Here is a 115,343-nt window from a genome sequence, read left to right as displayed (position 1 = left end):
ATGACCGCATGCTCCAAAGGAATGTCTTCCTTATAAGCCTGGTGCTGAAAAGTAGAAAATCCATCGAGATACAAGACCGGATAGTCCTGATTGGCCTTCCAGCTGCTTTTATCAATTTTTACAGTCGGGATTTTTGCCGTTCCCATCGGTTCATAATAGTCCCGCAGGAATTTCATCATGGTAATTGCTTTTAATTCATTTTCTGCCATCTGATTGATCTTCGCCTTAAAAAGAACGGTGTAAATAGCAGGATAGTTGAAAAGTGCCGGTATATTGAAGACATCCTCAATTTTTTCCTCTGTTGAGAATACTTTCATGGTCGGCCGCAGGGAACGGTTTCTTCCGACTTCCTCCAGTACTTCACTGGCCTTGCTTTGTATGAGACGGTTCGTTAACAGCAGCGTATTCACATGGCCGAAGTATAAGGGCGGTTCGGATTTCCCGTAGAGCTTGCTTACGGCCATATTCAGGGTTTCTCCTCTTGCCTTGGCGATAAAGATCGGTATTGGATCAACCGATTTTGCGCCTTCCTGCTTGGCAACATTGGCAAAATTTAGCCCCTGAAGGTAAACGACATACTCTTCCTCTGCCTCATCAAAGTCCATCCCGATTGCCACAATATAGGTTAAATCCTGGATATTCTTTATCCCTGAACACCCTGTAAGAAATAGGACACAGCTTAGTATGAGTATTTTAACCTTGCCCATTATGACTGGTCTCCCCTTGTGGAATCGTTTGGGCTAGTGGAGGAGGTTCGTGATTTATAAAATTGGATGGGAGCCCTAAGGAATGACTTGATGCCCTCTTTTAAACTGATAGGAGCCAGCGAACCGAAGTATGGCGTGCCAAAGGATGTCAGGGTAGAAAAATAAAAGACCGTTAGAATAAACCCTAACACTACACCGAACAATCCCAGGAAGGTACTAAGAAAGATGGCGCCGAATCTGATGATGGTGATGGCAGAACTAAGCGATTGATTCACCAGTGTAAAAGAGGAAATATAGGTGATGGCCGCAACGACAAGCATAGTCGGCGAGGTCAGGCCTGCCCTGATTGCAGCATCCCCCACAATCAAGCCCCCAAGAACAGCAACCGTCTGTCCGATTGCGCGCGGCAGACGCACTCCTGCTTCATTGAACAGTTCAAACAGAAAAAGAATGACAAACATTTCAATGGGTGCCGATAAAGGCAGGCCGAACCGTGAGACAGAGATGGTTGCCACAAGAAGATAGGGGATCTGCTCAATGTTAAAGGCAGAGAATGCAATCCAGATGCTCGGCAAAAAGCCGGATACCGTAATGCCAATCACTCTGATGATTCTCTCCAATGACACATAAGCATAGTTGATATACGTGTCTTCAGGAGATTTCGTCTGCAGCAGCAAATTAATCGGCGCATAGGAGACTGTAGGATTCCCATCGACTAAAAGGGCAAATCTGCCCTGGTTCATGGACTGTACAATAAAGTCCGGCCTCCCCGTATAGTCCATAGTAGGAAAGACGGAATAAGGAGTATCCCGTATGGCGGATTCTAATTCATAAATACTTGTTAAAAGATCAAGTTCAACCCCATTCAATCGTTTACGAACTTCTTCGAGAACGTTTGGATCAATGACATCACCCAGGTACATGAGGGCCACTTTTGTATTGCTTCTTTTTCCGATTGTAAACTTCTCAAGGCAAAGGGAAGTTGTATTAAGCCGTCTTCTGATCAGGGAGATGTTTGTTCTGATATCTTCTACAAATCCATCCTTTGGCCCTCTGATGGATGTTTCCAACGACGATTCCTCAGGCAGCCGTTTCGGGAAATCCCCTGCTTGAATGCTTAAAAACCTCTCTTTACTAAGAAACAGCACGTTGCCTTCAAAAAGCAGCTGAGACAGCTCTTCTGCCGACTGACAGGTAACATCCTCCGCCTGAAATCGTGCCTTGATTGTCTTCTCTACCGTTCCTTCATGAACTCCTCCAAGCTTCGGCAGAATCGATTGATTCATAAAATGGCTGTCAATTAAGGTATCCAGATAAATGAGATCAAAGCTGCCGATATCCGTTTCGTGCTGCTTCCAGACAAGATCCTGACTTTTCGAGAATTTTCCCTTAAGCCCCGCTGCTTTCTGTGCCACGCTTTCCTCACCCTGAGGAGTCGATCCTAGTATCATTGCCATGCTTTTCATCCCTTTTTTTGATTACGAATATGAGTAGAGCTGATAGTAGTATTTGGATAAAAAAGAATGCCATGCATGCCGGCAAAAAGTAATGAAAAATGACTTGAGAAAAGGTATAGGTGTCCACATCAATCATGATTGCGGCAAATAAGAGCAGATACATGATGATAACAAGCTTGGCATTCAGCCTGTAATGGTGTTTTTTCTTTGCAAAAAAAGCACCAAGCAAATACATGAACAAGCCTATCCGGATCACAGCTCCGCTCAGCCACTGATACAAAGCAAAAAAATCAAGATGGGAAATGTATTCCCCAATTTTCAGAATACGCCACTGTTCATAGGCCGGATAGCGGAAGTTGACCGCTTCTGTTGGCCCGAATTCCATAATGGAGGCGGTAAGAGGACCGAGAATCAAGCCAATCAATATGACAAGCAGCAAAAACAGCTGGCCAAACTTGATCCGTGCCTGGGAGTATGGCTGCAGGAGGATGACAAGATAGATTTCAAGCAAACCTGAAAGTGTGTAAATTCCTCCTTTTATCACAGGCTCATAGCCATCTGCAAGTAAAGGAAACAAAAGCTGCGGGTCCTTTACGCTCGTGTTTGTAATGGCTATGAAAATCCCAAAAAGCATCACAAGCGGCAGTAGGAAGCCGCTTGATATCGCCATCGTCCTTATTCCAGCCCAAGTAACCGCACAACAGACTATAATGAGCATGATATTGATCGTAACTATAGATGCATCCGCGAGAAAATAGGCGTTCAGCCATATGACAAGATCTTTAAACGTTAAATACGAACTGCAAAACAAAAAAAGAACGACCGGAAGCGATAAAATGGCGGAGAATACCTTGCCAAACCGGTTTTGAACCATGCTGAAAAAACCTTCATCCGGACAATTTTTAACAATGTAGTAAATAAGCCACAAAAAAAACAAGGCTACCGGACAGCACAAAAGAACACTCAACCAGCTGTCCCTTCCTGAAGCCGTAAGCAAATTCGGGATGAGGATCACGTGATTAAGAAGGCCAGTGGATAAAATCAGGAGCGTAAACAGCTGTCTCGGTATAAGGATTTTCGTTAGACTTTGCATAGGCATCTCCATATGTACATATTTACCTTTTTATGGTTGCCGGAGGGGTGGTTTATTATGTAAAAAAGAAGGACCAAGAACGTTGGGATGTTCTTGGTTCTTCTTTTATCATCGCTAAAATCATACATAAATGTCTTGTTTTAATTGGTTATAAAACCATAAGATGTCCTTACACCATACTGATTAGAAAACATATGCTAAACCTAAAAATGACAATAGGAGGGAAATGCTCACCGTGTATGTAACAAACAGCCTTCCATTTTTTCATGGATATTATGCTCCCATCGGGACAGGTCATGCAAATCTTTATAGACAAATCGAAAATTACGGTGCTAAAGGAGCACTAAATGCAGCAACGCTGTCTTTTCCTCAAATGCTGACTTACGCACTTCAGGATGAATATCTGGCTCAAGCAAGATACAACAATATTCTAGGAACATTTGGATATATCCCTACATTTGCCCGAATCAAAGAAGCAGAACTGAGACACATAAGCGCATTACTTCCACTCTTTGAACGCTATCAAGTACCTTTACCTGAAGACACATCACAGTCATTCGTGACAACTTCCCCAAACATTAAAGCAGCCTATGCAGCTGGCGTTCAAGGGGAAATCGACAATATCGGCATGTACAACAGATTCTTGACGTTCAATATCCCAAATGATGCAAGACTGGTTTTTACTCAATTGCGGGATGCTTCAATTAATCATTTGGCTGCTTTTGAGAGAGGGGTTGGGAGGGGTTAAGGAGGCCAAGCAATTACCTTGGGTGCTTTTCCAAAATAACGGGAAGGCATCTTTTTTGCGTTGAAAAAACTTTTTTATGGTGGCCGAAGGGGTTAATATTATGTAAGAAACTCGTTGCTAAGGGGAGATAATGAATGTAATGTGGGTAAGGACTCTTTGCAAGTCTTTTGACTTTCCTGAGTTGGGTTGTGAGAAGTGCTAAGGTAGACACAATATAAAAGACGTACCAAGAACAGCGGGGTGTTCTTTAGTACGTTTTTTTAATAAAGATAAATTTATTTATCATACAGTTTACCGTACCAACGGTATATCAGCGAAAGAAAATAGGTTAATATTTTCTATGAATTAAAAATTAAATCTAAATCTATATATATGTAGAATGAAACACCATTTCTTAACATAAAGGTGTGAATATCATTTATTTTATTAATGTTATCCTTAGTGCTATCATTGTTCTTATTAAACATTATAGGTAACGGAACAATAATTACTCGACCATCACGTCCTTTTAACTTGCATTCAGAATTGTAAATGTCTATTGGGAGTCTTTTCCCTTTTTCACAAAGTAAAATTTTATAGACCATTTTTTGCAAATTCTCACTGTATTTCCTCCTTCCTCCATTTGTAAAAAGATAATTTAAATCTGATATTTCCCAATAATTATGTGTAAAATGTGCCCAATTACTTTTTACATAATTAAATGCCTCATCACTCCAAAAACAGGAAGATCCACGACGATTAAATCCATGGGTATATGTACCCTGAATACCTTCATAGAAAAACATTTCCCATATTGCCACTTCATTTGTCCAATTATTCTGTCTAATAATTTGGTCTGTAAAGTGAGAAAATAATTTAAATACTGTACTCGGTTTCCCTTTATCCCTTAAATCATCCCATTTGTAGCTTGGGTTCACAATTACTCTAGGCCATTTAGATTCAAACATTCCAATCTTGGCTACATTATTTGATTTAAAGATTAATACTGCATCAGCCCCAAACTTTTGTTCAAAGTTTGGGGGCAACGTTTGGGCAACTGTATAAGCTAATTTTGGAAACCAAGGGCCAAACGGATATGTAATATGGGTGGTAAGTCGAGAAACATAGTCTCTTTCTGACACTAATAATTTCTCAGTCAAATCGTTTCTACAGTTTTGGTCAATATTTGAAATAAGCTCCGAAATTAAATAAGCTAATTTTGCTCCTAACAATTAAAATCATCCTTTAACACATTCATTACCTTTATCTTTAACCTCATAAATAAAAGGTTAAAGATAAAGGTAAGAATATAGAAGATAAATCCAACTTAAATTTGCCATACTTCCGTGCTAATTTTTAATAATGTTAATCTCCATTGTACATTCTGGCTTATAAGGCTCTCCGTGATATTTGTAAGTGCGGTTTTTTAATATATTTTTAAAGCGCATTCTTTTCTAACAAAACTTATTTGCCTTTCTTCTATATAAGATAAAAATAGTAAGTCTATTGTAATACCTAAATCTAAGCTATAAAAATAGGTTTTTAATTCTTTTTTGATTTTAGAAATTTCTTCTAAAGAGATTACTTCATTGTTATATGTTAGTAGTAAATCTAAATCATTTGGAGATTTATTATTTTTAGCTGAACCAAAAAGAAAAATTCTCATTTGTTCATTTTCTATTAAAAAAAGTAGTTTATTATTTTTTTTAATCTCTTTCTGGAGGCATGTAATCCAAAAATGCTCTACCATGGTAATATACAGCTCCCATTAATTCAGAGTATGTAAATACAGCTACTCCATGTTCTTTAGCTAAATTCTTTGCATCACATGTATATTGATTCCAAAGACTAAGTACTAGAATAGTATCAATAGTTGGATTATCCCTAATTATTTCAAATGTATCTCCTTCTCCTAAAACATATGCGTCTACAACATAAATCATCAAATTTTCATGTGGCGCTTTCCTAATAACTTTTAAAATTTGATGATTAATATAATCTACATCTTCTACAGTTGGTTTTATTAATAGTCTCTCAACTAATTGTCTTACACCTTGAGGTAGTGGATTTATAACTCTTTCTCCATACTCCATTTTTTTACCCTCCTAGAATGTTATTTATAGAAATCGGAAACTTAGGGTATTCTGCAATCCTATTGCTCCTATTTTGATTATCTTTAAAACCTTCAGCATGTAATTTGAATTCCATAAATATCATTTTTTCTTCAAAGTTCATTAAGTCTATATTTTCATTCAATAGGGTGATTATCCTATCATTATTAGGCACAATAAACTTTAATGCCATACTCCTCCATGCTTCATGTTTTCTAGTGGTTAAATCAGCAGTATTTTCTGGTGTAGGACCATACATTTTAAATACTGCTGCGTTTTCAGATAAAAGTAAATCTAATTCACCTTTTACTTGTAGCCTAGTTTTTTTTTCAGTATTTGAGTGAGAACCATAATAATTATTAGTAGTTGAACTGTTAATTGTAGATCCACCAATCGCATTATTAATGGTACTTCCTTCTATAAATGAATCCTTAATTTCAACACTATTATTACTTTTAGATTGAATTTCTCTTAATACTCCTTGTAAATCTTCATCTTCTTGGATAGCTAAACCTAAAAACTTTTCATTCTTTTTATATGCATCAGGAAGTTCATTAATCTTAGAAACTATCGTCTCTAATTGTTTATCATCTATAATCCACTCTTCCAATTTTCCTTTAAGGTATTGCGACGTAAGATTGCCTGCATATTTAATACCATCCCAGGCTAACCCAGCCAATATTGTTGAAGTTAAAAAATCCATATAAACACCCCTCCATAGAAAATTATACCAATTAAAATTAAAACAGCCTACCAATTTAATTTCGGTAGACTGTTCTTTATCTAAATTTAATTGTGAAATTTAAAAACCGCACTTACTTATGATACGGCTCCCCCCGATTAATCCTAAAAGCTCGATACACCTGCTCCACCAAAATCAATCTCATCAACTGATGCGGAAACGTCATTTTCGAAAAGGACAGGGTATCATTCGCTCTCTTCATCACCTCATCACTCAATCCAAGAGATCCGCCAATGACAAACGCCACTTTACTCTTTCCATAGGTAGCAAGACGGTCGAGATCCGCTGCAAGCTCCTGGGATGATTTCATTTTCCCTTTGATCGCCAGCGCTATGACATGGGTGTCATCGGAAATTTTTGAAAGGATGCGTTCTCCTTCTTTTTGTTTCACCATTTCCATTTCGGAATCGCTGAGGTTTTCGGGTGCTTTTTCGTCAGGGAGTTCGATGATGTCGACTTTGGCGTATGGTGTGAGTCGCTTCAGGAATTCGTCGATTCCTTGTTTCAGGTATTTTTCTTTTAGCTTGCCGATTGTGCAAATTGTGATGTTCACAGGCTATCCCCACTTTGTTTCAGATTACCAACAGATGTTATCCACATTTGTGTACAACTTATCCACATTTAGTGTGCGAATATTAGTTCCCCACTATATATACAGCAGGGTTTGTGCACAATTCACAGGATGTGGATAACTTGTTAATTTCTCTGATTTTTTCGATTTCTGGAGCGGTTTCGTGCTCGTCTACGTACATATCTATCGCTAATTCAATGTGTTCTTCGCAGCATTTCATGTTTACTACTCCTTTATCCACAATAAGAAAAGCGTAAGCGCCTGTTTAGCTCCGACAGACAGATAAGAAATCACACGAAAAGTCCGGTTTTGACTTTTTGGGGGATTTTGTTCTGGCCGAGGAGTTAGGCGCTGAAGCTGGACATCAATGTGGTAAATTCTTTTTTTGGTTTCCTCTTCAAAGAAAAAACAGGAGAAGTTTACCCCTCCTGTTCTTCTCCAAGCTTTAGCTTCACTGATTTCTGTTTGCCTTCGCGGTAGTAAGTAATGTCGATTTCTTCGCCGACTGACCGTTTGTAGAGCTGCTTGCGGAGGTCAATGATGTCTTTGATTTCCTGTCCGTCAAATTCGGTGATGACGTCCATTTCCTTTAGCCCGGCCTGGCCTGCAGGGGAGACCGGGTTCACGCTCATGACGACGACGCCGGATAATACTTTGTCAGGCAGCTTGAGCGTCTGCTCCCAGTGGTAGCTTGAGACTTCATTCAAGGATCTCATGCCGATTCCAAGGAACGGGCGTCTGACTTCGCCGTATTTCTCCAGGTCTTGGATGATTGGAACAGCAAGGTTGATCGGAATGGCGAGGCCAATTCCTTCTACCGCTGATTCGGCGATTTTCATGGAGTTGATGCCGATGAGCTTGCCGTCGATGTTGACGAGCGCCCCGCCGCTGTTGCCGGGGTTGATGGCTGCGTCTGTCTGGAGGACCTCCGCGTTCCAGTCGACTTCTCCGTCCTGGTTCGAGTCGACCGGAATAGCGCGCTCTGTGCCGGAGATGATGCCCTGTGTGACAGAGCCCGAGAACTGGAGGCCGAGCGGATTTCCGATGGCTATGACCGGCTCGCCGGGCTTCACATTATCTGAGTTGGCAAATTCAGCTACCTGCTCAACGGCTTTGCTTTCAGATCTTAAAACAGCAAGGTCCATAAGCTCGTCGCTGCCGAGTACTTCAGCAGGAATCCGGGTGCCGTCGCTCAGGCTGAGCTCGATTTGCGTGGCTCCTTCAATAACATGGTAGTTGGTGACGATGAAGGCACTTCCGCCTTCTTTCTTGTAGATGACACCAGATCCGGTTCCGGCTTCGCCTTTTTCATTCCAGAATCCCGCTTCCTGGATGTTGACGACCCCAACAACCGCTTTTGATACGCTGTCTACGGCTTTTGTGACCGCCGTGCTCACATCTACTGAGATGTTCCGGGACGGAACGGTCGAGTTCGGTGTCTCGTCCTCTGTTTCTTCCTCGTCCCCGCCGAGTGCGAGGTCGTACGGAAGGATGTTCATGTTGGCAAGGATCGGAACGGAAAAAAGGACGAGCAGGCCGCCAAGGATGGCGCCGAGCAGCCCGGGCAGAAATTTGCCGCCGCGGTTGCCTTTTTGCTTCCGGTTGTAGTGTTCATAGTCCTGATCATAGTACCCCATTGGTTATCCCACCCATCTTTTATGTAGCGCGAAAGCTCCTTTTTAGCAGGAGCTTTTGCAGGACGTTATATAGATTCAGTATACCCAAGGATCTTCAAAAAAACTCCAAGTTCTGTGCTAAACAAGCACAAGGGGGGTGGGGGTTTTCGGGTCTGTGTCGTAAAGGTCGAACTGCTCTCCCGGCATGTAGCCTTTGCCTTCAAGCGTCTGCTGGACGGACATGCGTGCGAGCTCTTTCATGTTGTTGTCTTTGCTGAGATGGGCAAGGTAGATGCGTTTTGTGTTGTCGCCGATGACATCGGTCATGGCAAGCGCAGCGTCTTCATTGGAAACGTGGCCGACATCGCTCAGGATCCGGCGCTTGACGCTCCAAGGATAGTGGCCCATGCGCAGCATGTCCACGTCATGGTTGCTTTCGAACACGAAGGCATCCGCATTGTGGATGATGCCTTTCATTCTGTCGCTGACATAGCCGGTGTCTGTGATCAGGGCGAGCTTTTTCCCCTCGTGGTGAAAGGTATAGAACATCGGCTCGGCCGCATCATGGGACACGCCGAACGATTCGACGTCAATTCCGCCGAACGATTGAACAGTCCCGGTCCCAAAGATGAATTTCTGGTCGGGATGGATCGCACCGATCAGTCCTTCCATCGCCTGCCACGTTTTTTCGTTGGCGTAGACAGGCAGATTGTACTTCCGTGCCAGGATGCCGAGGCCTTTGATGTGGTCGCTGTGCTCATGGGTAACGAGTATCCCGGACAGCTTATTGATTTTTCTTCCGATCTGCTGAAACAGGGCTTCCATCTGCTTGCCGCTGAATCCGGCATCAACGAGCAGCGAATGCTGATCTGTTTCGACATATGTTGCATTTCCCGTGCTTCCGCTTGCGAGAACACTGAATTGCAGACTCATTGCGTTCACTCCAATTTTTCATTAGAACGGATGACCTGTCCTTCTAATGCATTTACGTAATAATCCTCCGAATCATTGACGACGATGTGCCAGGTCGGGGCGAGGATCTGTTCGCCCGAGAGCGGGAACGGCGTATAGTAGCCGAACTGAACCTCTGTCACCGTACTGTTCGGTTTTAAGTCGTTCTTGTTGTAAAGGGCCTCAAGCGCCTTAATGGCAGGAAGCGTGTCCTGCTTGCCCTCAAGGTCCTGGATGTTTTCAAGCAGCGTCTGCTCGTAACTCACGAGATGGTTTTTATCATTTAAAAACAGTGTCAGCATTCCGATTTTCTGGTCGGCTGACAGGTCCTGAAACACAAGCCGGTCATTGTATGTCTGGATGTAGATGATCGTGTTTTTCACGTTGTCCGTTTTCCAGAAGGCATATTGGTCGCCTGAGAGAATGTTTTCTCTGACGATTTGATTAAGCTTGCTTTGTGTGTTCGTTTCAGGCAAGGTGAAGGGCTTTTCAAATTCCGCCCGCAGGGACGTAATTTTATCCTCGAGATTCAGAACGTCCTGGGCAGGGAGGGACTCCAGTTCTTCCTCTGTAAACACTTTGCTCTCAGCCGTAATGTAGGCGCCTGTTTCATTGCCTTGCGGAAGCTTCTTGTACGTAATGCCCTCTGCCGCAAGCTGCTCCTCGATCAATGGCTCTTTTATGACATCATACCGGCTGTTGGTAATGACGATATTAAAATATTGAATGGCCAAGAAGGTGTTTAGGACAAGGAAAGCCAGAATGAAAATGGTTTTCGTTTTACTCCAGTCCATCGCTGTTCCCTCCAAGCGTTTCAGTTTGCAGCTTTACGTATTGGCCGCCCGTTGTTTCGGCGTACCAGTACGGTTTGATGGCGACGATTCTCGGCTCTGCTGTTGCCGACATTTCATAAGCAGGGAAGACCCGCTTCACTTTGTCCGGTTCGATGCTTTTTTTCTGCTTCAGCTGGCTGACAACTTCTTTGCTTGAAGGCATATCTACAGAACTTGGGTTATATCCTGAATTCAGACGGTAGAGCGGTCTTGAGTAGGTGGCGATTTCATTTTCTCCCCAGCGTATCGAAATCTCCGTCGGTCCGAACGTTTTTGAATTGTTTTCAAAAACGGGAATGGAATCAATCATCAACCGGAATGAAACGAGCTGGCTATCGGGGTTCATGTTGTAGAAGTGGTACTCATCCGTCCATCCTCCGTGATCATTCAAAAACTCAATGCTCTGCTTCATCGCTTTTCCCCGTTCAATAAACATGCTCGGGTCAATGGTCGGGTTCACAAACCGCAGACGCTCCTGACTCGGATAGATCGTCAAAAGACTCGTTCCGTCCGTATAGATGTTTTGTGTCGGTTTCATTTCCCGGCGGACGTAGTCGGGATTTGTAAAGAGCGCCCGCTTGAACGCTTCGCCATTGACGGAATTAATGATATATTCATTTTCATTAAGAGCAATCCGGCTCTCAGGAAGGAGCAGCCGGTTGCCTTCAGCAATCACCTCAGGCACGAAGCGGTCAAGGTTTTCCCGCTTTTCAATTACAGACGCAATGATGCCTTTGGCGTTCTCATTGCTGATGGAAGCTTCATAGACAAGCCTTTGCTCCATTGAAATAAAGAGGATCTTTTGAAACGACCCGTTTTTTCCGCTTGGAAGGACAATCCGGTCAAATGAAGAGTAGATGGTCTTTTGAGACTTGTATTGAAAAATAGACTGAAAGAGTTCAAACGGAACTTTGTCGCTGAAGAGAAACTCGATCTTTCTTGATTCGCTTTTCCCCGTCAGCCACTCATCCAGCTCATCAGCCGTGTATTTGCCGGACACGTTTTTCACTTCGCCCATGTTCCAGTTTTTCAGCTGATTCCAGACAAAGTCAATTCGTTCCGGCCGGTAGGTGCCGTAATGCTCGGCTTTGTCATGAACCATCATCTGAAAAGGACGGATGACGTCCTCCGGTTCATGCTTCACGTTGCTGATCGGCTCGTTTTCAAGATACTGGCTGCTGTCGATAAAATCGTAGTTCGGCTTAAACGTCCAAAGGTTGTAGGTGAAAAACACGCTTCCGCAGACGAGCAGCATCAATATAACGGTTTTTATATTTTCACGATTCATCCCACTCATCCTCTTGATCCCTTGTAAATGGAAGGGTAAACAGGATCGTTGTTCCTTTCCCTTCCACGCTTTCAGCCCAGATTTCACCGTCATGGGCCCCGATCATTTCTTTTGCGATGGCAAGCCCCAGTCCTGTGCCGCCAAGCTTTCTCGTTCTTGCTTTATCCACGCGGTAAAACCGCTCAAAGATCTTATGCTCTGTTCCTTTTGGAATGCCCATGCCTTGGTCGGTGACGCTGATCTGCAGCATGTCATCAATGATTTCTGTCTTAAAAGTAATCAGTCCGCCCTCTGGAGAATATTTCAGGGCGTTGGAAATAATGTTGTCTAACACCTGTGTTATTTTATCAGGGTCAATATCGACATAGAGCTTTTCTTCCGGCAGATCGCGGAGGAAGGAGACATGCTGCTCTTTCGTCATTTCAAACCTGTCGATAATCTGGTTGAAGAAGGCTGTGAAGTTGACCCACTCTTTGTTGATGCGGTAATCCTTGCTGTCGAGCTTTGACAGCTGCAGTAGATCATTGACAAGGCGAATCATCCGCTCGGTTTCATTCTGAGTTACATTTAAAAACTGCGGGGCAATGTCCTTGTCTTCCCACGCGCCGTCAGCAAGTGCTTCAAGGTAGCTGCGCATCGTCGTAAGCGGCGTCCTCAGCTCATGTGATACGTTCGCAACGAATTCGCGGCGTTCCTCGTCAATTTTCTCCTGCTCCGTAATATCGTAGATCACGGCGATTAAACCTGTGATGCGTTTTTGCTCCTGCTGAATCGTCGAAAAGTTGACCTTCAGGATGTACGGTTTGTCCTCTGTGCTTGCATCAAGGATGAGAGAGTCCTGCTGGTCAATTAAACTATCAAACGTATATTCACCGTCAATGCCGAGAACCTTTGTAATCGGAACATCAATAACCGTTTCACGTGAAACGTTCAGCATTTCTATCGCTGGACTGTTCACGAGAATCACGTCGCCTGCGCGGTTTGTCGCGATAACACCATCAGTCATATGAGCAATCACGGATGCAAGCTTTTTCCGCTCGCCTTCTGTGGATGCCTGCGCTTCTTCAAGCTTGTCTGTCAGGTTATTGAACGTCACCGCCAGCTGGCCGATTTCATCCTCGCCGTAAACGCGCACTTTTCGCGAGAAATTCCCCTTTGCAAGCTCCAATGCCTGCTTTCGCATATCAGACATCGGCCTTGTAATTGTCCTGGCCAGAAAGACGCCCAGAAGCGCCGTAATTGCCAAGGAAATACCGGTTCCGGTCGCAAGAATTCCGTTGATAACCCGCATTTGAGAAAAAACTTCTTCCATTGATGCGACTAGGTATAGGGCACCAATCGTTTCCTGATTGATGTTTTTGATCGGTGTGGAAGAAATTTTTACGCGCCTGCTTGTTGGTTTATCTATATAGACTTTCTCGTCCGGCTTTTCAAAGACAAGCGTCCGTTTGACAAGCACCTCTGTCGTGCGTTTGCCGATAATGTCGCTGTTGTTCGGATCTGATGTCGCAATGACGCGGCTGTTTTTATCTATGACACGGATTTCCTGGATTTCATCCTTTGCGAAATCCTTTAGTATGGCGGTAATGTCTTCTTCAAGAGTGGGGAGGGTTCCGGTAGGATCCTCCGTCCTCTCCTTGGACATTTCCTGTTCGATGCTGTAGTTGATGAAATTGATTCGCTGCGTAATGGATGTATTGAAATTTTCGGTGAGGGACCGTTCAAGCTGCTGAACGAAATAGACACCGATAATCTGCATGGCAATCATGATCAGGAGTACATAGACCATGACGAATTTGAAATGGATGGATCTGAAAAAACCGACTTTGTTCATGAATCCTACTCCTGTTCAGGGTTACGCAGGTAGTACCCGACACCTCGTCTTGTCACAATCCATGTTGGATGACTTGGGTTATCTTCGATTTTTTCACGAAGTCTGCGGACCGTTACGTCGACTGTGCGCACATCTCCGAAATAGTCATAGCCCCATACAGTCTGGAGAAGATGCTCTCGGGTCATGACCTGTCCGATATGCTTGGCCAAATAATGAAGCAGTTCGAACTCGCGGTGTGTCAGTTCGATCGTTTCCCCGCGTTTTGATACCACATAGGCATCAGGATGGATCGTCAGAGAGCCAATTTCAATTTCGTTTTTATCTGACTGCTGCTCAGGAGGCAGCGCCTGAAGTCTTCTTAAATTCGCTTTGACGCGTGCAAGCAGTTCTCTTGTGCTGAAAGGCTTCGTCACATAGTCATCTGCTCCAAGCTCAAGTCCAAGCACTTTATCAATTTCCGAGTCTTTCGCCGTCAGCATAATAATCGGAATTTCATATTTTTTGCGGACCTCGCGGCATACTTCCATTCCGTCTTTGTTTGGAAGCATAATATCTAAAAGGATTAAGTCAGGCTGCACTTCTTCAACCATTTCAAGCGCTTCGTTTCCGTCATAGGCGCAAAAAACGTCGTAGCCTTCTTTTTTTAAGTTAAACTGCAGAATATCTGCAATCGGCTTTTCATCATCGACAACTAAGATTTTCTTTTCCACGGCCAATCGCCCCTTTTATATAAGGTGTTACGTGCTCTCTTCTTAATTTACCACTTATGACAGGCAGATTCATCTTTTCAGGCAGTTTCTTTTTAGGATGTCCCAAACCCGGTGCTGCAAATCAGCGGTGAAAAGACAAAAACCCGGCCATAAGCCGAGCTGTCTGAGCACTTGAAGTCAGAAAGGTTAAAATGAGGAAAACCTCGGGCATGGCCCAAGGTTATCTCTTTAAATACTTCAATGGATCTTTCAGTTTTCCGTTCTCATAGACTTCAAAGTGAAGGTGAACGCCTGTTGAGCGTCCGGTAGAACCCATGACACCGATTTTCTGTCCCTGGGAGACCGTATCGCCGACCGATACAGAGATTGAATCAAGGTGGGCATAAACCGTCTTCATGCCGTTTCCATGATCAATTTCAACTTTATTTCCGTATGCACCGGAATTCCCCGCAGAGATGATCTTGCCGTTGTCTGCCGCTTTGATCGTGCGGTCGCTCGGACGGGCAATGTCAATTCCTTTGTGCATCTTGCCCCAGCGCGTTCCAAGCTTGCTTGATACATATCCGCCGACAGCCGGCCATTGAAGAGAGCCGTTTCCGCGTGAAGGAACCACTTTAGTGCCTTTTACGATGATTTCTTTTACCGGTTCAGTGAGCGTTTCTTCTTTTGTTGTTTCACGTTTCACTTCTTTGCCGTTTTCCTTGTGAACAACATAGTTCATAAGCTTCTGTCCGTCTTTGCCTTCTTGCTTCGTTTTCTTGTCGCCTTTAAACATAGAAGAATCTTCGACCACTTCTGTTTCATAGGCAATGGCTTCTTTTTTAGAAACCTCTTCTTTTACAAGGACATTTGTAAAAGGCTTGTAGTCTTTTACGTTCAGTTCTTCACCAGGCTTGATCACATTCTCATCTGACAGACCCGGATTAAGAGCAAGCAGTTCTTCAACTGAGAGTTTGTATTCAGAAGCAACTCTTGAAAGGACATCTGTCTCTTTTACTTTGTGTTTTTTCTCTTCAAGCGTGCCTTTTGCAAGAAGCTTTACACCTTCCTGTGCTGTCAGCACCTCTTCAGGAGAAATTTTCCCCTCGGAAATTGAAACTTTTCCCGAGAAGGAAACGTCTACTATACGAGATTCATTTTCTTTTAATGGCTGAAGCGGCTGTGAGGACTGCTTCATTTTCTCAGCCTGCTCTACCTGCTCAGCCGGAACGTACTTGGCTTTGTAGGCTTTTAGAACTCTCTCTGCTTCTTCTTTGTTCTTGAAGTAGCCGACAGTCTGATTATCTATTTTAAGTAAAGCTGCGTCTGCTGCTACATTAAGCTCTTCTTTAAGCTTGGCAAGAGTTTCCTCGTTGCTTGCAGCAGGACGGAACATTTGCTCAGGGATAACTTCCATCTCTTCAACCGTTAATTGATAATCTTTATATTCTTTTTTGGCCTCTTCAATCTTTTGCTTTGAAAGGTCATCAATTAACTGCTGACTGTCTACCGTTCCGATTCTTTCGCCGTCCAGATAAATATGGTAAACGGTCTCAAGATTTTCCTCTGCAGAAGCATTCATGCCGAATGTCATGGCGCCTGCGAAAGTCAGACCGAATAATGCTTTCTTTATAGTGCTGTTTGTATGCTTCACGTTGTTTCCAACGAATCCAGTTATGCGCTTAAACACGATACAATTTCCTCCCAAATGACCACTGATCAGTACTTTATCTATCATCTATATAAGCCTATAGTGCTATGTTTGCGGATTTCTTTTTTAGCCACTCTACTAACCTACCATATTATCAGACTATTACCTAGCCATTTTCAAAAATGTAACATTTCTGTATTATTGATGTCATATTTTAGTTTTTGATGTAAAAATTTGCACTTTTATGTAACGGTTATGCGACTATAGGCATAACAAAAAAGACATGCATCCCGTTTAGGATCATGTCTTTTTTCTGTGTCCAGCTTCAGCACCCAGTGCTGAAGCTTTTCGTAGTGGCTTGGGACGGAATCGAACCGCCGACACAAGGATTTTCAGTCCTTTGCTCTACCGACTGAGCTACCAAGCCGAAGTATGTATGGATCAGCGATTATCTGCCGACTTAAATTATTATAGTTCAATAACGGCTTAAACACAAGACTATTTTTAAAATAATTAAAAAATCGAAAGGGACGGATCCCTTTCGATTGGATGGCTTAGCTGTATACGCTTCTTACAACGTTTGTCTGCGTTCTGTCAGGTCCGACAGAGAAGACGGAAAGCGGAATGCCTGTTAGCTGAGATACGCGCTCAATGTAGTTGCGTGCGTTCTGTGGAAGTTCTCCTAGGTCGCGAACGCCTGTGATGTCTTCTGTCCAGCCTGGAAGCTCTTCGTATACCGGCTCACATTCAGCAAGAACTTTAAGGCTTGCAGGGAACGACTCCATGATTTCGCCTTTGTACTTGTATGCTGTACAGATTTTAAGTGTTTCAATGCCCGTCAGAACGTCAATTGAGTTAAGGGACAGGTCTGTAATTCCGCTGACGCGGCGTGCATGGCGGACAACAACGCTGTCAAACCAGCCGACGCGGCGCGCGCGGCCTGTTGTAGTTCCGTACTCACGGCCGACTTCGCGGATCTGGTGGCCGATTTCGTTATCAAGCTCTGTCGGGAACGGACCGTCTCCAACACGCGTTGTGTAAGCTTTGGATACGCCGACAACGTGGTTGATTTTCGTCGGGCCGACGCCTGAACCGATCGTTACGCCGCCTGCAACAGGATTTGATGATGTAACGAACGGATATGTGCCTTGGTCGATATCAAGCATAACTCCCTGTGCACCTTCAAACAGAACGCGTCTGCCGCCGTCAAGAGCGTCGTTCAGCACAACAGCTGTATCGCAGACGTACTGTTTGAACTGCTGGCCGTACTCATAGTACTCATCAAGAATTTCTTCCATTGTGAAGCCTTCTGTTTCATAGTACTTTTCAAGCATGCGGTTCTTTTCTTCAAGGTTGCGCGCAAGCTTTTCTTCAAACGCTTCGCGGTCAAGAAGGTCAGCAATACGGATGCCGACACGTGCTGCTTTGTCCATGTAAGCAGGTCCGATTCCTTTTTTCGTCGTGCCGATTTTGTTGGCGCCTTTGCGCTCTTCTTCTACTTCATCCAGCTTAAGGTGGTAAGGAAGAATAACGTGTGCGCGGTTGCTGATGCGCAGGTTGTCTGTGCTGACACCGCGGTCGTGAAGATATTTAAGCTCCGTCATAAGAGCTTTAGGATCAACGACCATTCCATTGCCGATTACACAGGTCTTATCACTGTAGAAGATACCTGATGGAATTAAGTGCAGCTTATATGTTTCACCGTTGAATTTAATTGTATGTCCGGCGTTGTTTCCGCCTTGATAACGGGCAATGACCTCCGCATTTTCGGAAAGGAAATCGGTGATTTTGCCTTTTCCTTCATCTCCCCATTGTGTACCAACTACTACTACTGAAGACATTAATGTGCACCTCCGGTTATTTAAAACACTTTCTAGTTTCGCTCAATCAAACAAGCTAATTCTACCAGTTGACCGGCCAAAAGTCAATGAAAAGACGAACATTAATGAGATTTCATTTTCTTTTCGTTCGTAATATATCGTGATTACGGGTAATTTGGTTCTTCTTTTCATAGGTTAACCCTTGATTTAGTGTTTCATTCTGAAAGGGGGGATGTGTGATTGATAATGGCAATGGTACCCGTTCGGGCCATCCAGGTCGTTTACTTGCCAACCCGCGCTGTTTACTTGCCAAAATACCTCTTTTACTTGAAAAAGCCGATCCGTTACTTGTCGTAAACACCCGGTCACTTGAAAAATTCCATATTTCGCCTAAATAACAGCGTGCATCCTTCGTACATGTGTCCCGCTTCAGATAAAACGCACTCAAAATTACCCCAAACAAAAAAAGCCGCCCGCAAGGACAGCTTCTAAGCACCTGGAGGGACGCCGGCATCATCGAAGCGCCGTTCCAGGTTGACGAATTTGTTGTATTCTTTGACGAACGCCAGGCTGACGGTGCCTACTGGTCCGTTACGCTGTTTGGCGATGATGATTTCGATGATGTTTTTGTTTTCGGATTCTTTGTCGTAGTAATCATCCCGGTAGAGGAAGGCTACGATATCGGCATCCTGCTCGATACTTCCGGATTCACGGATATCGGACATCATCGGACGCTTGTCCTGACGCTGCTCAACGCCGCGGGAAAGCTGGGAAAGAGCGATGACCGGCACTTTGAGTTCCCTTGCGAGAGACTTCAGTGTCCGGGAAATCTCGGATACTTCCTGCTGACGGTTGTCCTTGTTCCGTCCGCTTCCCTGGATGAGCTGCAGGTAATCAATCAGGATCATGCCGAGGCCGCTTTCCTGCTTAAGGCGGCGGCATTTGGCCCGGATGTCGCTGACACGGATACCCGGCGTATCATCGATGTAAATGCCTGAGTCAGAGAGGCTTCCCATGGCCATTGTGAGCTTGCCCCAGTCTTCAGGGGTCAGGTTTCCTGTACGCAGTGCCTGGGCGTTAATGTTGCCTTCTGCGCAGAGCATCCTCATGACGAGCTGGTCTGCACCCATCTCAAGACTGAAGATGGCGACGTTTTCGTCCGTTTTTGTTGCGACGTTCTGGGCGATGTTCAGGGCAAAGGCCGTTTTACCAACGGAAGGACGGGCCGCCACGATGATAAGGTCATTTCGCTGAAAGCCTGCCGTCATCCGGTCGAGCTCGGTAAATCCTGTCGCGATTCCCGTGATGTCGCCTTTTCGTGTGTGGAGCAATTCAATGTTATCGTACGTTTGGACGAGTACATCTTTAATGTTCTGGAAAGCTCCTGCATTTTTGCGCTGGGAGACTTCCATGATATTCTTTTCGGCTTCGTTTAAGAGAACTGCCACTTCGTCTTCGCGCGAATATCCGTCCTGGGCAATGGTTGTTGCCGTGCGGATCAGGCGGCGAAGAATGGATTTTTCCTCGACGATTCTGCCGTAATATTCAATATTGGCTGCTGTCGGGACAGAACCCGCCAGGTCGCTTAAATAAGATACGCCGCCGATTTCCTCTAGTAAATTGGCATCAGCAAGCTCTGAGGTGACTGTTACTAAGTCAACAGGCTCTCCTTTATCCGCAAGCCCGAGCATGACATTGTAAATCTTCTGATGAGATGCTCTGTAAAAGTCTTCTGGAATCAGAATTTCAGAAGCTGTAATCAATGATGCGGGTTCGAGAAAAATGGCTCCGAGCACGGCTTGCTCCGCCTCAATATTCTGTGGAGGAATCCGGTCATCAAACATTTCATTCATGATGATCACCGTCCTTAACTTGATTTAGGCAGGACTGTGCCTGCAAAAAAGATGTGATGCGCAGAAAAGAAGCAGCATCCATTCACACATCACATCTTGCTTATTATTGTTCAGTTACATGCACTTTCAGTGTTGCAGTTACGTCAGGGTGAAGCTTGACAGGCACGTTTGTATAGCCGAGAGCGCGGATGGCATCCGGCAGCTCGATTTTGCGCTTGTCGATTGTATGGCCATGTGTTTTAAGCAGTTCATCTGCGATTTGCTTGCTTGTAATTGAACCGAAAAGGCGGCCGCCTTCTCCTGATTTTGCTTTGAGCTCAACTGTCAGGCTCTCGAGCGTTTCTTTCAGTTCTTTTGAGCGCTCAAGCTCTGCTGCGGCTTCTTTTTCTTCTTTTTTCTTCTGGCCCTGCAGTTTGCTGATTTCTGTGTTGTTGGCTTCGATTGCAAGCCCCTGTTTGATCAGGAAGTTATGTGCGTAGCCGTCTGCTACATTTTTCACTTCCCCTTTTTTGCCTTTGCCTTTAACATCTTTCAGGAATATAACTTTCATGATTTGGTTCCTCCTTCTAAATACTCCAGGATTGCCTGTTCTAATCTCTCTTCTGCCTCATTCAGAGACAGGTTCTCAAGCTGAGTGGCCGCATTCGTAAGATGTCCGCCGCCGTCTAAGGCTTCCATGATCAGCTGGACGTTAATGTCCCCGAGTGAACGGGCGCTGATGCCGATGGTCTGGTCGTTCCTTCTGGCAAGGACAAAGGATGCCACAACGCCGCTCATCGACAGCAGGGTGTCCGCTGTCTGGGCGATGATGACCTGATCGAACATCTCGTCTGAATCAGGATCTGCCTTCGCGATTGCGATGCCTTCTCTCAGCATGTTTGTATTTTGAATCAGTTTTGAACGCTTCACATAGTGCGTAATATCTTCTCTCATAAACTTCTGCACAAGGATCGTGTCTGCCCCTTTGGATCTTAAATAAGAAGCCGCGTCAAATGTGCGCGATCCCGTTCTGAGCGTGAAGCTTTTCGTATCCACGATGATGCCGGCAAGCAGCGACGTCGCTTCAATCATGTTCATTTTCAAACGTTTTGTCTGATATTCCAGAAGCTCTGTTACAAGCTCGGCCGTTGAAGAAGCATAAGGCTCCATGTAGACGAGAAGCGGATCTTTAATAAATTCTTCGCCGCGTCTGTGATGATCGATGACGACAACATTATCCATTTTGTTGAGCAGCTTTTCATCGATGACAAGGGATGGCTTATGCGTATCTACGACGATCAGCACAGAATCATCGGTCGAGATCTCGAGCGCCTCATCTCTCGTAATAAAACGGGACCAGAGATCCGAATGCTGTCTGACTTCCTGGATCAGCCGCTGGACGCCTGTATCGATCTCGTTTTGATCAAGCACGATAAAGCCTTCTTTATCGTTCACCTGCGCCACTTTCAAGATGCCGATAGCGGAACCGATCGAGTCCATATCAGGGTATTTGTGACCCATGATGATGACCTTGTCGCTTTCAGAAATGATTTCTGTCAGAGCGTGTGAAATAACCCTTGCACGAACCCGAGTCCGTTTTTCCATCGGGTTCGTTTTCCCGCCGTAGAATTTCACTTTTCCGTTCGTCTGCTTGATGGCCACCTGGTCGCCACCGCGTCCGAGTGCAAGATCAAGACTCGACTGGGCAAGGTCTCCAAGCTCCGTCAGAGAAGGGACGCCTGAACCGATTCCGATACTTAGCGTCAGGGAAATGTTTTCTACGGTCGTCTGCTCTCTAACTTCGTCAAGAATTGAAAACTTTCCTTTTTCAAGCTTGATTAAAATATGTTCATTCAAAATCGCCATAAAGCGCTCTGAGGATGTTCGTTTCAGGTAAATGCCGTTTTCAGTCGCCCATTTGTTCAGGATGGATGTGACATGCGAGTTGATCGAGCTTTTCGTCTGATCATCTAGCCCCTGGGTCACTTCATCGTAATTATCAAGAAAAATAAGGGCAAGAACCGTGCGCTCATCTTCATACTGTTTCTCAATTTCAATCTGCTCTGTTACATCAAAGAAATAGAGCAGCCGTTCTTCCCGCTTAATGATCACCTTGAATTTCCGTTCATGAAGGGTGATCGTTTCGGTGTCCACTTCCTGTTTCACAAGCGGAACAAGAGCTTCTGCGACATCATACATGGACCGCCCGACAAGGGTATCCTCATGAAAACAGGAGGTAAGGAACGGATTGGTCCATTCAATATGGAACTGTTCATTAAACAGCATGATGCCAATCGGCATTTCCATCAAAGCTTCCTCTCCAACCCGCTTCAGACGGTAGGAGAGCGTGGAGATATAGGTCTCCATCTCTGCTTTTATTTTTTTATCAGCAGCCCGGAGAAGAAACAAAATCGCGCCTAAAAGAAGGACCCCGGCTAAACCGATCATCCACTGATAGTAAAAGAGGATGATGATGGAAATCGCGGTCAGGGCAATCAATGCTAAAAGGGGGTACCTGATTAATGGTTTTTCAAAAAAGCTGGGCATGTTGTTTCATCTCCTCAAACCTACAGTGAAACATACGCAAGATTGCTTTAGTCAATGTATGAATCTAGTTTATGCGCTTTTCTTTTATTTTTTCACGCGGCCCCGCAAATTAAATGCTAAATCAATTATACCTAAGATTCTTACGAGATACATCAGGATCGGGACAATCAATGAAACGATGACCGCAACAATCGGTATCGCTTTTGAATAGTTCTTCACATAGCTGTAGAACCAGATGAATGAAAAACCCTGGATGACAAGGAGCATCTGCAGCATAAACAGAAGGTTAACAGCTGCGATGAAAAGAAAGCTGCCTTCCTGAAGATCAAAAAACATCAGAAAGCTTACACCGAGGTAATACCAGACGATGCTTGAAGGAAGTTTCCACTCGCGGAAGTGCTTAATCTTCGCCATTTGCACATTCAGTCTCTTCATCACCGGAATGGCCGCGGCGTGCGAGAGCAGGGTGAAAATAAAAGCAGAAGAGAGAAGGACACTTGGAATCAAGTAGCCTATGAGCTTCATCTGCTCTTCCAATTGTTGAATTGCGTCTTCATTTGCTTCCTGTCCCACTGCTGCCATCATGGATCTCGCCATTTCAAAGGTTTCATCCATTGCAGCTGTCATTTCCTTCACAGGATCAACCTGAAAAAACGCAACGGATGCAGCATACAGCACGACAAAGCTCAGCAGAAAGGAAAGTGTTCCAGCTATTAAAGCTCCTGCTGTCTGCTTTTTTCTGTAGAAATGACCCATCACAATCCCGCTTATTGAAAAAATCAGGGTCAGCGGCAAAGCAAACAAAGAACCAATTAACAATGGCACAGCACAAGATGCAGCCGTCAAAATGCCTGCCGGCTTTAAACCATGCCTGACCGTGTACAAAATAAACGGCAGCGGCATAAAGAACATTAAAATCGCCCCGAACAGCGGCAGATAAAGCGTCATAAATGTTAAGACAGCAAACAGCGCCAAAAGAATCGCGCCTTCTGTCAGTACGTTAACCCGTTTCACAGATTCACCTCTTTTTTACCTTCCAAGCTTATTTTAAATGAAGCGCGGTCTGCAAATCAAATCATGCAGAGGTTTCTTTGAATAATAAAAAAAGCAGCAAGGAATCCTCACTGCCTTTTTCATCTTATTATTCGCCAGAAACGTATGGAAGTAAAGCCATTTGACGAGAGCGTTTGATAGCAATCGTTAATTTGCGCTGATATTTAGCGCTAGTTCCTGTTACACGACGTGGTAAAATTTTACCGCGCTCAGAAACGAATTTTTTAAGCAAATCTACATCTTTGTAGTCGATGTGAGTGATTCCGTGTGCAGTGAAGTAGCACACTTTACGACGTTTTGCACGTCCACCTTTGCGTCCGCCTGCCATAGTTGTTTCCTCCTTCCGTAACTTTATTTAGTTCGAGCTGTATGTTTTAGAACGGTAAGTCATCATCAGAGATATCAATCGGCTTTCCATCGTTAGCGAATGGATCGTCATCAAAGTTCGAACGCCCTTGATTACGCTGATTCTGATTTTGATTTTGGTTTTGGCTGAATGGATTCTGCTGTCCGCCTTGTCCACCCTGGCCTCCGCCGTAATAATTGTTGTTTCCGCCACCGCCGCTGTTTCCACCACCGCTGCTTTTAGGCTCAAGGAACTGGACGCTTTCTGCAACCACTTCGGTTACGTATACGCGCTTGCCAGTCTGGTCTTCATAGCTGCGTGACTGAAGACGTCCATCAACGCCCGCAAGACTGCCTTTTTTAAGGAAGTTTGCAACGTTTTCGGCTGGACGGCGCCATACGACACAGTTAATGAAGTCCGCTTCTCTTTCGCCCTGCTGGTTTGTGAAGGCACGGTTTACAGCTAATGTAAAAGTAGCAACTGCCGCTCCGGCTGGAGTGTAGCGCAGTTCTGGATCTTTTGTTAGTCTGCCGACTAAAACAACCCGGTTCATCATCAGAATCATCCTTTTCTGAGATATCTAATCTATATGAATTACGCTTCTTTTCTAGTTACCATGTGACGCATGATGTCTTCGCTGATTTTCGCTAAGCGGTCAAATTCTTGAACAGCTTCAGGCTGTGATGCAACTTGAAGAAGCATGTAGTAGCCATCGCGAAGATCGTTGATTTCGTAAGCAAGACGGCGCTTGCCCCACTCTTTTGTTTCTTCAACTTCCGCACCATTGTCAGCTAAAATTGTGTTGAAACGCTCAACAAGAGCTTTTTTAGCCTCATCTTCAATGTTTGGGCGGATGATATACATGATTTCGTATTTATTCATCTCTTACACCTCCTTTTGGTCTAAACGGCCCTAAACGGGCAAGGAGCAATTAACATTTCAATTACTCACAAGTTTAAATTATAGCAAACAAATGGACTTTAGGCAACCCGGGATTAGACATTAAAACGGAAATGAATAACGTCTCCGTCCTTCACGATGTATTCTTTTCCTTCAAGGCGCACTTTTCCGGCTTCACGGGCTGCTCCCATTGTTCCTGCATTCAGCAGATCTTCATAGGAAACCGTTTCTGCGCGGATAAATCCGCGTTCAAAGTCAGAGTGGATGACACCGGCACACTGAGGTGCTTTCATGCCTTTTTTGAACGTCCATGCACGCACTTCCTGAACGCCTGCCGTGAAGTAAGTAGCAAGGCCAAGAAGGTTGTATGATGCTTTGATCAGCTGATCAAGGCCTGATTCTTCAATTCCGAGCTCTTCAAGGAACATTTCTTTTTCCTCGCCGTCAAGTTCTGCAATTTCAGATTCAATTTTGGCGCAGACAACAATGACCTCTGCTTTTTCACCGGCAGCAAATTCGCGGACAGCTTTCACATATTCATTGTTTGACGCATCTGCCACTTCGTCTTCAGAAACGTTTGCTACATAAAGAACCGGCTTGCTTGTAAGCAGGTGCAGATGCTTTACGATCTTCATCTGTTCGTCTGTAAATTCGACAGAACGGGCAGGTTTGTCATTTTCAAGCGCCTCTTTAAGCATTAACAGAACCTCATGCTCATAAACGGCATCTTTGTCTTTTTGTTTTGCAAGCTTGCCGACGCGGTCTGCGCGCTTGTCTACTGATTCAAGGTCTGCAAGGATCAGTTCAAGGTTGATCGTTTCGATATCGTCAATCGGATCCACTTTTCCTGCTACGTGAGTGATGTTGTCATCAGCAAAGCAGCGGACAACGTGGCAGATTGCGTCTACCTGGCGGATATGGGAAAGGAACTTGTTTCCAAGGCCTTCTCCTTTGCTTGCGCCCTTTACGATTCCTGCAATATCGGTAAATTCGAATGCAGTCGGAACCGTCTTTTTAGGCTGAACAAGTGCTGTCAGCTTTTGAAGACGTTCATCCGGCACTTCAACGATCCCGACGTTCGGATCGATTGTGCAGAACGGATAGTTGGCTGATTCTGCTCCAGCCTGTGTGATGGCGTTAAAAAGAGTCGATTTCCCAACGTTCGGAAGACCGACGATTCCTGCTGTTAAAGCCATAATGAATTCCACTCCTCTATATTTATAAATGGCCCGTGTCAAAAAGGGCTTTGCGTTTTATCTTCTGGACAAAAAAAAGACAAGTCCTCGTTTCTAAACCAATCTTCAACAATTATAGATAGTAACGAGGGAAATGACAAGCTAAAGAGGGAGAGGCCCGGATTGCTGAAAAGGTATTTTCTCCACTAAAAAAAGGAAAACCGGCTTGTAAATCCGTGTTTTCCCTTTAGAAAAACTTATTCTTCATGTTTGACTAATCTTTTTTTCATCTTCCTGGCAAATTCCCTGCGCGGAATCATGACACTGTGTGAGCAGCCTTCGCATTTGATGCGGATGTCCATGCCCATTCGGATAATTTTCCAGCGGTTCTCTCCGCACGGATGAGGTTTTTTCATTTCGACAACGTCATTTAAGCCGAACTCTTTATCCACTATTCCGTCACCCTTTCTTTTGGCCTTGATTCCTCGTTTCTTGAGTACATCACCATGCGCGGATATGGAATTTCAATTCCGTGCTCATCAAGCCTCATCTTAATTTCCTTTCTGAGCACCCTTGAAATATGGAAATGCTTCATCGGGAGAACCTCGCTTACAACCCGGAGCACAACTTCAGAAGGTCCGAGATTCTGCACGCCGAGCAGTTCAGGCGGCGCGACCATTTCTTCATATTTATCAGGAAGCTCAAGCAGCAGATCCTCAATAACTTTTTCTGCCTTCGGAATGTCACCCTCATAGGCAATGCTGACATCAACAAACGCCACGCTGTTGTTGATCGAGAAGTTTGTCACTTCCGTTATGTTCCCGTTTGGAAGGATATTGATTTCACCGGTCCAGCTTTTGATTTTTGTCGTCCGCAGGCCGATTTCTTCAACCGTTCCTTCAAATTGCCCTACACGGATCATATCCCCTACAGAAAACTGATCCTCAAAAATAATGAAGAAACCAGTGATAATATCCCGTACAAGGTTTTGCGCGCCAAAGCCGACGGCAAGACCGACAATTCCCGCTCCTGCAAGAAGCGCCTTTACATCAAAGCTCAGCGTCTCAAGAATCATGAGGAGAGCAATGAAGTAAACAAGATAGGTCAGTACGTTGTCCAGCAATTTAACAAGGGTGTTTTCTCTCCGCTCTGAAATCCGGAGCGGTGATTTTGTGCGGAGCGTGAAGATCTTTCCGATCACCACATTGCCGATCTTGATCAAGATGGAGGCAAGAATGAGAATCCCGATGATCTTCAGCAGCCCTTGTCCGGCACTGAGCCACATATCTTCATTAAAAAAAGAATCTGTCATTTTATTCATCAGCTTGTTGGCAAAATCCACTATTTATCAACCTTTCTTAAGAAAGATAAAAGACTGCATATTTTAAGATAAAATTTATTTTAGCAATTTTTCATAGGAAATGACAGTCCTGAGCTAAAACTCCCGCAATCACGTAATCATGTATAGAATTCTGAATTCTTCCGTATACTGATACTACTAAAATGAGGGAGTGAAAGGATGAATTTTAAACCTGGCTTTTTAAAACCGTCGCGTGACCGTATCCATTATGAAGATGAACATGCGGCCGAGCAGCTGTCAGCTGAACTGAAACTCCTTCATTCTGTCCGGAAACCGGTTGTCGTGCTGTGCATCGGAACAGACCGTTCAACAGGCGATTCCCTGGGGCCTTTAGTCGGAACAAAACTGAAGGAAGCAGGGCTGCGCCATTTTCATATATACGGGACATTGGCAAACCCTGTCCATGCGGTTAATTTAGAAGAAACCATCGAGGCGATTGAACGTGTCTTCCACAAGCCGTTTATCTTGGCTGTGGATGCATGCCTCGGCAGGTTGAAAAGCGTCGGGACGTTTCAGGTTGGGGCTGGCCCGATCAAGCCGGGCGCAGGCGTCAACAAGGTTCTCCCTGAAGTTGGAGACATCCACATTAACGGCATTGTCAATGTGAGCGGATTTATGGAGTTTTTTGTCCTTCAAAACACAAGGCTGCATCTTGTAATGTCGATGGCCTCGATTATTGCAGACAGCATTGCATCCATTGACCGCGAAATGAACGCGGCGCCGCCAAAGAAAAAAACCTCCTGGCTGAACCAGGTCAAGGATGCCAGCAGGTCTATACAATAAGATTATACAAGTTTCATCACAGTGATGATCACAGCAACGACAGCAAGACTCGGAAGGAGATTTGCCACGCGGATCGCTTTAATCGAGAGCATGTTCAAGCCAATAGCAAATATCAGGATGCCGCCTACAGCTGTAATTTCTGAAATAAGATCATCAAGCAAACTCTTAGGAATATACTGATGAATCACATTGGCAAATACGGCAATGCCGCCTTCATACAAAAAGACCGGCACGGCCGAAAACAGCACGCCGATACCAAGCGTGCTTGAAAGGACCATGCTCGTAAAGCCGTCGATCATGGATTTCGTATACAGAATGTCATGGTCCTGTCTAAGACCGCTGTCAAGCGATCCGACAATCGCCATTGCGCCGATAACGAAAATAAGTGTGGCTGACACAAAGCCCTGCGCAAAATTTCCGGACTGATCCCTGCTGAATTTCCGTTCAAGCAGGCGTCCGACCCGGTGAAGCATTTGCTCAATATCAATCGCTTCCCCAATGACGGCTCCAAGCACGAGGCTGATGATCACAATGAAAAGCTGCTTGCTCTCAAGCGCCATATCAAGACCTAATACCATTACAAACAGACCGATCCCAGCCATGACGGTCTGTTTCATCGTCTCAGGTATTTTCCTCAGCAGAAGACCTAACAGGGCCCCTGCGACAATACCTGCTGCGTTAACCAAACTTCCTGTTAAAACCACTTTATATCACTCCGTTAGCTCTATGTATGTCAGCCAAAGCAAAAGAAGCCGCCTTATGGGCAAGATGGCTTCCTAAGATGATTGCTCCGCTTCAAGCAATTCCAGAATTCTCTCGAGATCTTCCTTTGAGAAAAATTCAATTTCAATTTTGCCTTTTTTCTTTTGCTGCCTGATGGTGACAGATGTGCCGAAATACTCCCGCAAGTAGGATTCTCTCTCTTTAATAAACACATCTTTGCTGACAGCCTTCTTTTTCGTTTCACGTGGAACGTTCTCGTTCAGCTGCTGCACCAGAAGTTCCACCTGACGGACATTCAGCTGTTCCTTCATGATTTTTTCAGCGAGAGGCTTCACTTTCTCTTTGTTTTTCAGTCCAAGCAGCGTTCTGCCGTGACCCATTGAGAGCTTACCGTCGGATATATGCTGCTGAATAGCTGACGGAAGGGAAAGGAGCCTCAAATGATTGGCAATGTGAGGTCTGCTTTTGCCGAGCCGCCTGGCGAGTTCCTCCTGCGTAATGTGCAGGTGGTCAAGCAGGGACTGATACGCAGCTGCCTCTTCAATCGGAGACAGATCTTCACGCTGAAGATTTTCAAGGAGAGCAAGCTCCATCATCTGCTGCTCGGTCAGCTCTCTCACAACAGCGGGCATAACCTCTAGTTCCGCTTCTTTCGCCGCACGGTACCTTCTTTCACCGACAACAATTTCATAGCCCTTTATACTTTTTCTCACAACAATCGGCTGGAGAATGCCATGCTGAAGGATGGACTCCTTCAGTTCTTCAATCGCACCGGGTGCAAATGTTTTTCGGGGCTGATAGGGATTGGGACGCAAATCCTTCAGTTTGATTTCCTGATAAGATTCATCTTTGCCGGCTTCTATATTCGTAAAAAAAGCGTTAAGTCCTTTTCCTAACCCTTTAGCCATTCACTACCACTTCCTTTGCCAATTCTAAATATACATCTGCGCCTCTTGATCGCGGGTCGTAAATGATAATCGGCTTTCCGTGACTTGGTGCTTCACTTAAACGCACGTTCCGCGGAATAATCGTTCTGTAAACTTTATCGCGGAAATACTTCTTCACCTCTTCAATGACCTGTATGCCTAAGTTGGTCCTGGCATCAAGCATTGTCAAAAGCACGCCTTCAATCATTAAATCGGTATTCAAATGTTTTTGGACAAGCCTTACTGTGTTTAAAAGCTGGCTCAGCCCTTCAAGAGCATAATATTCGCATTGCACAGGGATGAGGACGGCATCAGAGGCCGTCAGAGCGTTGATTGTCAGAAGCCCGAGAGAAGGCGGACAATCGATAATCATATAATCATAGTTATGTTTTACTTTTTCAAGCGCACGTTTCAGACGGACTTCCCTGGAAATGGTCGGGACAAGTTCAATTTCGGCACCCGCTAATTGGATCGTGGCCGGAATAACGTCCAGATTTTCGACAGCAGTCGGCTTTATGACATCTACTACATCTGCATCATCTACTAAAATATCATAAACACATAGTTCAACATCTGCTTTTTCAATTCCAATACCGCTTGTCGCATTTCCTTGTGGGTCAACATCAACGAGCAAAACCCGTTTTCCAATATAAGCCAGGCAAGCGCCAAGATTTACGGAAGTTGTTGTTTTGCCGACTCCGCCTTTCTGGTTCGCAATGGCAAGAATTTTCCCCACAGTGTCACCTCATTCACTAGACATGAACTCTATCATCTCTTTATTCTATCATGAAATATGGACAATAGTTTGAACTTTTTAGGAATTTGAAAAAATGCGCCAATAGGCCGTAAACCTTGTTTTATCAGGTCCTGTCCGCAAAAGAAAAGCCCGCCTGCAATGGACGCAGGAGAGCTTATTTCGGGATTTTTATAGTGAATTGAATGTATTCTTCAAACTCTTCTTCTTCGGCATTGATTTTGACGCCTGTGTCTGCAACCATTGAGAGCGACTGGCGGATTGTGTTCATGGCGATGCGCGTATCACGGCTGAACGCTTTTCGTTTCGCTTTTGCTTTCGGCGCCGTTTTTTCGAGCATTTTCACGACACGGTCCTCTGTCTGCTTCACATTAAGCTGCTTTTCCATAATTTCCGTGAGCAAAAGGATTTGAGGTTCAGGTTTCTTAAGAGGAATGAGCGCTCTGGCATGCCTTTCTGTGATCTTCTTCTGAAGCAGCGCCTGCTGCACTTCATCAGGAAGTTTCAGCAGCCTGAGCTTATTCGCTACAGTAGACTGTCCTTTTCCCAGTCTCTGTGCAAGGGCTTCCTGCGTCAGATTGTGAAGCTCGAGCAGCTTTGCATAGGCAACGGCCTCTTCAATGGCAGAAAGTTCCTCCCGCTGAAGATTTTCAATCAGCGCTACAGATGCCGTTTCCGTATCGTTGAAATCCTTGATGATGGCGGGAATGGTTTCCCAGCCAAGTTTTTGAACAGCTCTGAATCTTCTTTCCCCGGCAATAATTTCATAGTTGCCGTCTGCCTGGCGCACAACAATCGGCTGAATGATGCCGTGTGTGTGTATGGTAAGAGAGAGTTCCTCAATTTTTTCATCAGCAAATACAGTACGCGGCTGGAAACGGTTCGGGACGATGTCCGCTACCGGAATCTTCTTTACCTCATCATATACTGAATCATCAATTTCTTCTGTATCTATTCCTGCTGTTTTTTCTGCTGTATCTTCTTTTTCTCCCAAGCCGAAAAAACGAGAGAATGGATGCTTCATGAGCCTACACCACCTTTAGAAACTGCCATCATATTATTTCTCTTTCAAGTCTCTTTTTTCCTGCATGCAATTCAAACTTTCCTCCTGATTCGCTGCACTGAAGAACCCGCTGTCTTCAGGCGAGCCTGTCTACTCAAGAGGAAGTTTATTCGGTGTACCCGGTTTTCGCGGATATTTTGCAGGTGTCGGTTTTTGCTTATGGATGACGATGATTGAGCGCTCACTTTCTTCAAGAGGCAGCTCAAAAGCATATTTATTTTCTGTTTTTCCGCCGAGGGTGATGATGGCTTTTCTTGCAGTTAAAAGCTCATCCTCCGCACTTGCTGCCTTCATCGCAACAAAATGTCCGCCCGGCTTGACAAGCGGGAGGCAAAGCTCGCTTAATACGGAAAGGCGCGCTACCGCTCTCGCTGTCACAACGTCATATGACTCTCTGTGTTCTTTCTTTTTGCCGAATGTTTCGGCTCTGTCGTGATAAAGGGATACACCGGACAGATTCAGAGATTTTGAGAGATGATCGAGAAACGTGATGCGTTTATTCAGGCTGTCCACAATCGAGACGTTCAGGTGCGGAAAGCAAATTTTGATCGGCAGGCTCGGAAAACCGGCGCCTGCCCCTACATCACATATGGAAAGTGGCTTTGTAAAGTCAAAATAAAAAGCAGCGGAAATGGAGTCGTAAAAATGCTTTAAATAGACTTCCTTTTTTTCCGTAATCGAAGTCAGGTTCATTTTTTCATTCCACTCTACAAGCAGATCATAGTATGTCTCAAACTGCTGAAGCTGCGTGTCTGTCAGGGTGATTCCTTTTTCTTCGAGACTTGCCTTAAATAACGAAATGTCCATAGTCAAAACCTTTCTGATGCTTGAAATCGCATGCTATTCGTTCGCCACTCTGGCTATTTTGCCCTGCTCTAAATAAACAAGAAGAATGGAAATATCCGCAGGATTTACCCCTGAGATCCGCGAAGCCTGTGCCATTGAAAGCGGTCTGACCTCTTTCAGCTTCTGGCGCGCTTCTGATGCAATCCCTGAAATCGCGTCATAATCGATGTTTTCAGGAATTTTTTTGTTTTCCATTTTCTTGAGCTTTTCAACCTGCTGAAGGGATTTCTCGATATAGCCTTCATACTTGATTTGAATTTCAACCTGTTCGGCTATTTCTCCGGAAATAATTTCATCTGCCGGAACAAGCGCGTGAATATGATCGTAGTTCATTTCCGGTCTTTTGAGAAGATCGGCAGCACGGATGCCGTCTTTCAGCTCGCTTCCGCCAGCCTGTCTGATGACGTCCTGAGTTTGCTGATTCGGCTTGATGATAACGGTGCTTAAGCGTTTCTTCTCTTTTTCAATCTCGTCTTTTTTCAGAAGGAACGACTGATAGCGCTCTTCTTTGATCAGACCGATTTTATGGCCGGTTTCTGTAAGGCGCAGGTCCGCATTGTCATGTCTTAACAAGAGACGGTACTCAGCTCTTGAGGTCAATAAACGATACGGCTCATTCGTGCCTTTTGTGACAAGGTCATCAATCAGAACGCCGATATAAGCGTCCGAACGGCTCAGAATGACCTCTTCTTTGCCAAGGGCTTTGCTGGCAGCGTTGATTCCGGCCATCAGTCCTTGTCCGGCAGCTTCCTCGTAGCCGGATGTGCCGTTGATCTGTCCTGCAGTGAAAAGTCCCGGCACCTTTTTCGTTTCAAGCGTCGGCCACAGCTGCGTCGGAACGATTGAATCGTACTCAATTGCATAGCCGGCGCGCATCATTTCTACCTTTTCAAGACCAGGGATGGATGAAAGAATGCGTCTTTGCACATCTTCAGGAAGGCTTGTTGAAAGTCCCTGCACGTACACTTCCTGAGTGTTTCTGCCTTCAGGCTCAAGGAAAATCTGATGGCGCGGCTTATCGTTGAAGCGCACCACTTTATCCTCGATGGACGGGCAGTAGCGCGGACCCGTTCCTTTGATCATGCCTGAATACATCGGCGAACGGTGCAGATTGTCGTCGATAATCCGGTGCGTTTCTTCACTTGTATAAGTAAGCCAGCAAGGAAGCTGGTCTGTGATGTATTTTGTCGTTTCATAGGAAAAAGCTCGGGGTACGTCGTCTCCAGGCTGAATCTCTGTTTTGCTGTAATCGATGGAGTGGCTGTTGACCCGCGGTGGCGTGCCTGTTTTAAAACGGACCATATCAAGGCCGATTTCCTGAAGGTGCTCAGACAGCTGAATAGAAGGCTGCTGATTGTTCGGGCCGCTTGAGTATTTAAGCTCTCCGAGAATGATTTCGCCTCTAAGGAATGTGCCTGTTGTCAACACAACCGTTTTGGCGCGGTATTCTGCACCAGTCTGCGTGATGACCCCGCGGCATTCGCCGTCTTCCATGATCAGACGCTCGACCATACCTTGAAGCATCGTCAAATTCCGTTCGTTTTCCATCGTTTTTTTCATTTCATGCTGATACGTGAACTTGTCTGCCTGGGCACGAAGCGCTCTGACAGCCGGTCCTTTTCCTGTATTCAGCATTCTCATTTGAATATGTGTTTTATCGATGTTTTTTGCCATTTCTCCGCCCAAAGCATCGATTTCGCGGACAACAATTCCTTTGGCCGGCCCGCCAACAGACGGATTGCACGGCATAAACGCGACCATATCGAGATTGATCGTCAGACACAGCGTTTTGGCACCCATTCTTGCAGAAGCGAGAGCAGCCTCAACTCCTGCATGGCCGGCGCCTACGACAACAACATCATAATCACCTGCGTGATATCCCACGGCAGTTCCTCCTTTAAAAAATTCATTTATAAAAAGCGCAATCGCAAAACTTATAATCGCAGAGCTTATTTTCCGAGACAGAACTGGGCAAACAGCTGATCAATCAGGCTTTCGTGAACAGCATCCCCGATGATTTCCCCGAGAAGCTCCCATGTGCGCGTCAGATCAATTTGAACGATATCAATCGGAACGCCTGCATCAATGGCTTCAAGAGCATCTTCGATTGACCGTTTTGCCTGCGACAGCAGTGCAATATGTCTTGTGTTTGAAACATAGGTTAAATCTGTTGGACCGACTGCCCCTTCGAAAAAGAGGGAACTAATGGATTCTTCAAGCTGGTCAATGCCCTGTTCTTCGAGCAGTGACGTCGTGACGACCGGCGAGTTTCCGGCAAGCTCTTTTACCCGGTCCAAATCAATCTGCTGCGGCAGATCTGTTTTATTGACAATGACGATGACATCCATCCCGCTGACGGCTTCAAACAGCTGTTCATCTTCTTGTGAAAGAGCTTCGCTGAAGTTCATGACGAGCAGAATGAGGTCAGCCTTTTTAAGCACCTGTCTGGATTTTTCAACGCCGATCCGCTCTACGATGTCTTCCGTCTCGCGGATTCCCGCCGTATCGACCAGCCTGAGAGGCACGCCCCTTACATTCACGTACTCCTCAATCACGTCGCGCGTCGTTCCCGGAATATCTGTGACAATCGCTTTGTTTTCATGGATCAGGCTGTTAAGCAGCGAGGATTTTCCTACATTCGGACGGCCTACGATAACAGTCGAAAGGCCTTCCCGTAAAATTTTCCCCTGCTGGGAAGTCTGGAGCAGCTTTTCAATTTCCTGCTTCACATACGTCGCTTTTTCAACGAGCACATTGTGCGTCATTTCTTCAACGTCATCGTATTCAGGATAATCGATGTTCACTTCAACGTGTGCCAGTGTCTCAAGTATTTCCTGGCGCAGCTTTTGAATCAGCTTGGAAAGTCTTCCTTCCATCTGGCCAAGCGCTACGTTCATCGCTCTGTCCGTTTTAGCACGGATCAAGTCCATTACCGCTTCAGCCTGGGACAGGTCAATTCTTCCGTTCAAAAACGCACGTTTTGTAAACTCACCAGGATCTGCAAGTCTGGCTCCTCCGTTCAGGGCAAGCTGCAGCACACGGTTAACCGTAACAATACCGCCGTGGCAGTTGATTTCAACAATATCTTCTCTAGTGAATGTTTTTGGTCCTTTTAATACAGACACCATCACTTCTTCTACGATCTGGCCTGTATCAGGGTCCTTTATATGTCCATAATGTATGGTATGACTCTCAACGTCACGCAGTCTTTTTCCGGAAGGTCCTGAGTAAAGCCTGTCAGCAACCGCGATGGCTTCATCGCCGCTCAGTCTGACAATGGCGATCGCTCCCTCTCCCATCGGTGTGGATATCGCCGCAATCGTATCGAAATCCATGCGTTTCACCCCGCTTCTTTCAAAATTAATCTATAATGGCATGTTCTATTAAATACGCAGTCAAATTTATAAGATATCACAGTTATTTCTTATTTGAAAGGAAAAAAGTTCAATTTATCCACAGTCTGATTTTCCGCACATTCAGCTACCTATTATTTTAACTTATCCACATGTTAATAACAATATTTCCAATCCCGCTTCATCTAAGTCCTCCCGGGGACAGAAAAAACCCCGCTGACTGACTATCAGCGGGGTTTTTCTATTTAGGCGCAATCACTAAATGACGGTGCGGTTCTTCCCCTACAGAGTAGGTTTTGATCTTATGCTGCTGGCTGACCAGTGCAGCATGGATAATCTTTCGTTCATAGGAAGGCATCGGCTCGAGCGGAACCTCTTTCCTCGTCCGGATCGCCTGATGGGCAAGCTTATGAGCGAGCTGAATCAGGGTCTCTTTGCGGCGGGATCTGTAGTTTTCCGCATCAACGGTAATGTTCAGATAGTGATTGGCATGGCGGTTTGCCGCAAGCTGCGTTAAATACTGCAGGGAATTGAGGGTTTGTCCGCGTTTTCCGATTAAAAGAGCCACTTTCTCTCCTTCAATTTGAAACGTCACATTTTTCCCGTCCTGCTTCATTTCGACAGTGGCGTCCACGCCCATGTTTCTGACAACATCCATTAAAAAGCGATGCGCTTCTTCTGCGGGATTCGGCCGTTTAACGGCTTTCACCCTTGCAGGCTTTGAACCGAACAGGCCCAAAAAACCTTTTTTGCCTTCATCAATCACGGTGATTTCTACTTCATTTTCAGTTGCATGAAGCTCTTTTAAAGCGGATTGTACTGCTTCTTTGACGCTAAGTCCCTCAGCAGTTATTTCTCTCACTTTTTCTTTCCTCCCGATTTCAAAAGGGCATTCTTTTTAATATCAGGTCCGTAGATGATCATTGTCTGCACGATCATGAACAGGTTACCTACAACCCAGTACAAGGAAAGTGCAGCAGGGAAGCTGACAGCAAAGATGACGATCATAATTGGCATGATATAAAGAAGCATGGCCATTTGCGGATTTTGACTTGCTGTTCCTGCCATCGTTAATTTCTGCTGAATGAAAGTTGTGATACCTGCAATGACCGGCAGAAGGAATAATGGATCACGTGCACCAAGGTCAAACCACAGGAAGTTGTGATCGGCAATTGCTTCTGTTCTCATGATGGCATGATAGAATCCGATAAGAATCGGCATCTGCACAAGTAAAGGAAAACATCCTGCAAGAGGATTTACCTTATTCTTCTGGAAAAGAGCCATTGTTTCCTGCTGAAGCTTCTGCTGTGTTTTCTGATCTTTCGAGCTGTACTTTTCACGCAGCTTCTGCATTTCAGGCTGCAGTTCCTGCATCGCTTTGGAGTTTTTGATCTGCTTGATCATCAGCGGCAGAATGGCAAAGCGGATAATAAGCGTTACGATGACAATGGAGATTCCATAATTTTCACCCGTTAATTCTGCGAAATATATGATAAGCCATGACAACGGATAGACAATGTATTGGTTCCAGAACCCCTGGCTTTCTTCTGTGATTGGCTGATTGACTTCTGTACATCCTGCAAGAAGCATCACCATGCTCACTAAGCCAAGCACTAACAATATTCTCCTTTTCAACCGGTATTCCTCCTAACAATCTAACTGAACCGGGCATTTTTTGCCGGCGTATCCAACCTATATTCTAACATCTTTAGATAAGAAATCGAAATTTGTTCTAAACATTTCTATGTATTTTTTATGGCGCTTTCACGGCGAACGCCGGGCTTTAGGATTTTCGTTTTTCTGAAAAGGTGCAAAAGACTGCTTTTCACTTCATGATAGTCCATTTCAGACGCAGGTTTTCTGGCAATGACAATGTAGTCCATGCCTGTTTTCAAGCTGTCTTTTTCTTCAAGGAATACTTGGCGGACGAGACGCTTTACCCTGTTTCTGGTTACGGCATTTCCTATCTTTTTGCTGACTGACAGGCCTAAGCGGAATTCCTTTTCTTCAGGCTGATTCAGCATGTAGATCACAAATTGTCTGTTTGCCATCGACTTGCCCTGCTTGAATACTTTTTGGAAGTCTTCGTTTTTTTTAATGCGGTTTTTCTTTTTCATGCCCTCACTCCGGATCCTTCCCTGACGTTCCTTTAGCCTGCTGAAAGCTCTGCCATCATTATTTCTTTAAAAGAATCTATTTAAACAGCTGTTTTCCTAAAAACATGGCCCAATCTGTTTAAAGGATTGGGCCATGTAAAAAAGACCACTGATAGTTTTCAGTGGCCTATGCTGATAATACTTTTCTTCCTTTGCGACGACGTGCTGCTAGCACTTTACGTCCGTTCTTTGAGCTCATGCGAGCGCGGAAACCGTGAACTTTGCTGTGTTTGCGGTTGTTTGGCTGATACGTTCTTTTCATTATAGACACCTCCCTGAGGAATAGCTGTTAAAGACAGTCTTTCTAATTATAGAGAGTGACCCCTCGAATTGTCAACCATCTGTCAAAAAAGATTTCGATCTGCGGTTTTTCGTTCTCGTTTTTTCATTTGTTGTTTTTACCCGTTTCCTTCAGATGCAACTTCAACAACTTACATTCCATCCTATAAACCGTTACCTTCCGCTCCAGAAACTTGCTTTCCGCGGGGAGTGCCGGAAGCTTCCTCGCTGCGCTTGCGGGATCTTCCGTGCCCTCTTCATCCCGCAGGAGTCAAGTTTCTTCCGCTGCAGTACACTGGATTGCAGCTCTGTTCAAATTCAAAAACCATAAAGGCATAAGCAAATTCAGATTAGAACTGAAACACCTTCTGCAGCCTGTCCAATTTCTCCCTCATTTACCGACCTGTGCACAATTTTTTCGACATATTTTTTTATCCACACCCGTTATCGACAGGTTTCTCACAGAACAAACAGATGTGGACAATTTTTCTCAACAGGAAAGCGGGTATGTGGATAAGTTTTTCAAAACCATTGCGCCGCTTCGTTTAATTTGATATTATATTTGTGTTTTCACTCTGAATATCAAACGGTATAAAATCAATTATCCACACATTGTGGATAACATGTGGAAAGATTATAAACACCCTGTTAAAAAACTTGTCCACACGTGAAGGTTTATGTCGAAAAGATGTTTTTCTACTATATTATATATTTATGCACATTTTGTCCTTTTGTATATTTATTCGCACGCCTATGAATGGTTGTACAAAACATATACGCGTTACTTTTCTAAGAAGGAGGGAGATGCCTCATATGGAGAACATTGATGAGCTGTGGAGCAAGGCGCTGTCTGAAATTGAAAAAAAACTCAGCAAGCCAAGCTTTGAAACGTGGCTGAAATCGACGAAGGCCCATGCGCTTAAAGGAGACACGCTGACGATTACGGCGCCTAATGAATTTGCACGCGACTGGCTGGAATCACGGTATCTGCATTTGATTGCCAATACCATATATGAACTGACGGGCGAGGAACTGCTGATCAAGTTCATAATTCCCCAAAATCAGAACGAAGCAGATTTTATGCCGAAATCACCGATTAAGCAGGTGGCAAAAGACGAAGAGCAGATCGAGCTGCCTCAAAATATGCTGAATCCTAAATATACGTTTGATACATTCGTTATCGGTTCAGGCAACAGGTTTGCGCACGCAGCGTCGCTTGCCGTGGCAGAAGCGCCTGCTAAAGCCTATAATCCGCTGTTTATCTACGGGGGAGTAGGACTTGGAAAAACGCATCTTATGCATGCAATCGGCCATTATGTCATTGATCATAAACCAAATGCGAAGGTCGTTTACCTGTCCTCAGAGAAATTCACGAACGAATTCATTAACAGCATCCGTGACAACAAGGCGAAAGATTTCCGCAACAAATACCGCAGCGTTGACGTTTTGCTTATAGATGATATTCAGTTTCTTGCCGGAAAAGAACAGACGCAGGAGGAGTTTTTCCATACGTTTAACACCCTGCATGAAGAAAGCAAGCAGATTGTCATTTCCAGCGACCGTCCTCCAAAGGAAATACCGACACTAGAAGACCGCCTCAGATCGAGATTTGAATGGGGACTGATTACGGACATTACCCCTCCGGATCTTGAGACGCGTATCGCGATTCTCAGAAAAAAAGCAAAGGCTGAGGGCCTTGATATCCCTAATGAAGTCATGCTTTATATCGCCAATCAAATTGATTCCAATATTCGTGAACTTGAAGGCGCACTTATTCGGGTTGTTGCTTATTCATCCCTTATCAATAAAGACATAAATGCAGATCTTGCTGCAGAAGCTTTAAAAGATATCATCCCAAGCTCAAAGCCGAAAATGATCACCATTGCGGATATTCAGCGCATGGTAGGCCAGCATTTCAGCGTGAAGCTTGAGGATTTTAAAGCAAAGAAACGAACAAAATCCGTCGCTTTTCCAAGGCAAATCGCGATGTATCTATCACGGGAACTGACTGATTCCTCTCTTCCAAAGATCGGCGAGGAATTCGGAGGCCGCGACCATACGACCGTCATTCATGCCCATGAGAAAATCTCCAAGCTCCTTCAGGCTGATGACCAGCTTGTGAAACAGCTGAAAGAAATAGAGAGCATGCTGAAGAACTAGCTCTCTCTCTAGCAGCATAAACCAGGCAAAATCATCTCAAAATAAAATAGAGCATCCGGGATAATGTGAATAACCCAATACGATTCATACACAGTCTGTCCACATGTGGATAGGCTGTGTTTCCTTTCTTCAACAGAGTTATACACATATCAACAGGCCCTACTAGTACTTCTACTATTTTTTCTTTAAAAGATATATATATTAAGTCACCAGAAAAAATATTCCGCCGTACGAAAAAAAGGAGGATTTACCCTAATGAAATTCGTCATTCAAAAAGACCGTCTTGTTCAAAGCGTACAGGATGTCATGAAAGCTGTTTCGTCCAGAACGACTATTCCAATCCTGACGGGAATTAAAATTGTCGCGACAGAAGAAGGCGTCACTCTTACAGGAAGTGACTCTGATATCTCAATTGAGTCTTTCATTCCTACAGAAGAAAACGGAAAAGAGATTGCAGAAATCAAGCAGGCAGGAAGCATCGTCCTTCAAGCCCGTTTCTTCAGTGAAATCGTTAAAAAACTTCCTAAGGATTCTGTAGAGATGGAGGTTCATGGCCACCATATGACAGTCATCCGGTCAGGCAAAGCAGAGTTCAACTTAAACGGACTGGATGCAGAGGAATATCCGCATCTTCCACAAGTAGAAGAGCACAACAGTTTTAAAGTTCCTACAGATCTTTTAAAAACGATGATCCGCCAGACCGTCTTTTCTGTTTCAACATCTGAAACACGCCCGATTTTGACAGGTGTGAACTGGAAGCTTGAAAATAAAGAACTGATCTGTATTGCAACTGACAGCCACCGTCTTGCCCTCCGCAAGGCGAAAATCGAAATGGAAGCTGACACTTCCTACAATGTTGTCATTCCCGGAAAAAGTTTAAATGAATTGAGCAAAATTCTTGCTGATACGAGCGAAGAAATCGAAATCGTGATCACAGAAAGCCAGGTGCTTTTCAAAGCGGAAAACCTGCTTTTCTTCTCAAGACTTCTTGACGGAAACTACCCTGACACAACGAGGCTGATTCCTTCTGAAAGCAAAACAGAAATGGTTCTGAATACAAAAGATTTTCTTCAGGCCATTGACCGCGCGTCTCTTCTTGCAAAAGAAGGCAGAAACAACGTCGTAAAGTTTTCTACGCTTGAAGACGGAATTGTCGAAGTTTCTTCGAATACTCCTGAAATCGGAAAAGTCATCGAGGAAGTGCAGACACAGGAGCTCTCAGGAGAGGAATTAAAAATTTCTTTCAGTGCAAAATATATGATGGATGCATTAAAGGCACTTGAGGGAACAGAAATCAGCATCAGCTTTACAGGTGCGATGAGACCGTTTTTGATCCGCACTCCAAATGACGATTCCATCCTTCAGCTGATTCTCCCTGTCAGAACGTATTAATGACACAAGCTGCCGGCGGTCTGCCGGCAGCTTTCTTTTTTTAGCGAAAGAATCAACCTGACCCGGGAGGACTTTTGTCACGAAAGGTGTCCGCGCTGGAAAGACACAATTTTCTTTAAAAAGAACAGGCAGCTGCCTATTGTGGGATGGCTATCATATTTAGTAAAATAAAGTGTTAGAGATTTTAGAAAGAAGGCGATCCGGAATGTCCAGAAAACCTGTTAAAATAGATACAGAATATATAGCACTTGGCCAATTTTTAAAGTTGGCGGACGTAATCCAGACCGGCGGCATGGCAAAATGGTTTCTTCAGGAATACGCGATATTTGTAAACGGGGAGCCTGAGAACCGCCGAGGCAAAAAACTTTATGACGGAGATCTTGTTGATATTCCTGATTTCGGTACATTTATCGTTAAAAGCTGAATGTTTCAAGATGTGAAATACACAACTTAAAGTTGGTGAACGGATTTGTTTATCAAAGAACTGTCCCTGCGGAACTACCGCAACTATAAAGAACTGACTGCGGAGTTTGAAAACAAGGTCAATGTCATCCTCGGGGAAAATGCCCAGGGGAAAACGAATGTGATGGAAGCCATCTATGTCCTTGCCATGGCCAAATCCCACCGCACGTCAAATGACAAAGATCTTATCTACTGGGACGAGGAATATGCTAAAATAGAAGGCAGAGCAGAAAAACAAAACGGTTCTGTGCCAATGCAGCTCGTCATTTCGAAAAAGGGAAAAAAAGCGAAGCTGAACCACATTGAGCAGCAGAAATTAAGCCAGTATGTCGGAGCGATGAACGTGATCATGTTTGCTCCCGAAGACCTTAACCTTGTAAAAGGCAGCCCCCAGGTCAGAAGACGTTTTATCGATATGGAAATCGGACAGGTTTCGCCTGTCTATCTTCATGATTTAAATAAATTTCAAAAAGTCATGCTGCAGCGGAATCAATATTTAAAGCAGTTGCAGATGAAGAGGCAGACTGACCGGACGATGCTTGATGTGCTGACTTCGCAGCTTGCGGAATCCGCTGCAAAAGTAGTGAAAAAGCGAATGGAGTTTATCGGCAAGCTGGAGAAATGGGCTCAGCCGGTCCACGAGGGAATCAGCAGGGGGCTTGAAACACTGACGATTGAGTATAAAGCCTCCGCCGATGTATCAGAAGCCTCAAGTTTGTCGAAAATGATAGAAGGATATGAAGAGAAGTTTGATAAAATAAAAGAAAAAGAAATTGAGCGCGGAGCAACACTTGCCGGTCCGCACAGAGATGATCTTCTTTTCTTTGTGAACGGGCGGGACGTTCAGACGTTCGGCTCCCAGGGACAGCAGCGGACAACCGCTCTCTCGCTGAAGCTTGCGGAAATCGATCTGATCCACGAGGAAATCGGCGAGTATCCGATTCTTCTTCTTGATGATGTTTTATCTGAACTTGATGATTACAGGCAATCGCATTTATTAAATACAATTCAGGGGAAAGTGCAGACGTTTGTCACGACGACAAGCGTTGAGGGCATTGACCATAAGACGCTGAAGGAAGCAACAACGTACCGCGTTTCAAAAGGCACGCTTACTTAAGTGAGAGAGGTGGTTTTTCATGTATATCCACTTGGGAGACAATTTCGTGATTCCTTCAAAGGAAGTCGTCATGATTATTGATCATCAATCGTCAAAGACGTCCGGAATCGTCAGTGAATTTTTGGAAAAGCAGCAGAATCAGCCGGTAAAGCTTGCAAATGGCGAAACAAAGTCGATTGTTGTGACGACAGACAAGATTTATTTTTCTCCTCTTGCTTCAGGCACGCTGAAAAAACGTGCAAAATTCTCATTTGACATAGAGACGGCAGAATGAACGTTCTGAACCCAATCTATAAGCCCTTAAGAAAAGTGTAGGTGATCATAGTGGCGATGGAACAAAAACAAATGGAACAGCAATCATATGATGAAAACCAGATACAAGTACTAGAAGGCTTAGAGGCTGTCCGGAAACGTCCCGGAATGTATATTGGCTCAACTGCGGCGAAAGGTCTCCACCATCTGGTCTGGGAGATTGTCGACAACAGTATCGATGAAGCTCTTGCAGGATACTGCGATGAGATTAATATTATCGTTGAAGAAGACAACAGCATCACCGTAAAAGACAACGGCCGCGGAATTCCGGTTGGAATCCATGAGAAAATGGGACGTCCTGCAGTTGAGGTCATTATGACGGTGCTTCATGCCGGAGGAAAATTCGGCGGCGGCGGATACAAGGTGTCAGGCGGTCTTCACGGAGTAGGTGCATCTGTCGTAAATGCCCTGTCTACGTATCTTGAAGTCACTGTTTACCGCGACGGCAAAATTCATTATCAGAAGTTTGAGCGCGGTGTGCCTGCTGCTGACCTGGCAGTAATCGGCGAAACAGAAGTAACAGGAACAACCACTCACTTTGTCCCGGATCCGGAAATTTTCACGGAGACGACGGAATATGATTTTGACACACTTGCAAACCGTTTAAGAGAGCTTGCTTTCTTAAACCGCAATATCAAAATCACAATTGAAGACAAGCGTGAAACGAAACGCAAAAAAGAATATCTGTACGAAGGCGGCATTAAATCCTATGTTGAGCATTTAAACCGCACAAGAGAAGTCATCCATGAAGAGCCTGTCTACATGGAAGGCGAAAAGGACGGCATCACAGTCGAGGTTGCCCTTCAGTACAATGATTCCTATACAAGCAACATTTATTCGTTCGCCAACAACATTCACACTTATGAGGGCGGAACGCATGAAGCCGGATTTAAAACGGCTCTCACACGCGTCATCAATGACTATGCCCGCAAAAGCGGCGCATTTAAAGACAATGATGCCAACCTTACAGGTGACGATGTGCGCGAAGGTTTGACAGCCATTATTTCTGTTAAACATCCGGACCCGCAGTTTGAGGGCCAGACAAAAACGAAGCTCGGCAACTCAGAAACGCGGACTGTTACGGATAATGTCTTTGCAGATGCATTTGAGAAGTTTCTTCTTGAAAATCCTTCAACAGCAAAGAAAATTGTTGAAAAAGGGGTTATGGCATCAAGAGCGCGTCTTGCAGCAAAAAAAGCGCGCGAACTGACTCGCCGTAAAAGTGCGCTTGAGATCTCCAACCTTCCCGGGAAACTTGCCGACTGTTCGTCTAAAGACCCGTCCATCTCAGAACTTTACGTCGTTGAGGGTGACTCTGCGGGCGGTTCTGCAAAACAGGGGCGCGACCGTCATTTCCAGGCGATTCTGCCGCTTAGAGGAAAAATCATCAACGTTGAAAAAGCGCGTCTTGATAAAATCCTTTCCAACAACGAGATCCGGACGATTATCACGGCCCTTGGAACAGGAATTGCGGAAGACTTTGATCTTTCAAAAGCGCGCTACCATAAAATCATCATCATGACGGATGCAGACGTTGACGGAGCCCATATCCGCACACTGCTTCTGACATTCTTCTACCGCTACATGAGACAGATCATCGAAAGCGGATATGTCTACATTGCCCAGCCGCCGCTTTACAAAGTGCAGCAGGGCAAGCGGGTTGAATATGCGTACAATGACAGGGAGATGGAGAAGCTTATGGCAGAACTGCCTGCAACTCCTAAGCCTGGAATTCAGCGCTACAAAGGTCTTGGCGAGATGAATCCTGAGCAGCTTTGGGAGACAACGATGGATCCGAACACGCGGACATTCCTTCAGGTTACTTTGGAAGATGCGATGGAAGCGGATGAAACCTTTGATATTCTGATGGGAGACAAAGTCGAACCCCGCCGGAACTTTATCGAAGGCAACGCCCAGTATGTTAAAAACCTTGATATCTAAGTTTAAAAAGGCAAAGCCCATCCCGGCTTTGCCTTTTCTTTTTGCCTGAAATTCCGTCATAGCCCACTACATTTCACATGTCCCTGCATATCTTTGTAAAGAAAGTAGGCAATTTATCTAAGCAGGAGGCGTGAAAATGAACAATCAGCAATATGACATGAGGCGTCCATTTGGATTTGGAGGAGGCTTCGGGAGACCTGGATTTGGCTTTGGAAGACCAGGCTTCGGATTTGGAAGACCTGGATTTGGTTTCGGCAGACCGGGCTTTGGCTTTCCGTTAGGGTTTGTCGGCGGTCTTGCAACAGGAGCGCTGCTGTCGCCGGGCTATGGCTACGGATATCCTTATCCTTATTATCCGCCGTACCCGTACTATCCGTATTATTAATTTCTTTAAAAAACATCCGGGCAGGATGTTTTTTAATTTTTTAAAAAGAAAATGATCCAGTCTCGCATTCTCTCCGTTAGTCATGATGTAAACATCAAATAAACAGAAATAAAAGGAGAGAATAACATGAAGATGAAAAAAGCACTGATTGCTGTACCACTCAGTTTTTCCCTGCTGATTCCCGCTTTTGGAACAGTGAATGCAGAAGATCATGGAGGAAATCATGGCGGCAGCCACAGCGGCATGGCATCAGCAGAGGTTTCAAACCCTGCCATTGATCTTCGGGCATCCCTTGATGCGATCCTCTCAGAGCATGCATACTTAGCGGTTGTTGCGATGCAAAAAGGCATTGACGGCAAAGAAGACTTCGAAGCAGCTGCAGGACAGCTGAATAAGAATACAGAAGATTTATCGGCAGCTGTCGGATCTGTTTACGGTGAAGAAGCGGGAAATCAATTTAAAGAAATCTGGAGCAGCCACATCGGCTATTTCGTGGACTATGTAACGGCAACAGCTGAAAACAATGAAGAAGGCAGAAAACAGGCACTTGCAGAATTGGACAAGTACCGCGCCGAGCAAGCGGGTTTTCTGGATACGGCAACGGAAGGACGCTTGAAAGCGGCAGACCTTGAAGCAGGCCTAAAAGTTCACGTTGAACAGCTGATTGGTGCTTTTGAAAGCTACAGAGCGGGTGAATATGACAAAGCCTACGATGATGCAACAGAATCGATGCACCATATGTTCGGAGTCGGCAAAAGCCTTTCATGGGCCATCACTGACCAGTTCCCTGAGAAATTCGAAAGTACGTCCCCGGATACTGCCGCTGCTGACTTGCGTGCAGATCTGAATCACGTATTTTCAGAGCATGCAGCACTTGCGGCACTTACGATGCAAAAAGGAATTGACGGAGCAAAAGATTTTGATGCGGCTGCAGCTGCATTAAATGAGAACACAGATGACCTGACAGCAGCTGTTGAATCTGTATACGGCGCTGAAGGTGCTGCACAATTTAAAGAAATCTGGAGCAGCCACATCGGCTACTTTGTTGACTACGTGACAGCAACTGCCGAAAACAACGAAGCAGGCAAGGAAGAAGCGGTAGCAGAGCTTGATGCATACCGTGCAGAACAGGCGGCATTCCTTGATGCAGCAACAGAGGGCAGACTGAAAGCGGCCGACCTCGAGGCGGGTCTCAAAGAGCATGTAGACCAGCTTCTCGCGGCATTTAACAGCTACACAGGAAAAGACTATCCTGCAGCCTATGAAAATATCCATGTTGCTTATTCGCACATGTTCGGAGTAGGACAGGCCCTGTCAGGCGCCATTACAGATCAATTCCCTGAAAAGTTTGAGGGGCAAAAGCCTTCTGACATGCCGAAAACAGGCATGGGCGGCATGAGCCAGTCAAACAGCAGTGTCATCATGTGGGCTGTATTCGGATTTATCCTTGCAACTGCAGCGATCGCCATGATTGCACGCAAAAAATCAGTGAAAAACTAAGGGCTCGAGCAGAAGTTTTAAGCAAGGCCCGCCTTATTTAAAAAATATGAGTAAAAGAACTGTGATCCCTGCCGAAAAGGCAGGGATTATTCGGTTTTTCGGGATATTTCTATGAATTTGACGTGTAATGTCATAGGTTTATTGATATAATGGAGAGTAGGCTATTATTCAATTATCGGAAAGACTTACATATTTATGGTCTTATATATTTCAGCATGAACACCATTACAAAAACTTTTAACTCCCGTTTTTTATGGAGCTAGATAGATTAGGGAGGTTCAACTCATGGAAGAAAACAAAACACCAAACGTGAAAGAGATTAATATCAGTCACGAGATGCGTTCTTCTTTTCTAGATTATGCGATGAGCGTTATCGTTTCGCGCGCTCTTCCGGACGTTCGTGACGGCCTGAAGCCTGTTCACCGCCGGATTCTCTACGCGATGAATGACCTTGGCATGACATCGGACAAACCTTTCAAGAAGTCCGCGCGTATCGTCGGTGAAGTAATCGGAAAGTATCATCCGCACGGCGACAGCGCCGTTTATGACTCTATGGTCCGGATGGCACAGGATTTCAACTTCCGCTATATGCTTGTCGACGGTCACGGAAACTTTGGTTCAGTTGACGGAGACGGTGCGGCAGCGATGCGTTATACAGAAGCCCGCATGTCGAAGATCGCGATGGAGCTTCTCCGCGATATTAACAAAGACACCATCGATTATCAGGACAACTATGACGGGTCTGAACGTGAACCTGTCGTGCTTCCTTCAAGGTTCCCTAATCTTCTGGTAAACGGAGCAGCGGGGATTGCTGTCGGCATGGCAACAAACATTCCGCCTCATCAGCTTGGAGAAGTCATCGACGGGGTGCTTGCTGTCAGCAAAGATCCTGAAGTCAGCATACAGGAGCTGATGGAAATCATTCCGGGCCCGGACTTCCCTACTGCAGGACAGATTATCGGCAGAAGCGGCATCCGCAAAGCGTATGAAACCGGCCGGGGATCGATCACCATCAGAGCGAAAGTTGAAATTGAACAAAAAGCGTCAGGCAAGGAAGTTATTATCGTCAGAGAGCTTCCTTACCAGGTGAACAAGGCGAAGCTGATCGAAAAAATTGCAGAGCTTGTACGCGACAAAAAGATCGAAGGAATTACAGACTTAAGAGACGAATCCGACCGAAACGGCATGCGCATTGTCATTGAAGTCCGCAAAGATGCAAATTCAAATGTCCTTTTGAACAATCTTTTTAAACAGACAGCTCTTCAGACAAGCTTCGGCATCAACATGCTTGCCCTTGTAGGCGGACAGCCTCAGGTGCTGAACCTGAAGCAGTTCCTTGTCTATTATCTGGACCATCAAAAGGTGATTATCCGCCGCCGCACAGCCTTTGAGCTGCGCAAAGCGGAAGCACGTGCGCATATTCTGGAAGGACTCCGGATTGCTCTTGATCATCTGGATGAAGTGATTGCACTTATCCGTGCTTCACAGACAACAGATATCGCTAAACAAGGATTGATGGACAACTTCTCTCTTTCTGAAAAACAGGCTCAGGCTATTCTTGACATGCGTCTTCAGCGCTTAACAGGACTTGAGCGCGAAAAGATTGAAGAAGAATACCAGGGTCTTGTTCAACTGATCGCAGAACTGAAGGCGATTCTTGCAGATGATGAGAAAGTTCTTGAAATCATCCGCGAGGAGCTTGAAGAAATTAAGGAGCGCTTCAATGATGTGCGCCGTACGGAGATTGTAACCGGCGGCATCGAAATGATTGAAGACGAAGACTTAATTCCTGTTGAAAACATCGTGATCACGCTGACGCACAACGGCTATATCAAGAGACTTCCAATCTCGACATACCGAAGCCAGAGAAGGGGCGGACGCGGAATTCAGGGAATGGGCACGAATGAAGATGATTTCGTCGAACATTTGCTCACAACTTCAACCCACGACACGATCCTGTTCTTCACGAACAAAGGAAAGGTTTACCGTACAAAAGGCTACGAGATTCCTGAGTACGGAAGAACGGCAAAAGGTCTGCCGATCATTAACCTTCTTGAGATTGAAAAAGGGGAATGGGTCAATGCCATCATTCCTGTTTCGGAATTTGCAGATGACTGGTCTCTCTTCTTCACAACGAAAGAAGGAATCTCAAAACGGTCTCCGCTTTCTCAGTTTGCCAACATCAGAAAAGGCGGCCTGATTGCTGTCAATCTGCGCGAGGCAGATGAACTGATTTCTGTAAGGCTGACGGACGGAACGAAACACATCATGATCGGAACGAAAAAGGGAATGCTGATCCGCTTCCCGGAAACAGACGTCCGCTCAATGGGCCGTACGGCTACAGGGGTAAAAGGCATTACGCTTGATGCGGATGACGAAGTTGTCGGCATGGAGATCCTGGAAGAGGACGCAGACGTTCTGACTGTCACGCGAAATGGATTCGGCAAGCGGACGCCTGCAGCTGAATACCGCGTGCAAAGCCGTGGCGGAAAAGGGATTAAAACATGTAATGTAACCGAAAAGAACGGTACTGTCATATCTGTTAAGCCTTCAACAGGAGAAGAGGACCTGATGCTGATTACAGCAAGCGGCGTTCTGATCCGGATGGCAATTGACAGCATTTCGACAACGGGACGAAACACACAGGGCGTCAAGCTGATTAAGCTTGGCGGCGAAGAACACGTTGCAACAGTAGCGGTAGTGGAAAAAGAAGAACTGGAACCTGAAGAGGATTTGACAGAAGAACAGATTCAGGATTCTGAAACTGAAGCACCGCCGGAAGATCCATCAGGCACTGAAGAATAAGGGGGAAAAGTACAGCGGAAGCTGTACTTTTTTTCTGCCTTTTTTATTCAATAAATCCATATCCTTCTAAAATATTGGGTTATAATCAGGTTGGGAGGGATTCATGTGAGGGTCCATATCAATCAGATAAATGAGGGGAACATCTTGCTGAAGGATGTTCTTTCAGCATCGGGTAAACCGCTTATGCGGAAACATACTGTACTTAAACGGGAACTTATCGATGTTTTGCATGCGTTTTTAATAGAAACAGTAGATATAGAATCATTCAGTGAGACCGAGCAGGACAAAAACGTTCCGGCTGACAAGTCTGTTACACCGTTTGGGGCAGTCTATCATGCTGCTGTTCAGGGCTTTAAAAAACTGTATGCGGACTGGCATTCAGGTGCTTCAGTTGACATCTCAAAGGTTAGAAATCTTCTGATTCCTGCTGTGGAACATATCCTGCAGCACCCGTCAGAAGTGTTTAAAACAACCGGATATACAGGAGAAGAAGACTATCTCTACCATCAATCTGTATCAGCGGCGCTCCTAAGCGCAAGCCTCGCCAAATCTTCAGGCTTCCCGCACGGCGACGTGATTCAGATTGCAATGACAGGACTTCTTTGCGACTGCGGTCTGACAAAGCTTGATCAGGGGTTTATTCAGAAGAAAAGAGCTCTGACGGCAAAGGAATTTGACGAAATCAAACAGCATCCTGTGCACAGCTATAAAATGCTTAAAAACATTGTATCTTTAAAAGAAGCTGTCAAGATCGGCGTCCTGCAGCATCATGAACGAATGGACGGGAGCGGGTATCCCCTCGGCACTAAAGGAGATCAGCTTCATCCTTACGGTAAAATTGCAGCACTCGCCCACGCCTATCAGGCCATGGTCAGCACCAGGCCTTACAGGCACCGGCAGTCTCCATTTCTCGTTCTTGAGCAGCTGATGGAAGATGAGTTTGGTAGATTTGACCTTTCAGCTCTTAAAGCATTGAGAAAAGGGCTGCTGACATTCAGCAGCGGAACATTCATCAGGCTGTCTGACGGGCGAACAGCAGAAATTGTCTTTATAGAAGACCAGCAGCCTGCAAGACCTCTTGTGAAGCTTCAGGACAGCGGGGAAATGATTGCTCTGAAAGAATATAGACAGCTATATATAGAGGAAATATTATAAGAGCAACTTTTTGCTCTTTTTTTATTGCTTATTTAAAAGAATGCTGATATAATTCTAAAAGTCAGTAAGAAAGCCACTACATAAGCGAGTTTAGCAAAAAAACATTTTCAAAATGTTATTGACTTAATGGGCTTTAGAGTGATATACTTATTAGGTCGCTTCGAGATGAAACGACATCAAAAGTTCTTTGAAAACTAAACAAAACCAAAAGCGTACCAAACGTTTTAAATTTTTAAGTCAGCAACATTTATGAGTCACAAATTTTCTTCGGAGAGTTTGATCCTGGCTCAGGACGAACGCTGGCGGCGTGCCTAATACATGCAAGTCGAGCGGACCTCTTCGGAGGTCAGCGGCGGACGGGTGAGTAACACGTGGGCAACCTGCCTGTAAGACTGGGATAACTCCGGGAAACCGGAGCTAATACCGGATACTATGTCAAACCGCATGGTTTGACATTCAAAGACGGTTTCGGCTGTCACTTACAGATGGGCCCGCGGCGCATTAGCTAGTTGGTGAGGTAATGGCTCACCAAGGCGACGATGCGTAGCCGACCTGAGAGGGTGATCGGCCACACTGGGACTGAGACACGGCCCAGACTCCTACGGGAGGCAGCAGTAGGGAATCTTCCGCAATGGACGAAAGTCTGACGGAGCAACGCCGCGTGAGTGATGAAGGTTTTCGGATCGTAAAACTCTGTTGTCAGGGAAGAACAAGTGCCGGAGTAACTGCCGGCGCCTTGACGGTACCTGACCAGAAAGCCACGGCTAACTACGTGCCAGCAGCCGCGGTAATACGTAGGTGGCAAGCGTTGTCCGGAATTATTGGGCGTAAAGCGCGCGCAGGCGGTTTCTTAAGTCTGATGTGAAAGCCCCCGGCTCAACCGGGGAGGGTCATTGGAAACTGGGAAACTTGAGTGCAGAAGAGGAGAGTGGAATTCCACGTGTAGCGGTGAAATGCGTAGAGATGTGGAGGAACACCAGTGGCGAAGGCGACTCTCTGGTCTGTAACTGACGCTGAGGCGCGAAAGCGTGGGGAGCGAACAGGATTAGATACCCTGGTAGTCCACGCCGTAAACGATGAGTGCTAAGTGTTAGAGGGTTTCCGCCCTTTAGTGCTGCAGCTAACGCATTAAGCACTCCGCCTGGGGAGTACGGTCGCAAGACTGAAACTCAAAGGAATTGACGGGGGCCCGCACAAGCGGTGGAGCATGTGGTTTAATTCGAAGCAACGCGAAGAACCTTACCAGGTCTTGACATCCTTTGCCACTTCTAGAGATAGAAGGTTCCCCTTCGGGGGACAAAGTGACAGGTGGTGCATGGTTGTCGTCAGCTCGTGTCGTGAGATGTTGGGTTAAGTCCCGCAACGAGCGCAACCCTTGATCTTAGTTGCCAGCATTCAGTTGGGCACTCTAAGGTGACTGCCGGTGACAAACCGGAGGAAGGTGGGGATGACGTCAAATCATCATGCCCCTTATGACCTGGGCTACACACGTGCTACAATGGATGGTACAAAGGGCTGCGAGACCGCGAGGTTTAGCCAATCCCATAAAACCATTCTCAGTTCGGATTGCAGGCTGCAACTCGCCTGCATGAAGCTGGAATCGCTAGTAATCGCGGATCAGCATGCCGCGGTGAATACGTTCCCGGGCCTTGTACACACCGCCCGTCACACCACGAGAGTTTGCAACACCCGAAGTCGGTGGGGTAACCGCAAGGAGCCAGCCGCCTAAGGTGGGGTAGATGATTGGGGTGAAGTCGTAACAAGGTAGCCGTATCGGAAGGTGCGGCTGGATCACCTCCTTTCTAAGGATATGAGGTCGCTTTTGGTTTTTGTTTAGTTTTGAGAGATCATTCTCTCTATATGAAAGAAGGCGATCATTTTTGATCTGCCGGTTGTTCTTTGAAAACTGGATAACGTAATTGATAACAAGTAATTCACTGAGATTTACGCTTACCATAGTGATTTTCTTAGACTTTACAGTCTAAACAAACGATTGACCAATTTTGGTTAAGTTATGAAGGGCGCACGGTGGATGCCTTGGCACTAGGAGCCGATGAAGGACGGGACTAACACCGATATGCTTTGGGGAGCTGTAAGTAAGCTTTGATCCAGAGATTTCCGAATGGGGAAACCCACTGTTCGTAATGGAACAGTATCTTTACCTGAATACATAGGGTACTGAAGGCAGACCCGGGGAACTGAAACATCTAAGTACCCGGAGGAAGAGAAAGCAAATGCGATTTCCCAAGTAGCGGCGAGCGAAACGGAATCAGCCCAAACCAAGAGGCTTGCCTCTTGGGGTTGTAGGACACTCTATACGGAGTTACAAAGGAACGGGGTAGATGAAGCGGCCTGGAAAGGCCTGTCATAGAAGGTAAAAACCCTGTAGTCGAAACTTCGTTCCCTCCAGAGTGGATCCTGAGTACGGCGGGACACGTGAAATCCCGTCGGAATCCGGGAGGACCATCTCCCAAGGCTAAATACTACCTAGTGACCGATAGTGAACCAGTACCGTGAGGGAAAGGTGAAAAGCACCCCGGAAGGGGAGTGAAAAGATCCTGAAACCGTGTGCTTACAAGTAGTCAGAGCCCGTTAACGGGTGATGGCGTGCCTTTTGTAGAATGAACCGGCGAGTTACGATCCCGTGCAAGGTTAAGTTGATGAGACGGAGCCGCAGCGAAAGCGAGTCTGAATAGGGCGAATTAGTACGTGGTCGTAGACCCGAAACCAGGTGATCTACCCATGTCCAGGGTGAAGTTCAGGTAACACTGAATGGAGGCCCGAACCCACGCACGTTGAAAAGTGCGGGGATGAGGTGTGGGTAGCGGAGAAATTCCAATCGAACTTGGAGATAGCTGGTTCTCTCCGAAATAGCTTTAGGGCTAGCCTCGAGTATGAGAGTCTTGGAGGTAGAGCACTGATTGGACTAGGGGCCCTCATCGGGTTACCGAATTCAGTCAAACTCCGAATGCCAAAGACTTGCTCCTCGGGAGTCAGACTGCGAGTGATAAGATCCGTAGTCAAGAGGGAAACAGCCCAGACCGCCAGCTAAGGTCCCAAAGTATACGTTAAGTGGAAAAGGATGTGGAGTTGCTTAGACAACCAGGATGTTGGCTTAGAAGCAGCCACCATTTAAAGAGTGCGTAATAGCTCACTGGTCGAGTGACTCTGCGCCGAAAATGTACCGGGGCTAAACGTATCACCGAAGCTGCGGACTGTTCTTACGAACAGTGGTAGGAGAGCGTTCTAAGGGCGTCGAAGCCAGACCGGAAGGACTGGTGGAGCGCTTAGAAGTGAGAATGCCGGTATGAGTAGCGAAAGAGGGGTGAGAATCCCCTCCACCGAATGCCTAAGGTTTCCTGAGGAAGGCTCGTCCGCTCAGGGTTAGTCGGGACCTAAGCCGAGGCCGAAAGGCGTAGGCGATGGACAACAGGTTGATATTCCTGTACCACCTCCTCACCATTTGAGCAATGGGGGGACGCAGGAGGATAGGGCAAGCGCGCTGTTGGATATGCGCGTCCAAGCAGTTAGGCCGGGAAGTAGGCAAATCCGCTTCCCATATAAGGCTGAGCTGTGATGGCGAGGGAAATTTAGTACCGAAGTTCCTGATTCCACACTGCCAAGAAAAGCCTCTAGCGAGGTGAGAGGTGCCCGTACCGCAAACCGACACAGGTAGGCGAGGAGAGAATCCTAAGGTGAGCGAGAGAACTCTCGTTAAGGAACTCGGCAAAATGACCCCGTAACTTCGGGAGAAGGGGTGCTTTTTAGGGTGAATAGCCCTGAAAAGCCGCAGTGAATAGGCCCAGGCGACTGTTTAGCAAAAACACAGGTCTCTGCGAAGCCGCAAGGCGAAGTATAGGGGCTGACGCCTGCCCGGTGCTGGAAGGTTAAGGGGAGAGGTTAGCGCAAGCGAAGCTTTGAACCGAAGCCCCAGTAAACGGCGGCCGTAACTATAACGGTCCTAAGGTAGCGAAATTCCTTGTCGGGTAAGTTCCGACCCGCACGAAAGGCGTAACGATCTGGGCACTGTCTCAACGAGAGACTCGGTGAAATTATAGTACCTGTGAAGATGCAGGTTACCCGCGACAGGACGGAAAGACCCCGTGGAGCTTTACTGCAGCCTGATATTGAATTTTGGTACAGCTTGTACAGGATAGGTAGGAGCCTTGGAAGCCGGAGCGCAAGCTTCGGTGGAGGCATTGGTGGGATACTACCCTTGCTGTATTGAAATTCTAACCCGCAGCCCTTACCGGGCTGGGAGACAGTGTCAGGCGGGCAGTTTGACTGGGGCGGTCGCCTCCTAAAATGTAACGGAGGCGCCCAAAGGTTCCCTCAGAATGGTTGGAAATCATTCGCAGAGTGTAAAGGCACAAGGGAGCTTGACTGCGAGACCTACAAGTCGAGCAGGGACGAAAGTCGGGCTTAGTGATCCGGTGGTTCCGCATGGAAGGGCCATCGCTCAACGGATAAAAGCTACCCCGGGGATAACAGGCTTATCTCCCCCAAGAGTCCACATCGACGGGGAGGTTTGGCACCTCGATGTCGGCTCATCGCATCCTGGGGCTGTAGTCGGTCCCAAGGGTTGGGCTGTTCGCCCATTAAAGCGGTACGCGAGCTGGGTTCAGAACGTCGTGAGACAGTTCGGTCCCTATCCGTCGTGGGCGCAGGAAATTTGAGAGGAGCTGTCCTTAGTACGAGAGGACCGGGATGGACGCACCGCTGGTGTACCAGTTGTCTTGCCAAAGGCATCGCTGGGTAGCTATGTGCGGAAGGGATAAGTGCTGAAAGCATCTAAGCATGAAGCCCCCCTCAAGATGAGATTTCCCATCACATTTGTGAGTAAGAACCCTGAAAGATGATCAGGTTGATAGGTCTGAGGTGGAAGCGCGGTGACGTGTGGAGCTGACAGATACTAATCGTTCGAGGACTTAACCACAGTCTAACTAAGCGTAAGTTGCACGTGAATCTTGTTATCAAACGTTACTCAGTTTTGAAAGAATAACTTCTTTCAGCCAATTGCATATTGTCTGGTGATGATGGCAAAGAGGTCACACCCGTTCCCATGCCGAACACGGAAGTTAAGCTCTTTAGCGCCGATGGTAGTTGGGGGTTTCCCCCTGTGAGAGTAGGACGTTGCCAGGCACGCAGAAAAAAGGACAGCAGAGATGCTGTCTTTTTTTGTTGTTCAAAATGAGGATAATAGATAGCTGAATCGTACCCTCCAAAACTGTAAAACGATATCCGAGGGTAAGCAAAGTCCCAAATCCTACCCAGCAAAGCCGGAAAATCGATATCGGAGGGTAAACAAAAGCCTGAATCCTACCCACCAAAACCGATAAAATGACATCCGAGGGTAAGCAAAGTCCCAAATCCTACCCAGCAAAGCCGAAAAATCGTTATCAGAGGGTAAGCAAATGCACCAATCATACCCTTCCAAACCGCAAAACAATCTCACAAGCTAACGACTCGTCCCCATGCCGCATACACAATTATTCTTGCACAGAAAAGCTGCGTTTAATGGATCCAGGTCAGAAAAACAGCTCATCATTACCGATTCCTGACGTATACATAAAGTATTATCCTTCCTCCACCTTCCCTTAATTACTCTTCCCAATTAAAATAATGCGGCAAATTCTGTTTAAAAACGTTTCACTGCCGTTAATAATGGAAATAGATAGATGAGCAGTTATGAGTTGAAAAAAAGGTTCGTTCGTTTTATATTAGTGTTAAAGTCAAATATAGTCAAAGTCAAGTTAGGGGGAGGCGGAGTGCGTAACATCTCGGATGTCATTGAACAGTATTTGAAGCAGGTGCTTACGACTAGCGGCAAGGAGATCGTCGAAATCAAAAGAAGCGAAATTGCGGATAAGTTTCAGTGTGTGCCTTCACAGATCAATTATGTCATCAATACCCGTTTTACGATTGAAAGAGGATATATCGTAGAGAGCAAAAGGGGAGGCGGCGGCTACATTCGGATCATTAAGGTGAAATCGAATGATGCTGCGCATTTAATTGATCAGATCATGGGCATTATTGACAGGCGGATCTCGCAGTCATCTGCTGAAGATCTCATTTTAAGGCTTGTAAGTGAAGATGTCATTTCAGAACGGGAAGCAAAGATCATGCTGAGTGTGATTGACAGATCCGTTTTATATATTGAACTGCCGCACAGGGATGAATTGCGGGCAAGAATGATAAAGGCCATGCTGACTTCCTTGAAATATCGATGAGAGCAGGTGACAGACTTGATATGCCAGGAATGCAATGAGAGACCGGCAACATTTCATTTTACGAAGGTTGTAAACGGGGAAAAAACTGAGGTTCATATTTGTGATAAGTGTGCGCAGAACAACAGTTCCATGTTCATTGACACCAGCACGGGATTTTCTATTAATAACTTGCTGGCAGGCCTTTTGAACATGAATACATCCGTTTCCGAGTCAAAGCAGGATGTTTTTAAAAAAAATGAAGTTCTGCAGTGTCCCGGCTGCGAGATGACGTTCCAGCAGTTTACAAAAGTGGGGCGGTTCGGATGTTCCGAGTGCTACCGGACGTTTAAAGATCAAATTAACCCGATTTTAAGAAGAGTTCACAGCGGCAATACGGTGCATGCGGGAAAGATTCCAGAGCGAATTGGCGGTAGCATTCACATCCGCAAACGAATAGAGTTATTAAAACAGAATCTAAAAGAACAAATTCAGCAGGAAGAGTTTGAAAAGGCTGCTGAAATTCGGGATGAGATCCGTTCGCTTGAACTTTCGTTAAAAAGTTCCAGAGGGGGTGAATCCTGATATGTCACTTCAGCAGTTTATTAACCAGGCGATGAGTGCCTGGATGAGCAAGGATGGGCCAGATTCAGACATTGTTCTCAGCAGCCGTGTCAGACTGGCAAGAAACATTGAGAAGTACAGGTTTCCGACTTTTGCTTCGAATGAAGAGCTGCAGGGAATTCTCTCTCTTTTTGAAGAGACGTTTGCCGATAGAAGCGTAGATGAGATCGGCAAGCTTGAAATGCTCCGCATGGATGATTTGCAGCCTATTCAAAAAAGGGTGCTCGTCGAAAAGCATTTAATCAGTCCGAATTTAGCAGAGGATTCTTCGTTCGGCGCGTGTTTGCTGTCTGAGAATGAAGAGGTCAGCATCATGCTGAATGAAGAGGATCATATTCGCATTCAGTGTCTGTATCCAGGTCTGCAGCTGAAAGAAGCCTTAAAAGCAGCGAGCAGGCTTGATGACTGGATGGAAGGTTCGGTTGATTATGCGTTTGATGAACAAAGAGGATACTTAACAAGCTGCCCGACAAATGTGGGAACAGGGCTGAGGGCGTCGGTGATGATGCACTTGCCGGCTCTTGTGCTCACACAGCAGATGAACAGAATTATTCCGGCTATTAATCAATTAGGTCTGGTTGTTAGAGGAATTTACGGGGAAGGCAGCGAAGCATTAGGTAACATCTTTCAGATTTCCAATCAGATTACTCTCGGCAAGTCTGAGGATGATATTGCAGAAGATCTGCTGAGTGTGGTGCACCAGCTGATTGAAAAAGAGCGCTCTGCACGGGAGGCTTTATATAAAACGTCGCAGGTGCCGCTTGAGGACCGTGTGTTCAGATCCCTGGGCACGCTGACATACAGCAGGATCATTGAATCCAAAGAAGCAGCAAAATGTTTATCAGATGTGAGACTGGGAATTGATTTAAATATCATCAAAGATATTTCCAGAAATATTTTAAATGAGCTGATGATCCTGACTCAGCCGGGATTTCTCCAGCAGTACTCCGGAGGGGCATTGCGCCCGGATGAACGGGACATTAGAAGGGCTTCATTAATCAGAGAAAGACTAAACCTTGAAATGGTCAGAAGGATGGAGGATGATGAAGAATGATGTTTGGAAGATTTACTGAACGCGCTCAGAAGGTTCTTGCATTAGCACAAGAGGAAGCCGTCCGTCTTGGACATAACAATATCGGCACAGAGCATATTCTTCTCGGTCTTGTTAGAGAAGGTGAGGGCATCGCTGCAAAAGCGCTGACAGCTCTTGGCCTTGGATCAGATAAAATTCAAAAAGAAGTGGAGAGCCTCATCGGCAGAGGACAGGAAATTTCACAGACGATACACTATACTCCCCGAGCTAAAAAGGTGATTGAGCTTTCCATGGATGAAGCGAGAAAGCTTGGACATTCATACGTAGGCACAGAGCACATTCTTTTAGGTCTTATCCGCGAAGGTGAAGGTGTGGCTGCGCGGGTGCTTAATAACCTCGGTGTAAGCTTAAACAAAGCACGCCAGCAAGTGCTGCAGCTTCTTGGCAGCAATGAGTCGGGCTCAGGCCACCAGAGCGGATCGATGAACAATGCCAATACGCCGACTCTGGACAGTCTTGCACGCGATCTGACGGCCATTGCTCGCGAAGGCAGTCTTGACCCTGTCATTGGACGAAGCAAAGAAATCCAAAGGGTCATTGAAGTTCTAAGCCGCAGAACGAAAAACAATCCTGTTTTAATCGGGGAGCCTGGTGTCGGTAAAACGGCGATCGCAGAAGGCCTTGCCCAGCAGATCGTGAACAATGAGGTACCTGAGATTCTCCGCGACAAGCGTGTTATGACACTTGATATGGGTACTGTTGTTGCCGGTACGAAATACCGCGGTGAATTTGAAGACCGTCTGAAAAAAGTGATGGATGAAATTCGCCAGGCAGGAAACATCATCCTGTTTATCGACGAACTTCATACACTGATCGGTGCAGGAGGCGCTGAAGGTGCAATTGATGCTTCCAATATCCTTAAGCCGTCGCTTGCACGGGGAGAACTTCAGTGCATCGGGGCGACTACGCTTGATGAGTACCGCAAATATATTGAAAAGGATGCAGCGCTCGAACGCCGCTTCCAGCCGATTCAGGTTGATGAGCCGACAGCTGATGAAAGCATCCAGATTTTAAAAGGGCTTCGCGACCGTTATGAAGCTCATCACAGAGTATCCATCACGGATGAGGCAATTGATGCAGCGGTTAAGCTTTCAGACCGCTATATCTCAGACCGTTTCCTTCCGGATAAAGCAATCGATTTAATTGATGAAGCCGGTTCGAAGGTTCGCCTCCGTTCGTTTACAACTCCTCCGAACTTAAAAGAGCTTGAAATGAAGCTTGAGGAAGTGCGCAAGGAAAAAGATGCATCTGTTCAAAGCCAGGAATTTGAAAAAGCGGCTTCTCTCCGTGATACAGAGCAGCGTCTGCGCGAGCAGCTCGAGGAAACGAAGAAAACATGGAAAGAAAAACAGGGTCAGGAAAATTCGGAAGTGACAGTGGATGATATCGCAATGGTTGTTGCGAGCTGGACTGGAATTCCTGTATCGCGTCTTGCCCAGACAGAAACAGATAAGCTGCTGAACATGGAGCAGATTCTTCATAACCGCGTGATTGGCCAGGATGAAGCCGTTGTAGCTGTTGCAAAGGCTGTGCGCCGCGCAAGAGCAGGGCTTAAAGATCCGAAGCGCCCGATTGGGTCATTTGTTTTCCTCGGCCCTACAGGCGTAGGTAAAACAGAGCTTGCAAGAGCACTTGCAGAATCCATCTTCGGCGATGAGGATGCCATGATCCGGATTGATATGTCCGAATATATGGAGAAGCACTCCACATCAAGACTTGTTGGTTCCCCTCCGGGATATGTCGGTTATGAAGAAGGCGGACAGCTGACTGAAAAAGTACGCAGAAAGCCGTATTCTGTTGTTCTTCTCGATGAAATTGAAAAAGCTCACCCTGATGTTTTCAACATTCTTCTTCAGGTGCTTGAAGACGGACGATTAACAGATTCTAAAGGAAGAACGGTCGATTTCAGAAATACCATTTTAATCATGACGTCGAATGTCGGCGCAAGCGAACTGAAGCGCAACAAGTACGTTGGCTTTAACGTGCAGGATGAGGCGCAGGATTACAAGGATATGAAGGGCAAGGTTATGAATGAGCTGAAAAAAGCATTCAGACCTGAGTTCCTGAACCGTATAGATGAAATTATCGTGTTCCACTCTCTTGAGAAGAAACACATTAAAGAGATTGTTACTCTTATGGCTGATCAGCTGATGAAGCGTCTTGCCGAACAGGACCTTGTGCTTGAACTGACAGATGCTGCACAGGAGAAAATTGCCGATGAAGGATTTGATCCTGAGTACGGTGCCCGTCCGCTGAGAAGGGCGATCCAGAAGCATGTTGAAGACCGCCTGTCTGAAGAGCTGCTTAAAGGCACAATTGAAAAAGGCCAGAAAGTTGTTCTCGATGTGACAGAGGGAGAATTTACTGTAAAAAGTTCTTCAGAAGCTGAAACGGAGAAAATCAAATAATCATCAGAAGCGAAACAATCATGAGGCATACATTTTTCACGTATGCCTCGATTTCGTTTCTTAGAGCAAACACACTGAATCTACCGATTCTCTTTTTAAAAAGGTAATCTAGTAAGGAAGGACAGAATGTATGGCTAAAACAAAATCGAAATTCATGTGCCTTGAGTGCGGATATGAGTCCCCAAAATGGATGGGGAAATGCCCTGGCTGCGGAGCATGGAATACGATGACAGAAGAAGTTGTAAAAACAGGAACGGCAAACAGGAGAGTGGCTTTTGCACACTCTGCTCCGGGTCAGACCGCAAACAAACCTTCACCTATCACAAACATTGAAACGTCTCAGGAACCGCGCATTAAAACCAACCTCAAAGAATTTAACCGTGTTCTCGGCAGCGGGATTGTAAAAGGTTCCCTTGTCCTGATAGGGGGAGACCCCGGAATTGGAAAATCAACGCTTTTGCTTCAGGTTTCCTCACAGCTTGCCGATAATGGAAACGATGTTCTTTACATATCGGGAGAAGAGTCGGTCAAGCAGACGAAAATGAGGGCTGACCGCCTCGGTGTTAAATCTGAGAAACTGCTTGTACTTGCTGAAACCGATATGGAATATATCTCTAAGGCGATTGATGATACAAATCCGGCTTTTGTGATTGTCGATTCCATTCAGACGGTGTTTCAGAGTGACATTACCTCAGCGCCTGGAAGTGTCTCGCAGGTAAGGGAGTGTACGGCAGAACTTATGAGACTTGCAAAAACGAAGGGCATTGCCATCTTCATTGTCGGACATGTTACAAAGGAAGGCTCAATTGCCGGTCCGAGAATTCTTGAGCACATGGTTGACACTGTTCTGTATTTTGAAGGGGAGCGCCATCATACGTACCGGATTCTAAGAGCAGTGAAAAACCGTTTTGGGTCCACAAATGAAATGGGTATTTTTGAAATGAAGGAAAGCGGGCTTGAAGAGGTGTTGAATCCGTCCGAGATCTTCCTTGAGGAACGTTCCAAAGGGGCTGCAGGCTCTACCGTTGTAGCTTCCATGGAAGGGACAAGACCGGTGCTTGTTGAGATTCAGGCGCTGATTTCGCCGACAAGCTTTGGCAACCCGAGAAGAATGGCAACAGGAATCGACCATAACCGGGTGCCGCTTCTGATGGCTGTGCTTGAAAAGAGAGTCGGTTTGCTGCTGCAGAATCAGGACGCCTATTTAAAAGTGGCCGGCGGAGTAAAGCTTGATGAGCCTGCGATTGATCTTGCAGTTGCTGTAAGCATCGCTTCAAGCTTTAAGGATGCGCCTTCAAAAGCAACAGATATTATTATTGGAGAAGTAGGGCTGACAGGCGAAGTAAGGCGCGTTTCGAGAATTGAGCAGCGCGTCATGGAAGCAGCCAAGCTCGGGTTTAGGCGTGCGATCATTCCAGAGGCGAATATAGGCGGTTGGACGGTTCCGCATGGCATAGAGGCAGTGGGTGTGAAAAACGTCGCAGAAGCCCTGCAAATCACACTGGGAGGGTAGCAATGTGAATGAGAAAGAGAAAAAAACAAACGAAAAGAGCATGAAGGAAATTCTGCAGTTTATTGCGCCCGGAACTCCCTTGAGAGCAGGCATTGAAAATGTTTTGCGCGCGAAAACAGGGGGGCTGATTGTCGTTGGCTTCAGCGACAAAGTAAAAGAACTCGTTGATGGCGGATTCTATATAAACTCCGCTTTCTCTCCCGCCCACTTATATGAACTGGCTAAAATGGACGGAGCCATTATTTTAAGTGATTCGGGAAATAAAATTCTTTATGCAAATGCCCAGCTCGTCCCGAATGCATTTATCAGTTCAAGTGAAACGGGCATGCGCCACCGTACGGCGGAGAGGGTGGCAAAGCAGACGGGCAACCTGGTGGTGGCCATTTCCCAGAGAAGAAACGTCATCACCCTCTACTACGGGGAACTCCGTTACGCACTGAGAGATATCGGTGTCATTTTAACAAAAGCGAATCAGGCGATTCAGACTCTTGAAAAGTACAGAACGGTGCTTGACCAGTCCATCATCAACCTTGGGGCGCTCGAATTTGAAGAGCTTGTCACATTTGATGAGCTATTGCAGGTGATTCACAGGATTGAGATGGTGCTGCGGATTAAAAACGAAATCCTGAATTATATCAATGAGCTTGGCACAGAAGGGCATCTTATCAGGCTGCAGCTGAATGAGCTGCTTTCAGATATCGAGGAAGAGGCAGCGCTTGTCATTAAAGACTATTGCTTCGATAAAACACTGGATCCCAAATACGTGCTTGAGCAATTTCAGGTGCTGACAAATACAGAACTGATGGATGACATGGTCCTTCTGCGGCTGCTCGGCTATTCGGCCCATTTCACCAACCCTGATGACCTCGTCATGCCGAGAGGGTACAGAGTGCTCAAGAAGATCCCGAGGCTCCCGCCGGTCATTATTGAAAATTTGGTGAACAAATTCTCAAATCTGAAACTTATTACGCGCGCAACCGTAGAACAGCTTGATGAGGTGGATGGAATTGGCGAGGTAAGGGCGAAGAAGATAAAAGAAGGTCTCCGCAGACTTCAGGAGCAGCTGCTGATAGACCGTCAGATATAACGAACTTTTTATGAATCTTTCACTTCAAACGTTTTAATCATCATGTTTTAGGTTATATTATTCTTGTTTTTCATTTTTCGGAAATGATATGATTCTCATTACATTTCAATCTGTTTACAGGTTCCGGAAATTCGCGTTTTCACCGTTTTAAACGGGAGAAAGTGATTATAATAGATAAGAGAAGGAGGTGGGGGTATGTTAAAACGAATTGTGCAGATCTTTTTCCTTTTCCTTGGAGGAACGCTGGGTATTTTCTTTATGCCGCAGCTGATGAAATTGTTAAGCCTGCAGGACATACCTTTTATTAATTCACCATATGCTCTGGCCATTTTAGGAGCAATATTATTTTATATCGCCACATTCTGGCTTGTTGATTATGTCGTTAACTGGGTAAAGCTTCTGGAAGAATCATTGGTAAAGGCGCCTGTGACGGATGTTCTTTTCGGTAGTTTGGGATTGATTGTCGGACTTATAATTGCCTTTCTTATTGTTAATGTTATTCCGTTTAAAGACATTCAGTATCAGGTGTTCAGCACGATCATACCGATTTTTCTGACCCTTTTGCTTGGCTACCTTGGTTTTCAGGTTGGATTTAAGCGCAAGGATGAACTGATCAGCCTGTTTTCGATTTCCGGAAAAATCGGAAAGAAAAAAGGAGCGGGTGAAGAAGAAGCGGAAGCTGAGAGCACGAAGCTCAAAATTCTGGATACAAGCGTCATTATTGACGGGAGAATTGCGGACATTTGCCAGACCGGATTTTTGGAGGGCACGATTGTCATTCCTCATTTTGTACTGGAAGAGCTTCAGCATATCGCTGATTCTTCAGATGCCCTGAAACGGAACCGCGGCCGGAGAGGCCTTGATATTCTGAACCGCATTCAAAAAGAGCTCTCAATTAAAGTTGAGATTTACGAGGGCGATTTTGAGGAAATTCAGGAAGTGGACAGCAAACTTGTGAAGCTAGCCAAGCTGACATCAGGTGTAGTTGTCACAAATGACTTTAATTTAAACAAAGTGTGCGAACTTCAGGGAGTCGGAGTGCTGAACATCAACGACCTGGCAAATGCCGTCAAGCCGGTGGTCCTGCCTGGGGAAGAGATGAAAGTTCTTGTCATCAAGGATGGAAAAGAGCACAATCAGGGCGTAGCCTACCTGGATGACGGCACGATGATTGTTGTGGAAGAGGGCCGTAACTATATCGGCAAGAACATCGACGTCATCGTGACGAGCGTTCTTCAGACTTCTGCCGGAAGAATGATTTTCGCAAAGCCTAAGCTGCTTGAAAAAGCGTTGTAGGGGAGCGGGCACATGAACTATGAAGTGATTATTCCTGCCGCTGGACAAGGAAAACGGATGAAAGCGGGCAAAAACAAACAGTTTATTGAGCTTGAAGGAAAACCGGTAATCGTTCACACCTTGACGGTTTTTGAGAAAGATCCTGCATGCACAGGCATCCTTCTTGTCATCAATCCGGATGAACGGGCTCTTTTTGAAGAAATGGCCGCAGGCCTGACAAAAATCAAAAAGATGGTCAGCGGAGGCGATGAGAGGCAGCACAGCGTCTATAACGGACTGAAAGCGGCGACCTCAGATATCGTCCTCGTGCATGACGGTGCAAGGCCATTCATAAAAAAACACGTCATTTCAAAGCTCGTAAAAGCAGCATATGAAGATGGAGCTGCAACCGTTGCAGTCCCTGTGAAGGATACGATTAAACGTGTCCTGAACAGTGAAGTGATTGAAACCGTTGAACGTTCTAGCTTGTGGGCCGTACAGACCCCACAGGCTTTTCGTCTTTCTGATATTCTTGCGGCTCATAAAGAAGCATCGGCTGCAGCATTTCTTGGAACAGATGATGCAAGCCTGATGGAGAGAAGCGGCCACAAGGTTCAAGTCATTGAAGGAGACTATACAAATATTAAACTGACTACGCCTGATGATCTGCTGATGGCTAAAGCGATACTTGAGAGTGAGAGAGGGGAATAAGGAATGTTTAGAATTGGACAGGGTTTTGATGTGCACCAGCTGACAGAGGGACGCCCCCTTATCATTGGAGGCATTGAGATTCCATATAAAAAAGGCCTTCTCGGCCATTCTGATGCAGATGTGCTGCTTCATACAGTGGCAGACGCGTGCCTTGGAGCAATCGCGGCAGGCGATATCGGAAAGCATTTTCCGGACACAGACCCTGAGTTTAAGGATGCTGATTCTGCGAAGCTGCTTCAGCATGTCTGGCAGCTTGTAAAAGAAAAGGGGTATGAACTCGGCAACATTGATTGTACGATTATTGCCCAAAAACCGAAGATGGCTCCCTATATTGATCAAATGAGAGAACGGATTGCAGAACTTCTTGAAGCTGATGCAGACCAGGTGAATGTGAAGGCGACAACGACCGAACAGCTTGGCTTCACCGGCCGCGGAGAAGGGATTGCCTCACAGGCTTCTGTTCTGATTGTGAAAAAATAAAATCCCGGACAAGCTTTTGGACACCCTGTTTTTAATGATAAAATGGAACAGATGTTAGAGATTAACGGAGGTACAGATATGACAAACGAAGTAAGAGTGCGATACGCTCCAAGTCCGACTGGACATTTACATATCGGAAATGCCCGGACAGCGCTGTTTAATTACCTTTATGCGCGCAATACCGGCGGAAAGTTTATTATCCGTATTGAAGATACAGATAAAAAGCGAAACATTGCAGGCGGCGAAGAAAGCCAGCTGAGATACTTGAAATGGCTTGGCATTGACTGGGACGAAAGCGTTGATACCGGCGGAGAATACGGCCCCTACAGACAATCAGAGCGCAACGATCTTTATAAAAAATATTACGATCAGCTGCTTGCAGAAGGAAAAGCGTACAAATGCTACTGCACAGAAGAAGAGCTTGAGCAGGAGCGGGAAGAACAGACTGAGCGCGGTGAGACGCCGCAATACTCAGGCAAATGTGCAAACCTGACACCTGAGGACCAGGCGAAGCTTGAAGCTGAAGGAAGAATGCCGAGCATCCGCTTCCGTGTTCCAAAGGGAGAAGTCATCACGTTCAATGACATCGTGAAAGAAGAGATTTCATTTGAAACAGACGGCATCGGCGATTACGTCATTGTTAAAAAAGACGGTACGCCGACTTACAACTTTGCTGTAGCGGTTGATGACCACCTTATGAAGATGACGCATATTCTAAGAGGAGAAGACCACATCTCCAATACACCAAAACAAATCATGATCTTCAATGCGTTCGGATGGGACATTCCTGTTTTCGGCCATATGACGCTGATTGTTAACGAGAACCGCAAAAAGCTCAGTAAGCGGGATGAATCAATCATCCAGTTTATTGAACAGTATAAAGAACTCGGCTATCTGCCGCAGGCCCTATTCAACTTTATCGGGCTGCTTGGCTGGTCTCCGGGCGGAGAAGAAGAAATGTTCACGAAAGATCAGTTTGCCGAGATCTTTGATCCTGCAAGGCTGTCTAAATCGCCGGCTGTTTTTGATACACAGAAATTGCTGTGGATGAACAATCAGTATGTTAAACAGCTTGATGCGGATCAGCTTGTTGAATTGACGCTTCCGCACCTTGTAAAAGCAGGCAAAGTATCTGATTCTGCATCTGCAGAAGAGCTTGACTGGGCCCGCAAACTGATTGTCCTTCATCAGGATAAAATCAGCTATGGCGCAGAGATCACAGAGCTGACTGAGCTTTTCTTTAAAGAGGAAATCTCCTATAACCGCGAAGCGCGCAATGTGCTGGACGAAGAGCAGGTGCCTGAAGTGCTGACGGCATTCGCAGAAGAGCTGGGTAAACTTGAAGCGTTCACGGCTGAAGGCATTAAAGCTGCAACGAAGGCTGTGCAGAAATCAACGGGCCATAAAGGCAAAAATCTGTTTATGCCGATCCGCGTGGCAACAACAGGCCAGACTCATGGGCCGGACCTGCCGCAGGCAATCGAACTTCTTGGTAAAGAAACGATTTTAGCAAGATTAAAAAGTGCGAACAGTTAACTTTTTGCATGAAATGTAATATAGTATGTGTAATACATTGAAACACGTTGAGAAGGAGAAGTAGAGACGCCGTTTCCATTCCAGAGAGAACCTCGCCCGGTGAAAGAGGTTTATGCGACAACTGTCTTGAAATGCACCTTTGAGTCTTTTATTGAACCTTCATATTGAAGCAGTAAATAAAAGCGGATGCTCCCCGTTAAAGGAGCCAAAGTTGAAACAGGCTTTTAACCGCCTGTTTAAACAGAGTGGAACCGCGCACAAAGCGTCTCTGTCTATTAGGACAGAGGCGCTTTTTTTATAGTCTGTTTCACAATTAGATTAAAGGACAAAATAAGGGGAAGGCTTGGGGGGAATAAAATGTTTAAAATGCTGAAAGAAGACATAGAAGTCGTATTTGAACAGGATCCGGCTGCAAGATCGTATCTGGAAGTGATACTTACTTATTCAGGACTGCATGCAATATGGGCTCACCGGCTCGCACATGCGTTTTTCAAACGGAACATGTTTTTTATCGCAAGAGTTATTTCACAAGTAAGCAGATTCTTCACAGGCATTGAAATTCACCCGGGTGCAAAGATCGGAAGGCGGTTTTTCATCGATCACGGCATGGGAGTTGTCATTGGCGAGACGTGCGAAATCGGCGATAACGTAACGGTTTTCCAGGGTGTTACCCTTGGCGGAACCGGAAAAGAGAAGGGTAAAAGGCATCCGACGATACTGGACAATGCTTTAATTGCGACAGGTGCTAAAGTGCTTGGCTCCATCACGGTTGGTGCTTATTCCAAAATCGGAGCGGGGTCTGTCGTGCTTCGTGATGTGCCGGATCATTCAACCGTTGTCGGCATTCCGGGCAAGGTCGTGATCCGAAACGGCAAGCGGATTAATCAGGATATGGATCACTGTAATCTTCCGGATCCTGTGGCAGACAGGTTCAAGGAACTTGAGGCAGAGCTCATAAGCCTGAAAGAAGAAATCGCACAATGGAAAGAAGGGAAGAGTCAAGATGACCATCAAGTTATTCAATACGCTAACCAGACAAAAAGAAACCTTTAAGCCCCTTGAAGAGGGAAAGGTAAAAATGTATGTGTGCGGACCAACGGTTTATAACTATATCCATATAGGAAATGCCCGTCCTGCGATTGTGTATGACACTGTCCGCAAATACCTTGAATACAGCGGGTATGACGTCAATTATGTATCCAACTTTACAGACGTGGACGATAAGCTGATTAAAGCGGCAAATGAGCTTGGAGAAGAAGTCCCTGCGATTGCCGAACGGTTCATCGAGGCGTATTTTGAAGATGTGACGGCGCTTGGATGTGACCGTGCGGATGCCCACCCGCGCGTAACAGAAAGCATGGATATTATTATTGATTTTATTGAAGCGCTCGTTGAAAAAGGATTTGCCTATGAAGCTGAGGGTGATGTTTATTACCGCACGAGAGCTTTTAAAGGCTACGGAAAACTCTCCCATCAGTCTGTTGATGAGCTTCGGGTGGGTGCAAGAATTGAAGCGGGAGACAAGAAACAGGATGCCCTGGATTTTGCTCTTTGGAAAGCAGCAAAACCGGGAGAAATTTCGTGGGATAGCCCTTGGGGAAAAGGACGTCCGGGCTGGCATATCGAATGCTCTGCGATGGTCCACAACCATTTCGGGGATACCATTGACATTCATGCAGGCGGACAGGACCTTACATTCCCTCACCATGAGAATGAAATCGCCCAATCAGAAGCATTGACAGAGAAGCCGTTTGCTAACTACTGGCTTCATAATGGGTATATTAATATTAACAACGAGAAAATGTCCAAATCACTTGGCAACTTCGTTCTGGTGCACGACATTATAAAAGAACATGATCCACAGGTTTTGCGGATGTTTATGCTGTCTGTTCACTACCGCCATCCAATCAATTACTCGGTTGATCTGCTTGAAAGCACGAAGAATGCGTTTGACCGCCTGCAGACATCTTATACAAATCTGCAGCACAGATCAAAAAGCAGTTCCGAGCTGACTGATGACAACGAAAAATGGCTTGGCATTATTTCTGAGCAGCGGAATCTATTCACAGAAGCTATGGATGACGACTTTAATACGGCAAATGCCATCTCGGTGCTGTTTGAGCTCTCAAGACAGGCGAACTACTACCTGCAGGAGAAAAACACGTCGCAGGAAGTCATTTTGGCCTTTACTTCAGCATTTGACGAGCTTGGAGCCATACTTGGCCTCAAATTTGGCAGCCAGGATCTATTGGACGCAGAGATTGAAGAATTGATCGAGCAGCGGATACAGGCGAGAAAAGACAGAAACTTCAAGCTGTCTGATGAAATCCGCGATAAACTGAAAGAGATGAATATCATTCTTGAAGATACGCCTCAAGGAACGAGATGGAAAAGAGGGTAAACATGCTTCGCTTAGAGGAAGTACCAAATTCAAAACAAATGAACAGTCTGGCGCTTGCGTATATCGGTGATGCCATTTACGAGGTTTTTGTAAGGCATCACCTCCTTGCCAAAGGACAGGTGCGCCCAAACCAGCTGCATAAGCTTTCAACGACCTATGTTTCTGCAAAAGCCCAGGCAGCCGTTCTGCACGAGCTTTCAAAAAAGGAAGCGTTCAGTGAAGAAGAAATGGCGATTATCCGCCGCGGCAGAAATGCAAAATCAGGCACAGTGCCAAAAAATACAGATGTTCAAACGTACAGATACAGCACAGCATTTGAAGCGCTGATCGGCTATCTTCATCTTGAGAAAAGGGAAGAGCGCCTCTCGGAAATTATTGAAGCTTCTTTTGAACTGATAGAAAACGGAGGGAGGAATTGAGGATGGCAGAAGAATACATTATTGGCCGCAATACGGTCATTGAAGCATTAAAATCAACGCGCAATGTATACAAGATCTGGATGGCCGAGAACTCAGTAAAGGGACAGGCCCAGCAGATCGCACAGCTTGCAAAAGAAAAAGGCATCACCATCCAAACGGTTCCGAAGAAAAAAATTGACCAGATGGCAGAAGGGAACCATCAGGGAGTTGTCGCGCAGGTGGCTGCCTATGAATATGCCGAGGTCGACGATATCCTGAAGGCTGCTGCTGATAAAGGCGAAGCGCCGTTTATCTTGATTCTTGATGAAATTGAGGATCCGCATAATCTCGGCTCCATCATGAGAACGGCAGATGCAACAGGCGCTCACGGCATTATCATTCCGAAGCGGAGAGCGGTAGGCCTGACAACGACAGTAGCAAAATTATCAACAGGTGCGATTGAGTATATCCCGGTTGCAAGAGTGACAAACCTTGCGAGAACAATTGAGGAGCTTAAGGAGCGTGGCGTGTGGATTGTAGGAACAGACGCGAAAGGCTCGGATGATTACCGTTCCATGGACGGCAAAATGCCGCTTGGACTCGTTATAGGCAGTGAAGGAAAAGGGATGGGAAGACTCATCAAAGAAAAATGTGATTTTCTGGTCAACTTGCCGATGGCTGGCCGGGTCACATCTCTAAATGCTTCAGTAGCAGCAGGCCTCCTTATGTATGAGGTCTACAGAAAGCGTCAGCCTCTAGGAGAATAGAAAATGGATATCCTTCTTGTTGACGGATATAACATCATCGGTGCATGGGCGAATCTTCAATCATTGAAAAAAGAGAATCTCGCAGAGGCTAGAGAGGTTCTTATTCAAAAAATGGCAGAATATCAAGCGTACACCGGATACAGAGTGATTGTTGTTTTCGATGCCCATCAGGTGAAGGGCATTGAGAAAAAACAAAAAAACCACAGAGTGGAAGTTATCTATACAAGAGAAAATGAAACAGCGGATGAGAGGATCGAAAAATTAGCCATCTCTCTGAGCAACATCAAAACACAGATCCATGTGGCAACATCAGATTTCACTGAACAATGGGCCATTTTTGGCCAGGGAGCCCTCCGCAAATCAGCAAGAGAGCTTTTGAATGAAGTGGAAGCCATTGAAAAGAGAATACAAAAGCGGGTCGAGAAAATTAAAGTAAACAGTCCCCAGTCAAAAATTCCGATAACAGATGATATGTTGAAATTGTTTGAAAAATGGCGCAGAGGCGGCTTCTAGGCTGTTGACGCTTTCAAAATGCATACTGTATAATATTTCTATCTATTGTGCGGTCGGGGGGATCGGCATGAACACACATTTCAGCATGGGCAAACTCAGCAAAGAAGATTTTCATGCTCTACTGGATGAACAGGTTGTTGAGCTTGTTCATAACGGGAACAGCGATGCTCTGGATTATTTAATCACCAAGTACCGCAATTTTGTCAGAGCAAAAGCAAGATCCTATTTTTTAATAGGTGCTGACAGAGAAGATATTATCCAGGAAGGGATGATCGGATTATATAAAGCAATCCGTGATTTCAGAGAGGACAAGCTTACATCGTTCAAAGCTTTTGCAGAGCTGTGCATCACTCGCCAGATTATTACCGCAATTAAGACCGCTACCCGTCAAAAACATATTCCTCTTAACTCATACGTTTCTCTGGATAAGCCAATTTACGATGAAGAATCTGACCGGACGCTTATGGATGTCATATCCGGGGCTAAAGTCAGTGATCCGGAAGAACTGATTATTAATCAGGAAGAATTTGATGATATAGAAACGAAAATGGGAGAGCTGTTAAGCGATCTCGAACGGAAAGTACTCGTGCTTTATCTGGACGGCAAAAGCTATCAGGAGATCTCAGAGGAGCTTAACCGCCACGTGAAATCAATCGATAACGCCCTTCAGCGTGTAAAACGCAAGCTTGAGAGGTATCTGGAACTGCGCGAAATCAATTTGTAAAACCTGTCAGGCGAGATTGACGAAGGTTCCCAGCGTGTGTTACATTTTTATAGAAAAAAGCAGGACTAGCGGAAGGTGTCGAAATGCGTAAGAAAGTATCTATGGCTTGCACAGACTGTGGAAGCAGAAACTACACAACGATGAAAAACACGTCAAGCACAGAAGAGCGTTTAGAATTCAAGAAATTTTGTAAAGCTTGCAACGCACATACGGACCACCGTGAAACAAAGTAGCACTCATCACATGATTCTATATTTCTATGACAGGCTTTCTGAATTCTCTTGGAGGTAATGTACATGCAGCGTATTGTTAATTTTTTCAAAGATGTTTCCCGTGAAATGAAAAAGGTGAGCTGGCCAAAAGGCAAAGAACTGACGCGCTATACGATTACAGTTATTGCGACAGTAGCTTTTGCAGTTGTCTTTTTTGCCATCATCGACTACGGAATTTCATCGCTGATCCGCCTTGTATCTTAAAAATAAAGCGTCTGTTTTTGATTTCGTTTTATTTTATTGAATAATAGATAGAAAATCGTGCTATAATAGAGAATATTATTTTTCCGCAAAAACCCGTTCGACGGGTTTTTTCATTGTTTAAAAATAACAGTCAGCAGAAGAAAATAACCGCAGAGTGCAATATAAGAGTCAATATGCAGGGAGGGAATGGACAAATCGTCCTATAGAAGATGGAGAAAAACTGGTATGTAGTCCACACTTATTCCGGTTACGAGAATAAGGTTAAGGCCAATCTTGAAAAGCGTGTAGAATCAATGGGCATGCAGGATAAAATCTTCCGTGTCATCGTGCCGGAAGAAGAAGAAACAGATTTCAAAAACGGCAAAAAGAAAGTCACAAAGAAAAAAGTTTTCCCTGGCTATGTGCTTGTTGAGATCGTCATGACGGACGATTCATGGTACGTTGTCCGCAACACGCCGGGTGTTACAGGTTTCGTAGGATCAGCAGGATCGGGCTCTAAGCCGACGCCGCTTCTTCCTGAAGAGGTTGTAACAATTCTTAAGCATATGGGCATGGAAGAAAAACGCATTGAAGTCGACTTTGAACTAAAAGAGTCTGTCAAAGTAATAGACGGTCCTTTTGCCAACTTTACCGGATCAATTGAAGAGATTGACAAGGATAAAGGCAAAGTGAAAGTGCTTGTCAACATGTTCGGCCGCGAAACGCCGGTTGAGCTGGAATTTTCTCAAGTTGATAAATTATAAGAAAAAAACTTGAATTCGAAAACGAAAAGTGGTAATATTTCATAAGTCAGTATGTCTCGCTTTGCGGGGCATAAAACTTGATTATTTTCTATCATTCATATAAAGAATGACGACATGAGTGGGAGGGTACAAACCCTATTACCACATCACGGACTTAAGGAGGTGTGTCTCGTGGCTAAAAAAGTAATTAAAATGGTTAAGTTGCAAATTCCTGCTGGTAAAGCTAATCCAGCGCCGCCGGTTGGTCCTGCATTGGGTCAAGCTGGTGTTAACATCATGGGATTCTGTAAGGAGTTTAACGCTCGTACAGCTGATCAGGCTGGACTTATCATTCCTGTTGAAATTACGGTATTTGAAGACCGTTCATTTACATTTATTACAAAAACTCCGCCTGCTGCAGTATTGCTTAAGAAAGCAGCTGGAATTGAGTCTGGTTCTGGTGAACCAAACCGTAATAAAGTAGCAACAGTTAAGCGTGATAAAGTACGTGAAATTGCTGAAACAAAAATGCCTGACTTAAATGCAGCTAATGTTGAATCAGCTATGCGTATGGTTGAAGGTACTGCACGCAGCATGGGTATCGTCATCGAAGACTAATTGTTGTTTTTGTTTTAGGGGGTTGCGAGTTGCTTTTCGCAACCTTTATTCGTGGGAGGTTATTCCGCTAAAACCACTAAGGAGGAAATCTATAATGGCTAAAAGAGGTAAAAAGTACGTTGAAGCTGCTAAATTAGTAGACCGTGCTCAAGCTTACGGAGTTCAAGATGCAATTGAACTTGTAAAGAAAACAAACACAGCTAAATTTGATGCAACAGTTGAAGTTGCATTCCGTTTAGGCGTTGATCCACGTAAAAACGATCAGCAAATCCGCGGTGCAGTTGTTCTTCCAAACGGAACGGGCAAAACTCAGCGCGTACTTGTATTCGCTAAAGGCGAAAAAGCGAAGGAAGCAGAAGCTGCCGGAGCTGACTATGTTGGCGATGCTGACTACATCAACAAAATCCAGCAAGGCTGGTTCGACTTTGATGTAATCGTAGCTACTCCTGACATGATGGGTGAAGTTGGTAAACTTGGACGCGTCCTTGGACCAAAAGGCTTAATGCCAAACCCTAAAACTGGAACAGTTTCTTTTGACGTTGACAAAGCGGTAAAAGAAATCAAAGCCGGTAAAGTTGAATACCGCGTTGACAAAGCTGGAAACATCCACGTGCCAATCGGTAAAGTTTCTTTCGAAGACAGCAAGCTTGTTGAGAACTTCACAACAATCTTCGAAACACTTCTAAAAGCTAAGCCAGCTGCTGCAAAAGGTACTTACATGAAGAACGTTGCTGTTGCTTCTACTATGGGACCTGGCGTAAAAGTTGATGCTTCAAGTTTCGGCATTAAATAATAGTTGACATCTCAGTCACCTTTATATATAATCAAAAATGTTGTTTAACTAAATAACTTCATTTATACCGTAGACAGCAGGTGCTACCCATGCTTAATTTCCTGCCGAGGTGTATATATGTGAACTAGTAATTAGATCGCTTGTATATATACTGCCTCCATGTCTGACGTGGAGGCATTTCTTTTGATAAGAAAGAAACCGAACGGTATAAGTGCGGAATCTTAATTCTTACAGGAGGTGTACCAATGAGCAGCGCTATCGATACAAAAAAATCCATCGTAGAAGACATTACGGCTAAGTTTCGCGAGAGCAAAACGACAATCGTTGTTGACTACCGCGGTTTAACAGTTGCAGAAGTGACAGAACTTCGTAAAACTCTTCGTGATGCTGGCATCGAGTTCAAAGTTTACAAAAACACAATGACTCGCCGCGCAGTTGAAAATGTTGAACTTACTGGTCTTAATGACGCCCTTACAGGCCCAAATGCAATTGCATTCAGTAACGACGACGTAGTTGCTCCGGCTAAGATTCTTAACGACTTTGCTAAAAAGCATGACGCGTTAGAAATCAAAGCAGGTGTAATCGAAGGAAACATTGCGACAGTAGAGCAAATTAAAGCTCTTGCAGATCTTCCATCACGCGAAGGCTTGCTTTCTATGTTGCTTAGCGTACTTCAAGCTCCAATGCGCAATCTTGCACTTGCTGCTAAAGCAGTTGCAGATCAAAAGGAAGAGCAGGGAGCTTAATCTGATCGACCCGTACCAAAACAAAAAACTAATAGGTTTATAAGGAGGAAATATACAATGACTAAAGAACAAATCATTGAAGCAGTTAAAGAAATGACTGTTTTAGAACTTAACGACTTAGTTAAAGCAATCGAAGAAGAATTTGGCGTAACTGCAGCTGCTCCTGTAGCAATGGCTGGTGGCGCTGCTGGCGGCGAAGCTGCTGCTGAGCAAACTGAATTTGACGTGGTACTTGCTAGCGCTGGTGCACAAAAAATCAAAGTTATCAAAGTTGTACGTGAAATCACTGGCCTTGGCTTGAAAGAAGCTAAAGAACTAGTTGATAACACTCCAAAAGCTATCAAAGAAGGAATCGCTAAAGAAGAAGCTGAAGAAATCAAAGGCAAACTTGAAGAAGTTGGCGCTTCTGTAGAAGTTAAGTAATTCCTGAAAAGACAAAGCTCGCTTGAAATAACAGCGGGCTTTTTTTTCACGTTTGACACCAAATGTGAACGTGCAGGTATGAATGATTGCCTGTTTAGGTATACTCCTTTAACATGGAGGGGAAAAGATGACAAATCACTACTATTCACAGCAGCCGGAAGCTTTGAGTGACCGTAAGTCATGGACATATACGTTAAGAGGGAATTCCTTTCATTTTCAAAGCGATCGCGGCGTATTTTCCAAAAACGAAGTGGACTTTGGATCAAGACTGCTGATCAATACATTTGCTCTGCCAAAAACAGATGGTGATCTGCTTGATGTCGGCTGCGGCTACGGGCCGATTGGAATTGCACTTGCGAAGGAGTTCGGCGACCGCACAGTTGATATGATTGACATCAATGAAAGAGCAGTCCAGCTTGCAAAAGAAAATGCAGAGGCGAACGGTGTCAAAAATGTCCGTATCCGCACAAGCAATCTTTTTGAAAATGTTGATCCTTCAAAAAAATACGCGGCTATCCTTACCAACCCGCCAATCCGTGCCGGGAAAAAAACAGTGCACGAGATTTTTGAAAAAAGCTATCATTCTCTTTGTCCGGGAGGAGAGCTATGGGTGGTTATTCAGAAAAAGCAAGGTGCCCCGTCTGCTATGGCCAAGCTTTCTGAAATGTTTAAAGATGTCGCTGCAGTCAAAAAGGATAAAGGCTACTATATTATCAGGGCAGAAAAAGATTGACTCGAATTTTTGCCTATGTTAACATTATAAAATGCCAATATATATATTCCAGGAGTCTCTATTTTTTTGATTGAAATGTATAAATATAGGACAAATGGAAAAGATGTTAAAATCAATAGCACGTTTGACAAAAGTGGTTTTCTAATTATAGAGACCTTTTTATTTTTGTTTTCTCCTTGTATGTGTATTGGCAGCTGCTAGATTCATTTGCGGATACATATTACAAGTTCTATTACGCTTGATTTGAGGGGTGAAGCAGTTGACAGGTCAACTAGTTCAGTATGGACGACACCGCCAACGCAGAAGTTATGCACGCATTAGTGAAGTGTTAGAATTACCAAACCTTATCGAGATTCAAACCGCTTCCTATCAGTGGTTTCTTGATGAGGGCCTCAGAGAAATGTTCACGGACATCTCTCCAATTGAGGACTTCACTGGTAACCTCTCGCTGGAATTTATCGATTACAGTTTAGGTGATCCTAAATATTCAGTAGAGGAATCCAAAGAGCGCGATGTTACCTATTCTGCACCGCTTCGTGTAAAGGTGCGTTTAATTAACAAAGAAACTGGTGAAGTGAAAGATCAGGATGTATTCATGGGTGACTTCCCATTGATGACTGAGACAGGCACGTTCGTGATCAACGGCGCCGAGCGCGTTATCGTATCACAGCTTGTTCGTTCACCAAGTGTTTATTACAGCGGAAAAGTCGATAAAAATGGTAAAAAAGGCTTTACTGCTACTGTTATTCCAAACCGTGGTGCCTGGTTAGAGTACGAAACAGATGCTAAAGATGTTGCATATGTGCGCATTGATCGCACTCGGAAACTGCCGGTAACGGTTCTTTTGCGCGCTCTCGGCTTTGGTTCTGATCAGGAAATCGTTGATCTTTTCGGAGAAAACGAATACCTTCGCAATACGCTTGATAAAGACAACACAGAGAGCACAGAGAAAGCTCTTCTTGAAATCTACGAGCGTCTGCGCCCGGGCGAGCCGCCGACTGTCGACAATGCAAAAAGCCTTCTGGATTCCCGTTTCTTTGATCCGAAGCGCTATGACCTTGCGAGTGTCGGACGCTACAAAATCAATAAAAAGCTTCACATTAAAAACCGCCTTTTCAACCAGCGTCTTGCTGAAACCTTAGTAGACCCTGAAACTGGCGAAATCATTGCAGAAAAAGATACGTTAATTGATAGACGCACACTTGACCGGATCATTCCGAACCTTGAGAGCGGCGTCGGCTTTAAAACCATCACGCCATCAGGCGGAGTAGTAGAAGAAGATGTGACGCTTCAGTCCGTTAAAATCTATGCTCCAATCGATCAAGAAGGCGAAAAAGTCATTAACGTAATCAGCAATGCTTATGTTGAAGAAAATGTGAAAAATATCACGCCTGCAGATATCCTTTCTTCTATCAGCTACTTCTTCAACCTGCTGCATGGAGTTGGGGATACAGACGACATCGACCATCTTGGAAACCGCCGTCTTCGTTCTGTAGGAGAACTCCTTCAAAACCAATTCCGAATCGGACTTTCCCGTATGGAGCGTGTTGTCCGCGAGAGAATGTCGATTCAGGATACAAATACAATTACACCTCAGCAGCTTATTAACATTCGTCCTGTTATTGCATCCATTAAAGAGTTCTTCGGAAGCTCACAGCTTTCCCAGTTCATGGATCAGACGAATCCGCTTGCTGAATTAACGCATAAACGCCGTCTTTCTGCACTTGGACCCGGTGGTTTGACGCGTGAGCGCGCAGGCTTTGAAGTCCGTGACGTTCACTACTCTCACTACGGCCGCATGTGTCCGATCGAAACTCCTGAGGGACCGAACATCGGTCTGATCAACTCTCTGTCTTCGTATGCAAAAGTAAACCGTTTCGGTTTCATTGAAACGCCGTACAGACGCGTAGACCCGGAGACCGGCAAAGTAACTGCACGAATTGATTATCTGACAGCAGATGAAGAGGATAACTATGTAGTCGCACAGGCGAACGCACGCCTTGCTGATGACGGCTCTTTCCTTGATGAAGATATCGTTTCCCGTTTCCGCGGTGAAAACACGGTCATGTCACGTGACAGAATGGACTACATGGATGTATCTCCAAAGCAGGTTGTATCTGCAGCGACAGCATGTATTCCGTTCCTTGAAAACGATGACTCCAACCGTGCCCTCATGGGAGCGAACATGCAGCGTCAGGCAGTTCCGCTTATGAATCCTGAATCTCCAATTGTCGGAACAGGCATGGAGTATGTATCAGGAAAAGATTCGGGTGCTGCTGTAATCTGTAAATTCCCTGGTGTTGTTGAGAAAGTTGAAGCTAAAAACATCTGGGTGCGCCGCTATGAAGATGTGGACGGCGTTAAAACAAAAGGCAACCTTGATAAGTACAGCCTTCTGAAGTTCATCCGTTCTAACCAAGGTACGTGCTACAACCAGCGTCCGATTGTAAGTGTTGGCGATGAAGTTGTAAAAGGCGAAATCCTTGCTGACGGACCTTCAATGGAACTGGGCGAACTTGCACTTGGACGCAACGTAATGGTTGCATTCATGACATGGGACGGCTACAACTATGAAGATGCCATCATCATGAGCAGACGTCTTGTAAAAGATGATGTATACACGTCTATTCATATTGAAGAATATGAATCAGAGTCCCGTGATACAAAGCTTGGACCGGAAGAAATTACGCGCGACATCCCGAACGTAGGGGAAGATGCCCTTCGCAATCTTGATGACCGCGGTATTATCCGTGTCGGTGCAGAAGTAAAAGACGGAGACCTGCTTGTTGGTAAAGTAACACCTAAAGGGGTTACGGAACTTACAGCCGAGGAACGTCTGCTTCATGCAATATTCGGTGAAAAAGCAAGAGAAGTCCGCGATACTTCCCTTCGTGTTCCTCACGGAGGCGGCGGAATCGTTCTTGATGTAAAAGTATTCAACCGCGAAGACGGCGATGAGCTTCCTCCTGGCGTAAACCAGCTAGTCCGCGCATATATCGTTCAGAAGCGTAAAATTTCTGAAGGCGATAAAATGGCCGGACGACATGGTAACAAAGGGGTTATCTCAAGAATCCTTCCTGAAGAAGATATGCCTTATCTTCCAGACGGAACTCCGGTTGATATCATGCTTAACCCGCTTGGTGTACCATCCCGTATGAACATCGGTCAGGTGCTTGAGCTTCATCTTGGAATGGCAGCGCGCAAACTAGGCATGCATGTAGCATCCCCGGTATTTGATGGCGCCCGTGAAGAAGATGTATGGTCAACACTTGAAGAAGCCGGTATGGCGCGAGATGCCAAAACCGTCCTTTACGACGGCCGTACAGGTGAACCGTTTGATAACCGTGTATCAGTTGGAATCATGTACATGATCAAACTTGCCCACATGGTAGACGATAAATTACATGCCCGTTCAACAGGTCCATACTCACTTGTTACGCAACAGCCTCTTGGCGGTAAAGCCCAGTTCGGCGGACAGCGTTTCGGAGAGATGGAAGTATGGGCGCTTGAAGCTTATGGCGCTGCTTATACTCTTCAGGAAATTCTTACTGTTAAGTCAGATGACGTTGTCGGACGTGTTAAAACGTATGAGGCGATTGTCAAAGGCGAAAATGTACCGGAGCCGGGAGTTCCAGAGTCATTCAAAGTATTGATCAAAGAACTTCAAAGTTTAGGTATGGACGTTAAGATTCTTTCAGGCGATGAACAGGAAATCGAAATGAGAGATCTTGAAGACGATGAAGAAGGACAGCAGTCAGAAGGCTTATCCCTGAATGATCAGCCGGATGATCTTTCATCAGCAGCAATGGAAAAAGAAAAAGACGCAGTTACGAAAGAATAGTAAGCAATAAGGGTAAAACCTGAAGACGAAAAGGGAGGTAGGCCCCTTGCTAGATGTAAATAACTTTGAGTATATGAACATCGGTCTCGCATCACCCGATAAAATCCGCTCGTGGTCATTCGGTGAAGTGAAGAAACCAGAAACGATTAACTATCGTACGTTAAAACCAGAAAAAGACGGGTTATTCTGTGAGCGCATTTTCGGTCCTACAAAGGACTGGGAATGTCATTGCGGAAAATACAAACGAGTACGCTATAAAGGCGTAGTCTGTGACCGATGCGGAGTCGAAGTGACTCGTGCAAAGGTTCGCCGTGAGCGTATGGGGCACATTGAGCTTGCTGCCCCAGTCTCACACATTTGGTATTTCAAAGGAATCCCGAGCCGCATGGGACTTGTTCTTGACATGTCACCTCGTGCTCTCGAAGAAGTTATCTATTTTGCTTCTTACGTCGTAACGGAAACCGGCGATACACCTCTTGAAAAGAAACAGCTTCTTTCCGAGAAGGAATATCGTGCTTACCGTGACAAATACAGCTCATCGTTCCAGGCTGCAATGGGAGCAGAAGCGATCAAAAAGCTTCTTTCAGACATTGACCTTGATAAAGAGGTAGACCAGCTTAAAGAAGAGCTTAAAACGTCACAGGGACAGCGCAGAACACGTGCCATCAAGCGACTTGAAGTGCTTGAAGCATTCCGTAATTCAGGAAATGAGCCATCATGGATGATCCTTGATGTGCTTCCGGTTATTCCTCCTGAGCTGCGCCCGATGGTTCAGCTTGACGGCGGACGTTTTGCAACGTCTGACTTGAATGACCTTTACCGCCGTGTTATTAACCGCAACAACCGCTTAAAGCGTCTATTGGACCTTGGTGCTCCGAGCATCATCGTTCAAAATGAAAAGCGCATGCTTCAGGAAGCGGTCGATGCATTAATTGATAACGGACGCCGCGGCCGTCCTGTAACCGGACCGGGTAACCGTCCGCTTAAATCACTTTCACACATGCTGAAAGGGAAACAGGGACGTTTCCGTCAGAACCTTCTTGGAAAACGTGTTGACTATTCAGGCCGTTCGGTTATCGTTGTAGGTCCGAACCTGAAAATGTACCAATGCGGACTTCCTAAAGAAATGGCACTTGAACTTTTCAAGCCTTTCGTAATGAAGGAGCTAGTTGAGAAAGGCCTTGCACACAATATTAAAAGTGCAAAGCGTAAAATAGAACGCGTATCTCCTGAAGTATGGGATGTATTAGAGTCTGTTATCCGCGAGCACCCAGTGCTGTTAAACCGCGCACCGACTCTTCACAGACTTGGTATTCAGGCATTCGAACCGACACTTGTAGAAGGACGCGCAATCCGCCTTCACCCTCTTGTATGTACAGCTTACAACGCTGACTTTGACGGTGACCAAATGGCGGTTCACGTACCGCTTTCAGCTGAAGCTCAGGCAGAGGCCCGAATCCTTATGCTTGCAGCGCAGAACATCCTGAATCCTAAGGATGGTAAGCCGGTTGTTACACCTTCTCAGGATATGGTTCTTGGAAACTACTACCTGACACTTGAGCGCGAAGGTGCTGTTGGGGAAGGTATGGTCTTTAAAGATACAAATGAAGCACTTCTTGCCTATCAGAACGGCTATGTGCATCTTCATACCCGTATTGCTGTTCAAGCAAGCTCTCTGCCGAATGAATCATTTACAGATGAGCAGCGCAAAAAGCTTCTTGTAACAACAGTCGGAAAATTGATCTTCAATGAAATTCTTCCTCCTTCATTCCCGTACATGAATGAACCGACGAAGAGCAACATTGAAGATGAAACACCGGAAAAGTTCTTTATTGATGCAAATGTGAATGTCAAAGAATTCATCCAGAGCCAGGAGGTTATTTCTCCGTTCAAAAAAGGAATTCTTGGTAAGATCATTGCTGAAATCTTTAAGAAATTCCACATTACCGAAACATCCAAAATGCTTGACCGCATGAAGGATCTTGGTTTCAGATATTCTACAAAAGCCGGTATTACGGTTGGTGTGTCTGACATCATCGTACTTCGGGAGAAAGAAGAAATCCTTAAAGAAGCTCAGGCTAAAGTTGATAATGTTCTTAAACAGTTCAAACGCGGTCTGATTACAGAAGAAGAGCGCTATGAACGCGTCATCTCTATCTGGAGTGCTTCTAAAGACGTCATTCAAGGCAAGCTGATGGCTTCCCTGGATAAACGCAACCCAATCTTTATGATGAGTGATTCCGGAGCCCGTGGTAACGCATCTAACTTTACGCAGCTTGCCGGAATGCGCGGACTGATGGCCAACCCGGCCGGACGTATTATCGAACTTCCGATCAAATCAAGTTTCCGTGAAGGCTTAACAGTTCTTGAGTACTTTATCTCTACGCATGGTGCCCGTAAAGGTCTTGCGGATACAGCCCTTAAGACAGCTGACTCAGGTTACTTGACAAGACGTCTTGTTGACGTTGCCCAGGATGTTATCATCCGTGATGAAGACTGCGGAACTGACCGCGGAATTCTGACACGTTCAATTAAAGAAGGAACAGAAATTATCGAGCATCTTGAAGAGCGCCTTATCGGACGCTATGCTCGCAAAACGCTGAAACATCCTGAAACAGGTGAAGTGATTGTTGAGGAAAATGATCTGATTACAGAAGATCTTGCTCATACAATTGTGGAACTTGGTATTGAGGAAGTCTGGATCCGTTCTGCATTTACGTGTAACACACGCCACGGCGTATGTAAAAAATGCTATGGACGCAATCTTGCTACCGGAACAGAAGTTGAAGTGGGAGAAGCAGTCGGTATCATCGCTGCCCAGTCAATCGGTGAGCCGGGAACTCAGCTTACAATGCGTACGTTCCATACAGGCGGTGTTGCCGGAGACGACATCACTCAAGGTTTGCCTCGTATTCAGGAGCTGTTCGAAGCGCGTAACCCTAAAGGTCAGGCGACAATTTCCGAAATTGACGGTGTTGTTGTTGAGATTAATGAAGTACGCGACAGACAGCAGGAAATCGTCATCAAAGGCGACGTTGAAACACGCACGTACACAGCTGCTTACAATGCAAGACTGAAAGTTGCTGAAGGTGACCAGATCAGACACGGCCAGGAGCTGACTGAAGGTTCGATTGATCCTAAAGAATTGCTCAAGGTGACAGATCTCACGTCTGTTCAGGAATACCTGCTTCGTGAAGTGCAGAAAGTATACCGCATGCAAGGGGTAGAGATCGGTGACAAACACGTAGAAGTAATGGTTCGCCAGATGCTTCGCAAAGTAAGAGTAATGGATGCTGGAGATACAGATGTATTGCCGGGCACATTGCTGGATGTTCACCAATTTACGGATGCCAACAAGAAAGTGCTTCTTGACGGCAAGCGCCCTGCTACAGGACGTCCGATCCTTCTTGGTATCACGAAAGCTTCTCTTGAAACAGATTCATTCCTGTCTGCTGCATCGTTCCAGGAAACAACTCGTGTCCTGACAGATGCTGCAATCAAAGGAAAACGTGATGAACTTCTCGGCCTGAAAGAAAATGTAATCATCGGTAAGCTTGTACCTGCCGGAACAGGAATGCAGCGCTACAGACGCGTTAATCCGATTCCGCGTACACAGCCTGAAGGTGAAACAATACCTGCAGAGTAACTAACTGAAGAAGAGATGGGTGAATCCAGAAAAATGTTTCACTGATCTGGTTGACATCCATCTCTTACGATGTTAGTATATCCTAGGTGCTTAATTAAAACCTGTTGCTTTGGAGGATGTATTTATATGTCTTATGAAAAAGTATCGCAGGCACATAAAGTAATCGTTGGTACGAAGCAAACAGTAAAAGCTCTAAAGCTTGGCCAGGTAAAGGAACTGGTTGTTGCTGAAGATGCAGATCCAAGGATTGTGAAACCAGTCATTGAACTTGCAGAACAGAAGAACATTTCCCTTCACATGGTCGACTCTATGAAAAAGCTTGGAAAAGCTTGCGGAATAGAAGTTGGAGCCGTAACTGTAGCTATTATCAATTAAAAACCGTTTTTGCCAAGAGTGACAAACTCTCTGCAAAAACTTTGTTTTTGCCCAAATATGAACCACCTGGATGTGTGGTATTAAACATTAAGAGAGGAGGACATAAACATGCCTACTATTAACCAGCTAGTTCGCAAAGGACGCGTAAGCAAAGTTGAAAAATCAACTTCTCCTGCACTGAACAAAGGTTACAACAGCTTCAAAAAAGAGCAGACTAACACTTCATCACCGCAAAAACGCGGAGTATGTACTCGTGTTGGTACAATGACACCGAAGAAACCGAACTCGGCTCTTCGTAAATACGCTCGTGTACGCCTGACTAACGGAATCGAGGTTACTGCCTACATTCCAGGTATCGGACACAACCTGCAAGAGCACAGTGTTGTACTTATCCGCGGCGGACGTGTAAAAGATTTACCGGGTGTACGTTACCACATCGTTCGCGGTGCGCTTGACACTGCAGGTGTTGACAAACGTATGCAAGGCCGCTCTAAATACGGTACAAAACGCCCAAAAGCACCAAAAAAATAATGCCTTAAGTCATATATCACTTAAGTATATTGCATGAAGGGAGGATATAACATGCCACGTAAAGGTCCTGTTACAAAAAGAGACGTATTGCCAGATCCACTTTACAACTCAAAGCTTGTTAGTCGTCTAATCAACAGAATTATGGTTGACGGTAAGAGAGGTAAAGCACAAACTATTCTTTACACTGCTTTTGACATCGTGAAAGAGCGTTCAGGTAAAGAAGCAATTGAAGTGTTCGAGCAAGCACTTAAAAACATCATGCCAGTTCTTGAGGTAAGAGCTCGTCGTGTGGGTGGTGCAAACTATCAAGTACCTGTTGAAGTTCGCCCTGACCGCCGTACAACTCTTGGTCTTCGCTGGTTAGTAAACTACGCTCGTCTTCGCGGAGAGAAAACGATGGAAGAGCGTTTAGCTAACGAGATTCTTGATGCTGCCAACAACACTGGTTCATCAGTTAAGAAGCGTGAAGACACTCACAAAATGGCTGAAGCTAACAAAGCATTCGCTCACTACCGCTGGTAGGATTCAATATAAACCAATAACTATACTAATCCTTATAAAAGGAAGGAGAAAAGACCCCAATGGCAAGAGAGTTCTCCTTAGACAAAACTCGTAATATCGGCATCATGGCTCACATCGATGCCGGTAAAACGACGACTACTGAACGTGTACTTTTCTACACTGGACGTATTCACAAAATTGGTGAGACACACGAAGGTGCGTCTCAAATGGACTGGATGGAGCAGGAGCAGGAGCGTGGAATCACGATCACTTCTGCTGCTACAACTGCTCAGTGGAAAGGCCATCGCGTAAACATCATCGATACACCTGGACACGTAGACTTCACAGTTGAAGTTGAACGTTCACTTCGTGTACTTGATGGTGCTGTAGCAGTACTTGATGCACAATCAGGTGTTGAGCCTCAAACTGAAACAGTATGGCGCCAGGCAACAACTTACGGAGTACCGCGTGTAGTATTCGTTAACAAAATGGATAAAATCGGTGCGGATTTCTTATACTCTGTAAAAACATTGCATGACCGTCTTGAAGCAAATGCTCATCCAATTCAGCTTCCAATCGGTGCTGAAGATCAATTCGAAGGAATTATCGATCTTGTAGATAACGTAGCATACTTCTACGAAGATGATCTTGGAACTCGTTCTGAGGCTAAAGAAATTCCTGAAGAGTATAAAGATCTTGCTGAAGAGTGGCGCGGCAAGCTTGTAGAAGCTGTTGCTGAACTTGACGAAGAGCTTATGATGAAATACCTTGAGGGTGAAGAGCTTACAATCGATGAATTGAAAGCTGGAATCCGTAAAGGTACAGTAAATGTAGAATTCTACCCAGTTATCTGCGGATCTGCATTTAAAAACAAAGGTGTACAGTTAATGCTTGACGCAGTTCTTGATTACCTGCCATCACCTCTTGATGTACCTGCAATCAAAGGTATCACTCCTGACACAGAAGAAGAAGTAATCCGCGAATCAAGCGATGAGGGTCCTTTCTCAGCACTTGCATTCAAAGTTATGACTGACCCTTATGTTGGGAAACTTACATTCTTCCGCGTATATTCAGGTGTTCTTAACTCTGGATCTTACGTACAAAACTCAACGAAAGGCAAGCGTGAGCGTGTAGGACGTATCCTGCAAATGCATGCTAACTCTCGTGAGGAAATCTCTACTGTATATGCTGGTGACATCGCTGCTGCTGTAGGTCTTAAAGACACTACAACTGGTGATACTCTATGTGATGAAAAGAGCCTTGTTATCTTGGAATCAATGGAATTCCCAGAGCCGGTTATCTCGCTTTCAGTTGAGCCAAAATCAAAAGCTGACCAAGACAAAATGTCTACAGCTTTATCTAAGCTTTCTGAAGAAGATCCAACTTTCAAAGCTCACACTGACACTGAAACAGGTCAAACGATCATCTCTGGTATGGGTGAACTTCACCTTGATATCATTGTTGACCGTATGAGACGTGAATTCAAAGTTGAAGCTAACGTTGGTGCTCCTCAGGTTGCATACCGTGAAACTTTCCGCGGATCTGCGAAAGTTGAAGGTAAGTTTGCACGCCAATCCGGTGGACGCGGTCAATTCGGACACGTTTGGATCGAATTCGAACCAAATGAAGAAGGAAAAGGCTTTGAGTTCCACAACAAAATCGTCGGCGGTGTTGTTCCTCGTGAATACATCCCAGCGGTTGGAGCAGGCTTAGAAGACTCCATGAAAAATGGTGTTCTTGCAGGCTACCCGCTAATCGATGTTAAAGCATCATTAGTAGACGGTTCTTACCATGATGTTGACTCAAGTGAGATGGCGTTTAAAATTGCTGCATCTATGGCACTTAAAAACGCTGTATCTAAGTGTAACCCTGTTATTCTTGAGCCTGTTATGAAGGTTGAAGTAGTTATCCCTGATGAGTACATGGGAGATATCATGGGTGATATCACTTCTCGCCGCGGTCGCGTTGAAGGCATGGAAGCTCGCGGAAACGCTCAAGTAGTACGTGCTATGGTACCACTTTCTGAAATGTTTGGATATGCAACTGCACTTCGTTCAAACACTCAAGGACGCGGAACATTCTCTATGCACTTTGATCACTACGAAGAGGTTCCAAAATCAATTTCTGAAGAAATTATCAAAAAAAATAAAGGTGAATAATTGATTTTCACTCTTTATTAAAGTATAACTACTTATGTATGTATAGAAAGTGGACAACGTTCACTTTCTGAAATCTATATAATCAATCATGACTCTAAGGAGGAATTTAGAATGGGTAAAGAAAAATTCGACCGTTCCAAAACGCATGCCAATATCGGTACAATTGGACACGTTGACCACGGTAAAACAACTCTAACAGCTGCAATTACAACTGTACTTGCAAAACGTAGCGGTAAAGGTGCTGCAATGGCATACGACATGATCGATGCTGCTCCTGAAGAGCGCGAGCGCGGAATCACAATCTCAACTGCACACGTTGAGTACGAAACTGACACTCGTCACTATGCACACGTTGACTGCCCAGGACATGCTGACTATGTTAAAAACATGATCACTGGTGCTGCACAAATGGACGGCGGAATCCTAGTTGTTTCTGCTTCTGACGGCCCAATGCCACAAACTCGTGAGCACATCCTTCTTTCTCGTCAAGTAGGTGTACCTTACCTTGTAGTATTCATGAACAAATGCGACATGGTAGACGACGAAGAGCTTCTTGAGCTAGTTGAAATGGAAGTACGCGACCTTCTTTCTGAGTATGACTTCCCTGGCGATGACATCCCAGTAATCAAAGGTTCTGCTCTTAAAGCTCTAGAAGGCGAAGCTGAGTGGGAAGAGAAAATCGTTGAGCTTATGAACGCTGTTGACGAGTACATCCCAACACCAGCTCGTGACACTGAAAAGCCATTCATGATGCCTGTTGAGGACGTATTCTCAATCACTGGCCGTGGAACAGTTGCTACTGGACGCGTTGAGCGTGGAGTAGTTAAAGTTGGAGATGTTATCGACATCATCGGCTTCACTGAAGAGCCAAAATCAACAACTGTAACAGGTGTTGAAATGTTCCGTAAGCTTCTTGACTATGCAGAAGCTGGCGACAACATCGGTGCACTTCTTCGTGGGGTTTCTCGCGACGACATCCAACGTGGACAAGTTCTTGCTAAGCCAAAAACAATCACTCCACACACTAAATTTAAATCAGAAGTTTACGTTCTTTCAAAAGAAGAGGGTGGACGTCACACTCCATTCTTCTCTAACTACCGCCCACAGTTCTACTTCCGTACTACGGACGTAACTGGTATCATCCAACTTCCAGAAGGCGTTGAGATGGTTATGCCTGGCGATAACATCGAAATGACTGTTGAACTTATCGCTCCAATCGCGATTGAAGAAGGTACTAAATTCTCAATCCGTGAAGGCGGTCGTACAGTAGGCGCTGGTGTTGTAGCTACAATCACTGAGTAATCCTGCTACTTAAGAAGACGAGCATTCGTGCTCGTCTTTTTTTGTTTCTTCTATATATAGTAGAAATGATTTGAGCTTAAAAAACGAAAACTTTTCCAGCTGCTGATCCCCCTTGTTTTTACCTGTTGATGTATGTATAATAGGAAAAGTGCGCAAGAAAGTAAAAACATAATTTTTATCTTGCATTGGGCGCAAAATTTCTATATAATAGACAATGTTGGTCTTTGACTGCGATGAAGTAGGAGGTTGCCGATACACACGGCCGCTTTGCCATGGCGAGTGTACGGAAAATTTCTACGGAGAAAGTCTATTTTAAAAGTAGGCGAAAAGGAGGGAAAATAATGGCAAAACAAAAAATTCGTATTCGTTTAAAAGCATATGATCACAGAATTCTTGATCAATCTGCTGAAAAGATCGTTGAAACAGCAAAACGTTCAGGTGCTAACGTTTCTGGTCCGATCCCGTTGCCAACTGAAAAATCGATTTACACGATTCTTCGTGCGGTACACAAATACAAAGATTCACGTGAGCAGTTCGAAATGCGCACACACAAACGTTTAATCGATATCATCAACCCAACACCACAAACTGTTGATGCATTGATGAGATTAGACCTGCCATCAGGCGTTGACATTGAAATCAAACTTTAATTTCAAAAAATAGATTTTATAACATTATAGGAGGTGTGACTAATGACCAAAGGAATCTTAGGTAAAAAAATCGGTATGACTCAAGTGTTTACTGAAAAAGGTGATCTTATCCCGGTAACAGTAATTGAGGCTGCTGAAAACGTAGTTCTTCAAATCAAGACTGTTGAAAGCGACGGCTATGCTGCTGTTCAAGTTGGTTTCTCAAACAAACGTGAAAAGCTTTCTAACAAGCCTGCAAAAGGACACGTTGCAAAAGCTAATACTGCACCTAAGCGCTTCGTAAGGGAGTTCCGCGGAGAAGCTGGTGAGTATGAAGTTGGTCAGGAAGTCAAAGTTGATATTTTCTCTGCTGGAGATACAGTAGATGTAACAGGAATCTCAAAGGGTAAAGGTTTCCAAGGCTCTATCAAGCGCCATAACCAATCTCGCGGACCTATGTCACATGGTTCTCGTTACCACCGTCGCCCAGGTTCAATGGGTCCTGTTGCTCCTAACCGAGTATTCAAAAACAAATTATTGCCAGGCCGCATGGGTGGAGAGCAAGTAACTGTTCAAAACCTTGAGATCGTGAAAGTTGACGCTGAGCGTAACCTTCTATTGATCAAAGGTAACGTACCTGGTCCTAAAAAATCACTAATCACAGTGAAAAAGGCTGTTAAATCTAACTAATTTTTCTAAGAAAGGAGGAATTCGATAATGCCGAAAGTAGCATTATTAAACCAAAGCGGATCAAACGTTGGTGAAATCGAACTAAATGATTCTGTATTTGGTATCGAACCTAATCAGCACGTTTTATTTGATGCGGTTATCATGCAAAGAGCTTCTTTGCGTCAAGGAAACCACAAAGTAAAGAATCGTTCAGAAGTTAGAGGCGGAGGTCGCAAGCCTTGGCGCCAAAAAGGTACTGGACGCGCTCGTCAAGGATCTATCCGCTCACCACAATGGCGCGGCGGTGGTATCGTATTCGGTCCAACACCACGCAGCTATGCTTACAAATTACCTAAAAAAGTTCGCCGCTTAGCGATCAAATCAGCTTTATCTACAAAGGTACAAGAGAACAACATTCTAGTATTAGAAGATCTTCTAATGAATGCTCCTAAAACAAAAGAAATGACTGCTCTACTTGCAGGACTTTCAATTGAAAAGAAAGCATTGATCGTTACTGCTGATGTGAACGAATCTGTTGCACTATCTGCACGTAACATCCCTGGCATTACAGTTCTTGAAGCTAATTCTATTAATGTACTTGATGTACTTAACCATGAAAAGCTTGTTATTACGAAAGCAGCGGTGCAAAAAGTAGAGGAGGTGCTTGCATAATGAAAGATCCTCGTGATATTATTAAGCGCCCCGTAATCACTGAACTTTCAACGGACTTAATGACTGAGAAAAAGTACACGTTTGAAGTTGACGTTCGTGCTAACAAAACTCAAGTGAAAGATGCTATTGAAGCAATCTTTGGCGTAAAAGTGGAGAAAGTTAACGTTCTTAACTACAAAGGCAAATATAAGCGTGTAGGTCGTTACACAGGTCTTACTAATAAACGCAAAAAAGCAGTTGTTAAACTAACAGCTGACAGCAAAGAAATCGAATTATTCGAAGTCTAATTCATTATTTAAGATAGGAGGGAAACGAGATGGCGATTAAAAAGTACAAACCAACCTCAAATGGTCGTCGCGGCATGACTGTTTCTGATTTCGCTGAGATTACTACAGACAAACCGGAAAAGTCATTACTTGCGCCTGTACACAGAAAAGGCGGTCGTAACAACCAAGGTAAAATTACTGTACGTCATCAAGGCGGCGGTCACAAACGTCAATACCGTATTATCGACTTCAAACGCGATAAAGATGGTATACCAGGACGCGTTGCTACAATCGAGTATGATCCGAACCGTTCTGCAAACATTGCACTTATCCACTATGCAGATGGTGAGAAAAGATATATCCTTGCTCCAAAAAACCTTGAAGTAGGTTTACAAGTTGTTTCTGGACCAGAGGCTGATATTAAAGTAGGAAATGCACTTCCACTTCAAAATATCCCTGTAGGTACAGTTATTCACAACATCGAACTTAAACCAGGCAAAGGCGGACAATTAGTACGTTCTGCTGGTACTTCTGCACAGGTTCTTGGTAAAGAAGGCAAATACGTTCTTGTTCGTTTGAATTCTGGTGAGGTTCGCATGATCCTTGCTACTTGCCGCGCTACTGTTGGTCAAGTAGGAAACGAGCAGCATGAACTTATCAACATCGGTAAAGCTGGACGCTCTCGCTGGTTAGGTATCAGACCTACAGTTCGTGGTTCTGTAATGAACCCTAACGATCACCCGCACGGTGGTGGTGAAGGTCGTGCTCCAATCGGACGTAAGTCTCCAATGACTCCTTGGGGTAAACCAACTCTTGGTTACAAAACTCGCAAGAAGACAAACAAGTCCGATAAATTCATCGTACGTCGTCGTAAAAAATAACGTGATGGTTCTACGGTTCGAAGGAACCGTAGCGCAATCGCGAAGGGAGGTACAAGTATGGGCCGTAGCTTGAAAAAAGGACCATTCGTAGATGAGCATTTATTCAAGAAAGTTGAAAAGTTAAACGAGTCAGAGAAAAAACAAGTGATCAAAACTTGGTCTCGCCGTTCTACTATTTTCCCGCAATTCATCGGTCAAACGATCGCTGTATATGACGGTCGCAAGCATGTTCCTGTATACGTTACTGAAGATATGGTAGGACACAAACTCGGTGAGTTTGCTCCAACACGTACGTATAAAGGCCATGCAGCTGACGACAAAAAAACAAGACGCTAATGAGAGGAGGCTTTTAAATGCAAGCTAAAGCCGTTGCAAGAACAGTACGTATTGCTCCTCGTAAAGCTCGTTTAGTAATTGATCTTATCCGAGGAAAGCAAATCGGTGAAGCGGTAGCGATTCTTCGCCACACACCTAAAACTGCTTCTCCAATTATTGAAAAAGTTCTAAAATCTGCTGTGGCAAACGCAGAGCACAACTATGAAATGGACATTAACAACTTGGTTGTAACTGAAGCTTATGTAGGCGAAGGTCCAACTCTAAAACGTTTCCGTCCACGCGCAATGGGCCGTGCGAGTGCCATCAACAAACGCACAAGCCACATTACAATCGTTGTATCAGAAAAGAAGGAGGGATAATCCGTGGGTCAAAAGGTAAATCCAGTCGGTCTTCGCATTGGTGTTATCCGTGATTGGGAATCTAAATGGTTCGCTGGCAAAGATTATGCTAATCTTCTGCACGAAGACATCAAAGTTCGTGAATATATCAATCAGCGTTTAAGCGATGCATCTGTTTCAAAGATTGAAATCGAGCGTGCTGCTAATCGCGTGAACATTACGATCCACACTGCTAAGCCAGGTATGGTTATCGGTAAAGGCGGTACTGAAGTTGAAGCACTTCGTAAAGCTCTTAACTCACTAACTGGCAAGCGTGTACACATCAACATTCTTGAAATCAAGAGAGCTGATCTTGATGCTAAACTAGTAGCTGACAACATCGCTCGTCAACTTGAAAATCGTATTTCATTCCGTCGTGCTCAAAAGCAAACAATCCAACGTGCTATGCGCGCAGGTGCACAAGGAATCAAAACAATGGTATCTGGTCGTCTTGGCGGCGCTGATATCGCTCGTTCTGAAAGCTACAGTGAAGGAACAGTTCCACTTCACACACTTCGTGCTGATATTGACTATGGTACAGCTGAAGCTGACACTACTTATGGTAAATTAGGCGTTAAAGTTTGGATCTATCGTGGAGAGGTTCTTCCTACTAAGAAGAAAAAAGAGGAAGGAGGAAAATAATTATGTTGTTGCCAAAACGCGTTAAATATCGCAGAGAACACCGTGGAAAAATGCGCGGTCGTGCTAAAGGCGGTACAGAAGTTCACTTCGGTGAATACGGCATTCAAGCTCTAGAAGCTTCTTGGATTACAAATCGTCAAATTGAGGCAGCTCGTATTGCTATGACTCGTTACATGAAACGTGGCGGTAAAGTCTGGATCAAAATTTTCCCTTCTAAGCCTTACACGGCTAAACCTCTAGAGGTCCGCATGGGATCCGGTAAAGGTGCTCCTGAAGGCTGGGTGGCAGTTGTAAAACCAGGAAAAGTAATGTTTGAAATTGCTGGTGTATCAGAAGAAGTAGCACGCGAAGCATTGCGTCTTGCATCTCACAAATTGCCAATCAAAACAAAATTCGTTAAACGCGAGGAAATTGGTGGTGAATCAAATGAGAGCTAATGAAATTCGTGATCTTACCACTGCTGAAATTGAACAAAAAGTAAAATCACTGAAGGAAGAGCTGTTCAACCTTCGCTTTCAATTGGCGACTGGACAACTTGAAAACACTGCTCGCATTCGTGAAGTACGTAAATCGATCGCTCGTATGAAAACTGTGATCACTGAAAGAGAGATCGCTGCTAATAATCGATAATCCTGAGAGGAGGTTGCAGAATGACTGAACGCAACAACCAGCGCAAAGTCTACACTGGACGTGTAGTTTCTGATAAAATGGATAAAACGATCACTGTTCTTGTTGAAACGTATAAGAAGCATTCTTTATACGGCAAGCGTGTTAAATATTCCAAAAAGTTCAAAGCTCATGATGAAAACAACCAAGCTAAAATCGGCGATGTGGTTAAAATCATGGAAACTCGCCCATTATCAGCTACTAAACGTTTCCGTCTAGTTGAAATTGTTGAAGAAGCTGTTATTATCTAATATTGTTCGGATTATATTTCCGAAGGGAGGTAACGTAAATGATTCAACAAGAATCCCGTTTAAAAGTTGCTGACAACTCTGGTGCTCGTGAAGTTCTTACTATTAAAGTTCTTGGCGGATCTGGACGTAAAACTGCTAATATTGGTGATGTAATTGTTTGTACGGTCAAACAAGCAACACCAGGAGGCGTTGTTAAAAAAGGTGACGTTGTTAAAGCAGTAATCGTTCGCACAAAGAGCGGCGCTCGCCGTCAGGACGGATCTTACATCCGTTTCGACGAAAACGCATGTGTAATCATTAAAGATGACAAGAGCCCTCGCGGAACTCGTATCTTTGGACCAGTTGCACGTGAATTGCGTGAAGGCAACTTCATGAAAATTGTTTCTCTTGCTCCAGAAGTATTATAAATCGAAAATAGATAGCCTTACTAAGGAGGTGCGACTAGGATGCATGTAAAAAAAGGTGATAAAGTAGTAGTGATCTCAGGTAAAGATAAAGGCAAACAGGGTACTGTACTTGCTGCTTTCCCTAAGAAAGATCGCGTGCTTGTTGAAGGCATCAACATTATGAAGAAGCATTCAAAACCTTCTCAATTAAACCCTCAGGGCGGAATTATCAGCCAGGAGGCACCTATCCATGTATCAAATGTTATGCCACTTGATCCTAAATCAGGTGAGCCAACTCGTGTTGGTTTCAAAGTGGTTGATGGCAAAAAGGTACGTGTTGCGAAAAAATCTGGTGAAACTTTAGATAAATAGTAAATAAGGAAGGGAGGTCCTCGCATGAACCGCCTTAAAGAAAAGTATCAAAAAGAAATTACACCTGCTTTAATGAGCAAGTTCAACTATAAATCAGTGATGCAAGTTCCAAAGCTTGAGAAGATCGTAATCAACATGGGTGTTGGTGACGCAGTATCTAACTCTAAAGCTCTTGATACAGCTGTAGAAGAGTTAACTACAATCTCAGGTCAAAAGCCGGTTATCACAAAAGCTAAAAAATCAATTGCAGGATTCCGTCTGCGTGAAGGTATGCCTATCGGTGCGAAAGTAACTCTTCGCGGCGAGCGCATGTATGAATTCCTAGATAAATTAGTTTCTGTATCATTACCACGTGTACGTGACTTCCGCGGTATCTCTAAAAAGTCTTTTGACGGACGCGGCAACTACACTCTTGGTGTTAAAGAACAATTAATCTTCCCTGAAATTGATTATGATAAAGTATCAAAAGTTCGTGGTATGGACATCGTTATCGTTACAACTGCTAACACTGATGAAGAATCTCGTGAGCTTCTTACTCAGTTCGGTATGCCATTCCAAAAATAATCGAAATAGGGAGGCGAAAACGTGGCTAAAAAGTCAATGATTGCGAAACAAAAACGCACTCAAAAGTTTAAAGTACAAGAGTACACTCGCTGCGAACGTTGTGGTCGTCCACATTCAGTTCTCCGCAAATTTAAACTTTGCCGTATTTGTTTCCGTGAACTCGCATATAAAGGTCAAATTCCAGGCGTTAAAAAAGCTAGCTGGTAATACCCCATAATCGGGAAGGAGGTAATTTTGATATGGTAATGACAGATCCAATTGCAGATATGCTTACTCGTATTCGCAACGCGAATATGGTTCGTCATGAAAAATTAGAAATTCCTGCATCGAAAGCGAAAAAAGAGATCGCTGAAATCCTTAAGCGTGAAGGTTTCGTTCGTGATGTTGAATATGTAGAAGATAACAAACAAGGTATCATTCGTATTTTCCTTAAATACGGATCAAACAACGAGCGTGTTATCACTGGCCTGAAACGCATCAGTAAACCAGGATTGCGCGTATACGCTAAAGCTAACGAAGTACCTCGCGTACTTAACGGTTTAGGAATCGCAATCGTATCTACTTCTCAAGGAGTCCTAACAGACAAAGAAGCCCGCGCGAAACAAGCTGGCGGAGAAGTTCTGGCATACGTTTGGTAATAACCTGAAAAAAGAATGGAGGTGTACATGAATGTCTCGTATTGGTAAAAAACCACTTGAAATCCCTGCTGGCGTAACAGTTGCGATCGACGGAAGCACAGTAACTGTTAAAGGACCTAAAGGTGAATTAACTCGTACTTTTAACTCTGATATCAACATTAAGGTTGAAGACAACGTACTTACAGTGACACGTCCTTCTGATCAAAAAGAACATCGTGCTCTTCACGGTACAACTCGCAGCCTTCTTGGAAACATGGTTGAGGGCGTTTCTAAAGGATTTGAAAAAGGTCTTGAATTAGTAGGTGTCGGTTACCGTGCTACTAAATCAGGCAACAAGCTAGTTCTTGCTGTTGGATACTCACATCCTGTAGAAATCGTTCCTGAACAAGGAATCGAAATTGAAGTGCCTTCAAATACAAAAGTAATTGTAAAAGGTACAGACAAAGAGCGTGTTGGAGCTGTTGCTTCTAACATCCGCGCTACTCGTCCGCCAGAGCCTTACAAAGGCAAAGGTATCCGCTACGAAGGTGAATATGTACGTCGTAAAGAAGGTAAAACAGCGAAGTAATATCGCTTAGATGATAAGAAAGGAGTGACCTGGATGATTACGAAACTTGACAAAAACGTTGTGCGTAAGAAAAGACACGGACGTGTCCGCGCAAAATTATCTGGTACAACTGCTCGTCCTCGTTTAAACGTATTTCGTTCTAATCAGCACATCTACGCACAAGTAATTGACGATGCTCAATCAGTGACAATTGCAAGTGCTTCAACATTAGATAAAGACCTTGCTCTTGATGCAAAAAGCAACGCTGAAGCTGCTGCTAAAGTTGGCGAATTAGTTGCTAAACGTGCAATCGAAAAAGGCGTTAAATCTGTTGTATTTGACCGCGGGGGTTACTTATACCACGGCCGTGTTAAGGCTTTGGCTGAAGCTGCTCGCGAAGCTGGTCTAGAATTTTAATAAAAAAAGGAGGGACACAGAGAATGGGTCGTATTGAACCAAACAAATTAGAGCTTGAAGAACGCGTTGTTACAGTAAACCGTGTAGCTAAAGTAGTAAAAGGTGGACGTCGTTTCCGCTTTGCTGCATTAGTAGTTGTCGGCGACAAAAACGGTCATGTAGGTTTCGGTACTGGTAAAGCACAGGAAGTTCCGGAAGCGATTCGCAAAGCGATCGAAGACGCTAAGAAAAACCTTGTTGAAGTACCTATGGTTGGTACTACTATTCCTCACCAAGTCATCGGCAGATTCGGTGCTGGAAACATCCTTTTAAAACCTGCATCTGAAGGTACTGGTGTTATCGCTGGTGGTCCTGTTCGTGCAGTACTAGAATTAGCAGGAGTTAGTGACATCCTTTCTAAATCACTAGGTTCTAACACTCCAATTAACATGATCCGTGCTACAATTTCTGGATTAACAGAACTTAAACGCGCTGATGAAGTTGCGAAGCTACGTGGCAAGTCGGTTGAAGAATTGTTAGGATAAGGAGGGAAACATGATGGCAAACAAATTAGCGATTACCCTCACTCGCAGTGTGATTGGTCGCCCAGAAGACCAACGTATTACTGTTAAAACACTAGGTCTTAAAAAAATGCACCAAACAGTAGTGCTTGATGACAATGCAGCGATCCGCGGCATGATCAACAAAGTATCTCATTTGCTAACAGTTAAAGAACAATAATATAGATCTTCTAATATCAAGGAGGTGTCCCGATGAAACTTCATGAATTAAAACCAGCAGAAGGGTCACGCAAAACACGTAACCGTGTTGGCCGTGGTACTGGTTCTGGTAACGGTAAAACAGCTGGTAAAGGTCATAAAGGACAAAACGCCCGTTCCGGCGGCGGTGTTCGCCCTGGATTCGAAGGTGGTCAAACTCCTTTATTCCAACGTCTGCCTAAACGCGGATTCACAAACATCAACCGTAAAGACTATTCGATTGTCAGCCTTGACAAACTTAATCAGTTCGAAGACGGTGCTGAAGTAACTGTTGAACTTCTAGTTGAAGCTGGAGTAATCAGCAAAGTGAAATCAGGCGTGAAAGTACTGGGCAACGGAAAGCTTGAGAAAAAGCTTACAGTTAAAGCCAATAAATTCTCTGCATCTGCTAAAGAAGCTATCCAAGCTGCTGGCGGTACAGTAGAGGTGATTTAATGTTTAAGACAATCTCCAATTTTATGCGCGTGGGTGATATCCGCAATAAGATCTTGTTCACCCTTCTAATGTTAATTATTTTTCGTATCGGTACGTTCATTCCTGTGCCTAACGTCAACGCTGACGTTTTAAAGGCTCAGGATGAAATGAATGTTTTCGGAATTCTTAACACCTTCGGAGGCGGTGCGCTGTATAACTTCTCGATCCTTGCGATGGGAATTATGCCGTACATTACAGCATCCATCATCGTGCAGTTATTGCAGATGGATGTCGTTCCGAAATTTACTGAATGGTCAAAGCAAGGTGAAGTTGGCCGTCGTAAACTAGCACAATTCACTAGATACTTTACGATTGTACTAGGTTTCATCCAAGCGTTGGGTATGTCTTACGGTTTTAATAATCTCGCTGGGGGATTATTAATTGAAAAACCGGGAATTACAACGTACCTTTTAATTGCAGTTGTCTTAACAGCAGGTACTGCTTTTTTAATGTGGTTAGGAGAGCAAATTACATCCAAGGGTGTGGGTAATGGTATTTCCATTATCATTTTTGCGGGGATTGCAGCAGGAATCCCGACAACTCTTAACCAAATCTATGTGCAGCAATTCCAGGACGCTGGAGATCAGCTTTTCTTGAACATCGTAAAAGTTGCGCTGATAGTATTAGCGGTAATCGCAATTATAGTTGGAGTTATCTTCATTCAGCAGGCTCTTCGCAAGATCCCGATTCAATATGCGAAGAACTCAGCAGGCCGAGCTCCTGCGAAAGGTCAGTCTACTCACCTTCCGCTTAAAGTGAATCCTGCCGGTGTTATCCCTGTCATCTTTGCGGTTTCGTTCATTATTACACCGCCAACAATTGCTTCGTTCTTTGGATCCAATGATGTTACAAACTGGATTACAAAAACGTTTGATTATACACAGCCTATCGGCATGGTTGTATATGTTGCATTAATCATTGCTTTTACTTACTTCTATGCATTTGTTCAGGTTAATCCGGAGCAGATGTCAGAGAATCTGAAAAAGCAGGGCGGATATATCCCGGGCATTCGTCCAGGGAAAAATACGCAGGATTATTTAACAAAAACTCTATACAGACTGACGTTTGTTGGTTCACTTTTCTTAGCAGCTATCTCAGTTCTTCCTGTATTCTTTATTAAGTTCGCTAACTTGCCAGCTTCTGCACAGATTGGCGGAACGAGCTTGTTGATCGTAGTAGGGGTTGCTCTTGAAACGATGAAACAACTTGAAAGTCAGCTTGTTAAGCGTCACTATAAAGGATTTATAAAACAGTAAGGTTATGGGACTTGTGTCCCTTTCCTTCTAAATAGAGACTGAGGGGGGTAATATTCTTGAATCTAGTATTAATGGGTCTGCCGGGAGCCGGTAAAGGCACACAGGCAGAACGAATCGTTGAAAAATATGAAATCCCTCATATCTCAACAGGGGATATGTTCAGAGCTGCCATTAAAGGTGAAACTGAGCTAGGTCTTAAAGCAAAATCCTTCATGGATCAAGGTGCTCTCGTTCCTGATGAAGTAACGATCGGTATCGTCCGTGAAAGATTGGGCAAGAATGATTGTGAAAAAGGTTTCCTGCTTGACGGGTTCCCGCGCACAGTTGCTCAGGCTGAAGCTTTGGAAAACATCCTGTCTGATCTTGATAGAAAAATGGATTATGTCATTAACATTGAGGTTGATAAAGACATCCTGATGGAACGTCTTACAGGACGCCGCATCTGCAAACAATGCGGATCAACATATCATCTCGTTTTCAATCCTCCAGCTGCTGAAGGACGCTGCGACAAATGCGGCGGTGAACTTTACCAGCGTGAAGATGACAACGAAGAGACTGTTGCTAACCGGCTTGAAGTAAACCTCAAGCAGACACAACCTTTGCTGAATTTCTATGAAGAAAAAGGATATCTGCGTAACATTAATGGCCAGCAGGACATCAACAAAGTCTTCGCTGACGTTAATGAACTGCTTGGAGGATTAGGTGAATGATCATTTGTAAGACTCCACGTGAAATCGAAATTATGCGTGAGGCTGGTCGCATTGTCGCATTGACCCACCAGGAACTCCAAAAACATATACAGCCTGGAATTACAACAAAAGAACTGGATGCAATTGCCGAAAAGATTATTCGTGCAAACCATGCAATTCCTTCTTTTAAAGGTTATAATGGTTTTCGCGGAAGCATTTGTGCTTCTGTGAATGAGGAGCTCGTTCACGGAATACCTGGAGATCGAGTATTGCGTGAAGGAGACATTATCAGCATCGATATCGGTGCGAAGTATAATGGCTATCATGGTGACTCTGCTTGGACTTATCCTGTTGGAAACATCTCAGAGGAATCCAAAAAGCTTCTTGAAGTGACTGAGGAATCCCTCTACAAAGGTCTGGCTGAAGCCAAACCGGGCGAGAGACTATCCAATATATCACACGCTATTCAGACGTATGTTGAACAGCATCAATTCTCGGTCGTACGTGAATATGTTGGACACGGCGTTGGACAGGATTTACATGAAGATCCGCAGATTCCGCATTATGGTCCGCCAAACAAAGGTCCGAGGTTAAAACCTGGCATGGTCTTGGCGATTGAGCCAATGGTGAATGCAGGAAGCCGATATGTAAGAACTCTTGCTGACAACTGGACAGTTGTTACTCAGGACGGCAAAATGTGTGCTCACTTTGAACACACGATTGCCATTACAGAAACTGGCTATGAAATTTTAACTAAAGCCTAAATCCGCAGGTGATATTGTTTGAACGAAGCCGAATCGAGTCCGCGCATAGGTCAGTTTGTCTATATTACTGAAGGCAGAGAAGCTGGACAATATGCTGTCGTGGTCAGTATTTTAGATGAACGGTTCGTATTTATAGCAGACGGAGAGAAGCGACCCTTCCACTCCCCTAAAAAGAAGAATGTGAATCATCTAGAGTTTATTGATCGCGTATCTCCGGAAGTTCAGAACAGTATAAAAGAAACAGGACGTGTAACAAACGGAAAACTCCGGCATGCCCTGAAGACGTTTGTCAATGAGCAAGCTGCTGATTTGAAGAAGGGAGAATAATGAATGGCGAAAGATGATGTAATTGAAGTTGAGGGTACCGTACAGGAAACATTGCCAAATGCAATGTTCAAAGTAGAGCTTGAGAATGGTCATACGGTATTAGCGCATGTATCTGGAAAGATCCGCATGCATTTTATTCGCATTTTACCTGGAGACAAAGTTACGGTAGAATTATCACCATATGACTTGACTCGCGGCAGAATTACGTACCGTTTTAAATAAAACACTCCGCAACTAAGGAGGTAAGAGAAATCATGAAGGTAAGACCATCGGTTAAACCAATCTGCGAAAAGTGCAAAGTCATCCGCAGAAAAGGTAAAGTAATGGTAATTTGTGAGAATCCAAAACATAAACAAAAACAAGGTTAAAACTGAAGGAGGTGCAGCTTAAATGGCTCGTATTGCTGGTGTAGATATTCCTCGTGACAAACGCGTTGTAATTTCATTAACATATGTTTTCGGTATTGGACGTCCAACTGCTGGAAAAGTATTAGCTGAGGCTGGTGTTTCTGAAGATACACGTGTGCGTGACTTAACAGAAGAAGAACTAGGTAAGATTCGTGATATCGTAGACAAGTTGAAAGTTGAAGGTGACCTTCGCCGTGAAGTATCCCTAAACATCAAACGTCTGATTGAGATCGGCAGTTTCCGTGGCTTACGTCATCGCCGCAGTCTACCTGTTCGTGGTCAAAATACCAAAAATAACGCTCGTACTCGTAAAGGACCTCGTCGTACGGTTGCGAACAAGAAAAAATAAGGTAAAGGAGGTTAACCGACAATGGCTCGTAAAACGAACACTCGTAAGCGTCGCGTAAAAAAGAATATCGAGGCAGGTATTGCTCATATTCGTTCAACATTTAACAACACGATTGTTACTATTACAGACGTACATGGTAACGCTCTTTCTTGGTCAAGTGCAGGTTCACTCGGATTCAGAGGATCACGTAAATCCACTCCATTCGCTGCACAAATGGCTGCTGAAGCTGCAGCTAAAGGTTCAATTGAACACGGTATGAAAACTCTTGAAGTAACTGTAAAAGGACCAGGCGCAGGCCGTGAAGCTGCAATCCGTGCTCTTCAAGCTGCTGGTCTTGAAGTAACAGCTATCAGAGACGTTACTCCGGTTCCACATAACGGATGCCGTCCGCCAAAACGTCGTCGTGTATAATTTTTCTGTATAGATTTTGTATCCCTGTCAATAATGGGTTATGATACAGTTAAAAAGTTCTCGCAGAAAATAACTATTTGTTGTTGTGCACATTCGGGACTTTATAATGGGGAATTTCGGTTAGACACACGCCTTGGAGCTTCATAATCTGTCTAGCCGGGGTTTCGACGTTTTGAAGGAGGGTTTATAGATGATAGAAATTGAAAAACCAAAAATCGAAACGGTTGAAATCAGCGACGATGCCAAGTACGGCAAATTCGTCGTCGAACCACTCGAGCGTGGATATGGTACAACTTTGGGTAACTCCTTACGTCGTATTCTCTTATCCTCACTCCCTGGTGCCGCTGTAACATCAATCCAGATAGATAGTGTACTCCATGAATTCTCTACGATTGAAGGCGTTGTTGAAGATGTGACTACGATCATCTTAAACATTAAAAAACTTGCTCTTAAGATCTATTCAGAGGAAGAAAAAACGCTTGAGATCGATGTACAGGATGAAGGAGTTGTAACGGCTGCAGATATTACTCACGACAGTGACGTTGAAATTCTAAATCCGGACCTTCATATTGCTACATTAGCGAAGGGTGCACATTTCCGTATGAGATTGACTGCGAAACGCGGTCGCGGATATACTCCGGCTGATGCAAACAAAAGAGAAGATCAGCCAATCGGCGTTATCCCAATCGATTCTATTTACACACCTGTAGCACGCGTGTCCTATCAAGTTGAAAATACACGTGTTGGTCAAGTGTCAAACTATGATAAACTTACTTTTGATGTGTGGACTGACGGAAGCACAGGTCCGAAAGAAGCTATTGCACTTGGTGCAAAGATTCTGACGGAACACCTTAACATCTTCGTTGGGCTTACAGATGAAGCTCAAAACGCAGAGATTATGGTGGAAAAGGAAGAGGACCAAAAAGAAAAAGTTTTAGAAATGACGATCGAAGAATTGGATTTGTCAGTTCGTTCTTATAACTGTTTAAAACGTGCAGGCATTAACACTGTACAGGAGCTTGCTCATAAAACAGAAGAAGATATGATGAAAGTTCGTAACTTAGGTCGTAAATCTTTGGAAGAAGTGAAAGCGAAACTAGAAGAACTTGGCTTAGGTCTTCGTAAAGACGACTGACGACTAGTTAACAAGTTAACTAGCGTTTTCGCGTGTTTCTAAAATTAACACACAGTACTAACGAAGGAGGGAACACATAATGCCTTACAGAAAATTAGGACGTACAAGTGCTCAGCGTAAAGCGTTACTTCGTGATCTTACTACAGATCTAATCATCAGCGAGCGCATTGAAACTACTGAGGCTCGTGCGAAAGAATTGCGTTCAACTGTAGAAAAAATGATTACTTTAGGTAAACGTGGGGATCTTCATGCCCGCCGCCAAGCTGCTGCTTACATCCGTAACGAGGTAGCTAACGAAGAAGGCACGCAAAATGCACTTCAAAAACTATTCAGTGACATCGCACCGCGTTACTCAGAACGCCAAGGCGGTTACACGCGCATAATGAAACTTGGACCTCGCCGCGGCGACGGAGCACCAATGGTCATTATCGAATTAGTTTAATCATTATTTTCTTTACTCAGAGGGCGGGTCAGTTTTCCTGAAAACTGGATCTATGCCCTTTTTTTGTACACTCAGACAGCCTCTCATGGTCATGAGGGGCCCATGAGTGCCGCAGCAGAGACAGAATAGAAGAGCATGGCTTTTGCGCCTGCGCAGGAGTACAGGTGAGGGAGGCAGCGATGGAAGAGACAATTATTGAAGTGGATCAGGTTACATTTCAGTATCATGAAGACGATGCAAGACCCGCCCTTAACGCTGTTTCGTTAAGTGTGAAAAAAGGCGAATGGCTTGCTGTTGTCGGACATAATGGTTCCGGCAAATCAACCCTTGCCAGAGTCCTCAACGGTCTTATACTGCCGCAGCACGGCCGCGTCGCCGTAAACGGCATTCCATTAAATGAAGACTCGATTTGGGAAGTGCGCAAACAAGTCGGAATGGTTTTTCAAAACCCGGATAATCAATTTGTAGGAACGACGGTTAAAGATGATGTGGCTTTTGGTTTAGAAAACCACGGAGTGCCGCGGGAAGAAATGAAAAAGCGCGTCGAATGGGCTACTCAAAAAGTGAAGATGGAAGAATTTCTGGGTCAAGAGCCGCACCATCTTTCAGGAGGCCAAAAGCAGCGCGTGGCCATTGCGGGCGTCATTGCCGTTCAGCCGCAGATCATTATTTTAGACGAGGCTACATCGATGCTTGATCCGCAGGGAAGAAGCGAAGTGATGGAGACTGTGCGCGAGCTTAACAGACAGGGAATTGTAACGGTCATTTCGATTACACACGACCTTGAAGAGGCCGCGAAAGCAGACAGAATTATCGTTATGAATGGCGGAGAGAAATTTGCCGAGGGGTCACCTGAAGAGATTTTTAAACTCGACCGCAAGCTGGTTGAAATAGGACTTGATCTGCCTTTTTCTTATCAGGTCAGCATGAAACTGCGAGAAGCAGGCATTGCTCTCTCAAAGAACTACTTAGACGAAGAAAGCCTGGTGAATGAACTGTGGACATTACATTCCAAGAGCTAGAGCACAGATATCAGGCTCGTACGCCATTTGAACGCCTTGCGCTGCATGACATAAACCTTGAGATTAAAGATCGCTCCTTTGTCTCGATCATCGGGCATACGGGTTCCGGCAAATCAACCATTCTTCAGCATCTGAATGGACTGCTTAAGCCTACAAAAGGTTCTCTGACTGTTGGTGATCGTAAAATCCAGGCAGGTAAAAAGATCAAAGATCTGAAACCGGTCCGCAGGGCAGTAGCCATCGTTTTTCAATTTCCGGAGCATCAGCTTTTTGAGGAAACGGTTGAAAAGGACATCATGTTTGGTCCTATGAATTTCGGCGTCCCAGAAGAAGAAGCACGGGAAAAGGCGCGCAATGCTCTCAAACTGGTCGGGCTTCCTGAAAACGTACTTCAGAAGTCACCGTTTGATTTGAGCGGCGGTCAAATGAGACGGGTCGCTATAGCTGGAGTTCTTGCCATAGAGCCTGAAGTGCTTGTGCTTGATGAACCGACTGCAGGGCTTGATCCGAGCGGAAGGAAAGAGATCATGGATCTTTTCTACTCTCTTCATAAGAGCAGGTCACTTACAACTGTTCTTGTCACACACAGCATGGAGGATGCCGCCCGCTATTCAGACGAAATTGTTGTGATGCATAAAGGCACCGTTCAGATGAAAGGCACGCCTGAAGAGATTTTCAGCCAGTCTGAAGTGCTTGTCTCAGCAGGGCTTGATCTTCCTGAAACCGTAAAGCTTCAAAAGACGATTGAGCAGAAGCTCGGGAAAGAGTGGAAAGGGATCTCACTTTCAATCGATGACCTTGTCAGTATGGTTGTACGCGGGATCAAAGGTGATGCCATATGATGAACAGCATGATTATCGGAAAGTATGTTCCCGGCGCCTCGCTCGTTCACAGAATGGACCCCCGTTCAAAGCTCACGATGATCTTTCTGTTTGTTTTCATCGTGTTTTTTGCCAACAATGCGGTGACGTATGCCATTCTCGGATTGTTTACCCTTTTTATCGTCGGTGCGACAAAACTGCCGCCAAGATTTCTATTGAACGGCTTAAAGCCGATCATATGGATCATCCTTTTTACGTTTATTCTGCATATTCTTGTGACAAAAGAAGGTCCTGTCCTGTTTGAAGCCGGCTTTCTTGCGGTTCACAGGGAGGGAGTGATCCAGGGGATTTATATTTCCCTCAGATTTCTGTTTCTTATCCTGCTCACGACCATCCTTACGTTGACGACAACACCGATTGAAGTTACAGACGGAATGGAAAGCCTGCTGCATCCTTTTAAAAAAATCGGTCTCCCGGTCCACGAACTTGCGCTGATGATGTCGATCTCACTCCGGTTTATTCCGACGCTTATGGAGGAAACGGATAAAATCATGAAAGCGCAGATGGCAAGGGGAGCAGACTTTACTAGCGGACCGATTAAACAAAGAATCAGCGCCATCATTCCGCTGCTTGTGCCGCTGTTTATCAGCGCCTTTAAGAGGGCGGAAGAGCTTGCTGTTGCGATGGAGGCAAGAGGCTACCAGGGCGGCGAAGGAAGGACGAAGCTTCGCGAGCTGACGTGGAGAGCCCTTGATACGATCATACTCGGCCTGCTGATTGCTGTAGGCATTGTTCTATTACTACTGCGTTCATAGGAGTTTACAATGAGGGTAAAATGCACCGTTTCATATGACGGAACAGGATTCAGCGGATTTCAGATTCAGCCCGGACAGAGGACCGTTCAGGGTGAAATTGAAAGAGGCCTGAAAAAACTGCATAAAGGGCAGGAAGTGAAAGTTTTTGCATCAGGCAGAACTGATGCAGGTGTTCATGCCATCGGCCAGGTCCTGCATTTTGATACAGAGATCTACATTCCGGAGAGCAGATGGCCGAATGCCTTAAATTCGCTTCTTCCAGGAGATGTGGCTATTCAGGCTGCAGCATTTATTGAAGAAGACTTTCATGCAAGGTACCATGTCCGTGCAAAGGAATACCGCTATAAAGTAAGCCGCTCGGAAGTCAGGGACGTGTTCAGCCGGAATTATGCGTATCATTATCCGTATAAACTTGATTATGTGAAAATGCGGGAAGCGATAAAGTTTCTGATCGGCACCCATGATTTTACAAGCTTCTGTTCAGCTAAAACAGATAAAGAGGACAGAATCAGAACTTTATATGATATCGAATTTTACGAAGAAGACGATGTTCTGACATTCCGGTTTGTCGGTGACGGATTCCTCTACAATATGGTCAGAATCCTTGTCGGAACCTTGATAAATGCCGGGCGGGGAGTGCTGGATCCTTACCGGATTCCAGACATCCTGAAGGCGCGTGACCGTTCCCTGTGCGGGAAAACAGCCCCGGGTTCCGGATTATATTTATGGAAAGTTTACTATGACAACTAAACCTGGTGTAACATTATCTTGACAATGTTGCCAGGACGTTATAAACTATCATATGGTATGTATTTCAACCCCACAAATAAGCCCCGGAAGAGTTTATCTGTGTTTTGAAATAGAATGATTAAATTTAAAATGAAAGATATTGGAGGGAAAATCATGCGTACAACATATATGGCGAAAGCAACTGAAGTTGAACGTAAATGGTTCGTGGTAGATGCTGCAGGCAAAACTCTAGGTCGTCTTGCCAGCGAAATCGCATCTGTTCTTCGCGGAAAACACAAACCAACTTATACACCACACGTAGACACTGGTGATCATGTAATTATCATCAATGCAGCACAAATCGAACTGACTGGAAAGAAACTGACTGACAAGATCTACTACCGTCACAGCCAATTCCCAGGCGGACTAAAATCAAGAACTGCTCTTGAAATGCGTACAAACTACTCTGAGAAAATGCTTGAACTAGCAATTCGCGGAATGCTTCCTAAAGGTTCTCTAGGACGTCAAATGTACAAAAAGCTGCATGTATACGCAGGCAGCGAGCATCCACACCAAGCACAACAACCTGAAGTTTACGAACTTCGCGGTTAATTATTAAGGAGGTTATTAATTTGGCACAGGTTCAATATTACGGTACTGGCCGTCGTAAAAGCTCAGTAGCGCGTGTTCGTCTCGTTCCAGGCGAAGGCCGTATTGTTATCAACGATCGTGAAGTAAAAGACTATATCCCATTCGCAGCTCTAATCGAAGACATCAAACAACCGCTTAACTTAACTGAAACAGCTGGAAGCTATGATGTTTTAGTAAGTGTTAATGGCGGTGGATTCGCTGGCCAAGCTGGCGCTATCCGTCACGGCATCTCACGTGCACTTTTAGAAGCAGATCCAGAATACCGCGGCACTCTTAAGCGTGCAGGTCTTCTGACTCGTGACGCTCGTATGAAAGAACGTAAAAAATACGGTCTTAAAGGCGCTCGTCGTGCACCTCAGTTCTCAAAACGTTAATTTTTTCTTCAAAAACCACAGCGGTTCTGCTGTGGTTTTTATTTTCCCCAAAGCAGACAATCTTTACCTCGCATGAAACCGTCCCCCGGAAAAACAATAGACTGAGGGGGCATATACATCATGGAAAAGATTACTTCACTTTCAGATAAACGAAGAGAAAAGCAAATAAACTATGAGCGCATCATCCTGAAAGAACTGACTCTCACCCAGCTGAAGGCGAAAGCCTATGAGTGTTTCGGTGTCTACATGCATTCAGGATCGATTGATTATTCCGCCATTGAAGAAGGCTGCATCGACTATTCTATAGAAGCCTTCCTGCTTGGTGCCAGCTACAGCAGATTCGGCTATTACGGCGAACCGCAGAAGTCAGTCAGCATGAGGTCAAGCCGGGAGGAAAAAGAGTTAACTGACCAACTATTTGATTACATGCTCATATGGGGAAACCACGGTGATGATTTTAAAAACGAATCGGTTTACTATGCATGTGAGCACCTGATTCATTTATGGTGGTCTGAAGGGTTTGAAAAAGGGGCAAAGAGGCTGAAGCTCAGACTTCATTAAAACGCTAATGCCCATTCATATTTCCTGTTTGTCCGCCATATAGTGGTAAAGGACGGGCAGGAGGGTGGAAAAATGAAAAATAAGCTGAGATGGTTCGGCTTTGGCGCAGGCTTCATCTTATTACTTTTATTATTTCAGTTTCAATTTAATAACGACAGCTCTTGGAAGTCGTGGAATCTGCCGCTTACAGGTAAGGTCATCTACATAGATCCCGGACACGGCGGACCTGACGGGGGAGCGGTAGGAACGGAGCATCTGGAAAAAGACATTGCCCTTGCCATTTCAAAGCAGATCAGAGACTATCTGCAGGAACAGGGGGCACTCGTCCTTCTTACAAGAGAAAGAGATACAGACCTTGCGGATAAGAGTACGAAGGGCTATTCAAAAAGAAAAGGCGAGGATCTGAGAAAACGCCTGAAGCTGATTAACGAGTCAGAGGCAGATATGTATTTAAGCATTCATCTTAATGCAATTCCCTCGAGACAATGGAGCGGGGCACAAACGTTCTACCACACCAAAATGGAGGAAAACCAGGTGCTTGCAAAATTTATTCAGGATGAACTAAGGCGCAACCTGGAGAACACTGACCGTAAAGCCAAACAGATGAATACAATCTACCTGATGAAACACATTGATAAGCCTGGTGCTCTGGTAGAAGTGGGTTTCTTATCTAATCCTGATGAAGCGCGCCTTCTTGGCACAGAGGAATATCAGGATAAAGTGGCGGCTTCTATCTATAATGGCATCCTGCGCTATATGACGAACGAGAAAAATCCTCCCGAGTAGGGATGGATTTTTTGTTTTTATTGCATAGTCTCAGGTATAAAGCCCGGAGTCCCAATTTTCTTTCAAATTATGATATACTGATGAAAACGAATACAACAAAGGGTGGTTAACATGCTGAATGAGCAAACAGCTCGCAAAATCGTCGGAGAACTAAATGAACCTTTTTTACATAGAAGCCTTGAAGAACTGAATGCCATAGAAGAAATTTCAATAAAAGCTGAGAAAAACCATATCAGCATGAAAATCGGTATTGCCAAGACAGGTACGTCTGAGCAGATGCAGCTTCAGCAGGAGATTGTCGCTAAACTCAAAGAAGCAGGCGCAGGCACAGTCGGTCTTCGCTTTACAGAGCTTCCCCAGGAAGTAACAGCAAAATATCAGGCGCCTAAACAAGAAGATCCTTCTTTGCTGTCATCAGCCAAGCAGCCTGTCTACATTGCAATTGCCAGCGGTAAAGGAGGCGTCGGTAAATCGACTGTTTCCGTTAATTTAGCTGTGGCTCTTGCCCGTCTCGGCAAAAAAGTCGGACTTATTGATGCGGATATCTACGGATTCAGTGTGCCGGACATGATGGGTATTACGAAACGCCCTGTTGTCAGGGGAGAGAGAATCATTCCGGTAGAGCGATTTGGCGTCCAGGTCATCTCTATGGGCTTTTTTGTAGAGGATAATGCACCGGTCATCTGGAGAGGGCCTATGCTTGGAAAAATGCTTAATAACTTCTTTCAGGAAGTAGAGTGGGGAGACCTTGACTACCTGCTTCTCGACCTTCCTCCGGGCACTGGAGACGTAGCGCTTGATGTTCATGCGATGCTTCCTTCCTGCAAAGAAATCATTGTAACGACTCCGCATCCTACAGCTGCTTTTGTTGCAGCAAGAGCGGGTGCTATGGCGCTTAGAACAGATCATGAAGTAGTCGGTGTCGTTGAAAATATGTCTTATTTTGAAAGCAGAACAACAGGGGAGAAAGAGTATGTCTTCGGCAAAGGCGGAGGAGAAAAGCTTGGACAGGAGCTTAATGTCCCGGTGCTTGGAAACATTCCGCTGCAGCAGCCTGACTGGAACGAAAAGGACTTTGCTCCTTCCGTATATGCAGCAGATCATCCTACTGGAGAGATTTACTCATCAATCGCTAAAAAGGTTGCAGAGATTGTGCCTGTAAATGTATAAACAAAAGCGCCAAAGGTTTGGCGCTTTTCTAAAGATGTATGACATTTAGAGCTTGATTGTCCAGCGACTCGGTACTCCGTCAGAACGGATCCGGCGGAAAAGTCAAATCCGGACTTTTCTTCCGGGTCCTTTTCTGCCTGTTGGACCTTGAGCAGTGCGATTTTCTCTATTGGCCGCCTTGTCCGGATTCTTCGGACTTGTCACCTTGTCCGGAGTCTCCTTCGCTTCCGCCTGAGCCTCCACCCTGCTTGTTCATTTCTTTCGCAGCTTTCGTCAGACTTTCCTCCAGTTTGGCTTTAAACAGGGGACTTTCAATCGTCTCTGTGATGACCTCCTGAAGGTGTTTGCGGTATTCCTGGCTTTGGAGAACCTTCATCGTCTGCTTCTCCATCTCGGGATTTTCAAGGACGCCAATGAGCATTTTTTGATACTCCGGGTCTTTCATGAGCCCTTTAATAACCTTCTCGTGTTCAGTCTGAAGGCTTTTTGCAAAGCTTTCACTGAACTTTGGGTCTTCAAATGTTTTTTTCCAGAACTCCTGTCCTTTTTCAGACGTCAGGGTTTTGGAAATGGTGTCAGAGACAATTTTCTGATCCATAATCAGGTTTTGCTTCATATCATCATTTTTAAGAATTTCCTGAATGGCTTTTTTTCCGTCATCGGTTTTTAAAATATCGACAACCATTTTCTTTGTTTCTTCATAATCGAGCTGTCCTGAAGGCTGATCTTTAGGTGCGCAGCTCGCAAGGAAAAAACACATGGCTGTAAGTGTCAGAATTGAGAGCAACCTTCGCTTTTCCATCATGCAAAGCTCCTTTCCATTTAGAGTTGCTTATTTCTAATATGAATGAATCGGCCTGTTTTAATACTGGTAATTAACATGGCTTTTTACAAAAGACACTGGTAAAATTTTTGGAGTAGAATACATATTGGGGGATACAATTGTGAACAGTAGAAATTGGGTTCGGTTATTTTTATCGACTCTGCTTGTTGGCGGCATCACTACGAGTATTACTGGTTTTGCCTTAAGATGGGGAGATTATAAAGAGTTTTTCTTGTCGTTTGACATTGTTGAGATTCTTTCCATATTGCTTTGGCTTGTCGGAGTCGGATTTATTTTCAGCATCATCAGCCAAATGGGGTTTTTCGCCTATTTGACGATTCACCGGTTCGGACTTGGAATCTTTCGGACGGCTGCTTTATGGAATGCCATTCAGATTGTTCTGATCCTGTTTGTCATCTTTGATCTCGTCTATTTCCGCTATCAGCTGTTCGCAGCAGAGGGTGAATCCGTTGTTCCTTATCTTATGGTTGCCTTATTTTTGCTGTTATTCAGTGCAGCGGTCGCTTATATCAAGATGAAACAGACAAACAAAATGGCTTTCATACCGGCCCTGTTTTTTATGACAGTCGTTACAACGGTCGAGTGGGTGCCTGCATTGCGTGTAAATGAAGGTGACTGGCTGTACTTAATGCTGATTCCGCTGCTTATATGCAATGCCTATCAGCTGCTGCTCTTATCTAAATTATCTCAAGCTAAAAAAAGCTGAGCCCTGTAATTCCGGGCTCAGCTTTTTTCATAAGATTATTTCACTTCCGTTGATTTGGCTGTTCCTCCCGAAATTAAATCCGCTACCGTTACGTTATTCAGGCCTTTTTGCTTCAGCCCTTCAACAATTTGCGGAAGTGCCTTCTGTGTCTGCTTGGCGGAATCAGAGGCATGAAGCAGGATAATATCTCCTCCCTGAACCGCATCGTTTACATTTTTCACAATGGTGCTGACACCTGGATTGGTCCAGTCATCTGAATCTACACTATAATGAACGACAGTGTATCCGTATCTTTCGGCTATCGTCAGAATCTCCTGATTGAAGTTGCCTGTTGGCGGCCGGAGAAGTTTTATATCTTTCAGTCCGAGTTCGCTGAATACATCCTGCGCCATGAGAATATCACGCCGTATTTCATCTGCCTCAAGCGAGGTGTAGTTTTTATAGGCATATCCCATGCTCCCGACCTGGTGTCCATCCTTTACAATTTGTTTCACTATCTCAGGGTGCCGCTCAGCCCAGGCTGCAGATAGAAAAAACGTCGCATTCGTCACACCATTTTTCTTGAGGGTATCAAGAATCGGCTTTGCCTTTTCATCCCCCCAGCTGATGTCAAACGTAAGGGAAACGCTGTTTGCTTTCTCTTCTCCCCTGAAAACAGCCTTTGGTCCGTCTGCTGTTGAGAAAACGGGAAATTGAAGGACATTTTCTATATATAGAATACCGGCAGTAAAGAGAGCGGCAATGACAATGATGAGCAGCTGTTTCACTTTTTTTATATGCAGTACATAGAAATTGTTCATTCTGATCAGCCCCGTCCCTAATGTTCTTGTCTCATATGTATGCCAAGCTGTGAAGAATATGATTAGAAAAATTCAAGTTGTGCCATAATGATAAAACTTACGCATCTTTAGAGGAGGATCACATGTCAAAAGGGTTTATCTTCAATGATAAAGAAGCTCAGGAAATGGAGCTGCTGCTTGAACAGGAACTTCAGATCATAAGCAATATTCTTATTGACGACAGTCTCACATTTGTTCAAAAAAGATCACTTCTTGAAAAAAGAGAATTGCTGGGCAACTTATACAAAATCATAAGCGGGAATATTGATTTTCATTTTATAAAAAATAATTTATAAAATATATTGACCTTGAAGTGGTAATGATGGTATATTATTCTTCGTCGCTGAGAAACAAATGGATTTTTAAAGTCTTAAAAAACTTCAAAAAATCCTGTTGACACAGTGATGGTCACCATGTTAAATTATATAAGCCGTCACCAATGACGAGCGAAAATGATCTTTGAAAACTAAACAAAACCAAAAGCGTACCAAACGTTTTATTTTTTTAAGTCAGCAACATTTATGAGTCACAAATTTTCTTCGGAGAGTTTGATCCTGGCTCAGGACGAACGCTGGCGGCGTGCCTAATACATGCAAGTCGAGCGGATCTCTTCGGAGATCAGCGGCGGACGGGTGAGTAACACGTGGGCAACCTGCCTGTAAGACTGGGATAACTCCGGGAAA

Annotated in this window: 125 protein-coding genes, 1 tRNA gene, 4 rRNA genes, 1 pseudogene and 2 other annotated features (1 of these 133 running past the window's edge); of the genes and pseudogenes, 90 read left to right on the top strand and 41 right to left on the bottom strand. The window is 44.9% G+C overall.

The window, feature by feature from the left end; translation table 11 throughout:
- The 3 genes in view from AZ46_RS13450 to AZ46_RS13440 are tightly spaced (each overlapping or abutting the next) and all read right to left on the bottom strand, a layout consistent with a single transcriptional unit that may run on beyond the window.
- Nucleotides 1-707 carry the 5' portion of a Ger(x)C family spore germination protein gene (locus AZ46_RS13450; protein ID WP_029282991.1) on the bottom strand. Its footprint begins 454 nt before the window's first position, so 707 of the gene's 1,161 nt are visible here — the first part of the coding sequence; the start codon lies at nt 705-707; its stop codon lies off the left edge, out of view.
- Complete coding sequence (locus tag AZ46_RS13445; RefSeq protein ID WP_035319377.1) at nt 707-2,164, bottom strand: spore germination protein; 1,458 nt, start codon at nt 2,162-2,164, stop codon at nt 707-709. The genes AZ46_RS13450 and AZ46_RS13445 overlap by 1 nt, the downstream gene beginning before the upstream one ends.
- Complete coding sequence (locus tag AZ46_RS13440) at nt 2,130-3,257, bottom strand: GerAB/ArcD/ProY family transporter (RefSeq protein ID WP_029282988.1); 1,128 nt, start codon at nt 3,255-3,257, stop codon at nt 2,130-2,132. Before AZ46_RS13440 ends, AZ46_RS13445 begins: the two co-directional genes overlap by 35 nt.
- 310 nt (nt 3,258-3,567) lie before the next feature.
- Between AZ46_RS13440 and AZ46_RS13435 the strand changes: the two are divergent.
- A pseudogene (locus AZ46_RS13435) lies at nt 3,568-4,005 on the top strand (ferritin-like domain-containing protein); the annotation flags it as partial.
- Between the two features lie 338 nt (nt 4,006-4,343).
- Here AZ46_RS13435 and AZ46_RS13430 read toward each other — a convergent pair.
- From AZ46_RS13430 to AZ46_RS13365, 15 genes are all read right to left on the bottom strand, one after another.
- Nucleotides 4,344-5,216 (bottom strand): hypothetical protein, encoded by an 873-nt coding sequence (locus AZ46_RS13430; RefSeq protein ID WP_029282984.1) that lies wholly within the window; start codon nt 5,214-5,216, stop codon nt 4,344-4,346.
- A gap of 194 nt (nt 5,217-5,410) precedes the next feature.
- Complete coding sequence (locus tag AZ46_RS13425; protein WP_029282982.1) at nt 5,411-5,734, bottom strand: hypothetical protein; 324 nt, start codon at nt 5,732-5,734, stop codon at nt 5,411-5,413.
- Complete coding sequence (locus AZ46_RS20995; RefSeq protein WP_051827350.1) at nt 5,691-6,077, bottom strand: hypothetical protein; 387 nt, start codon at nt 6,075-6,077, stop codon at nt 5,691-5,693. The genes AZ46_RS13425 and AZ46_RS20995 overlap by 44 nt, the downstream gene beginning before the upstream one ends.
- 4 nt (nt 6,078-6,081) lie before the next feature.
- The gene (locus tag AZ46_RS13415) at nt 6,082-6,798 is read right to left on the bottom strand and encodes a hypothetical protein (protein ID WP_029282978.1); all 717 of its coding nucleotides are present in this window, start codon (nt 6,796-6,798) and stop codon (nt 6,082-6,084) included.
- Between the two features lie 112 nt (nt 6,799-6,910).
- Nucleotides 6,911-7,390, bottom strand: coding sequence for a 23S rRNA (pseudouridine(1915)-N(3))-methyltransferase RlmH (rlmH, locus tag AZ46_RS13410; RefSeq protein WP_029282976.1), 480 nt, complete (start codon nt 7,388-7,390; stop codon nt 6,911-6,913).
- A gap of 82 nt (nt 7,391-7,472) precedes the next feature.
- Nucleotides 7,473-7,628: a CxxH/CxxC protein gene (locus tag AZ46_RS21575; RefSeq protein ID WP_081414216.1), complete on the bottom strand. Its 156-nt coding sequence runs from the start codon at nt 7,626-7,628 to the stop codon at nt 7,473-7,475.
- 199 nt (nt 7,629-7,827) lie between these two features.
- A complete protein-coding gene (locus AZ46_RS13405) occupies nt 7,828-9,045 on the bottom strand; it encodes a S1C family serine protease (protein WP_029282974.1) in 1,218 nt (405 codons plus the stop codon).
- A gap of 117 nt (nt 9,046-9,162) precedes the next feature.
- On the bottom strand, nt 9,163-9,957 hold the full coding sequence (locus AZ46_RS13400; protein WP_029282972.1) for an MBL fold metallo-hydrolase: 795 nt from the start codon (nt 9,955-9,957) through the stop codon (nt 9,163-9,165).
- 5 nt (nt 9,958-9,962) lie between these two features.
- The gene (locus AZ46_RS13395) at nt 9,963-10,769 is read right to left on the bottom strand and encodes a two-component system regulatory protein YycI (RefSeq protein ID WP_029282970.1); all 807 of its coding nucleotides are present in this window, start codon (nt 10,767-10,769) and stop codon (nt 9,963-9,965) included.
- The gene (locus tag AZ46_RS13390; RefSeq protein WP_029282968.1) at nt 10,756-12,096 is read right to left on the bottom strand and encodes a YycH family regulatory protein; all 1,341 of its coding nucleotides are present in this window, start codon (nt 12,094-12,096) and stop codon (nt 10,756-10,758) included. Before AZ46_RS13390 ends, AZ46_RS13395 begins: the two co-directional genes overlap by 14 nt.
- Nucleotides 12,086-13,930 (bottom strand): cell wall metabolism sensor histidine kinase WalK, encoded by a 1,845-nt coding sequence (walK, locus tag AZ46_RS13385; protein ID WP_029282966.1) that lies wholly within the window; start codon nt 13,928-13,930, stop codon nt 12,086-12,088. Before walK ends, AZ46_RS13390 begins: the two co-directional genes overlap by 11 nt.
- A 5-nt stretch (nt 13,931-13,935) precedes the next feature.
- Nucleotides 13,936-14,640: a response regulator YycF gene (gene yycF, locus AZ46_RS13380; RefSeq protein WP_029282964.1), complete on the bottom strand. Its 705-nt coding sequence runs from the start codon at nt 14,638-14,640 to the stop codon at nt 13,936-13,938.
- A 220-nt stretch (nt 14,641-14,860) separates the two neighbouring features.
- Nucleotides 14,861-16,309 (bottom strand): peptidoglycan DD-metalloendopeptidase family protein, encoded by a 1,449-nt coding sequence (locus AZ46_RS13375; RefSeq protein ID WP_029282962.1) that lies wholly within the window; start codon nt 16,307-16,309, stop codon nt 14,861-14,863.
- A 315-nt stretch (nt 16,310-16,624) separates the two neighbouring features.
- A tRNA-Phe gene (locus tag AZ46_RS13370) sits at nt 16,625-16,697 on the bottom strand.
- 127 nt (nt 16,698-16,824) lie between these two features.
- The gene (locus tag AZ46_RS13365; RefSeq protein WP_029282960.1) at nt 16,825-18,111 is read right to left on the bottom strand and encodes an adenylosuccinate synthase; all 1,287 of its coding nucleotides are present in this window, start codon (nt 18,109-18,111) and stop codon (nt 16,825-16,827) included.
- Between the two features lie 215 nt (nt 18,112-18,326).
- Here AZ46_RS13365 and AZ46_RS21970 point away from each other — a divergent pair, with 215 nt between their 5' ends.
- On the top strand, nt 18,327-18,488 hold the full coding sequence (locus tag AZ46_RS21970; protein WP_158001655.1) for a hypothetical protein: 162 nt from the start codon (nt 18,327-18,329) through the stop codon (nt 18,486-18,488).
- 90 nt (nt 18,489-18,578) lie between these two features.
- Here the strand turns inward: AZ46_RS21970 and dnaB are convergent, their stop codons facing one another.
- The 10 genes from dnaB to AZ46_RS13315 form a co-directional block, all read right to left on the bottom strand.
- Nucleotides 18,579-19,943, bottom strand: coding sequence for a replicative DNA helicase (gene dnaB, locus AZ46_RS13360; protein WP_029282958.1), 1,365 nt, complete (start codon nt 19,941-19,943; stop codon nt 18,579-18,581).
- A gap of 103 nt (nt 19,944-20,046) precedes the next feature.
- Nucleotides 20,047-20,493, bottom strand: coding sequence for a 50S ribosomal protein L9 (gene rplI, locus AZ46_RS13355; RefSeq protein ID WP_029282956.1), 447 nt, complete (start codon nt 20,491-20,493; stop codon nt 20,047-20,049).
- Nucleotides 20,490-22,469, bottom strand: a complete 1,980-nt coding sequence (locus AZ46_RS13350; RefSeq protein WP_029282954.1) for a DHH family phosphoesterase — start codon at nt 22,467-22,469, stop codon at nt 20,490-20,492. The genes rplI and AZ46_RS13350 overlap by 4 nt, the downstream gene beginning before the upstream one ends.
- An 84-nt stretch (nt 22,470-22,553) precedes the next feature.
- On the bottom strand, nt 22,554-23,483 hold the full coding sequence (locus tag AZ46_RS13345; RefSeq protein ID WP_029282952.1) for a YybS family protein: 930 nt from the start codon (nt 23,481-23,483) through the stop codon (nt 22,554-22,556).
- Between the two features lie 127 nt (nt 23,484-23,610).
- On the bottom strand, nt 23,611-23,850 hold the full coding sequence (gene rpsR, locus AZ46_RS13340) for a 30S ribosomal protein S18 (protein WP_029282950.1): 240 nt from the start codon (nt 23,848-23,850) through the stop codon (nt 23,611-23,613).
- A 46-nt stretch (nt 23,851-23,896) separates the two neighbouring features.
- A complete protein-coding gene (ssb, locus tag AZ46_RS13335) occupies nt 23,897-24,424 on the bottom strand; it encodes a single-stranded DNA-binding protein (protein ID WP_029282948.1) in 528 nt (175 codons plus the stop codon).
- 38 nt (nt 24,425-24,462) lie between these two features.
- Nucleotides 24,463-24,750: a 30S ribosomal protein S6 gene (rpsF, locus tag AZ46_RS13330; RefSeq protein WP_029282946.1), complete on the bottom strand. Its 288-nt coding sequence runs from the start codon at nt 24,748-24,750 to the stop codon at nt 24,463-24,465.
- A gap of 113 nt (nt 24,751-24,863) precedes the next feature.
- Nucleotides 24,864-25,964 carry a redox-regulated ATPase YchF gene (gene ychF, locus AZ46_RS13325; RefSeq protein ID WP_029282944.1) on the bottom strand — a complete coding sequence of 367 codons (1,101 nt, stop codon included), beginning with the start codon at nt 25,962-25,964 and terminating at the stop codon, nt 24,864-24,866.
- Between the two features lie 236 nt (nt 25,965-26,200).
- Nucleotides 26,201-26,398 carry a DUF951 domain-containing protein gene (locus AZ46_RS13320; RefSeq protein ID WP_029282942.1) on the bottom strand — a complete coding sequence of 66 codons (198 nt, stop codon included), beginning with the start codon at nt 26,396-26,398 and terminating at the stop codon, nt 26,201-26,203.
- Nucleotides 26,395-27,264, bottom strand: a complete 870-nt coding sequence (locus AZ46_RS13315) for a mechanosensitive ion channel family protein (RefSeq protein WP_029282939.1) — start codon at nt 27,262-27,264, stop codon at nt 26,395-26,397. Before AZ46_RS13315 ends, AZ46_RS13320 begins: the two co-directional genes overlap by 4 nt.
- A gap of 198 nt (nt 27,265-27,462) precedes the next feature.
- On the opposite strand from AZ46_RS13315, the gene yyaC reads away from it, so the two are divergent.
- Nucleotides 27,463-28,086, top strand: a complete 624-nt coding sequence (gene yyaC, locus AZ46_RS13310; protein ID WP_029282937.1) for a spore protease YyaC — start codon at nt 27,463-27,465, stop codon at nt 28,084-28,086.
- Between the two features lie 2 nt (nt 28,087-28,088).
- Here yyaC and AZ46_RS13305 read toward each other — a convergent pair whose 3' ends face one another.
- The 11 genes from AZ46_RS13305 to rpmH form a co-directional block, all read right to left on the bottom strand.
- A complete protein-coding gene (locus AZ46_RS13305) occupies nt 28,089-28,790 on the bottom strand; it encodes a DUF554 domain-containing protein (protein WP_029282935.1) in 702 nt (233 codons plus the stop codon).
- Between the two features lie 72 nt (nt 28,791-28,862).
- Nucleotides 28,863-29,717: a ParB/RepB/Spo0J family partition protein gene (locus tag AZ46_RS13300; RefSeq protein ID WP_029282933.1), complete on the bottom strand. Its 855-nt coding sequence runs from the start codon at nt 29,715-29,717 to the stop codon at nt 28,863-28,865.
- On the bottom strand, nt 29,710-30,471 hold the full coding sequence (locus AZ46_RS13295) for a ParA family protein (protein ID WP_029282932.1): 762 nt from the start codon (nt 30,469-30,471) through the stop codon (nt 29,710-29,712). The genes AZ46_RS13300 and AZ46_RS13295 overlap by 8 nt, the downstream gene beginning before the upstream one ends.
- A 175-nt stretch (nt 30,472-30,646) precedes the next feature.
- Complete coding sequence (noc, locus tag AZ46_RS13290; RefSeq protein ID WP_029282930.1) at nt 30,647-31,513, bottom strand: nucleoid occlusion protein; 867 nt, start codon at nt 31,511-31,513, stop codon at nt 30,647-30,649.
- Nucleotides 31,514-31,642: 129 nt separating this feature from the next.
- Nucleotides 31,643-32,359 carry a 16S rRNA (guanine(527)-N(7))-methyltransferase RsmG gene (gene rsmG, locus AZ46_RS13285; RefSeq protein WP_029282927.1) on the bottom strand — a complete coding sequence of 239 codons (717 nt, stop codon included), beginning with the start codon at nt 32,357-32,359 and terminating at the stop codon, nt 31,643-31,645.
- Nucleotides 32,360-32,392: 33 nt separating this feature from the next.
- Complete coding sequence (gene mnmG, locus AZ46_RS13280) at nt 32,393-34,282, bottom strand: tRNA uridine-5-carboxymethylaminomethyl(34) synthesis enzyme MnmG (protein WP_029282925.1); 1,890 nt, start codon at nt 34,280-34,282, stop codon at nt 32,393-32,395.
- A 65-nt stretch (nt 34,283-34,347) separates the two neighbouring features.
- Nucleotides 34,348-35,733 (bottom strand): tRNA uridine-5-carboxymethylaminomethyl(34) synthesis GTPase MnmE, encoded by a 1,386-nt coding sequence (gene mnmE / locus AZ46_RS13275; protein WP_029282923.1) that lies wholly within the window; start codon nt 35,731-35,733, stop codon nt 34,348-34,350.
- Nucleotides 35,734-35,992: 259 nt separating this feature from the next.
- Nucleotides 35,993-36,613 (bottom strand): RNA-binding cell elongation regulator Jag/EloR, encoded by a 621-nt coding sequence (gene jag, locus AZ46_RS13270; RefSeq protein ID WP_029282921.1) that lies wholly within the window; start codon nt 36,611-36,613, stop codon nt 35,993-35,995.
- Complete coding sequence (gene spoIIIJ / locus AZ46_RS13265) at nt 36,610-37,386, bottom strand: YidC family membrane integrase SpoIIIJ (RefSeq protein WP_029282919.1); 777 nt, start codon at nt 37,384-37,386, stop codon at nt 36,610-36,612. The genes jag and spoIIIJ overlap by 4 nt, the downstream gene beginning before the upstream one ends.
- A gap of 107 nt (nt 37,387-37,493) precedes the next feature.
- Nucleotides 37,494-37,868, bottom strand: coding sequence for a ribonuclease P protein component (gene rnpA, locus AZ46_RS13260; protein ID WP_029282918.1), 375 nt, complete (start codon nt 37,866-37,868; stop codon nt 37,494-37,496).
- Nucleotides 37,869-38,034: 166 nt separating this feature from the next.
- Nucleotides 38,035-38,169, bottom strand: a complete 135-nt coding sequence (gene rpmH / locus AZ46_RS13255; RefSeq protein ID WP_029282916.1) for a 50S ribosomal protein L34 — start codon at nt 38,167-38,169, stop codon at nt 38,035-38,037.
- Nucleotides 38,170-38,999: 830 nt separating this feature from the next.
- Here rpmH and dnaA point away from each other — a divergent pair.
- The 84 genes from dnaA to AZ46_RS12840 all read left to right on the top strand — a co-directional run bounded on the left by dnaA (nt 39,000) and on the right by AZ46_RS12840 (nt 112,271).
- Entirely contained in the window at nt 39,000-40,346 is a 1,347-nt protein-coding gene (dnaA, locus tag AZ46_RS13250) for a chromosomal replication initiator protein DnaA (protein ID WP_029282914.1), read from the top strand.
- Between the two features lie 255 nt (nt 40,347-40,601).
- Nucleotides 40,602-41,738, top strand: a complete 1,137-nt coding sequence (gene dnaN / locus AZ46_RS13245; protein ID WP_029282912.1) for a DNA polymerase III subunit beta — start codon at nt 40,602-40,604, stop codon at nt 41,736-41,738.
- 205 nt (nt 41,739-41,943) lie between these two features.
- Entirely contained in the window at nt 41,944-42,162 is a 219-nt protein-coding gene (gene yaaA / locus AZ46_RS13240; RefSeq protein WP_029282910.1) for a S4 domain-containing protein YaaA, read from the top strand.
- A 45-nt stretch (nt 42,163-42,207) separates the two neighbouring features.
- Nucleotides 42,208-43,317 (top strand): DNA replication/repair protein RecF, encoded by a 1,110-nt coding sequence (recF, locus tag AZ46_RS13235; RefSeq protein WP_029282908.1) that lies wholly within the window; start codon nt 42,208-42,210, stop codon nt 43,315-43,317.
- A 19-nt stretch (nt 43,318-43,336) separates the two neighbouring features.
- Nucleotides 43,337-43,591 (top strand): extracellular matrix regulator RemB, encoded by a 255-nt coding sequence (gene remB / locus AZ46_RS13230; RefSeq protein WP_029282906.1) that lies wholly within the window; start codon nt 43,337-43,339, stop codon nt 43,589-43,591.
- A gap of 56 nt (nt 43,592-43,647) precedes the next feature.
- Complete coding sequence (gyrB, locus tag AZ46_RS13225) at nt 43,648-45,570, top strand: DNA topoisomerase (ATP-hydrolyzing) subunit B (RefSeq protein ID WP_029282904.1); 1,923 nt, start codon at nt 43,648-43,650, stop codon at nt 45,568-45,570.
- Nucleotides 45,571-45,706: 136 nt separating this feature from the next.
- Nucleotides 45,707-45,955 carry a hypothetical protein gene (locus AZ46_RS13220; protein ID WP_029282902.1) on the top strand — a complete coding sequence of 83 codons (249 nt, stop codon included), beginning with the start codon at nt 45,707-45,709 and terminating at the stop codon, nt 45,953-45,955.
- A 126-nt stretch (nt 45,956-46,081) separates the two neighbouring features.
- Nucleotides 46,082-47,455 (top strand): hypothetical protein, encoded by a 1,374-nt coding sequence (locus AZ46_RS13215; RefSeq protein ID WP_029282900.1) that lies wholly within the window; start codon nt 46,082-46,084, stop codon nt 47,453-47,455.
- Between the two features lie 285 nt (nt 47,456-47,740).
- On the top strand, nt 47,741-50,260 hold the full coding sequence (gene gyrA / locus AZ46_RS13210; RefSeq protein ID WP_029282898.1) for a DNA gyrase subunit A: 2,520 nt from the start codon (nt 47,741-47,743) through the stop codon (nt 50,258-50,260).
- Nucleotides 50,261-50,365: 105 nt separating this feature from the next.
- Nucleotides 50,366-51,415 carry an HD-GYP domain-containing protein gene (locus tag AZ46_RS13205; protein WP_029282896.1) on the top strand — a complete coding sequence of 350 codons (1,050 nt, stop codon included), beginning with the start codon at nt 50,366-50,368 and terminating at the stop codon, nt 51,413-51,415.
- Between the two features lie 264 nt (nt 51,416-51,679).
- Nucleotides 51,680-53,217 (top strand): 16S ribosomal RNA (locus tag AZ46_RS13200).
- 203 nt (nt 53,218-53,420) lie between these two features.
- Nucleotides 53,421-56,351 (top strand): 23S ribosomal RNA (locus AZ46_RS13195).
- Nucleotides 56,352-56,441: 90 nt separating this feature from the next.
- Nucleotides 56,442-56,557 (top strand): 5S ribosomal RNA (gene rrf, locus AZ46_RS13190).
- Nucleotides 56,558-57,183: 626 nt separating this feature from the next.
- Nucleotides 57,184-57,645, top strand: coding sequence for a CtsR family transcriptional regulator (locus tag AZ46_RS13185; RefSeq protein ID WP_029282894.1), 462 nt, complete (start codon nt 57,184-57,186; stop codon nt 57,643-57,645).
- Nucleotides 57,646-57,660: 15 nt separating this feature from the next.
- Nucleotides 57,661-58,206: a UvrB/UvrC motif-containing protein gene (locus tag AZ46_RS13180; protein WP_029282892.1), complete on the top strand. Its 546-nt coding sequence runs from the start codon at nt 57,661-57,663 to the stop codon at nt 58,204-58,206.
- A 1-nt stretch (nt 58,207) separates the two neighbouring features.
- Complete coding sequence (locus AZ46_RS13175; RefSeq protein ID WP_029282890.1) at nt 58,208-59,299, top strand: protein arginine kinase; 1,092 nt, start codon at nt 58,208-58,210, stop codon at nt 59,297-59,299.
- Entirely contained in the window at nt 59,296-61,746 is a 2,451-nt protein-coding gene (clpC, locus tag AZ46_RS13170; protein ID WP_029282888.1) for an ATP-dependent protease ATP-binding subunit ClpC, read from the top strand. The genes AZ46_RS13175 and clpC overlap by 4 nt, the downstream gene beginning before the upstream one ends.
- A 130-nt stretch (nt 61,747-61,876) precedes the next feature.
- Entirely contained in the window at nt 61,877-63,259 is a 1,383-nt protein-coding gene (gene radA, locus AZ46_RS13165) for a DNA repair protein RadA (protein WP_029282886.1), read from the top strand.
- 4 nt (nt 63,260-63,263) lie between these two features.
- Complete coding sequence (gene disA, locus AZ46_RS13160; protein ID WP_267881661.1) at nt 63,264-64,346, top strand: DNA integrity scanning diadenylate cyclase DisA; 1,083 nt, start codon at nt 63,264-63,266, stop codon at nt 64,344-64,346.
- A gap of 195 nt (nt 64,347-64,541) precedes the next feature.
- The gene (locus tag AZ46_RS13155) at nt 64,542-65,642 is read left to right on the top strand and encodes a PIN/TRAM domain-containing protein (RefSeq protein WP_029282881.1); all 1,101 of its coding nucleotides are present in this window, start codon (nt 64,542-64,544) and stop codon (nt 65,640-65,642) included.
- Nucleotides 65,643-65,654: 12 nt separating this feature from the next.
- A complete protein-coding gene (gene ispD, locus AZ46_RS13150) occupies nt 65,655-66,332 on the top strand; it encodes a 2-C-methyl-D-erythritol 4-phosphate cytidylyltransferase (RefSeq protein ID WP_029282879.1) in 678 nt (225 codons plus the stop codon).
- Between the two features lie 3 nt (nt 66,333-66,335).
- A complete protein-coding gene (gene ispF, locus AZ46_RS13145; protein ID WP_029282878.1) occupies nt 66,336-66,812 on the top strand; it encodes a 2-C-methyl-D-erythritol 2,4-cyclodiphosphate synthase in 477 nt (158 codons plus the stop codon).
- Nucleotides 66,813-66,890: 78 nt separating this feature from the next.
- Nucleotides 66,891-68,348, top strand: coding sequence for a glutamate--tRNA ligase (gene gltX, locus AZ46_RS13140; RefSeq protein ID WP_029282876.1), 1,458 nt, complete (start codon nt 66,891-66,893; stop codon nt 68,346-68,348).
- 38 nt (nt 68,349-68,386) lie between these two features.
- Nucleotides 68,387-68,621, top strand: a binding site (T-box leader).
- 84 nt (nt 68,622-68,705) lie between these two features.
- A complete protein-coding gene (gene cysE, locus AZ46_RS13135; protein ID WP_051827349.1) occupies nt 68,706-69,401 on the top strand; it encodes a serine O-acetyltransferase in 696 nt (231 codons plus the stop codon).
- On the top strand, nt 69,352-70,749 hold the full coding sequence (cysS, locus tag AZ46_RS13130; RefSeq protein WP_029282871.1) for a cysteine--tRNA ligase: 1,398 nt from the start codon (nt 69,352-69,354) through the stop codon (nt 70,747-70,749). The genes cysE and cysS overlap by 50 nt, the downstream gene beginning before the upstream one ends.
- Nucleotides 70,750-70,751: 2 nt before the next feature.
- On the top strand, nt 70,752-71,168 hold the full coding sequence (locus AZ46_RS13125) for a Mini-ribonuclease 3 (RefSeq protein WP_029282869.1): 417 nt from the start codon (nt 70,752-70,754) through the stop codon (nt 71,166-71,168).
- A 2-nt stretch (nt 71,169-71,170) separates the two neighbouring features.
- Nucleotides 71,171-71,914 (top strand): 23S rRNA (guanosine(2251)-2'-O)-methyltransferase RlmB, encoded by a 744-nt coding sequence (gene rlmB, locus AZ46_RS13120; RefSeq protein WP_029282867.1) that lies wholly within the window; start codon nt 71,171-71,173, stop codon nt 71,912-71,914.
- Nucleotides 71,915-71,917: 3 nt separating this feature from the next.
- Entirely contained in the window at nt 71,918-72,427 is a 510-nt protein-coding gene (locus AZ46_RS13115; protein ID WP_029282865.1) for an NYN domain-containing protein, read from the top strand.
- Nucleotides 72,428-72,494: 67 nt separating this feature from the next.
- Nucleotides 72,495-73,151 carry an RNA polymerase sporulation sigma factor SigH gene (gene sigH / locus AZ46_RS13110; protein WP_029282863.1) on the top strand — a complete coding sequence of 219 codons (657 nt, stop codon included), beginning with the start codon at nt 72,495-72,497 and terminating at the stop codon, nt 73,149-73,151.
- Nucleotides 73,152-73,234: 83 nt separating this feature from the next.
- Nucleotides 73,235-73,384, top strand: coding sequence for a 50S ribosomal protein L33 (gene rpmG, locus AZ46_RS21570; RefSeq protein WP_081414214.1), 150 nt, complete (start codon nt 73,235-73,237; stop codon nt 73,382-73,384).
- 63 nt (nt 73,385-73,447) lie between these two features.
- Nucleotides 73,448-73,627, top strand: coding sequence for a preprotein translocase subunit SecE (secE, locus tag AZ46_RS13105; protein WP_029282861.1), 180 nt, complete (start codon nt 73,448-73,450; stop codon nt 73,625-73,627).
- A 209-nt stretch (nt 73,628-73,836) separates the two neighbouring features.
- Complete coding sequence (gene nusG, locus AZ46_RS13100; RefSeq protein WP_029282859.1) at nt 73,837-74,370, top strand: transcription termination/antitermination protein NusG; 534 nt, start codon at nt 73,837-73,839, stop codon at nt 74,368-74,370.
- Nucleotides 74,371-74,541: 171 nt separating this feature from the next.
- A complete protein-coding gene (gene rplK, locus AZ46_RS13095; RefSeq protein WP_029282857.1) occupies nt 74,542-74,967 on the top strand; it encodes a 50S ribosomal protein L11 in 426 nt (141 codons plus the stop codon).
- Nucleotides 74,968-75,061: 94 nt separating this feature from the next.
- Nucleotides 75,062-75,760, top strand: coding sequence for a 50S ribosomal protein L1 (rplA, locus tag AZ46_RS13090; protein ID WP_029282855.1), 699 nt, complete (start codon nt 75,062-75,064; stop codon nt 75,758-75,760).
- Nucleotides 75,761-75,809: 49 nt separating this feature from the next.
- Nucleotides 75,810-75,952, top strand: a sequence feature (ribosomal protein L10 leader region).
- Between the two features lie 53 nt (nt 75,953-76,005).
- Nucleotides 76,006-76,506, top strand: a complete 501-nt coding sequence (gene rplJ, locus AZ46_RS13085) for a 50S ribosomal protein L10 (protein WP_029282853.1) — start codon at nt 76,006-76,008, stop codon at nt 76,504-76,506.
- Between the two features lie 57 nt (nt 76,507-76,563).
- Nucleotides 76,564-76,929: a 50S ribosomal protein L7/L12 gene (gene rplL, locus AZ46_RS13080; protein WP_029282851.1), complete on the top strand. Its 366-nt coding sequence runs from the start codon at nt 76,564-76,566 to the stop codon at nt 76,927-76,929.
- A 127-nt stretch (nt 76,930-77,056) separates the two neighbouring features.
- A complete protein-coding gene (locus tag AZ46_RS13075) occupies nt 77,057-77,662 on the top strand; it encodes a class I SAM-dependent methyltransferase (protein ID WP_029282849.1) in 606 nt (201 codons plus the stop codon).
- A 259-nt stretch (nt 77,663-77,921) separates the two neighbouring features.
- Nucleotides 77,922-81,503 carry a DNA-directed RNA polymerase subunit beta gene (gene rpoB, locus AZ46_RS13070; RefSeq protein WP_029282847.1) on the top strand — a complete coding sequence of 1,194 codons (3,582 nt, stop codon included), beginning with the start codon at nt 77,922-77,924 and terminating at the stop codon, nt 81,501-81,503.
- A 46-nt stretch (nt 81,504-81,549) separates the two neighbouring features.
- A complete protein-coding gene (gene rpoC / locus AZ46_RS13065; RefSeq protein WP_029282845.1) occupies nt 81,550-85,149 on the top strand; it encodes a DNA-directed RNA polymerase subunit beta' in 3,600 nt (1,199 codons plus the stop codon).
- Nucleotides 85,150-85,275: 126 nt separating this feature from the next.
- Nucleotides 85,276-85,524, top strand: a complete 249-nt coding sequence (locus tag AZ46_RS13060; protein ID WP_029282843.1) for a 50S ribosomal protein L7ae-like protein — start codon at nt 85,276-85,278, stop codon at nt 85,522-85,524.
- A 108-nt stretch (nt 85,525-85,632) separates the two neighbouring features.
- Nucleotides 85,633-86,055 (top strand): 30S ribosomal protein S12, encoded by a 423-nt coding sequence (rpsL, locus tag AZ46_RS13055; protein WP_029282841.1) that lies wholly within the window; start codon nt 85,633-85,635, stop codon nt 86,053-86,055.
- A 51-nt stretch (nt 86,056-86,106) separates the two neighbouring features.
- Nucleotides 86,107-86,577 (top strand): 30S ribosomal protein S7, encoded by a 471-nt coding sequence (rpsG, locus tag AZ46_RS13050; RefSeq protein ID WP_029282839.1) that lies wholly within the window; start codon nt 86,107-86,109, stop codon nt 86,575-86,577.
- A 59-nt stretch (nt 86,578-86,636) separates the two neighbouring features.
- The gene (gene fusA, locus AZ46_RS13045; RefSeq protein ID WP_029282837.1) at nt 86,637-88,715 is read left to right on the top strand and encodes an elongation factor G; all 2,079 of its coding nucleotides are present in this window, start codon (nt 86,637-86,639) and stop codon (nt 88,713-88,715) included.
- Between the two features lie 111 nt (nt 88,716-88,826).
- A complete protein-coding gene (tuf, locus tag AZ46_RS13040; protein ID WP_029282835.1) occupies nt 88,827-90,017 on the top strand; it encodes an elongation factor Tu in 1,191 nt (396 codons plus the stop codon).
- Between the two features lie 341 nt (nt 90,018-90,358).
- Nucleotides 90,359-90,667 (top strand): 30S ribosomal protein S10, encoded by a 309-nt coding sequence (gene rpsJ / locus AZ46_RS13035; protein ID WP_029282834.1) that lies wholly within the window; start codon nt 90,359-90,361, stop codon nt 90,665-90,667.
- Between the two features lie 42 nt (nt 90,668-90,709).
- Nucleotides 90,710-91,336: a 50S ribosomal protein L3 gene (rplC, locus tag AZ46_RS13030; RefSeq protein WP_029282832.1), complete on the top strand. Its 627-nt coding sequence runs from the start codon at nt 90,710-90,712 to the stop codon at nt 91,334-91,336.
- 27 nt (nt 91,337-91,363) lie between these two features.
- On the top strand, nt 91,364-91,987 hold the full coding sequence (rplD, locus tag AZ46_RS13025; protein ID WP_029282830.1) for a 50S ribosomal protein L4: 624 nt from the start codon (nt 91,364-91,366) through the stop codon (nt 91,985-91,987).
- On the top strand, nt 91,987-92,274 hold the full coding sequence (rplW, locus tag AZ46_RS13020) for a 50S ribosomal protein L23 (protein ID WP_029282828.1): 288 nt from the start codon (nt 91,987-91,989) through the stop codon (nt 92,272-92,274). The genes rplD and rplW overlap by 1 nt, the downstream gene beginning before the upstream one ends.
- Nucleotides 92,275-92,303: 29 nt before the next feature.
- The gene (gene rplB / locus AZ46_RS13015) at nt 92,304-93,134 is read left to right on the top strand and encodes a 50S ribosomal protein L2 (protein WP_029282826.1); all 831 of its coding nucleotides are present in this window, start codon (nt 92,304-92,306) and stop codon (nt 93,132-93,134) included.
- Between the two features lie 57 nt (nt 93,135-93,191).
- Nucleotides 93,192-93,470, top strand: coding sequence for a 30S ribosomal protein S19 (rpsS, locus tag AZ46_RS13010; RefSeq protein ID WP_029282824.1), 279 nt, complete (start codon nt 93,192-93,194; stop codon nt 93,468-93,470).
- Between the two features lie 17 nt (nt 93,471-93,487).
- Entirely contained in the window at nt 93,488-93,829 is a 342-nt protein-coding gene (gene rplV, locus AZ46_RS13005; RefSeq protein ID WP_029282822.1) for a 50S ribosomal protein L22, read from the top strand.
- Between the two features lie 3 nt (nt 93,830-93,832).
- Nucleotides 93,833-94,489: a 30S ribosomal protein S3 gene (gene rpsC / locus AZ46_RS13000; protein WP_029282820.1), complete on the top strand. Its 657-nt coding sequence runs from the start codon at nt 93,833-93,835 to the stop codon at nt 94,487-94,489.
- Nucleotides 94,490-94,491: 2 nt separating this feature from the next.
- Nucleotides 94,492-94,926, top strand: coding sequence for a 50S ribosomal protein L16 (gene rplP / locus AZ46_RS12995; RefSeq protein WP_029282818.1), 435 nt, complete (start codon nt 94,492-94,494; stop codon nt 94,924-94,926).
- Complete coding sequence (rpmC, locus tag AZ46_RS12990) at nt 94,916-95,119, top strand: 50S ribosomal protein L29 (RefSeq protein WP_029282816.1); 204 nt, start codon at nt 94,916-94,918, stop codon at nt 95,117-95,119. The genes rplP and rpmC overlap by 11 nt, the downstream gene beginning before the upstream one ends.
- 20 nt (nt 95,120-95,139) lie before the next feature.
- Nucleotides 95,140-95,406 (top strand): 30S ribosomal protein S17, encoded by a 267-nt coding sequence (rpsQ, locus tag AZ46_RS12985; protein ID WP_029282815.1) that lies wholly within the window; start codon nt 95,140-95,142, stop codon nt 95,404-95,406.
- Nucleotides 95,407-95,444: 38 nt separating this feature from the next.
- Nucleotides 95,445-95,813 carry a 50S ribosomal protein L14 gene (gene rplN / locus AZ46_RS12980; protein WP_029282813.1) on the top strand — a complete coding sequence of 123 codons (369 nt, stop codon included), beginning with the start codon at nt 95,445-95,447 and terminating at the stop codon, nt 95,811-95,813.
- A gap of 39 nt (nt 95,814-95,852) precedes the next feature.
- The gene (gene rplX / locus AZ46_RS12975; RefSeq protein WP_029282810.1) at nt 95,853-96,164 is read left to right on the top strand and encodes a 50S ribosomal protein L24; all 312 of its coding nucleotides are present in this window, start codon (nt 95,853-95,855) and stop codon (nt 96,162-96,164) included.
- 24 nt (nt 96,165-96,188) lie between these two features.
- Complete coding sequence (rplE, locus tag AZ46_RS12970) at nt 96,189-96,728, top strand: 50S ribosomal protein L5 (protein ID WP_029282808.1); 540 nt, start codon at nt 96,189-96,191, stop codon at nt 96,726-96,728.
- A gap of 21 nt (nt 96,729-96,749) precedes the next feature.
- Nucleotides 96,750-96,935 carry a 30S ribosomal protein S14 gene (rpsN, locus tag AZ46_RS12965; RefSeq protein WP_010285078.1) on the top strand — a complete coding sequence of 62 codons (186 nt, stop codon included), beginning with the start codon at nt 96,750-96,752 and terminating at the stop codon, nt 96,933-96,935.
- A 32-nt stretch (nt 96,936-96,967) separates the two neighbouring features.
- Entirely contained in the window at nt 96,968-97,366 is a 399-nt protein-coding gene (gene rpsH, locus AZ46_RS12960; RefSeq protein ID WP_029282804.1) for a 30S ribosomal protein S8, read from the top strand.
- Nucleotides 97,367-97,397: 31 nt separating this feature from the next.
- On the top strand, nt 97,398-97,934 hold the full coding sequence (rplF, locus tag AZ46_RS12955; protein ID WP_029282802.1) for a 50S ribosomal protein L6: 537 nt from the start codon (nt 97,398-97,400) through the stop codon (nt 97,932-97,934).
- 33 nt (nt 97,935-97,967) lie between these two features.
- Entirely contained in the window at nt 97,968-98,330 is a 363-nt protein-coding gene (rplR, locus tag AZ46_RS12950) for a 50S ribosomal protein L18 (protein WP_029282800.1), read from the top strand.
- Between the two features lie 23 nt (nt 98,331-98,353).
- Complete coding sequence (gene rpsE, locus AZ46_RS12945; RefSeq protein ID WP_029282798.1) at nt 98,354-98,854, top strand: 30S ribosomal protein S5; 501 nt, start codon at nt 98,354-98,356, stop codon at nt 98,852-98,854.
- 13 nt (nt 98,855-98,867) lie between these two features.
- Nucleotides 98,868-99,050, top strand: a complete 183-nt coding sequence (gene rpmD, locus AZ46_RS12940) for a 50S ribosomal protein L30 (protein WP_029282796.1) — start codon at nt 98,868-98,870, stop codon at nt 99,048-99,050.
- A 32-nt stretch (nt 99,051-99,082) separates the two neighbouring features.
- On the top strand, nt 99,083-99,523 hold the full coding sequence (gene rplO / locus AZ46_RS12935; protein ID WP_029282794.1) for a 50S ribosomal protein L15: 441 nt from the start codon (nt 99,083-99,085) through the stop codon (nt 99,521-99,523).
- Complete coding sequence (gene secY / locus AZ46_RS12930; RefSeq protein WP_029282792.1) at nt 99,523-100,818, top strand: preprotein translocase subunit SecY; 1,296 nt, start codon at nt 99,523-99,525, stop codon at nt 100,816-100,818. The genes rplO and secY overlap by 1 nt, the downstream gene beginning before the upstream one ends.
- Nucleotides 100,819-100,874: 56 nt before the next feature.
- Nucleotides 100,875-101,528 (top strand): adenylate kinase, encoded by a 654-nt coding sequence (locus AZ46_RS12925; RefSeq protein WP_029282790.1) that lies wholly within the window; start codon nt 100,875-100,877, stop codon nt 101,526-101,528.
- Complete coding sequence (map, locus tag AZ46_RS12920; protein ID WP_029282789.1) at nt 101,525-102,271, top strand: type I methionyl aminopeptidase; 747 nt, start codon at nt 101,525-101,527, stop codon at nt 102,269-102,271. The genes AZ46_RS12925 and map overlap by 4 nt, the downstream gene beginning before the upstream one ends.
- A gap of 18 nt (nt 102,272-102,289) precedes the next feature.
- Complete coding sequence (locus AZ46_RS12915) at nt 102,290-102,598, top strand: KOW domain-containing RNA-binding protein (RefSeq protein ID WP_029282787.1); 309 nt, start codon at nt 102,290-102,292, stop codon at nt 102,596-102,598.
- Between the two features lie 3 nt (nt 102,599-102,601).
- On the top strand, nt 102,602-102,820 hold the full coding sequence (gene infA / locus AZ46_RS12910) for a translation initiation factor IF-1 (protein WP_028390440.1): 219 nt from the start codon (nt 102,602-102,604) through the stop codon (nt 102,818-102,820).
- 32 nt (nt 102,821-102,852) lie between these two features.
- Nucleotides 102,853-102,966 carry a 50S ribosomal protein L36 gene (gene rpmJ / locus AZ46_RS12905; RefSeq protein ID WP_003156543.1) on the top strand — a complete coding sequence of 38 codons (114 nt, stop codon included), beginning with the start codon at nt 102,853-102,855 and terminating at the stop codon, nt 102,964-102,966.
- Nucleotides 102,967-102,988: 22 nt separating this feature from the next.
- Entirely contained in the window at nt 102,989-103,354 is a 366-nt protein-coding gene (gene rpsM, locus AZ46_RS12900) for a 30S ribosomal protein S13 (protein WP_029282779.1), read from the top strand.
- A gap of 21 nt (nt 103,355-103,375) precedes the next feature.
- Nucleotides 103,376-103,765, top strand: a complete 390-nt coding sequence (gene rpsK / locus AZ46_RS12895; protein WP_029282777.1) for a 30S ribosomal protein S11 — start codon at nt 103,376-103,378, stop codon at nt 103,763-103,765.
- Nucleotides 103,766-103,955: 190 nt separating this feature from the next.
- Nucleotides 103,956-104,900 carry a DNA-directed RNA polymerase subunit alpha gene (locus AZ46_RS12890; RefSeq protein ID WP_029282775.1) on the top strand — a complete coding sequence of 315 codons (945 nt, stop codon included), beginning with the start codon at nt 103,956-103,958 and terminating at the stop codon, nt 104,898-104,900.
- Nucleotides 104,901-104,979: 79 nt separating this feature from the next.
- Nucleotides 104,980-105,342, top strand: coding sequence for a 50S ribosomal protein L17 (gene rplQ / locus AZ46_RS12885; RefSeq protein WP_029282773.1), 363 nt, complete (start codon nt 104,980-104,982; stop codon nt 105,340-105,342).
- Between the two features lie 179 nt (nt 105,343-105,521).
- Nucleotides 105,522-106,364: an energy-coupling factor ABC transporter ATP-binding protein gene (locus AZ46_RS12880; protein ID WP_029282771.1), complete on the top strand. Its 843-nt coding sequence runs from the start codon at nt 105,522-105,524 to the stop codon at nt 106,362-106,364.
- Entirely contained in the window at nt 106,340-107,206 is an 867-nt protein-coding gene (locus AZ46_RS12875) for an energy-coupling factor ABC transporter ATP-binding protein (RefSeq protein WP_029282769.1), read from the top strand. The genes AZ46_RS12880 and AZ46_RS12875 overlap by 25 nt, the downstream gene beginning before the upstream one ends.
- Entirely contained in the window at nt 107,203-108,000 is a 798-nt protein-coding gene (locus tag AZ46_RS12870; protein ID WP_029282767.1) for an energy-coupling factor transporter transmembrane component T family protein, read from the top strand. Before AZ46_RS12875 ends, AZ46_RS12870 begins: the two co-directional genes overlap by 4 nt.
- A 9-nt stretch (nt 108,001-108,009) precedes the next feature.
- Complete coding sequence (gene truA, locus AZ46_RS12865) at nt 108,010-108,750, top strand: tRNA pseudouridine(38-40) synthase TruA (RefSeq protein WP_029282765.1); 741 nt, start codon at nt 108,010-108,012, stop codon at nt 108,748-108,750.
- 153 nt (nt 108,751-108,903) lie between these two features.
- Nucleotides 108,904-109,341: a 50S ribosomal protein L13 gene (gene rplM, locus AZ46_RS12860; RefSeq protein WP_029282762.1), complete on the top strand. Its 438-nt coding sequence runs from the start codon at nt 108,904-108,906 to the stop codon at nt 109,339-109,341.
- A 20-nt stretch (nt 109,342-109,361) separates the two neighbouring features.
- A complete protein-coding gene (gene rpsI, locus AZ46_RS12855) occupies nt 109,362-109,754 on the top strand; it encodes a 30S ribosomal protein S9 (protein ID WP_029282760.1) in 393 nt (130 codons plus the stop codon).
- A gap of 120 nt (nt 109,755-109,874) precedes the next feature.
- A complete protein-coding gene (locus tag AZ46_RS12850; protein ID WP_029282758.1) occupies nt 109,875-110,315 on the top strand; it encodes a DUF2521 family protein in 441 nt (146 codons plus the stop codon).
- Nucleotides 110,316-110,387: 72 nt separating this feature from the next.
- Nucleotides 110,388-111,101 (top strand): N-acetylmuramoyl-L-alanine amidase CwlD, encoded by a 714-nt coding sequence (cwlD, locus tag AZ46_RS12845; protein ID WP_029282756.1) that lies wholly within the window; start codon nt 110,388-110,390, stop codon nt 111,099-111,101.
- Nucleotides 111,102-111,212: 111 nt separating this feature from the next.
- Nucleotides 111,213-112,271, top strand: a complete 1,059-nt coding sequence (locus tag AZ46_RS12840) for an Mrp/NBP35 family ATP-binding protein (protein ID WP_029282754.1) — start codon at nt 111,213-111,215, stop codon at nt 112,269-112,271.
- A 166-nt stretch (nt 112,272-112,437) separates the two neighbouring features.
- Here AZ46_RS12840 and gerD read toward each other — a convergent pair whose 3' ends face one another.
- Nucleotides 112,438-113,073: a spore germination lipoprotein GerD gene (gene gerD / locus AZ46_RS12835; RefSeq protein WP_081414211.1), complete on the bottom strand. Its 636-nt coding sequence runs from the start codon at nt 113,071-113,073 to the stop codon at nt 112,438-112,440.
- 142 nt (nt 113,074-113,215) lie between these two features.
- Between gerD and AZ46_RS12830 the strand changes: the two genes are divergently transcribed.
- The gene (locus tag AZ46_RS12830; RefSeq protein ID WP_029282750.1) at nt 113,216-113,821 is read left to right on the top strand and encodes a KinB-signaling pathway activation protein; all 606 of its coding nucleotides are present in this window, start codon (nt 113,216-113,218) and stop codon (nt 113,819-113,821) included.
- A 35-nt stretch (nt 113,822-113,856) separates the two neighbouring features.
- On the opposite strand, the gene pdaB is transcribed toward AZ46_RS12830, so the two are convergent.
- Nucleotides 113,857-114,621, bottom strand: a complete 765-nt coding sequence (gene pdaB / locus AZ46_RS12825) for a polysaccharide deacetylase family sporulation protein PdaB (RefSeq protein WP_029282748.1) — start codon at nt 114,619-114,621, stop codon at nt 113,857-113,859.
- A 122-nt stretch (nt 114,622-114,743) separates the two neighbouring features.
- Here pdaB and AZ46_RS12820 point away from each other — a divergent pair, with 122 nt between their 5' ends.
- Both AZ46_RS12820 and AZ46_RS12815 read left to right on the top strand, forming a co-directional pair.
- Nucleotides 114,744-114,956, top strand: a complete 213-nt coding sequence (locus AZ46_RS12820) for a hypothetical protein (RefSeq protein WP_029282746.1) — start codon at nt 114,744-114,746, stop codon at nt 114,954-114,956.
- A 240-nt stretch (nt 114,957-115,196) separates the two neighbouring features.
- Nucleotides 115,197-115,343: ribosomal RNA gene (locus AZ46_RS12815) — 16S ribosomal RNA — on the top strand; the annotation flags it as partial.

This window comes from Metabacillus indicus LMG 22858 (genome assembly GCF_000708755.2).
Lineage (GTDB): Bacteria > Bacillota > Bacilli > Bacillales > Bacillaceae > Bacillus_P > Bacillus_P indicus.
This window is presented reverse-complemented; position numbering and strand designations above follow the sequence as displayed.

Bases quoted from the DNA above. Each gene is read 5' to 3' on its own strand.
- AZ46_RS13445 (WP_035319377.1), bottom strand. From the start codon at position 2,164: ATGGCAATGATACTAGGATCGACTCCTCAGGGTGAGGAAAGCGTGGCA.
- AZ46_RS13440 (WP_029282988.1), bottom strand. From the start codon at position 3,257: ATGCAAAGTCTAACGAAAATCCTTATACCGAGACAGCTGTTTACGCTC.
- AZ46_RS13425 (WP_029282982.1), bottom strand. From the start codon at position 5,734: ATGGTAGAGCATTTTTGGATTACATGCCTCCAGAAAGAGATTAAAAAA.
- AZ46_RS20995 (WP_051827350.1), bottom strand. From the start codon at position 6,077: ATGGAGTATGGAGAAAGAGTTATAAATCCACTACCTCAAGGTGTAAGA.
- AZ46_RS13415 (WP_029282978.1), bottom strand. From the start codon at position 6,798: ATGGATTTTTTAACTTCAACAATATTGGCTGGGTTAGCCTGGGATGGT.
- AZ46_RS21575 (WP_081414216.1), bottom strand. From the start codon at position 7,628: ATGAAATGCTGCGAAGAACACATTGAATTAGCGATAGATATGTACGTA.
- AZ46_RS13405 (WP_029282974.1), bottom strand. From the start codon at position 9,045: ATGGGGTACTATGATCAGGACTATGAACACTACAACCGGAAGCAAAAA.
- AZ46_RS13400 (WP_029282972.1), bottom strand. From the start codon at position 9,957: ATGAGTCTGCAATTCAGTGTTCTCGCAAGCGGAAGCACGGGAAATGCA.
- AZ46_RS13395 (WP_029282970.1), bottom strand. From the start codon at position 10,769: ATGGACTGGAGTAAAACGAAAACCATTTTCATTCTGGCTTTCCTTGTC.
- AZ46_RS13390 (WP_029282968.1), bottom strand. From the start codon at position 12,096: ATGAATCGTGAAAATATAAAAACCGTTATATTGATGCTGCTCGTCTGC.
- walK (WP_029282966.1), bottom strand. From the start codon at position 13,930: ATGAACAAAGTCGGTTTTTTCAGATCCATCCATTTCAAATTCGTCATG.
- AZ46_RS13365 (WP_029282960.1), bottom strand. From the start codon at position 18,111: ATGTCTTCAGTAGTAGTAGTTGGTACACAATGGGGAGATGAAGGAAAA.
- dnaB (WP_029282958.1), bottom strand. From the start codon at position 19,943: ATGAATGAAATGTTTGATGACCGGATTCCTCCACAGAATATTGAGGCG.
- rplI (WP_029282956.1), bottom strand. From the start codon at position 20,493: ATGAAAGTTATATTCCTGAAAGATGTTAAAGGCAAAGGCAAAAAAGGG.
- AZ46_RS13350 (WP_029282954.1), bottom strand. From the start codon at position 22,469: ATGCCCAGCTTTTTTGAAAAACCATTAATCAGGTACCCCCTTTTAGCA.
- rpsR (WP_029282950.1), bottom strand. From the start codon at position 23,850: ATGGCAGGCGGACGCAAAGGTGGACGTGCAAAACGTCGTAAAGTGTGC.
- ssb (WP_029282948.1), bottom strand. From the start codon at position 24,424: ATGATGAACCGGGTTGTTTTAGTCGGCAGACTAACAAAAGATCCAGAA.
- rpsF (WP_029282946.1), bottom strand. From the start codon at position 24,750: ATGAATAAATACGAAATCATGTATATCATCCGCCCAAACATTGAAGAT.
- ychF (WP_029282944.1), bottom strand. From the start codon at position 25,964: ATGGCTTTAACAGCAGGAATCGTCGGTCTTCCGAACGTTGGGAAATCG.
- AZ46_RS13315 (WP_029282939.1), bottom strand. From the start codon at position 27,264: ATGAATAAAATGACAGATTCTTTTTTTAATGAAGATATGTGGCTCAGT.
- yyaC (WP_029282937.1), top strand. From the start codon at position 27,463: ATGAATTTTAAACCTGGCTTTTTAAAACCGTCGCGTGACCGTATCCAT.
- AZ46_RS13300 (WP_029282933.1), bottom strand. From the start codon at position 29,717: ATGGCTAAAGGGTTAGGAAAAGGACTTAACGCTTTTTTTACGAATATA.
- noc (WP_029282930.1), bottom strand. From the start codon at position 31,513: ATGAAGCATCCATTCTCTCGTTTTTTCGGCTTGGGAGAAAAAGAAGAT.
- rsmG (WP_029282927.1), bottom strand. From the start codon at position 32,359: ATGGACATTTCGTTATTTAAGGCAAGTCTCGAAGAAAAAGGAATCACC.
- mnmE (WP_029282923.1), bottom strand. From the start codon at position 35,733: ATGGATTTCGATACGATTGCGGCGATATCCACACCGATGGGAGAGGGA.
- rnpA (WP_029282918.1), bottom strand. From the start codon at position 37,868: ATGAAAAAGAAAAACCGCATTAAAAAAAACGAAGACTTCCAAAAAGTA.
- rpmH (WP_029282916.1), bottom strand. From the start codon at position 38,169: ATGAAAAGAACGTATCAGCCAAACAACCGCAAACACAGCAAAGTTCAC.
- dnaA (WP_029282914.1), top strand. From the start codon at position 39,000: ATGGAGAACATTGATGAGCTGTGGAGCAAGGCGCTGTCTGAAATTGAA.
- dnaN (WP_029282912.1), top strand. From the start codon at position 40,602: ATGAAATTCGTCATTCAAAAAGACCGTCTTGTTCAAAGCGTACAGGAT.
- yaaA (WP_029282910.1), top strand. From the start codon at position 41,944: ATGTCCAGAAAACCTGTTAAAATAGATACAGAATATATAGCACTTGGC.
- remB (WP_029282906.1), top strand. From the start codon at position 43,337: ATGTATATCCACTTGGGAGACAATTTCGTGATTCCTTCAAAGGAAGTC.
- gyrB (WP_029282904.1), top strand. From the start codon at position 43,648: ATGGAACAAAAACAAATGGAACAGCAATCATATGATGAAAACCAGATA.
- AZ46_RS13220 (WP_029282902.1), top strand. From the start codon at position 45,707: ATGAACAATCAGCAATATGACATGAGGCGTCCATTTGGATTTGGAGGA.
- AZ46_RS13215 (WP_029282900.1), top strand. From the start codon at position 46,082: ATGAAGATGAAAAAAGCACTGATTGCTGTACCACTCAGTTTTTCCCTG.
- gyrA (WP_029282898.1), top strand. From the start codon at position 47,741: ATGGAAGAAAACAAAACACCAAACGTGAAAGAGATTAATATCAGTCAC.
- AZ46_RS13175 (WP_029282890.1), top strand. From the start codon at position 58,208: ATGTCACTTCAGCAGTTTATTAACCAGGCGATGAGTGCCTGGATGAGC.
- clpC (WP_029282888.1), top strand. From the start codon at position 59,296: ATGATGTTTGGAAGATTTACTGAACGCGCTCAGAAGGTTCTTGCATTA.
- radA (WP_029282886.1), top strand. From the start codon at position 61,877: ATGGCTAAAACAAAATCGAAATTCATGTGCCTTGAGTGCGGATATGAG.
- AZ46_RS13155 (WP_029282881.1), top strand. From the start codon at position 64,542: ATGTTAAAACGAATTGTGCAGATCTTTTTCCTTTTCCTTGGAGGAACG.
- ispD (WP_029282879.1), top strand. From the start codon at position 65,655: ATGAACTATGAAGTGATTATTCCTGCCGCTGGACAAGGAAAACGGATG.
- ispF (WP_029282878.1), top strand. From the start codon at position 66,336: ATGTTTAGAATTGGACAGGGTTTTGATGTGCACCAGCTGACAGAGGGA.
- gltX (WP_029282876.1), top strand. From the start codon at position 66,891: ATGACAAACGAAGTAAGAGTGCGATACGCTCCAAGTCCGACTGGACAT.
- cysE (WP_051827349.1), top strand. From the start codon at position 68,706: ATGTTTAAAATGCTGAAAGAAGACATAGAAGTCGTATTTGAACAGGAT.
- cysS (WP_029282871.1), top strand. From the start codon at position 69,352: ATGACCATCAAGTTATTCAATACGCTAACCAGACAAAAAGAAACCTTT.
- AZ46_RS13125 (WP_029282869.1), top strand. From the start codon at position 70,752: ATGCTTCGCTTAGAGGAAGTACCAAATTCAAAACAAATGAACAGTCTG.
- rlmB (WP_029282867.1), top strand. From the start codon at position 71,171: ATGGCAGAAGAATACATTATTGGCCGCAATACGGTCATTGAAGCATTA.
- AZ46_RS13115 (WP_029282865.1), top strand. From the start codon at position 71,918: ATGGATATCCTTCTTGTTGACGGATATAACATCATCGGTGCATGGGCG.
- sigH (WP_029282863.1), top strand. From the start codon at position 72,495: ATGAACACACATTTCAGCATGGGCAAACTCAGCAAAGAAGATTTTCAT.
- rpmG (WP_081414214.1), top strand. From the start codon at position 73,235: ATGCGTAAGAAAGTATCTATGGCTTGCACAGACTGTGGAAGCAGAAAC.
- secE (WP_029282861.1), top strand. From the start codon at position 73,448: ATGCAGCGTATTGTTAATTTTTTCAAAGATGTTTCCCGTGAAATGAAA.
- nusG (WP_029282859.1), top strand. From the start codon at position 73,837: ATGGAGAAAAACTGGTATGTAGTCCACACTTATTCCGGTTACGAGAAT.
- rplA (WP_029282855.1), top strand. From the start codon at position 75,062: ATGGCTAAAAGAGGTAAAAAGTACGTTGAAGCTGCTAAATTAGTAGAC.
- rplJ (WP_029282853.1), top strand. From the start codon at position 76,006: ATGAGCAGCGCTATCGATACAAAAAAATCCATCGTAGAAGACATTACG.
- rplL (WP_029282851.1), top strand. From the start codon at position 76,564: ATGACTAAAGAACAAATCATTGAAGCAGTTAAAGAAATGACTGTTTTA.
- AZ46_RS13075 (WP_029282849.1), top strand. From the start codon at position 77,057: ATGACAAATCACTACTATTCACAGCAGCCGGAAGCTTTGAGTGACCGT.
- AZ46_RS13060 (WP_029282843.1), top strand. From the start codon at position 85,276: ATGTCTTATGAAAAAGTATCGCAGGCACATAAAGTAATCGTTGGTACG.
- rpsL (WP_029282841.1), top strand. From the start codon at position 85,633: ATGCCTACTATTAACCAGCTAGTTCGCAAAGGACGCGTAAGCAAAGTT.
- rpsG (WP_029282839.1), top strand. From the start codon at position 86,107: ATGCCACGTAAAGGTCCTGTTACAAAAAGAGACGTATTGCCAGATCCA.
- fusA (WP_029282837.1), top strand. From the start codon at position 86,637: ATGGCAAGAGAGTTCTCCTTAGACAAAACTCGTAATATCGGCATCATG.
- tuf (WP_029282835.1), top strand. From the start codon at position 88,827: ATGGGTAAAGAAAAATTCGACCGTTCCAAAACGCATGCCAATATCGGT.
- rpsJ (WP_029282834.1), top strand. From the start codon at position 90,359: ATGGCAAAACAAAAAATTCGTATTCGTTTAAAAGCATATGATCACAGA.
- rplC (WP_029282832.1), top strand. From the start codon at position 90,710: ATGACCAAAGGAATCTTAGGTAAAAAAATCGGTATGACTCAAGTGTTT.
- rplD (WP_029282830.1), top strand. From the start codon at position 91,364: ATGCCGAAAGTAGCATTATTAAACCAAAGCGGATCAAACGTTGGTGAA.
- rplW (WP_029282828.1), top strand. From the start codon at position 91,987: ATGAAAGATCCTCGTGATATTATTAAGCGCCCCGTAATCACTGAACTT.
- rplB (WP_029282826.1), top strand. From the start codon at position 92,304: ATGGCGATTAAAAAGTACAAACCAACCTCAAATGGTCGTCGCGGCATG.
- rpsS (WP_029282824.1), top strand. From the start codon at position 93,192: ATGGGCCGTAGCTTGAAAAAAGGACCATTCGTAGATGAGCATTTATTC.
- rplV (WP_029282822.1), top strand. From the start codon at position 93,488: ATGCAAGCTAAAGCCGTTGCAAGAACAGTACGTATTGCTCCTCGTAAA.
- rplP (WP_029282818.1), top strand. From the start codon at position 94,492: ATGTTGTTGCCAAAACGCGTTAAATATCGCAGAGAACACCGTGGAAAA.
- rpmC (WP_029282816.1), top strand. From the start codon at position 94,916: ATGAGAGCTAATGAAATTCGTGATCTTACCACTGCTGAAATTGAACAA.
- rpsQ (WP_029282815.1), top strand. From the start codon at position 95,140: ATGACTGAACGCAACAACCAGCGCAAAGTCTACACTGGACGTGTAGTT.
- rplN (WP_029282813.1), top strand. From the start codon at position 95,445: ATGATTCAACAAGAATCCCGTTTAAAAGTTGCTGACAACTCTGGTGCT.
- rplX (WP_029282810.1), top strand. From the start codon at position 95,853: ATGCATGTAAAAAAAGGTGATAAAGTAGTAGTGATCTCAGGTAAAGAT.
- rplE (WP_029282808.1), top strand. From the start codon at position 96,189: ATGAACCGCCTTAAAGAAAAGTATCAAAAAGAAATTACACCTGCTTTA.
- rpsH (WP_029282804.1), top strand. From the start codon at position 96,968: ATGGTAATGACAGATCCAATTGCAGATATGCTTACTCGTATTCGCAAC.
- rplF (WP_029282802.1), top strand. From the start codon at position 97,398: ATGTCTCGTATTGGTAAAAAACCACTTGAAATCCCTGCTGGCGTAACA.
- rplR (WP_029282800.1), top strand. From the start codon at position 97,968: ATGATTACGAAACTTGACAAAAACGTTGTGCGTAAGAAAAGACACGGA.
- rpsE (WP_029282798.1), top strand. From the start codon at position 98,354: ATGGGTCGTATTGAACCAAACAAATTAGAGCTTGAAGAACGCGTTGTT.
- rpmD (WP_029282796.1), top strand. From the start codon at position 98,868: ATGGCAAACAAATTAGCGATTACCCTCACTCGCAGTGTGATTGGTCGC.
- rplO (WP_029282794.1), top strand. From the start codon at position 99,083: ATGAAACTTCATGAATTAAAACCAGCAGAAGGGTCACGCAAAACACGT.
- secY (WP_029282792.1), top strand. From the start codon at position 99,523: ATGTTTAAGACAATCTCCAATTTTATGCGCGTGGGTGATATCCGCAAT.
- map (WP_029282789.1), top strand. From the start codon at position 101,525: ATGATCATTTGTAAGACTCCACGTGAAATCGAAATTATGCGTGAGGCT.
- infA (WP_028390440.1), top strand. From the start codon at position 102,602: ATGGCGAAAGATGATGTAATTGAAGTTGAGGGTACCGTACAGGAAACA.
- rpmJ (WP_003156543.1), top strand. From the start codon at position 102,853: ATGAAGGTAAGACCATCGGTTAAACCAATCTGCGAAAAGTGCAAAGTC.
- rpsM (WP_029282779.1), top strand. From the start codon at position 102,989: ATGGCTCGTATTGCTGGTGTAGATATTCCTCGTGACAAACGCGTTGTA.
- rpsK (WP_029282777.1), top strand. From the start codon at position 103,376: ATGGCTCGTAAAACGAACACTCGTAAGCGTCGCGTAAAAAAGAATATC.
- AZ46_RS12890 (WP_029282775.1), top strand. From the start codon at position 103,956: ATGATAGAAATTGAAAAACCAAAAATCGAAACGGTTGAAATCAGCGAC.
- rplQ (WP_029282773.1), top strand. From the start codon at position 104,980: ATGCCTTACAGAAAATTAGGACGTACAAGTGCTCAGCGTAAAGCGTTA.
- AZ46_RS12880 (WP_029282771.1), top strand. From the start codon at position 105,522: ATGGAAGAGACAATTATTGAAGTGGATCAGGTTACATTTCAGTATCAT.
- AZ46_RS12870 (WP_029282767.1), top strand. From the start codon at position 107,203: ATGATGAACAGCATGATTATCGGAAAGTATGTTCCCGGCGCCTCGCTC.
- truA (WP_029282765.1), top strand. From the start codon at position 108,010: ATGAGGGTAAAATGCACCGTTTCATATGACGGAACAGGATTCAGCGGA.
- rplM (WP_029282762.1), top strand. From the start codon at position 108,904: ATGCGTACAACATATATGGCGAAAGCAACTGAAGTTGAACGTAAATGG.
- AZ46_RS12850 (WP_029282758.1), top strand. From the start codon at position 109,875: ATGGAAAAGATTACTTCACTTTCAGATAAACGAAGAGAAAAGCAAATA.
- cwlD (WP_029282756.1), top strand. From the start codon at position 110,388: ATGAAAAATAAGCTGAGATGGTTCGGCTTTGGCGCAGGCTTCATCTTA.
- AZ46_RS12840 (WP_029282754.1), top strand. From the start codon at position 111,213: ATGCTGAATGAGCAAACAGCTCGCAAAATCGTCGGAGAACTAAATGAA.
- gerD (WP_081414211.1), bottom strand. From the start codon at position 113,073: ATGGAAAAGCGAAGGTTGCTCTCAATTCTGACACTTACAGCCATGTGT.
- pdaB (WP_029282748.1), bottom strand. From the start codon at position 114,621: ATGAACAATTTCTATGTACTGCATATAAAAAAAGTGAAACAGCTGCTC.
- AZ46_RS12820 (WP_029282746.1), top strand. From the start codon at position 114,744: ATGTCAAAAGGGTTTATCTTCAATGATAAAGAAGCTCAGGAAATGGAG.